Source organism: Leminorella richardii (assembly GCF_900478135.1).
Lineage (GTDB): Bacteria > Pseudomonadota > Gammaproteobacteria > Enterobacterales > Enterobacteriaceae > Leminorella > Leminorella richardii.
Window position 1 is genome coordinate 657,784 of sequence record NZ_LS483470.1, and the last position, 115,343, is coordinate 773,126.

The following is a 115,343-nucleotide window of genomic DNA, read 5'->3' on the forward strand; positions in this document are numbered from 1 at the left end:
GCAGTAATCACGCCGTCAATTGGCGCTTTGATTTGAAATCGGGTTTGGGCCCTTTTGGTTTTTTTCAGGCGGGCAATATCTTCTTCCGACATGCCGGCAAGGCGCAGGCGCTCCAGAACGCCGTTAATCTGTGCGCTGGGGGCACCGGTGGTTATCAGCAGCAGATACTCGCTCTGTGCTTCAACCCATTCCGGGATGGTTACTTCAATCAGCGGGTCGCCCTTAGCAACCCGATCGCCAATGGTCAGCGGGTAAACCTTTTCGATAAAGCCTTCGGCTCTGGCCTGAACGACGGTGTACTGATATTCGTTAAAGCTCAGACTGGCGGGGATGGTCAGTGAATAGTCGAGTTTGCCTCGGCGAACTTTCTCGGTTTTCAGCCCGAGGTTTTGCGTCTGAGTGGGGTCGATAACAATCCCCGGCTTCTGCTCACCGTCGGCGATTTCCTCGTCAGCGTATTTCGGCACCAGATCCATATCCATAAAAGGAGACTTACCCGGTTTGTCAAACTTGGTGTTGGGGTACATGGGGTCGTACCAGAAAAGCACTTTCTTTTCCTGTGCCTGTGCAACCTGAGCTGAGGGGGCGCTTTCAGCCGTGAAGAAGGCGTGATAGAGGCCGACGGAGACGGCTCCGCCAACGAATAAACTGACGACGATCGGCGCCGCGTTTTTTATCTTGAAGGAGGCCATGTTATTTCCTGTCTGGCTGCGATAGCTCAGGCTCAGTGGCGTAACCACTGAGCCTAAAGGCGGTTATTGAATAGCAGAAACGCTTACGATGTGAGACAGCGGACCCCGCTGAATAAAGTCGAGTTTGACTTTATCACCGACCTTAATGTCTTTGACTGTTGCCGGGTCCTCATAGGTAAAGCGCATGGTCATCGCGGGCCAGCCGAGAGAGGGAATAGGCTCGTGAGCAACGGTCAGCTTTTTGGCGTCGGCATCAATACCTTTCACCTCTCCCTGGGTGCTGATGACCTGTTCGCTCTGCTGCCCAGCCTGTTCTGCCTGAGGCATCGTTCCATGGCCTGCATGGGGATCGCTGGCAAAAGCGGCACCGCTGGAAAACAGTGTAAAAACAATGATGCTGATAATATTTTTCATGACAGTTGTCCTTATTTTATTGAAAGTAAAACCTTTAGAAAGGGATTGGCTAGTTCACCCAGCCGCCGCCTAGGGCGATAAACAGGTTGATTTCATTGAGCTGTGTCTGGTACTGCAGGTCAGCCAGATCCTGGCGGGCAGAAAACAGCGAACGTTCTGCGTCCAACACGTCCAAATAGTTCGCCGCGCCGCTGGCATACAGTCGGTTTGCGCGCAGTGACGTGGTTTGCAGCGTGTTCAGGTAGCGACGCTGGGCATTGAGGCGTTTTTGCAGGCTCTCTCTTTGTGCCAGCGCATCAGCGACTTCTTTAAACGCGGTCTGGATCTTCTGCTCATAGTTAACGATGGCGATATCATTTCTAATTTCGGCGATGGCCAGATTGGCTCGGTTTTTTCCGCCGGTAAAAATAGGCAGCTCAATTTTGGGGATAAAGCTCCACGCACCGCTGGCTGCGTTGAACAGGCTGGACAGCTCCGTGCTGGCGCCGGTTAGCCCTCCGGTTAAAGAGACTGAAGGGAAGAAGGCGGCTCTGGCTGCGCCTATGTTGGCATTAGCCGCCAGCAGCTGGTGCTCTGCCTCAATGATGTCTGGGCGCTGTAGCAAAATGTCGGAAGACAGCGGGGATGGAAGTTTGACGCCGACCGGGTAGGCGCTGAGATCGCCTGCGCTGGCTTCAGGTAAAGAGAAGTTGCCCACGCTGAGCCGCAGGGCATTGAGGGCGAGAGCCAGATCGCCTTCCCTTTTTGCGACGTCGTTTTGTGCCGATTCCATCAGCCCTTTCGCCTGCTCCAGCTCCAGCAGCGTTGATTTGCCCATTAGGCTGCGCTGCTCAATCAGCAGGTAGGATCTGCGATAGTTGGCAAGCGCGCTTTTCGCGATGCGCAGCTGCTGCTGAATGAGCTGGCTGTTAAGGTAGTTCTGGGCGACCTGTGAGATGACGAGCAGATAGGCGGCGCGCTGAGCCTGCTGTGTGGCTAAAAAGCTTTGTCGCTCGGCTTCACTCATATTTTTCAGCTTGCCGAACAGATCCAGTTCATAGCTGAGATTCAGACCGACGTTGAATTCGCTGTCGGTGGATGAGCTGCCCTTCAGACCGCCGCTGTAAGTCGTGCTGTACGACGAGCCAAGCTGAGGATAGCGATCCGCATTGGTGACTCGATACTTCTGTGCCGCCTCCTGAACGTTAAGAACGGCGGTTTGCAGATCGCGGTTGTGAATTAACGCACCGGAAAGGATTTGCTTTAGCTGAGGATCGGTAAAGAACGTTTGCCAGCCTGCTCCCGGCGTACCGGTTTGGTTTACCAGCGCGTTCTGACTTGCTGAAAACTGCTGCGGCACGGGCATGTCTGGTCGACGGTAGTCCGGCTCGAGAGAAGCGCATCCGCTAAGCGCGAGTAGAGTGATAAAGGCAGCAAGTTTTGTTTTGAACATGGGCTGGCAACCGATCCAATAAATAGCAGTGATAAATAAAAAGAGTGCGATAAAAGCGATGACTGAAGGCGTTGGATATCGCGCGATTTAAACCGTGGGGCTAGTCTATAAAACGGCCTCTGTTGGGTAGATGACGGCTAGATGACAATTTTGTCATTTTTGTTTCATGGGAAAATTATCGGGTAGAATCCCTGTCATTGGCATATTGCGTAGGGGGTAGCGTGAAGCTGTTGGTGATTGAAGATGAAGCGAAAACGGGAGAGTACCTCAGCAAAAGCCTGACGGAGTCCGGCTTCGTGGTGGATCTCGCCGATAACGGCATGAACGGCTATCACCTGGCGATGACTCACGACTATGACCTAGTGGTACTGGATATCATGCTGCCGGATATTGACGGCTGGACTATCGTTAAGTCGCTGAGAGCGGCAGGAAAGGGAGTACCGATCCTGCTGCTGACGGCGCTGGGCAACGTGGATCACCGCGTTAAAGGTCTGGAGCTGGGGGCGGACGACTATCTGGTGAAACCCTTCGCCTTTGCTGAACTGCTGGCTCGAGTGAGAACGCTGCTGCGCAGAGGGGCGACAGCCATTGTTGAGAGCCACTTTCAGGTGTCGGATTTGATTATCGACCTTATCAAGCGGCGCGTAACGCGCGCCGGAAAGCGGATCAACCTCACCAGTAAAGAGTTCTCACTGCTGGAATTTTTTGTACGCCATCAAGGGGAGGCTCTGCCCCGCTCGCTGATTGCCTCTCAGGTATGGGATATGAACTTTGACAGCGATACTAACGTGATTGATGTCGCCATCAAGCGGCTTCGTTCCAAGATTGACGACGATTTTGAACCTAAGCTGATACATACGGTTAGGGGCGTGGGTTACATATTCGAGGAACAGAATGACGATTAGGCTCTTCCCCCGGACACTGTCGCTCTCCTGCCGCCTGGTGGGTTTTATGAGCCTAACGGCTATTGCCGCCTTTCTCACCTTTAGCGTGATTATGATTTATTCGGTGGAAAAGCATTTTGAAGAACAGGACATTAACGACCTGAAGGCGTACAGCGCTTCGATTAGTGGGCATATCAGCAGCAGAGGCAAAAACTCGGACGGGATCGTCGGCGCGTTGACAAAGAGTGAGTTTGAGAAGAGCAACCTGTTTATCTACCTGCAAGACGAGGCGGGGAAAACGTTGTTTACGTCTGACGACAGCCCAGCGATCGACGACGTCATTGACGACGGCCAAAGCGGCCCGCTCTACGAAAAGAATCACTATCGGGCGCTGGTTTCTCCAATATCGGTCTATGTTGACGGTAGGCCCGTGTCGTACACGCTGATTGTGGCGATGTCTACCGACTTTCACCTGCACTATATTTATCGACTGAAGTCGGATTTGGTCGTCGCCGCGCTGGTAATCTGTTTGATTATTGTGCTGGTGGTACAGCTGGCGGTGTATCAGGGACACTCACCCCTACGTAAAGTTAGTAAAAAGGTCGCCAGCATTACGTCTGACAACCTGAATACCCGTCTGATGCCGGAAGACGTTCCCGTTGAACTAAGGCAGCTGGTGGTGTCGTTTAACGTGATGCTGGAAAGAATTGAGGACGTGTTTAAGCGGCAGTCTAACTTTTCTGCCGATATTGCCCACGAAATGAGGACGCCGATCACCAATCTAGTGACGCAGACGCAGTTTATTCTCAACCATCCGCGTTCAACTCAGGAATATCAGGAACTGCTTTATTCCAACCTTGAAGAATACGAGCGCATGGCCAACATGGTGGGGGATATGCTGTTTCTTTCCCAAGTGGATAATCATCAGGTGGTGACGGACACCGGCAGCGTAAACCTGCGGACAGAAATAGAAAAGGTGTTTGATTTCTTTGAGGCTTGGGCAGAAGAGAAAGGAGTGCAGCTCGACTTGAAGGGGGATGTTCCCACTATTCGCGGTGATGCACCCATGCTAAGAAGGGCGGTAAGTAATCTATTGTCTAATGCAATCAGGTATACCCCAATAGGGGAAACAGTAACGGTCGCGCTTTCCCAGATGGGAGCCGAAGTGAGCCTTTCTATCAGCAATCCGGGGGTAGGTATTCCTGCGGAACATTTGCCTCATCTGTTTGACCGATTTTACCGCGTTGACCGCTCTCGCCAGAGAAAGGGAGAGGGCAGTGGTATCGGGTTGGCTATTGTAAAGTCAATAGTAGAAGCGCATCGAGGGCGGGTTTCAGTCAGTTCGGATGAGCAAATAACGCGTTTTAGTCTGATATTTCCTAAGGAATAGAATAGCTGCCAGTTCTATTTTCCATGAGAATGCTGATGACTTTATTTTGAATGTGTTTGACGTCGGTTATTTCTGATTATTTCTTTTTGGTTTTTATATGACTTATGATTTTTATAAATAAAATCAATAGGTAAGATGGCTGTGCTATTATGCCGCTGTTTTATGATGTGAAGAGATTATTTGAAAAATTACTATTATCTCCTCGCATTCTCTAATCCTATTTTTGTCTTGTATCTTTATTAAAGAGAAGTATTAAAAAGAAATATAAAAAGCAGGCTGCGGTATGTTTTTGAGCCTCTATTTATATTCATATCGTCAATAACGTCTGCTGTTATAAAAAAGGAGTCGATTATGCAATATGTAAGTGAAATTCCCAGTGATATAAAAGAAACGCTGACCAGCGTTCTGAGCGATAGCGCATTGAACTTCAATATTGAGTGGCAGGAGGACGGCAGCGTAGTGTTTACTGCTGAGTCCCCGGTAGGCGCCTATCGAGTTACGGTAGAGAAAAACGCAAAGTCTTGGGGGCAGGTACTGAGGGAACATTCTCTCCGGTAGCACAGAAAGCGGGGGCTAGCGGGTAAAATCCCAATATAATCGGGCAAGACACAGCCTGAGATAAGGAGATGACTATGCCTAGCCATAAGTACCGCGTGACGTTAGAACCACTGAATGACAGCGGTGAATCCGTAGAGAGCCCTGTGACGTTTGAGGTTGAGAACCACGACGATATTATTAAGATCGTCAATATGCTGAAAACTCGTGAAGACATTGGCTTTGATGAACAGACCACCCTTGAGTTTACTGTCGGACTTAAGCTGTTTTCTGAAGTGATGATGAAGCACCGCAAGCACTGGCTTTTCGAGCCGCTGAAGGACAGCTTTAAGTCGTTTATGATGGGTTTAAAAAAGGGTATTAGAGAGTAATCCACGGGTGTTTCACCTTATGATGAAGGAGCCTGGCGTGGCTCTTTTTTCTATCTGGAAGCGAGCGTGTAGCTATTTTTCTTATTTAATATTGTTGTGAAAGCAACGTATTATTAATATGATGAATACTGTGTTATTCATGAAATACGACTCATTCTTTTTTAGTTCTTTATTATATGAGTGTCTAAAAATTATCATTTTTTAGATTTATATTCTTTTTATTTAAATAATTAAGAATATTATTCTTATTATTTGATTTATTTTAGTGCCCACACTTTCAATTTCATTTAATATAAGAAAAAATAAAGTATTATTTTCTATTTATAATTAAAGACACTCATTTGAAATACTCTATTTTTTAGGTATCCTATGCGTGTGGCTATATTCATTGCCAATCAAATAGCTTAATAACGGAATGTTATTATATAGAATGGATACTTCGATGAAAAAAATAAATCTGCTTTCTCTAAGTATATGCGTTGCCTTGAGCAGCGCAGGTTATGCCGCGCCTGCTACTACTACAGTAGAAGATCTGGCAACGCTAACGGCACACAATGGTGAAGTGAATACAGAGAACGTATTTGCTATTGGATTAATCGATAACAACACCTTCAACTATGCAGGTGACGTTAACGTTGACTATAAACTAACAAGCGCTAGTTCTTACTATCGCGGTGCGATCAGCGTATTCAACAGCATTATGTCGCTGGGAAAAACGACCGTAACGGTTAACGTAGAAAGCGGTGCAAGTGCGAGTTCAGTATCCGCAGTTCGACTCAAAAACGGTACAGTCACAGTAGGACCTGCCGGCAATGATACGGTGAGCGCCAGCTTTGGTGCGGGATCTACATTTACCGTTAACGGTAACGGTACCACTCAACTGATCGGTGTAGATATTGAGGCTGGCCCTTATACCACGGCGTACCTGATCCCTAACATGACGGCAACGCTTAATGAAAACACTCAGGTTATTCTGACAAAAGCAGGACAGAGTTCTGTGGGGCTGTATGCCTATTTGCCGGGAGCCAAATTTGTCACCAAAGACGGGCTCTCTATTAATATGAGCACCGAGACTGGCGCGACAATGTACGGTATCCGCGCTCAGGGGCTGGTTCCCAGCAACGGGATGGCGGTCACGGGCGGTGAGGTTTCTTTAGAAGGCACAACTTCCATTGAGATGCTTAACGGTGGCTCAGGAACCGCAGGGATTCTGGCCCACGTGAAAAACTCTAAGGTGACGTCACAGTCAGAAGTGACTATCCAGAATACGACCAATAACTCATCTGCGGCGCTGTATGGCCTGTTTGCCAGCGGTGGAGCGATTGATTTTGCCGGAACGGCGAATGTCACTTTGAGAGGCGGAAGTGAAGACTCTTCTGGGGTTGTCGCCTCTTCTGCCGGTACGATTGCGCTAACGGGTGGAAAGGTTGATGTTGATGCCGGTGATGCATTCTACGTAAGCGGTGCAGGCAGCATGATTACCGGCAGAGCCGCTAAATATACCGTTGACGGCAATATGCTGGCTTCCGGCGGCGGCGCTATTAATATCGCAATGACTGACGGTTCTCGCTTTAACGGTATCACTCAGCTGGGAGCAACGCCCGGCACGCTGGATCTGGCTATTGACGGCGGCCAGAGCGTCTGGAACATGAGCGGTGATTCAGTCCTGTCTAATCTGACTCTAGCTAACGGCGCAACGCTGGCCTATAGCCCTGTCGCGGCAGGCGGTGCGTTTACGCCTAAAACGCTGACCGTTGAAGGCAACTATACGGGCAGCGGCGGCGTGCTGTCGCTGAATACTGTGTTGGGTGGCGATAACTCTTTAACGGACATGTTAGTTGTTAAAGGCGACGTAGAAGCCGGCACCACGAAAGTGGCGATTGTAAACGTTGGCGGAACCGGGGGCGAAACGATTGAAGGCATTAAGATCGTTGAGGTTCAGGGAACGTCTGTTGGTACCTTTGAACAGCAGGGTCGTATCGTTGCTGGCGCCTATGACTATACCGTGGCAAAAGGCGCAGCCAATGAAAACTGGTATTTAACCAGCAAAGTTACGCCTATCGACCCGGGTGGCCCAGGGGAACCCGGTGAGCCAGGCGAGCCCGGTACACCTAGTGAGCCAGGCGGTGAAAGTGTGCTTCGTCCTGAGTTCGGCAGCTATTTGGCCAATAACTATGCAGCGAACAGCATGTTTTTGACTCGTCTGCACGATCGCTTAGGGGAAACCCAGTACACTGACGTGCTGACAGGTGAACAAAAAGTCACCAGCATGTGGATGCGTAATGTTGGCGGACACACTCGTTTCCGGGACAGCAGCGATCAGCTGAAAACCAAGAGCAATCGCTATGTGTTGCAGTTGGGTGGTGATTTAGCCCAGTGGAGCACTGACGGCTTAGACCGCTGGCACCTCGGTGCCATGGTGGGCTACGGTAATGACCGCAGCAAGACCATTTCTCGCGTGAGCGATCGCGATTCTCGCGGTCAGGTAACGGGATATAGCGCAGGCCTTTACGGCACTTGGTATGCCAATCAGGCGGATAAAACCGGCGCCTATGTCGACAGCTGGGTACTGTACAGCCGCTTTGACAATAAGGTGATGGGCGAAGAGCGTGCAGAAGAGAAATATAAGTCTCGCGGCGTGACGGCCTCTATCGAGAGCGGCTATAGCTTTAAAGTGGGTGAAAACCAGCAGAAAAGCTACTGGATCCAGCCTAAAGCGCAGGTCATTTGGATGGGCGTGACGGCGAAGGATCACTACGAGCATGCCGGTGTCGACGGGCAGCGCGTTAAGGTCAGCGATGAAACCGACGGCAATCTGATGACTCGTCTGGGCGTTCGCGCCTATATGAAGGGACACAGCGCTGTGGATGAAGGTAAAGACCGCGAGTTCCAGCCGTTCATTGAGGCGAACTGGATCCACAATACGCGCGACTACGGCGTGAAAATGGCGGGCGTGAAGGATGAGATGCGCGGCACCAAGAATATTGGTGAAGTGAAAGTCGGCGTTGAGGGGCAAATGTCTAAGCGTCTTAACCTGTGGGGCAACGTTGCTCAGCAGATTGGCGATGAAGGATACAGCGACACCTCAGCAATGCTGGGCGTGAAGTACAGCTTCTAGCGCTATATACCGAACGATTAGGCCGGCTTTTGCCGGCCTTTTTTATTTTTATCGCTTTAACTAAATGTCCGCTATCCCACCGTTGAAAAATATATCACTGTGTGGTGTACAACAGTGGCCAGCAGGATAAGGCAGAAAAAAGCCAGTACCCGCCGGTAAAGTTGAGCGCGGGGCGTTTTTGCCGTTTTCCAGACGTAAAACACTGCGCCTGCTGACGCCAATATGACAACGATCATAAACAGATTCATTGAGAACATTCCTGAAACAGGTTCTGCGCCTTTACGCATAGCGTTGAGCTATGCGTAAAGGCTAATGGGGGCTAGAGCCATTCGTTGAAACGGCGGATATAAAAGCGCTTCATCATCTGGGCGACAAAACAGTAGCTAACTAGAGTCGCCACCAGCCACGGGAAGTATTCCCAGGGCAGAGGCTGTAGCCCTACGTAGGCACCCAGCGGTGAGAATGGGATATAGACACCTAACGCCATAATGAGCCCGGTAGTCAGCAGCACAGGCAGCGCCGCTGTGCTCTGAATGAAGGGGATCTTCTGCGTACGGAGCATGTGTACGACCAGCGTTTGCGATAGTAGTCCCTCAATAAACCATCCTGACTGGAACAGTGCCTGATGTTCCGGCGAGTTGGCGGCGAATACGAACCACATGAGCGCGTAGGTGGTGATGTCAAAGATAGACGACGTCGGCCCGATCCACAGCATAAAGCGGCCGATGTTTTTTGCGTCCCACTTGCGCGGTTTGCGTAGGAACTCTTTGTCCATCTTGTCCCAGGGCAGGGAAAGCTGGGAAATATCGTACATCAGGTTCTGAATCAAAAGGTGGATAGCCAGCATCGGAAGGAACGGAATAAACGCGCTGGCGACCAGTACCGAAAACACGTTGCCGAAGTTAGAACTGGCAGTCATATTCAGATATTTGATGATATTGCCGAATGTTTCACGTCCTTTGATAACCCCTTCCTCTAACACCATCAGGTTTTTTTCCAGCAGAATAATATCGGCGGATTCCTTGGCAATGTCGGTCGCGGTATCGACAGAAATGCCCACATCGGCATCCCGCAGGGCCGGAGCGTCGTTAATGCCGTCGCCGAGGAAGCCGACGGTGTGGCCGTTCCCCTGCAAAATTTGCAGTATGCGGGATTTTTGCAGCGGAGTGACTTTGCAGAATGCCGTACGGTGCTCCACTTCACGGGCCAGAAGTGCGTCGTCCATTTTTTCAATGTCGATGCCTAATAGTGGTTCGCCTGCCTCTAGGCCGACGTCGCGGCAAATCTTGCAGGTAATGATTGGGTTGTCACCGGTTAGTACTTTTACCGTAACGCCGTTTTCCTGTAGGGCAGCAATGGCTTCGCGGGCGCTCTCTTTGGGTGGATCGAGGAAGGTCAAAATCCCCCGAATTGTTAGATCCCGCTCCTCTTTTTCGCTCAGAGGAAGCGTTAATTCTTCAGTATCCAGTGGACGAGTCGCCAACACCAGCACTCGGAATCCTTCCTCATTGTAGCGCTGAGTGAGCGCCAGCAGAGCGGCGCGCTTTTCTTCATCAAGCGGTTGAGTTTTCTCTCCTTCCTGAACGTGGGTAGAGATAGACAGCATTTCTTCTACCGCACCTTTACAGATAAGCCACGGCTGGCGTTTTTCATTCTGTACAACGACGGACAGGCGGCGGCGAATAAAGTCAAAGGGCAGCTCGTCCACTTTGCTAAAGCGCTTGAAGGCATCGATGTCCGCTTTTTCTTTAGCAAAGTGCAAAACGGCACGGTCCATCAGGTTTTTCATTCCACTCTGGTGGTAGCTGTTTAGCCAGGCAAGGCGCAGCACCTCTCCGTCCTGTTCACCGCTGGTGTTGAGATGGTGCTCTAAAATGATGCGATCTTGAGTTAAGGTGCCGGTTTTGTCGGTGCACAGCACGTCCATAGCGCCGAAGTTTTGAATGGCGTTTAGCCTTTTTACCACTACCTTGCGGCGTGACATAGCGATAGCGCCTTTCGCCAGATTAGAACTAACGATCATTGGCAGCATTTCCGGCGTCAGACCGACAGCGACAGCCAGCGCAAACAGCGCGGCTTCTGCCCAGTCGCCTTTGGTGAAGCCGTTGATCAGCAAAACGATGGGCACCATTACTAGCATAAAGCGGATCAGCAGCCAGCTAACACTGTTAACGCCTCGGTCAAACGCGGTTTGGGCACGGCTTCCCACGATGGATTTGGCCAGCGAACCGAAGTAGGTGCGATCGCCTGTTGCAACGACGACAGCGGTGGCTGTACCGCTGGTGACGTTGGTGCCCATCAGGCACACGTTGGAAAGCTCGAGTACGCTGCGCTCACCGGCAGAGACGGCATCGCTTGATTTTTGACTGACGTTGCCGAACGTGTCGTACTTCTCAATCGGGAGCGATTCGCCAGTGAGTATCGCCTGACTGATGAACAGGTCGCGGGAACTCAGCAGCTTGACGTCTGCCGGCACCATGTCTCCAGCGGAAAGGGTAATGATATCGCCGGGCACCAGATCGTGGATAGAAACCTCCTGAACCGTGGGCTTGGCGCTGGCATTCGCGCGGCGAAGCACCGTTGCAGTAGTATGCACCATAGACTTCAGCGCTTCGGAAGCCTTGTTGGTGCGGTACTCTTGCCAAAAGCGCAGTAGCCCGCTGAGGCTAACCATGATGAGAATGATGCTGACGCCGATAGCGTCAGTTTCTTCCCCGGACTGCAGCGGTAGCCAGTAGTCGGTAAAGAAGCTGATGGCCGCCAGCGCTAGTAGGACATAGATAAAGGGGTTATTAAACGCGCTGATAAGCTGCATCAGCGCATGGGGCGCCTTTTCGTGGGCGACGTGGTTGGGGCCGAACGCTTCCAGCCTTTCGTCAACGTTTTCCCGCGTGAGCCCGATGCGGTTACAGTTCAGATTGGCTAGGGTTTGGTCCTGCCCGTGTGCAGCCTCTCGTTCAATAGCGAACGGAGCTGGCGTTTTTGTGCGGCTTAGCGCCTTTTTGAAACAGGTCATAACGTCGTTCTCTTGTTTTTTGGCGCAAGCAGGCCTCCTGCCGAGCGAGGTCAGCATGCGCAGAGAAAAATTAACGGTGTATTAGGCTGTGTCCCGTAACTGTATGTGTACCGTTATGGGACACAGCCTAGGCGTAGGCCGAGCTGACGATAGTTAGCATTCAGCCTGCGCTAGAGGGCGTTTAGTCCCGGGGTGGTCGTCCATAGGGCCTCCTTATCACCCAAGGGGTGAAGTTATGGTTATCATTGGCCTATACGGGCAGTTCTGATGTCACCCGCCAGTGGACAGCGCTAACGCTCTTTTCCAGGCTGATGCGACAGACGATATTTTCAATGCTCTTTTGCTCAGCGGGAGATGCGCTGATTTCGGCAAACACTTCCAGGCGTCCCGGCGTTGCAATGTCCGCGCTGCGTAAGGACTGTAGCCGCATCGCCACACCGTTTAACGACTGAAGGATCAGCGTACGCACCAGAATTTCGTCCTGCTCGGCGCAGGTCACCTGAATGCGATAGTGCTGTTCAAGATCTACCGCCTGCTGCTGGGGCTGTAGATTGATGCGCTGTGCCGCTTCACGTAGCAAAATGTTGGCGCACAGGATAACTATTGTTGCTATCACGGCGTTCCAATATTGACTCAGCCCACACAGCACGCCGATGGCGGCGGAACACCACAGCGTAGCGGCAGTGTTGAGGCCGCGTATGTTAAGCCCTTCACGCATGATGACTCCCGCGCCGAGAAATCCGATGCCGGAAACGATCTGAGCGGCAATACGCCCGGCGCTGGTGGGCTCCGTCGCCATTGCGCTGAGAATAAACGCCGCCGCGCCGGTAGCGACCAGTGCGTTAGTGCGCAGGCCGGCCATTCGCTGACGCCACTGGCGTTCAGCACCGATAACCGCGCCAAGAAACATTGCTAAGAGCAAATTTAAAATAAAAGGAGTCATAGCCATGATCTTCCCCTTTTTAATAATGAAAGGTTGAATCATGTGCTAAATAAGCACATAAGATTTTTCGCTGAAAATAAATCAGCGTAAGCGTAGTTTATGCGCCTGGGGGAAATAGATTATGAGTATAAAACAGCATAGTAATATCCGAATTAATTGAGCTCCGGGCAATAATTGCCAAGGGCGGTAACGCTATATTCGGGTATGCACTGCCGGGTGTGTCAGGGTGGGAGTGCTGCCCGCCGGGTTCGGCAAGCAGACAGATCGAGAAAGGATTGTTCAGCTTACCGCATTAACTTTTTTACAACTGTAAGTGTCCAATTCGTTCTCCTGAAATTAATTTTCGAGCGAAATTCTAAAGGGGTTTAATTGTGAAGTAAAGAAAAAAGGCTCATTAATTTCCTCTTTAATGTGTGTTGTGATGGCATTATTTATTAACTAAGTAATTCTTAAGAAATTTGAAATAGAAAAAGCATTGAGAAAAGAAATATTCCTATGGCAGAAAAAGGGGAGAGGAAAGCACTCGGTCGAGTTCTTCAGTCTTGCACTCAGTGAGGAGAGAGAAAGAAAAAGTTGCGCGATATCAACCCACATCAGCAAAGGTTCGATTCTGGTTATCTTTACAGCAAAAATAATGGGTATAATAGTTGCTTTATAACAGCAACAAATCAGGTATAGCGATGAAATTCAATACCGTATCCGATAGCGAAATCATCTCCGAGCTCTGTCGGCGGATAAGAGAGACGCGTATTGCCATGCGGTTATCCCAAATTGAACTTGCCGAACGCGCGCAGGTGGGGATTGCCACCATAAAGCGCGTAGAAATGGGCGAGTCAGTAACGCTCAGTACGCTGATTGGCATTTTGCGCGGTCTCGATCGTCTTCATCAGCTGGAGGGGATCCTGTTTGACTCTGAAGTGCGGGCGTTTAACGCTCAGATAAGCCCTGATGCGGAAAAGGCACCGGTGCGCATTCGTAAAAAAGCGGGTGAAGACGACGAGGCAGAGAAGAGCGGAGTGCTGCCGGAAGAGACATCTCACATGCTGCAGGGAAACAGTAGCTGGTATACACAGGCGGCGAAAAGTAATGTCGTCTGGCCCTGGTTTAAGCCAGACGACAAAAAATAAACGCCGAAAGGGGGCAATGTTCAGGTTCCTTATGACAGGACACAGAATGTGGCGTTTAAAAAATCACCTGCCCACAGGGATATGGGCAGGTAAAACTTCAATCAGGACTCACACAGAGCGACTTTAATCGCCAGACCACCGCGAGACGTTTCACGGTACTTCGCGTTCATGTCCTTACCTGTTTCGTACATGGTTTCAATAACTTTATCCAGAGATACGCGCGGCTCGCTGGTGCGCAGTATCGCCATGCTGGCGGAGTTGATGGCCTTCACTGATGCGATAGCGTTACGCTCAATGCAGGGTACCTGTACCTGGCCTGCGACCGGATCGCAGGTGAGCCCCAGATTATGCTCCATACCAATTTCCGCTGCGTTACAGACCTTTTCAGGGCTGCCGCCGCGCAGCTCCGCCAGACCGGCAGACGCCATAGAACAGGCGACGCCGATTTCACCCTGACAGCCTACTTCTGCGCCAGAAATTGACGCGTTCATCTTGAACAGCAGGCCGACAGCGCCTGCAGCCAGGAAGTAGCGGGTGTAGGCTTCCGGCGTGACTGGCTGGATAAAGTGATCGTAATAGGCCAGTACGGCGGGGATAATCCCACAGGCACCGTTGGTCGGTGCAGTGACAACGCGGCCACCGGCTGCGTTTTCTTCACTGACTGCCATTGCGAACATATTGACCCAGTCCATAGCCGTCATCGGGTCGGTCGATAGACGGTCATGGGTGTGCAGAATGCGGTGCAGTGAAGACGCGCGGCGCGGCACTTTCAGCGGACCGGGCAGAACGCCTTCGGTGTTCATTCCGCGGTGAATGGCGCTTTTCATGGTGTCCCATACTTGCGCCATATAGCGTTCTACTTCTTCCCGACCGTGCATAGCGACTTCGTTTTTCATCATCACCGCAGACAGGGACAGGCAGTTGTCTTTGCAGTGACGCAGCAGGTTTTTGGCTGAATAAAACGGGTAGGGCACTTCGACTTCCGAGGAAGACTGCTTGCCGAAGTTCTCTTCATCCACCACAAAGCCGCCGCCGGTCGAGTAGTAGGTTTTACTGAACAGCAGAATGTTTTTGTCATAGGCGCTGAACGTCAGCCCGTTTTCGTGCAGCGGCAGAGCGCTGTCGGAAAAGTTCAGCTTAAGCCCAACATGACGCTCTGTACCGTCGGAACAGCGGATCGGCAGAGTGCCTGTCTCATCCACTTTCTGGATAAAGCCAGGGATCGCGTCAACGTCTACGGTATCCGGCTTGTTGCCGGCCAGACCCATGATGATGGCGATATCCGTATGGTGGCCTTTTCCCGTCAGCGACAGCGAACCATAGATGTCGACAACGAGATTAGTAGCCAGAGTGTCCAACTGCTTGCTCATCAGCTCTTCGATGAAGCGCTTACCGGCAACCATTGGGCCGACGGTGTGCGAACTGGACGGGCCTATACCAATTTTAAAGATTTCAAATACGCTGATCATGGGATCTCCTTACAGCATCATGTTGGACAGTGGTTAGCCCAGCAGGCTATAGACAATGGCGGTCATAGAGATAAGACCCATCAGGACCACAAACACGTTGCTGATATGGCCGCTGTACTTACGCATAGCGGGAACCTTATGGATGGCATACATCGGCATCAGGAACAGCAGCATGGCGATAACCGGGCCGCCCAGCGTTTCAATCATGCCGAGAATGCTTGGGTTCAGCGTCGCAACGATCCAGGTTGTTACCAGCATGAACAGGGCAGTAATGCGGTTCAGCTTGTTGATCTCGATGCTCTTGCCCTTGCTGCGCAGTGACTTGATGACCATACCGTTAAAGCCTTCACGGGCACCCAGATAGTGGCCCAGGAACGACTTGGTGATAGCAACAAAGGCAATTACTGGCGCGATGTAGGCAATTACAGGCGTTTGGAAATGGTTAGCCAGGTAAGACAGAATAGAGATGTTCTGCGCTTTCGCTTCAGCCAGATCGGCCGGAGACAGGCTCAGCACGCAGCTGAACACGAAGAACATAACGGTCAGAACCATCATCACGTGGCTGCGCGCTAGGATCTGAGAGCATTTCTTTTCTGCGAACTGATCGCCGTACTCTTCGCGCTTGGCAACGGCAAAGGCGGAGATGATTGGTGAGTGGTTAAAGGAGAACACCATGACCGGAATCGCCAACCACAGAGTCATAACCAGACCGTTGCCGGTTGCAGACGCAGTGGAGGACATGTCTAGCGTGTCGAAAATAGCGCCTGACCAGTTAGGAATAAGATACAGAGCCAGCAGCATCAGAACGCCCACGAATGGGAATACCAAGATGCTCATTGCTTTTACAATGAATTGCTCGCCAAAACGTACGATAGTCATTAATCCCAGAATAAGAATGAGAGATAAAATAGCGCGTGGTGGTGACGGTAGGTGTAGCTGGTGAACAATAAAGCTGTCGACCGTGTTAGTAATTGCCACGCTATAAACCAATAGAATTGGATAAATTGCGAAGAAATAAAGAAGAGTAATTAGCTTACCGGCACCGGTACCAAAGTGTTCTTCAACAACTTCGGTAATATCTTCACCCGGATTTTTACCAGAAAGAACAAAGCGGCAAAGCCCACGGTGAGAATAATAGGTCATCGGAAAAGCGATAATGGCCATGATAATAAGAGGGATCAGGCCGCCGATACCTGCGTTAATAGGCAGGAAGAGTACACCCGCGCCGATGGCGGTGCCGTAGAGGCCGAGCATCCACATGGTATCGGATTTGCGCCAGCCCAGGGCCTGCGTCGAGGTGACGGAGCCCGCGTCTGCTGTGGTTTGGATTGAGTTCATAGCTACCCCAAGGATTTTCTGATAAAAGCAAAAAATAGTCTGCGATATTTATTATTAATATCGGGAAAATACTGCCAATTATTAAAAATAATGCGTTGGTTTGCCGCGGGGTGAACTTTATCAAAATAGAACAGAGGAAGGACGAATACCGATCACAAAATTGGTTTGAGATAAAAACTTTTAAAGAATCAAATTTGATATTTTATTTATTTCGGTGGGTGCTGGCTCTAATTTGATACTTTTTTCTGGTGAAAATTGAGAGAGGGTTTTATTTAAAGAATCAAAATTGATATCTTATTTCTAATCTAATTTAAGGGCTCAGATTTGATGCCTTAAATATATCATGCTCGACTGAATAATTATAGAACTGATGAAATAATAAGTCCAAACAGTTTGTTCAATAAAGTTAATTTTCTGTGCACTTTTTTATTTAGCGGCAAATAGCAGCAGGCTAAAGGTAGAAAAACGACGCTTGACGGCGTCAGGCTCATTCAGTATCTTGCTGCTCAGCAAAGGGGAGTAACTTCCACGCTGGTTAATCGTCAATACGATGCATGAATGCATCCGGTTACCAGGCAGCTTAGGCTGTAAGTGAGACCTTGCCGGAAGGCGAGGTGCGCTTATAGCTAGCGAAATAGCGGCCGCGTCTTCTGACGTAGCCGTTTTTTTATGCCTAAAATTAGGCTGTGTCTGTTAACGCTTCGCGTGCATTAATGCCTCAAGGCGCTAAAAGATCCAGCTCGGGCTTTTCGCAAGAGCGAAAAGTGGAAGGAGACTCCATGAACACTGTAGGAACACCGCTTCTGTGGGGCGGTTTTAGCGTTGTCGTCACGATTATGCTGCTGATTGACCTGTTTGGGCAGGGCAAGAAAAAGGGCGGCGGCATGTCGTTTAAGCAGGCGGCCGCTTGGTCGCTGGTGTGGGTTAGCCTTTCTCTTTTGTTTGCACTGGGGATCTGGTGGTATTTAAAAGATACCGCCGGGCCGGCTGTTGCTAACGCTCAGGCGCTGGCGTTTATTACCGGCTACCTGATAGAGAAATCGCTGGCGGTGGATAACGTCTTTGTCTGGTTGATGCTGTTTAGCTATTTTTCTATTCCTGTTTCCATGCAGCGGCGAGTACTGGTGTATGGCGTGCTGGGTGCGATAGTGCTGCGTACGGTGATGATTTTTGCCGGTAGCTGGCTGATTTCAGAATTTGCTTGGATCCTCTATCTGTTCGGCGCTTTCCTGCTGTTTACCGGCGTGAAGATGGCGTTTGCGAAAGATGGGGAAGGCGATGACGTTGGCAACAAGCCGCTGGTAAGGTGGATCCGCGGGCGCATGCGCATGACGGACTCGCTGGAAGGGGAGCGCTTCTTTACGCGCCGCAACGGCCTGCTGTACGCCACGCCGCTGTTTCTGGTGTTGATACTGGTAGAGCTGAGCGATGTGGTATTTGCAGTAGACAGCATCCCGGCGATCTTCGCCGTCACCACCGATCCCTTTATTGTTCTGACCTCCAATATCTTTGCGATTTTAGGCTTAGGGCGATGTACTTCCTGTTGGTTAACGTTGCTGAGCGCTTCTCCATGCTGAAATACGGACTGGCAGCGATTTTGGTGTTTATCGGTATCAAGATGCTGATTGTTGACTTCTACCATATTCCTATCGCTGTTTCTCTGGGAACGGTGGGAACAATCCTGCTAGTCACGCTGCTGATTAACGTTTGGGTAAACCGACGTGAGGATCGCCGTAAGGCACTTTCTGGCGACTGATAAAAAATCGCCGCGTGGAACTTGCCCGCGCGGCGATTCAATATAAGGATATAGATTTAGGATTCGTGACGGTATGCCTGACGAATCTGCTGAACGACTTTTTTGAACGTCTCTACTTCCGCTTCGTTCTGGTGTGCGGCAATAAGCCTTTCCATTTTCAGGATCACTTTACCTGCGTCAGCTTGACCCATAGTAATCAGCATCAGCGTCATAAGGGCCTTCAGCGCGGAGATTTCCTGCGCCATTTCTTCAATTTTTTCCGCTGTTGGAAATTCAATGTTATTCATCACTTATCCGTTTTTCATAAGTTGAGCTATCAACGATGGCGCATATGGTAGCAAACTATTTATGCTCGCGTGAGCCTCTACGGGTGGAAAAGGGCGAAAAACGTGGTAATAATATAAAGAATCATTCTCATTATCTGGTGGTGTTGGTTTATGTCATCGGCTCTCAAGGCGCTTAAGAAGCTGCACAAAAAGGCGTTAAAACAGGAGAGAAAGGCTAGCGATCGCGCTCTACAGGCGCTGTCGCATCAGGCTTTGCCGCCGACAGCGCCTGTGCGGAGAAATCAGGAGACTGCGACGAATTCTGTTTGGGGAGACGTTTCTCAGCAGGTGGCTGGCGCCATGCTGGGTGAGATTGCCAGGCCGTTAAGACCTCTGCTGGCGTGGTTTGACGGCGATGACGGATTTAGACCTGCTTCTCATCGACCGGCCTCGAAAGCGTGGAGCTCCTCGATGGAGAAAGGCTCTATGAGGCCAGTTGCGGCGCGTTCTTCAGCGCCTTCTATTTTGTATTTGCCGCTAAAATCTCCTCCCTGTAAACGCTGCCCGGCACGCAGCGGTGGCATTTGTCAGTGCGCGGCTAAACGATTCGGATAGCTTTACTGCTCACTTTACTCTCCATTTTATTCTTTTCAGATAAACAAACGCCCCGCAGGCTTAAGGCCAGCGGGGCGTTTGTCTCGAATAGGACGTTAGCTATCTGGCCATGGCGGCGACGGTGCTGAGCAGCGAGCCGCCCAGAGTGCGCTTCAGGGCTGTTACCGCAATGCCTTTAAGCAGGGTTTTAGCACCTAAGTGCAGCGCGTGGTGAACTACGTCTCTCCGCTCGCTTTGCTCCATCCAGCCGTTGCTTTCTAGCGTTTCCAGCAGTGCAGCAGCGCTGATTGCCCGGCTATCAAACTGGATAGCGACGGAACCCGCATAGCGACGATGCTGAATTTGCTTGATGCCTGGGATTTGCTCAAGCTGACCGATAAGCGTTTCGACCCGTGAAGGATGCTGTTGAATAAAGTCGGAGCGCACGCGAATGCGGTTAGGAGTTTGATGGACGTAGGGTTGACTCATGGTGACCACCTTAACGGTAAAGATAACGAGAATAATTTATATTAAGATTTTCACCCTGTCCACCGCTTAGGCTGGAAATTGAGGCGGAGAAAGGCAATACGTTGAATGCGTAAGGAAAACTCATTCTCAGTAAGAGCGGTAAATTATTTTGAATTTAGCTATTTTGAGGTTTCCAATCTTTGGCGAGCGTCATATTATGAACGTAACGCCTATTTAACTTATCGTCCGTTTTTTATTAACGGATCGAGCGACATTCAGGAAAATGCATGAGTTCGGACAGCCTTATGGCGCTTCGCCGCTATGTGACGATTGCTCACCATATCCCCGGCCGGCTTCGGCTTCGCTTTAACAATAAGCTTATCGCTGCGTTGGGGAAAACAAAGCTGTCCGCCTTGGATGAGTACTGCGGGCCGGGCAGTAGCCTTCGCGGCTACAGCCTGAATGCAGCAACCGGCAGCCTGCTATTAGAGTATGACGCCAAGCGCCTTTCCCCCGATCTGATTTCACAGCTTTTTGGCGATGATGACGCCAAGGCAGATCTGGCGCTGGCGGAGCTGTTACCAATTATCTCGCCGTCAGCGGCTAAAGAATGAGGAACTGAGTTATGGGAAAAGAGAAACAAAACGGCGACTGGGAAAACGCTCCTAGCCAAGAGATGCCGCCATACGGGCCTTACGGCTATCCCTACTATCCACCTTATCCTCCTTACCCGCCGCAGCCGATGATGCAGCAACCGGGATGGCCTCCTTGCCCGTCGATGTGGCATCCGATGTACGGCCGTCCTCCTGCGGGTTACGACATGCCGCCTCAACCGCAGTTTCAGCAGCCGGGCGTTCCGCCTCAGGGATTTGACTGGAGCGGTCAGGCTCAGGGAATGGTCGAAGGGCTAATGGGAGATCAGGCCGGTCTGTTTAAGCGCATCATCAGCACTGTGGGTGTTGACGACAAAGAGTTCTGGAAGGGCGCTATGATTGGCGCCGCGGCAGCGCTGATCCTCGGTAATGAGAGCGTGCGCAACACCCTGCTGCAAACTTTCGCCAACGCGGGCGATCTTTTAAAGACCGGTGGTGAAAAAGTGAAAGAGGCCGCAGGCAGCGCTGCGGGCAGCGTTAAAGAAAACGCCAAAGCCGGTAGCGAAATTTTCCGCGATACCGTTTCTGCGGGCAAAGAGGGTTTTCAGGAGTCCGTAGCGCGCCACCGTCATGCGGGTGAAGAGAAGGGTGCTGAAGATGAGCAATAATAGCGATCGCCTTAATCCTGCCAGCCGGGCGCTGATCGCCGGAGCGCTGGTCGGAGCCGCGGCTTCCGGTGTTGAACAGTGGAAGCGCTATAAAAATGGTGAAGAAACTCTTGAACAGGCAACAGGGAAAGTGCTGAAAGACGCCACCAAAGCCGGACTTATCAGCGGTGCGGCCATGACGGTAGCGAATGCGACTGCCGGCAGGCCGGTATTGACCCTTCTCACTGTACTCAGCGCCGGTGTTGCCGGTTTATACCTTATGGATGCTGTAAACAAGCGAGGCTCTGATGAAACAGCCGAATAACCCCTATTACTATTATCCTCCCTATTATCAGGGCTATGCGCCTAATACACAGGCACCACAGACTCCTTATCGTGCAGATAACAGTCGAGCTCATTTGATCACTGGCATTGTGGCCGGTGCAGCTATTGCCTATCTCCTGTCTAACCGTAAGGTGCAGGAAAGCATCGGTGCGACGGCCAACCGCGCTTGGGGTGCCGTGCGCGGAGAAGTTGAGGAGCTTAAGGAGCGCCTGGCAGACGTGCAGGCCGAGCTTGACTACTATCGCGAGAAAGCACAGGACGACGAGTAACGATCGGTATGACGCATTCATCCTCTATTACCTTGGTTCACTCTCTGCCCGGGCGCATGCGCGTGCGGGTTCCTCTGTTGCGAGAGCGCGAAGACGACGCTGGCTGGCTGAAGGCACAGCTTCTGTCTTTTAGCGGCGTGAAGAGCGTGCGCCTTCGCCCTGCGGCTGCGTCAGCGGTGCTGATGTACGATACGCAAAAAACCGACAGCGCTGCGCTGCTGGAGCAGTTGAGTCGGCTGGACTGGTCTTTAGCACAGGAAAAAGAGTATGAACCGGAGTACTGCGGCGGTGACAACCTACTGAATCTGGTTGGCCTTGCCGCGACACAGTTTCTTCCCAAGCGCTGGGCTGCGCTGCCGGCAATAGCGCTGATGGCGCCGACGGTAGCGGAAGGCGTAGAGTCCCTGTGTCGTAAAGAGCTGAATGTAGAAGTGCTGGATGCCCTAGCGCTTAGCCTGTCTATCGTTCGCGGCGACTACCGCACTGCCATGCTGACACAAACTCTGTTGACCCTTGGCGAGTACTTTGAACAGGAAACCAGCCGCCATTCGGACGAGCTGCTGTCGGAACTGATGCAGCCTCAGCACCACGCTGTGTGGGTTGAACGCGGCGATGCCCGTGAGGAAATCTCAGCCGATGGCCTTGTTAACGGCGACGTGATGCTGTTAGGCCCAGGGGACAATATTCCTGCGGACGGCACCGTGATTCGCGGTACCGGCTTGATCAATCAGGCGTCCATGACCGGGGAAAGCGTTCCCGTTCGCAGAGAGAGCGGATCGTGGGTGTTTGCCGGTACACAGGTTCAGGACGGTAACGTCGCCGTGCGCGCAGAGCGCGTAGGGGACGACTCCTCTACCGCCAGCATTCGCCGCTTTATTACTGACTCCCTGAGTCAGCGCAGCGAGACGCAGCAGGTTACTCAGAGAATGGCAGATCGCCGGGTAGCTATCACCCTCGGTGCGGGGGCTGGCGTTTTTGCCCTGACGCGAGACTGGCAGCGTCTGGCGTCGGTCTTTTTAGTGGATTACTCCTGTGCCTTGAAGCTCAGCACGCCGATTGCCTTTAAATCCGTGATGTATAAAGCCGCCACGTCCGGCCTGCTGCTTAAGGGTGGCAGAGCGATTGAACAGCTGGCGGATATCGACACGGTGGTATTCGACAAGACCGGCACGCTAACACATGGCGATATGCTGGTGACGGACGTGGTCAGCTTTGCGCCGGAAACCACCTGGGCTCGTCGCCTGCTGGCGATTGCCGCATCGGTGGAAGAGCACAGCAACCATCCGCTGGCGCGCGCAGTAGTTAACGCCGCTGCACAGCATGAGCTTCCCCATATTAATCACGGTGAAGTGGAGTACGTGATTGCCCACGGGCTGATCTCCGAACTGGAGGGCAACCGGATGGTGATCGGCAGCCGTCACTTCCTGCGTGAACACTATCAAATCGACTTTGCGCCGTTCCAAAACCAGATTGAAGAGCTGGAAGAAAAAGGGCGCCATCTGCTGTTTATCAGTCTGAACGAGCAGTTGGTGGGGATGATTGGGCTACAGGACAACGTTCGTGACGAAGCGGCAGAGGTGATTGCACACTTAAGGGAGCTCGGCGTTCGGCAGATTGTACTGTTAACCGGAGACAAGCAGCAGAAGGCTGAACAGCTGGCAGACGCGCTGGGCATTGACCGCTACTTTGCTGAGGCGACGCCGGAAAGCAAAGTAGAAGTAGTGCAGGCGCTGCAAGAACAGGGCTGTCGAGTGCTGTTCGTTGGCGACGGCGTAAACGATGCACCGGCGCTGACTCAGGCGGATATCGGCATGGCAATGAACCAGAGTACAGAGTTGGCTCAGCAGGCTGCGGATGCGGTGCTGATGCGCGATTCTCTGCACGGCGTGGCGACGGCAAGAGAGCTTGCATCGGAGGCCATGAGCCTGGTGAACAGCAATATCAAGATAACCGAGTGGGTGAACAGCGGCATTATGCTGGCGGCGGCGATGGGTAAGCTTTCTCCAACCCTGAGTGCGCTGCTGCATAACGGTACGACAATTGGCGTTCTGCTGCGCTCGCTGTCTGCTCGTAAGTAGCTAGTACATAGCTAATACACTGAGCAACCAACACAATTGAGTAAATAAGCGTAAACAGCGGTGATTTTTCATTATGCCCTGATATCTTCTGGGGATTACGCACGAAATTAGGGAACATAATGATGAGACGTATATTTTCAGGAAGAGGACGGATCCTGTTGGCCGCTGTGCTGGGGGCACTGATGCTTTCAGGCTGTGCCACCCGATCGATTTCACAGACCGACAGCCGCGGCGGCAACGCGTTTTATTCCGGCGAGTTGAAGGACAGTGACGTATTAGGTGCCGTACCCGCGACTCAGACAATCAGCGATGATGACATCAAAAAAGCGCTAAGCAGTGCCCAGCAAAACTTTCGTCTACCCAAAAACTCATCGATCCTGCTGATTCAATCCGGCGCGATGACGCCAGACGTAGAAATGCAGAACGCGCTGAGCCAGCACTATTCCGTGGCGCTCTATTCTGGCATTCCCCCTAACAACGGCTACCGCTACGACCGCACTCAGGAAAATACCCCTGCTGTAGACTATCCCCGCCTGCTGCGCCTGACGGCGGCCAACGGCGGTCAGGACAAGATCCTAGTGTACTGGGGGCAGCTGGAGAGCGGTTCTGAAAACGAAGTGACGAAGGTCGTTTCCTGGGTACCGTTTGTTGGCGGCGTGCTGCCGGATGAAACCCAGCATATGCGTATCGTACTGCGTATCGCGCTTATTGACGTTGCCAGCGGCCGCTGGACAACCTTTACGCCACCCGTGTTTGACAGTAGCAGCGTCAGCGGGCGCTATAATCGTGATGCAAAAGATGCCAAACAGATTATGGCGCTCAAGTCTCAGGCCTATCAGGCAGCCGCAGAAGAAATTTATAAGCGGTTTACCCAGTAGCCAGTTTCCTATGTCCTAATCAAAGATTCGTTCCGTTTAGTTAACGGAGCGATTTTTAATCGAGTTGTGTAGGCAAAATAGGTGAAATGATAATAGTTTCACGCTTAGTTACACTTTGTAGGCCAATGTAGCGTTTTGTCGGTGGCTGGAATCTGGCGAGTGAACTAGATTTTAGATCCCAGAGGTATTTATTGGTGAATATCCGGCGGCAACGTCGGAACCATTTACTGGATTACACCGACCTACGCGGATGCGTAGGTTTTTTTTTACCTAATCGGGGTGTTTGTTTTTTATCCGGTTGAACGAGCGACAGTGAACGGCACTCTAAATCGTTTGTCTTAACCGGGAAAGGGACGTATCAACGCCTGAAGCGCTGTGATAGGGAGATAGTAATGATTTATAAGGTCCTTAGAGCCATTGTTCGCACATGTTTTCGCGTACGTATTACAGGCGACATCAACAGTTTTAACCATCCACGTTTGCTGATAACCCCCAACCACCTTTCGTTTGCCGACGGCGTTCTGCTGGGGTTGTTCCTGCCAGTAAGGCCAGTTTTCGCTATTTATACCAATATGACCGATCGCTGGTTTCTCAGAATGATGAAGCCGCTGGTGGACTTTGTTCCTCTGGATCCCACCAAGCCGATGGCGATCAAAACGCTGGTAAGGCAGATTGAGCACGGCAGGCCGATCGTCATTTTCCCCGAGGGGCGAATTTCAGTCACCGGTTCGCTGATGAAAATTTACGACGGTGCGGCATTTGTTGCCGCAAAGTCACAGGCGACGATTGTCCCTATCTGGCTGGACGGCGCTGAGCTGTCTTTCTTTAGCCGACTGAAAGGCGTATTTAAACGCCAGCTGTTTCCGCAGGTGAATATTCACATTCTTCCTGCAACAAAGATCCCTATGCCTGAAGGCGGCAGAGCCGCCGAGCGCCGCCGTCTGGCTGGGGAACACATGCACAAGATTATGATGGACGCCCGCATGGCGACGCGCAGCCCGCGGACGCTGTTTGAGGCGTTTATCGAAGCCAGTGGTCGCTACGGTGGCAGCCAGCCGGCGATTACTGACATCGCCCTGAAAGAAGATACCTACCGAACGCTGTTGAAAAAGTCGCTGGGGCTTAGTCGTATTATTGTCCGACTGTCTGAACCGGGCGAGGCGGTAGGTTTGCTGCTGCCTAACGCGATTGTGACTGCGGCGGCGATTTTTGGTACCTCTCTGTGCGGTCGCGTTCCGGCAATGCTGAACTACACCGCAGGCGTTAACGGGTTGGAGAGCGCGCTGAAGGGCTCGCAGATTAAAACGATCGTCACGTCGCGCCAGTTTTTGGAAAAAGCCAACCTTCTTCATCTGTCGGAGCAGGTCAAGGGAGCTACATGGTATTTCCTTGAAGATCTGAAAGACAGCATCACCCGCGACGACAAGCTGTGGGTGCTGAAGCATCTGTTTATGCCCCGCAGCGCAATGGCGCCGCAAAAGCCAGACGATGCGGCCATTATCCTGTTTACTTCCGGTTCTGAGGGTAACCCGAAGGGCGTCGTGCATACCCACAACAGCCTGATGGCGAACGTTGAGCAAATTCGCACCGTCGCTGACTTTACGCCGCTGGACAAGTTTATGTCTGCGCTGCCGCTGTTCCACGCCTTTGGCCTGACTGCCGGCCTGCTGACGCCGCTGGTGACCGGTAGCCGCATTTTTCTGTATCCGAGCCCGCTGCACTACCGCATCGTGCCGGAGGTGATTTACGATCAAAACTGCAACGTGATGTTCGGTACGCCGACGTTCCTCGGCAACTACGCTCGCTTTGCTCATCCCTACGACTTCGCTCGCCTGCGCTACGTTGTGGCCGGAGCCGAAAAGCTCTCTGCCGCAACCCGCGATCTGTGGCAGGAGAAGTTTGGCATACGGATCCTGGAAGGCTACGGCGTGACTGAGTGTGCGCCAGTGCTGGCGATTAACGTGCCGATGGCGGCGCGCTCCCAAACCGTTGGCCGACTGCTGCCGGGCATTGAGTCCCGCCTGATCCGCGTGCCCGGCATTGAAGACGGCGGTCGCCTACAGGTGAAAGGGCCCAACGTCATGAAAGGCTACCTGCGAGTAGAGAATCCGGGTGTATTGGAAATCCCTAGCGCAGAGAACGAGCAGGGCGAACTGGAAGCCGGGTGGTACGACACTGGGGACATTGTCTCTTTTGACAGCGAAGGCTTTTGTACTATCAAGGGGCGTGTGAAGCGCTTCGCCAAAGTCGCCGGGGAAATGGTCTCGCTGGAAAGCGTTGAGGCCATTGCTAAGAGAATTGCTCCCGATGCCGAACACGCAGCAACGGTAAAAAGCGATGCGGCCAAGGGGGAGTCTCTGGTTCTGTTTACGACTGCCGCCGAACTGCCTCGTGAGGCGCTAACGCGTGCCGCTCAAGAACTTGGCCTACCTGGACTGGCGGTTCCTCGAGATATTCGATATTTAGCGACGATCCCGCTGTTAGGCAGCGGAAAGCCTGACTTTGTGACCCTGCGTAAACTGGCGGAAACGCCCGTGGAGCCTGCATGACAACCATTGACGTATCGCCCAAGCCTCTGCTAAGCCGCGGCATGATAGCGGTAACCAGCGCGCAGTTTCTCTCAGCGTTTGGCGACAGCGCGCTGTTTTTCGCCACGCTGGGTGTGCTGATTCAAAAGGCTTACCCTCTGTGGAGCCACTCGGTTCTGCAGATGCTGTTTATCGTCGCCTACGTGGTGCTGGCGCCGTTTGTCGGGCAGATAGCCGATAGCTTCTCGAAAGGGCGCGTGATGATGTTTGCCAACGCGTTTAAGCTTCTTGGCGCAGGGATCATCTTTGCCGGTCTCGATCCATTCTTCGGCTACCTGCTGGTAGGGATTGGCGCAACGGCCTATTCTCCTGCCAAGTACGGCATCCTCGGCGAGCTGACGCAAGGCGATCAGCTGGTGAAAGCCAACGGGCTAATTGAGTCCTCTACGCTGGCGGCTATTCTTGTCGGCTCTCTGGTCGGCGGCTGGCTGGTAGATATTAGTCCCTATCTGGCGCTGACGGCGTGCTGTGTCGTTTATGCCGGGGCTGTCATCGCTAACTTCTATATCCCTCGGCTGACTGCAGCTAGGCCGGGTGCGCGCTGGAATCTCAAAGAGATGGTGGCCAGCTTTGCTAACGCTATCTCAGTTCTTTGGAAAGATCAGGGAACGAGAATGTCGCTGGTGGGCACTAGTCTGTTTTGGGGCGCAGGCATTACGCTGCGCTTCCTGCTGATCCTTTGGGTTCCGGTTGCGCTACAGATTGAGGGGCTACTGACGCCGACGATGCTAAACGCTATGGTGGCGGTCGGTATCGTTATCGGCGCTGCCGCCGCTGCCAAATGGATCACCCTGAAAACCGTGAGCCGCTGTATTCCCGCCGGTGTACTACTGGGTATTGGCGTTATCGTGTTTGTGCTACAGGGCAGCCTGGCGCTTTCTTATATCATCCTGCTGGTGGTGGGGGTTTTTGGTGGGTTCTTTATTGTGCCCCTCAATACTCTTCTGCAGGATCGAGGCAAGCAAACTGTCGGCGCGGGCAACGCGGTAGCAGTACAGAATTTTGGCGAAAATACCGCCATGCTGCTAATGCTTGGCCTGTACACGCTGGCGGTAAAAGCCGGTATGCCAGTGGTGGTCATTGGCTGCGTTTTTGGCAGCCTGTTGGCGATATCGATTGGCGGCCTGTGGATAGTTCAGCTGTTAAGAAAGCGCGGCCAGTAGCCGTTATCCTGCCGCCCGCTATTTCGCAGGCGGCAGACTGAAGTATTTTGCCAGAAGCGCCCGCGTAAAGGCTTTTTTCAGATAGAAACCTCGCGGCAGCGTCATAATCGGCTGGCCGAATTCTCCAATAGCCTCCGTCAGCGCGCGCGCGTTGGCAGCCTTCGGGCGAATCTGCAACACCTCTCCGTGCCGGGCAGTAATCGTTTCTACTTTTCCCAGCACAATCAGATCCATCAACTCTTCCCAGTCGCGCTTTAGCTGCATTTCTTCTTCTGCATCCGGGCTCCACAGTAGGGCTGTACCGATACGGCGCTCAGCCAGAGGAATATGCCTTTCTCCCTCGACGGGAACCCATAATACTCTTTGCAGCTTTTTTCGAAGATGGCTGCTTTCCCAGGTTACGCCGCTGTTGTTAGTGAGTGGCGCAACGCAAACGAAGGTGGTTTCCAGCGGATTGCCCTGTTGGCTAACGGGAATGGTTTTAAGCTCAATGCCCAAGTGGGGGAAATCCTGCTCTGGCTTACTGCCCGCGCTGGCTCCCAGATAGTGTTCCAGCAGCATACCGACCCATCCCTTATCCCGCTTTAAGTCGTTAGGAATGGGTAGCCCTGCGGCGTCTGCCAGCGCTTTCATGGTGTACCCCGCCAGCGCGGTTGCGCGCCGGTAAAGTTCTTGTTCACTTTCCGGTACAGGAAGAGACGTTACCGTACTGGGCATCAGGGAGTCCGCTTATCTGCTCTAAATTTGTACAGCCGGAGAGGGGTTTATGCACTCCACCGAGTATACCGTTAGAAAATAAATTAACGTGATGGTTTATATCATGATTTTGTGTCCACGGCCTAGTGTGATAGACATCACATTGAGTAAAGGCATCAGTAAGCCACCGACAGTGAACAGGATCTTACACCATGTTATCCACAGATATCTTGGATAACTCACAAAAGTCGCAGCACTGTTTTCATTTACAGCATTGACGATAGGTCTTTTTTGCGCATCAAACTCGGTATTGGTCAACTTTTTATCACTGACTGTGGATAAAGTGGGCGGAGGTCGTTTTTTGCTCACGTTCTCTGACATGGAATGCGGGAGACACAGTTTTCTTCTGTATAGAACTGTCATTATATAAATATCTAATTGATTATTAATTGTTTTAAAGGCTTATTCTTTAATTGCTGAAAGAGGCCTGTGGAGACTTCTACCCATATTGTCATCGGGTTTTTCACATGGATATCCACAGTAAACGTGCATAACACAGGATGAAATAGCCTTTGGCTGTTTATAACTTTGTTTGATTTGTCAAGTTATGCTCAGAAGGGGAAAGGATAAGGGAATCTCACCCAGAGGTTTACCGCATCGTTGAAGCTGTGTCCTGCAACTGTATGCGGATGGCGCTGGCGATCATTTTTACGCAGAGCAAGCCGCGAGTAACGCGGCACCGCGTAAAAATGACCCCAGCCCTTCGGGACGCGTGCCAAAAGGGCGTACTCCGCCTTGATTACGCCCTTTTGGCTCAGCCTCGCCACCGCGTACAGTTGCGGGACACAGCCTAGTATGAAACAATCAGCCCATCTTTAAAGAATTATGCTTTGAGGTAGTCTAGTGATCGATGATGATGGCTACCGCCCGAATGTTGGTATCGTAATTTGTAATAAGCAGGGACAGGTGTTGTGGGCCAGGCGGTTTGGTCAACACTCGTGGCAGTTTCCTCAGGGCGGTATCAACGCAGGGGAATCACCTGAGCAGGCCATGTATCGCGAGCTTTTTGAAGAGGTCGGGCTGAGTCGTAAAGACGTCAAAGTCCTTGGCTGTACGCGTAACTGGTTACGATATAAGTTACCAAAACGTTTGGTGCGTTGGGATACTAAACCCGTTTGTATTGGTCAGAAGCAGAAATGGTTTTTACTGCAGCTGATGAGTAATGAGTCCGATATCAATATGCAGCGCAGCAGTACGCCGGAGTTCGATGGCTGGCGCTGGGTAAGCTACTGGTATCCGGTACGACAAGTCGTCTCCTTTAAGCGCGACGTTTATCGCCGAGTCATGAAGGAGTTTGCGCCTATCGTGTTGGCGATGCAGGAGAAGTCGGAAGGCCGGCCGCAAAAGACAAATGCTCCACACCCTCGGCGTAGAAAGAACGAACGTCCTGGCGGTGATAAATAGCGATTAGCCCCGTTTTTCGGGGCTAATCCATTTTTTATGTTATCGATCTGTTGGTCGTAAATGAGTGTAAATCGGACCGTTTCTGCGAACGGAATGCGTTTGACTATGCTATCATTTCGCGCAGTTTTCCCGGCGCTGTCCGATCTCAATTCAACGTAATATGTATTGTGGTGAGTGATGAACTCTAGCTTTCTGGAATTTCCCAAATTCGATCCGGTTATCTTCTCTTTAGAACCCACGCTGCCCCTGTCGCTACGCTGGTACGGCATGATGTATCTGATCGGCTTCGTGTTCGCCCTTTGGCTGGCTAAGCGCCGCGCGCGTCAGCCCAACAGCGGCTGGACCAAAGACGAAGTTGAAAACATGCTCTACATTGGCTTTCTCGGAGTTTTTGTCGGTGGTCGCGTCGGCTATGTGCTGTTTTACAGCTTTCCCGAATTTATTGAAAACCCGCTTTACCTGTTTAAAGTCTGGGAAGGGGGTATGTCTTTCCACGGCGGCCTGATGGGCGTGATTGTGGCAATGATGTGGTTTGCCCGGCACACAAAGCGCACGTTCTTCCAAGTATCTGACTTTATGGCGCCGCTGATCCCCTTCGGCCTAGGCGTTGGGCGTCTGGGCAACTTTATCAACGGCGAGCTGTGGGGAAGGGTGACTGACTTTCAGTGGGCAATGCGTTTTCCTACGGCTCGCGCCGCTGACCAGCTGTTTGTTCAGCAAAACCCGCAGTGGCTGCCCTATCTGCAGGACGGCATGCTGCCGCGGCACATGTCCCAGCTCTATGAAATGTGTCTTGAGGGCATTGTCCTGTTCCTGATTTTAAACCTGTTTATACGCAAAGCGCGCCCGGCGGGCAGCGTGTCCGGGCTGTTTTTAATCGGCTATGGCACATTCCGCTTTGTGATTGAGTTTTTCCGCCAGCCGGACGTTCAACTGGGGCTGTTTGGCCTGTTCAGCATGGGGCAGCTGCTTTCGCTGCCGATGATCCTGATCGGCGTGCTGATGGTGGTTTGGGCCTATCGCCGCCCGAAACCGCAGGCGAATCAACAAAAAGCGTAATGGGCTAGAGGTAAGGTAACGATGAAACAGTATTTGGATCTGATGCAAAAAATCCTCGATGAGGGAACGCCAAAGTCTGACCGCACCGGTACAGGAACGCGCTCTATTTTTGGCCACCAGATGCGCTTTAACTTACAGGACGGCTTTCCGCTGGTCACCACCAAGCGTTGCCATCTGCGCTCAATTATTCACGAGCTGCTGTGGTTCCTTAAGGGCGACACTAACATCGGCTACCTGCGCGATAACAATGTCACCATCTGGGACGAGTGGGCTGATGAAAACGGCGACCTGGGGCCGGTATATGGAAAGCAGTGGCGCTCATGGGGCACTGCGGACGGTCGTCAGATCGATCAGATTTCCGCTGCGGTTGAGCAAATCAAGCGCGATCCGGATTCACGGCGGATCATCGTTTCCGCGTGGAACGTCGGCGAACTGTCAGAGATGGCGCTGGCGCCCTGCCACGCGTTCTTCCAGTTCTACGTTGCAGACGGCAAGCTATCCTGCCAGCTGTATCAGCGCTCCTGTGACGTTTTTCTGGGGCTGCCGTTTAACATTGCCAGCTATGCGCTGCTGGTACACATGATGGCTCAGCAGTGCGATCTGGAGGTTGGCGACTTTGTCTGGACCGGCGGTGATACCCACCTGTATATGAACCACATGGAGCAGACCCATTTACAGCTAAGCCGCGAGCCGCGCCCGCTGCCAAAGCTGGTCATCAAGCGCAAGCCTGAGTCCATCTTTGACTATCAGTTCGAGGATTTCGACATTACGGGCTACGACCCGCACCCGGCCATTAAAGCGCCAGTAGCAATTTAACTCGATGCTTTAAGCGCCCGTTTCGACGGGCGCTTTTTATTGGATTTGATATGAAAGCCAGCTTTTTCATTCCCGCGCTCACTCTACTTGCCGCTGCGTTGCTGGCGGGCTGTCAGGCCGTTTCTCCTTCTCCTTCCTACTCCCTGAGCTGCCTTTATCCCACTCAGGAAGGCGATCTAACCGACGATGAGGCCTGCATTGACGACAGCGGTTCGGTGCCGCTGTTTTCGCCGCGAGTGCTGGCTATGGCGGGCTACGATGAGCAGGGTTTAGCGGGATTTTATGGCGCAGGCCGCGTTTTTTACGTGAAGCCCTCTGGAGAGAGCCTTGAGGTTCTTATGTTCGACAACGGCCCCGACTACTTTGAAGAGGGATTGACCAGGGGAAGGAAGAACGGAAAGGTTGGGTTTTATAACGCGCGCTTTGAAGAGGTGATTGCGCCGATATACGACTTTGCCTGGCAGTTTGAAAACGGGCGCGCTCAGGTAGGCATGCAGTGCCGGTCTTTACGGGACGGCGACCACATAATTGTTACCTGCCTTGATGAGTTCACTATCGATAAGAATGGGAATAAAGTTACGCCCTAGCTTCTTTCTACCCCCTCTCATCTTCGCATCATGCATCATGCATCATTCCGCTTTTTCTGCTATTTACGCCGCAGTTTGATGTAACGCTGTGTGCGTTTCTCCTCTTCTTAGCAGCATAGCTTCCAATACTGTTTTTCCCCACTGGGCGGCACTACCGCGACTGGCTAGCATAGCCCTATGAATACTATCTCAGAGATGAAACAGTGCGGCCTGACGCTGATTGAGCTGCTGTTGGTGATGGCAATAACGGCGATTCTTGCCACTGGTGGCGTTCACGGCTGGCAAGGTTATCGACAGCGGGCTGCGCTAGCGCAGTCCAGTTCAGAGCTGCTGGCGTTTATGGCTCGGATTCAGCAGGCTGCCCACTGGCGAAATGAAACCTTCTTGCTGCACATTGCTCAGGGAGGTGGACGATCCTGCTTGACAGTAGCGGGTTCTCCAGCGGAAGCCAACTGTGCGTCTCTTGGTGGTTCGGTTTACTGGCCTGTGGAGGAGAATATGACCCTGGCGCTTTATCAGTCTGAAATCGGCCTCGGCTTCTACGGCCTGCGCAATACGGCAGGTGCCGGGCACGTTGTGATTAAGGGGGCTGCAGGGAGCGTCAGGGTAGTGCTGTCTGCCACGGGAAGGCTCAGGCGATGTCTTGAAGGGGATAACAGTCTGGGAGGAATACCTCGATGTTGAAGAACAGGCGTCAGCGCGGCTTTTCCCTGCCTGAAATGCTGGTGGCTATGCTGATTAGCGCCATTCTCCTGTCGGGTATTGTCTCTCTGATGCCGTCGTTTCAGCGCCAGAGCCTGATGCAGCAGCGAGCCTATCGCTTAGAGCAGGCGCTACGGCAGGTGCTACAGGCGATAGAAAAGGATTTACGTCGAGCGGGATACCGATTTTCATCTTCCTCTCCGCGCTCTGAGGCGGCGGTCAGGCTGAGCGGTGGCTCGTTTGGAATTGCCGGGTTCTGTATGCTTTTTGGTTACGATCTGAACCACAGCGGGAAAATAGATCTGGAAAGCGCTTCGTCGCCTGAGCGCTTTGGCTATCGGTGGCGACAGGGAACCGTTGAACGTCAGCGGGGTGGAGGCAGCTGTCAAAGTGGGGAGTGGGAGAAGATGCTGGATCCATCAGAAATCACCGTGAGTCAGTTTTACGTCGAGCCTCGGAGGGCTCAAGGGAAGGTGAAAGAGGGAGAGGACTATTTTCTCCTATCTCTCGAAGGGCACTGGCGCGGTGCACCGGAACGGCCTATTAGACTCACGGCGAGAGTCAGAAGCCGTGGAGCATAACGTCGTAGTGCGCGCTCAGCGAGGATATGCGACGCTGCTGCTGATTATGATGTTGCTAGCGTTTTCTATGATGATGCTAAAAAGCATTCATCGGCAGCTGGATCATAGAGTCAGAATGCAGGCTGACGAGCGGCGCTATCTTTTAGAACGCCAGCGAGCCTATTCCGCGCTGTCATGGGCTTCTTCTTTGAGTTGGACGCTAAACGGCAGCGACTGGCTGTGTCAGAAAAGTGAGCTGTACCGACTGAATGCCTGCGTAAAGCCGCTGAATGGGGATGAGTTACTGGTGCGCGGTTCAGGGCTTGCTGTGCCCGGTAGAGCTCCCCTGACGCTTTTCCAGCGGGCGATAGTTCAGCGAGAGCAGCAGAGCGTTGATCGGGTAAGCCTTTTGCTGGTTTCTACGGCACTCAGCGACGTTTGCCCGCTGGCTCAGAAAGCGGAATGTGAACCGTGACTGCGTTAGCTTATCGCCAGCAGGGGTTTAGCCTGTTAGAGACCCTGATTGCCATGCTGCTGTTTGCCATTACGGTAATGGGACTAATGCGCTACCAGCAGGTGCTTACTGCGCAGTTTTACCACTATGCAGACGAGCAGCGCGCATGGGGGCTAGCGGCACAGGCGCTGGAAGTCTATCCGACCACTATTGATAGTGAGGAGGTTTTCCCCTCGGGTACATGGCGGATTAATTTGATAGCCCGACAGCGGGATGCATATTGCCAAGAGATTGCGGCCGAAGTTAAAGGGCCGCACCGTGTGAACGTCAGGCTTGAGAGGCTTTTTTGTCTACCCTACAGCCAGCCGCCGTAGCGGCTAGCGGTAAGATCGTTCAGCCAGCATTAGTCATTGGCAAACAGCGCTTTGGCTCGGTGAGGCGCTGAGCGCCAGTACTGTTTGGGTGCGCTGACCTGCGCGCCAAGGGCCGCAGCGGCGCGCCATGGCCAGTGTGGTTCGTAAAGAATGCCGCGCCCCAGCGCCACCATGTCGGCATCGCCGGTAGCGACGATGGCTTCCGCCTGTTCCGGTTCGGTAATCAGGCCTACGGCGATAGTCGGCATGCCGACAGTTTCCTTAATATGTCGGGCAAAGGGCACCTGATAGTTAGGAGAGACGGGAATGCGCTGCTCGGCAGACAGTCCGCCGCTGGATACGTGGATATAGTCGCAGCCGAGCGCTTTCAGGCGTTGGCAGAGCTCAACGGATTGCGACAGATCCCAACCGCCTTCAACCCAGTCGCTGGCGGAGATGCGAACGCCCACGGCCTTATTGGCAGGGAACACTTTGCGCACGGCGCTAAAGACGTCCAGCGTCATGCGCATGCGGTTTTCCAACGTGCCGCCGTAGCTGTCATCGCGCTGATTGGAAAGAGGAGATAAAAACTCGTGCAGGAGATAGCCGTGAGCGGCGTGGATCTCAATAGCGTCAAATCCCAGCTTATCCGCGCGCTTGGCCGAGTGGGCGAATGAAGCGATGATGGAAGCGATGCGGTCAGCGCTTAGCGCCAGCGGCTTTGCAGAGTGGGTGTCAAAGGCGATAGCTGACGGCGCTACGGGCTGCCATCCTCCCTGTTCTGGAGTCACCGCAGGGCCCGGGCTCCACGGCGGCGGCATAGAGGCTTTGCGCCCGGCGTGGGCAAGCTGGATCGCCAGAGGCATGTTGGAATAGCGCTTTACCGCACTGACGGTTTTTGCCAGCGCCCGTTCGGTTTCGTCGTCCCAGAGCCCAACGTCTTTGGGGGAAATACGCCCTTCAGGCTCTACAGCGGTTGCCTCCATAATTAGCAGGCCAGCGCCGGAAAACGCCAGCTGGCCTAAATGAATAGTGTGCCAGTCTGTTGTTTTGCCCTCTTCGGCAGAGTACTGACACATAGGGGCAATAATGATGCGGTTAGGCAGCGTTAAGGGGCCGATGTTTACAGGGGAGAACAGTTGACTCATGGTGGATTCCTTATGGTACACAGGAGGTGTTTCCAGCTGGCGGTTTGGTGACTGAATACAGTCAAAGCCGCTGCTGTCAGGCACCCTCATGATGGAGCTCAATGGACGGAGCCGAATACGGGTAGCAATAGGGAACATCGCGAAAAATTCACAGCCATGGTACACCCCCGTTAGGCGGTTATATAGTCAGAAAAAGCGGTTGGCCGAGGAATATCCCGGCAGGCGTTCCGCTCTGGCTTTACAGTCGGTGCGATAACGTTGAAAATCACACCTTTGCTTTCTCTTTTTAGAAAGCGCAGGCTTAGCTCCCGTTCGCTCATTCAGGAGTCAGAATGTTTACGGTTTACCACTCAAATCAGCTGGACATACTGAAGTCGCTAATCTCTGCTCTGGCGGCAGGCAGACCTCTGGCCGATTCGCTGGAGCCTGAAGTGATTCTGGTACAGAGCAACGGTATGGCCCAGTGGCTGCAAATTGAGCTGGCTGCCGAGCTGGGCATTGCGGCAAATATCTCATTTCCTCTACCGGCTTCGTTTATCTGGCAGATGTTTACCAAAGTGCTGCCCGATGTGCCGATGGAAAGCGCCTTTAGTAAAGACGCCATGCGCTGGAAGCTGATGCGTCTGCTGCCGACAATGCTTGAACTGCCGGAGTTTTCCACGCTGTCCGGCTATCTTGATGACGACGACGATAGGCGCAAACACCACCAGCTGGCGGGGCGTATAGCAGACCTTTTTGACCAGTATCTGGTCTATCGTCCCTCTTGGCTGCAGCACTGGGAGAGAGGCGAGCCGGTTGCGGGGCTGAGCGACGTTCAGGATTGGCAGGCATCTTTATGGCGCGCGCTGGTCGATGATACTCAGCGCCGAGGCCAGTCTCTATGGCATCGCGCCAACCTTTACCAGCGCTTTATCGATGCGCTTAATCACCCCGATTTTTCGGCAGAACGAAGCGGTCTGCCGCCTCGAGTCTTTATCTGTGGCATTTCGGCGCTACCGCCAGTCTATCTGGAGGCGCTTTCCGCGCTGGGGCGACACATTGATATTCACCTGATGTTTACCAACCCCTGCCGAGACTACTGGGGCGACATTCTTGACTACGCCTTTTTGGCACGAATGCAGGCGCGTCGCAGGCGCAAGCACGGCAGCGGGGAAGAGGTGGCGCTGTTTAAGTCGGTGCACACCGCTGAAAGCCTGTTTGACGACGAGGGCAATCAGAACCTGAGTAACCCACTGTTGGCGAGCTGGGGCAAGCTTGGGCGCGACAATATTTACCTGCTGGCGCAGCTCAACGGCGTACAGGAAGTGGACGCCTTCGTTGATCCAAAAAGCGATAGCCTACTTCATCGCATTCAGCGCGACATTTTGACGCTGGAAGACCGGGCTCAGGCTTTTTTGAATCTCGATGAATCTACAGCCCAGAAGCCACGAGAACAGCTGGATCTTAGGGACAGGTCGGTTAGCGTTCACGTTTGCCACAGCGCTCAGCGCGAAGTGGAAGTGTTGCACGACAGGCTGTTGGCCATGATGGACAGCGACCCAGATCTGAGTCTGCGCGACATTATTGTGATGGTCGCGGAAATCGATACCTATACCCCCTACATTGACGCAGTGTTTGGCAGCGCGCCAAAAGATCGTTTCCTGCCCTATGCGATTTCGGATCGCAGCGCCAGTCAGGTTCATCCAGTCGTTACGGCATTTCTACAGCTGCTTGATTTACCCTCCAGCCGGTTCGGCGCACAGGAGGTGCTGGCGCTGCTGGAAGTGCCCGAACTGGCGCAGCGCTTTGCTATCGATGAGAGTGGCCTTCGAACACTGCGTCAGTGGGTTGAAGGGGCGGGGATCCGCTGGGGGCTGGACGACGACATGGTGGCCGGGCTTGATTTACCGCCGACTGGGCAGCACACGTGGCGCTTTGGCCTGACGAGGATGCTGCTTGGTTACGCCATGGATAGCCAGAGCGGCGACTTTCAGGGCGTCCTGCCTTACGATGAGTCCAGCGGCCTGATTGCCGCTCTTGCCGGTCAGCTGGCAGAGTTTCTTATGCGACTGGCGCTTTGGCGCGAGCGTTTGGCGAAAGCGAGTAGGCTTCACGAATGGGCTCCACTGTGCCGCGAACTGATGGAAGACTTTTTCATCGATACTGTGGACGTCGAGCCGGTACTCGCCCTTATTGAGGGGCAGTGGCAAAAGCAGTGCGGTACCGGCATCGAGTCAGGCTACGATGAGGAATTGCCCCTGACCGTCTTGAAAGACGAACTCTCTTCGCGCCTTAATCAGGAACGGCTAAGCCAGCGCTTTTTAGCCGGAGCCATTAACTTTTGTACCCTGATGCCGATGCGCTCTATTCCATTCAAGGCTGTGTGCCTGCTCGGCATGAACGACGGCGTTTATCCCCGAACGCTACCGCCGCTGGGTTTTGACCTTATGTCTGAGAAACCCATACGGGGAGATCGTAGCCGACGCGATGACGACCGTTACCTGTTTCTTGAAGCGCTGCAGTCGGCACAAAATGCGTTCTATATCAGCTATATCGGTCACTCAATTCAGGACAATAGCGAACGCTATCCTTCAGTGTTAGTAACCGAGCTGTTGGAATATGTTTCCCAAAGTCATGTGCTGGAAGGGGAAGAGATCGGCGTTATTGAGGATCCCGAACTGAGCGCGCGGCGCGTTTATCAGCACCTCTTAACGCTGTACCCTAGAGTGCCGTTCAGTGAGAAAAATTTTATCGTCGGTAGCGAACAGCAAAGCTATGCCAGCGAGTGGCTTCCGGCAGCGGCCAGAGAGGGCGTCCCCCACAGTGAATTTGGCAGCAGGCTAACGCCTTTTGTGCCTGAAAGCGTTGATATTGACGACGTGCGCCGTTTCTATCGTCACCCCGTCAGGGCATTCTTTCAGCAGCGGCTGAGGGTGAACTTCATGCTAGAGGACGCCGCCCTGTCAGATGAAGAGCCGTTTAGAGTGGATGGCCTTGAGCGCTATAAAATGAACGTTGCCTTGCTGAATCACCTGATTGAAGGGGATGATCCCAGCACGCTGTTTTCCCGCGCCCATGCGGCAGGAGAGCTGCCCTTTGGCGCATTTGGTGAGCTGTTTTGGCAAGAGCAGGTGGAAAGTATGCACGATCTGGCCGAAGCGGTAAGAGCGCAAAAAGCCGACAGTGAGAGCATGGAGTTTTCCCGGCTGATTGACGGTATTACCGTCAGCGGCTGGCTGCATCACGTGCAGAAAAACGGCCTGCTGCGCTGGCGCCCGGCTAAGCTCTCGGTGATTGACGGCATGACGCTGTGGATTGACCACCTGATTTACTGCATGTCCGGCGGGAAAGGCGAGAGCCGGATGTTTGGTAACGAGGGCAGTGAATGGCGATTTGCGGCTCTGGGCGCTGAGGAGGCGCAGGCGCAGTTTACAGTTTGGCTAAAAGGATACGTTCAGGGGCTGAGTGAGCCGCTGCTGCTGTTGCCAAAAAGCGCCTGGGCGTGGCTTGAAGCCTGCTATAGTTCGGAGTCTGGTCAGGTAGAATGGGGCGATGAGGCTCAGCAAAAGGCTCGACACCGCCTGCTTCAGGCCTGGCAGGGTTCGCCTCCTGCCATTGGCGAAGGGGAAGACCCTTACCTGATGCGGCTGTTTCGCATTATGGACGACGCACGGTACCAGCAGATTGTTGCCGACAGCCTTCCCTATTTACTGACGTTAAAACAGCATCGATTGGAAAAAAACGAAGGGAAAAGTGAACCCTGAGAGGAGCTGCTGTCCAATGGAAGGTATTGAGGTGAATGCGTTTCGACGCCGTGGGGCGTTGATTTTGCGTTTACTGTTCGTAAAGCATGAATGAAGTTATCTTTGCCTTTGGCGCGCGGCAAATCCGCCGCTCGATGGCGTAAAAGTGAATCAAGAAGGAAACGTTATGCGTAAGCTCTATGTCTCTATCGCCAGTGTTCTACTGCTGCTGTTTGGCCTGACGTCAATGGCGCAGGCGGCTCAGGGGTGGCAGCCGCTGGCAGAAAAAATTCAAAAAAGTGAAAGAGACACGAGGGCGTATCAGGCCATTCGGCTGGACAACGGCATGACAGTTTTACTGGTCTCGGACAGCCTAGCCAGTAAGTCGCTGGCGGCGCTGGCTTTGCCCGTAGGCTCTCTGGAAGACCCCAACAGCCAGCTTGGACTGGCTCACTACCTTGAACACATGGTGCTGATGGGATCGAAACGCTATCCAGAGCCTGACAGTATCTCTGAGTTTTTGAAAAAGCACGGCGGCAGCCACAACGCCAGCACGGCTTCCTATCGAACCGCCTATTACCTTGAGGTCGAAAACGATGCGCTGGCTCCTGCGGTTGACCGGCTGGCGGACGCTATTGCCGAGCCGCTGTTAGATCCGGTATATGCCGATCGAGAGCGCAACGCGGTTAACGCCGAGATGACTATGGCCCGCTCGCGAGACGGCATGCGAATGGCGGAGGTCGGCTCTGAGACGCTGAACCCCGCTCACCCGAGTTCGCGCTTTTCCGGCGGCAATCTGGACACGCTGAAAGACAAGCCCGACAGCAAGCTGCACGACGAGCTGAAGGCGTTTTATCAGCGCTACTATTCGGCCAATTTGATGGTCGGCGTACTGTACGGCAACCAGTCTCTGGACGCGCTGGCGGAGCTGGCGTCAAAAACCTTTGGCCGCATTGCTAACCGCCAAGCGACCGTTCCTGCGATTACCGTGCCTGCCGTAACGGATAAAGAGAAAGGGCTGATTATTCACTATGTGCCGGCTCAGCCAACGCGACAGCTGCGTATTGAGTTTCGCATCGACAACAATATTTCTCAGTTTCGCAGCAAGACCGATACCTATATCGGCTACCTGATTGGCAACCGCAGTGAAAATACCCTGTCAGACTGGCTGCGGAAGCAGGGCCTGGCTGATAGCATTGGCGCAGGGGCTAACCCAGTCATCGACCGCAACGGCGGTGTGTTCAGCATCGGTATTTCTCTCACAGAGAAAGGGCTGGCGGAGCGGGATCGCGTGATTGCTGCGGTGTTTGACTACCTGAAGCTGATGCGCAAAGAGGGGGTTCGCAAAGAGTACTTTGACGAGATTGCCCACGTTCTGGCACTGGACTTCCGCTATCCGTCAATTTCTCGCGACATGGACTACGTTGAGTGGCTGTCCGACACCATGCTGAATATTCCTATTGAGAACGTACTGAACTCCGATTATCTGGCCGATAGCTACGATCCTAAAGCGATTGAGGCGAGGCTAGATGAAATGACACCACAGGCGGCGCGCATCTGGTTTATCAGTCCGGATGAACCTCATGACAAAATGGCCTACTTCGTCAATGCCCCCTACAAGGTTGACCGCATCACGCCTCAGCAGGTAGCGACTTGGACAGGTGAGGAAAAAAATCTGCCTCTGCGCCTGCCGGAGCTCAACCCCTATATTCCTGATGATTTTTCACTGTTAACGAAGCCCGCTGCACAAACGGCAACTCCGACGCTGGTGCTGAACGATCCTCAGGTCAAAGCCTGGGCGATGCCGAGCAGCTACTTTGCTGATGAGCCGAAGGCCTATGTCACGCTGGCGCTTCGCAACGCCAGCGCACAGGATTCTGCGCGGGATCAGGTCATTTTCTCCCTGACTGACTATTTAGCCGGGCAGGCGATGGCGCAAATCAACTATCAGGCGTCAGTAGGGGGCATTAGCTTTTCCTCTTCTGGCATTAACGGCCTGCAGTTTTCCGCCACTGGCTTTACGCAGCGCATGCCGCAGCTAATGAGCGCCGTGCTAGCGCAGTACCAGAGCTTTACTCCGACTGAAGAACAGCTAGAGCAGGCTAAGTCATGGTATCGCCAACAGCTGGATGCTGCTGAGAAAGGGAAAGCGTTTGAAGTCGCACTTCAGCCTATCCGCGCTGTCTCCTATGTGCCCTACACTGAACGGGAAGAGCGTCGTGGGCTGATTGACAGCGTGACCGTCAATGACATTCTTCAGTATCGCGATCGCCTATTGAAAGAAAGTACGCCGGAGCTGTTTGCCATCGGTAACGTGACGCCTGAACAGGTTAAAGCGCTGGCGCTGGACGTGAGTAAACAGCTGGGCTGCTTAGGAAAAAGCGCCTGGTACGGGCAAAACGTCGTAGTGGACAAGAAGCAGACCGCTAACCTGATGAAGGCGGGCAGCAGCACGGACTCAGCCCTAGGGGCGGTGTTTATTCCGCTTGGCTATGATGAAGTTCAGGGCATGGCGCGCAGTAATCTGCTGTCTCAAATTGTTCAGCCCTGGTTCTACAATCAGCTGAGAACCGAAGAGCAACTGGGGTATGCGGTGTTTGCCTTCCCGATGTCAATCGGGCGGCAGTGGGGCATTGGCTTCCTGCTGCAAAGCAACAGCAAGACTCCCGCCTATTTGGACGGTCGCTATACGGCGTTTTATCAGCAGGCTAAAGACAAACTGGCCGCCATGAGTGAAGAAGACTTTGCTCAGTATCGTCAGGCGTTGGTTAACGAACTGACGCAGCGCCCGCAGACGCTTGATGAAGAGGCCGCGCTGTATCTGAACGACTTTAACCGCGGCAACGATCGCTTTGATACCCGTAAGCGCATTGTTGAACAGGTTAAGCAGTTGAAGAAAAGCGATATTCAGACTTTCTTTAATCAGGCAGTGATAGACAAAGACGGGCTGTCGATACTTTCTCAGATAATGGGGCAGAGCGATGTAAAAGAAGATTACGCTAAGCCTGAGGGATGGCAGATATATTCAAACGCCTCCACCCTGCAGAAAACGCTGCCCGTTAGAGCGCAGAAGTAATGGGAGAAAGCCTACCTCAGGCGCTTGAGCCGCTGGCGCTGCCGCTGTTTGGCGAGCGCCTGATTGAGGCTTCCGCCGGTACCGGAAAAACCTATACGCTGGCGGCGCTCTATCTTCGCCTGCTGCTGGGGCTTGGCGGTGCGGCGGCTTATCCTCGCCCGCTGGAGGTCGAGGAAATTCTGGTGGTGACCTTTACCGAAGCGGCGACGGAAGAGCTGCGCAACCGCATTCGTGACAACATTCACCGCCTGCGCATGGCCTGCCTGCGCCGGGAAAGCAAGGAGCCGATGCTCAGCAGCCTGCTGGCGCAGATAGAGGATTTTGACGCAGCGGCTTCTTGGCTGCTGGCGGCCGAGCACCAAATGGACGAAGCGGCTATCTACACGATCCACGGCTTTTGCCAGCGAACCCTGAGCCAGAATGCGTTTGAGTCCGGCGTTCCGTTTGAACAAACTCTGATTGAAGACGAGCTGCCGCTGCGCCGCCAGGCCGTTGCGGACTTTTGGCGTCGCCACTGCTATCCGCTGCCGTTACCTGTTGCATCTGCCATTGCGGCCGAGTGGCGCGGGCCAGACAGCCTGCTGGCGGACATGTCCCCCTACCTGCATGGCGAAGCGCCGAGTCTGCGCCAGACGCCTACGCAAGACGATATCTTGCAGCGCCACCAGCAGATTGTTGAGCGCATTGAGGCACTGAAACAGCAATGGTTGGCGTGCGAAAGGGAGATTGGCCCGCTGATTGTTGCTTCTGATGTCGATAAGCGCAGCTACAGCAGTCGCTATCTGACCAACTGGCTGTCGGCCATAACCGAATGGGCCGGTCAGGAGACACTTGACTATCAGCTCCCCGATCCTTTAAAGCGTTTTTGTCAGTCGACGCTGGATGAAAAAACCAAGAAGGGCGAGCCGCCTCGACACCGGATTTTCAGCGAAATTGAGCTTCTGTACACAGAGCCGCTGACGCTGAGAGATTTGATTCTGGCGCGAGCGCTGAGCGAAGTTCGCCTTTCGGTACAGAAAGAGAAGCGCAGGCGCGCGGAAATGGGGTTTGATGATTTACTCAGTCGTCTGGACGCTGCGCTCAGGGGGGAAGGCGCTTCAACGCTGTCTGCGGCTATCCGCCAGCGCTATCCGGTTGCAATGATCGATGAGTTTCAGGATACCGATCCGCAGCAGTATCGCATTTTCCACCGCGTGTACGGCGGCCGTGAGGATACCGGCCTGCTGCTGATAGGCGATCCAAAGCAGGCCATTTACGCGTTTCGCGGCGCGGATATCTTTACCTATATGCGCGCGCGCAGCGAGGTAAGCAATCACTACACGATGGACACCAACTGGCGTTCATCCAAGGCGATGGTAGAGAGCGTTAACCACCTGTTTGCACAGCTGCCGTCGCCGTTTATTTTTGAGCAAATTCCCTTTATGCCGGTTAAGTCCGCTGACCAAGACGGGCAGTTAGCCTTTGAGGTTGAGAGTAAAGTGCAGCCGGCTCTTAGCCTGTGGCAGATACCTAGTGAAGGCTGCAGTCTGGCAGAATATCAGCAGACTATGGCAGAGTGCTGCGCTGCACAGGTTAGAGACTGGCTAATGGCCGGTCAGCGTGAGTCTGCCTGGTTAGTGACGGCTAACGGACGTCGTCCGGTTAGCGCATCAGACATTGCTATTCTGGTTCGTACTGGCAAAGAGGCTGCGCTGGTGCGAGACGCGTTAAGCGCTCTGGGCGTGGCGTCGGTTTACCTTTCTAATCGGGAAAGCGTGTTTAGCGTGCCAGAGGCGCAGGACGTTCTGTGGTTTCTACAGGCTGCACTGTCTCCTGAACAGGAGCGCGCGCTGCGTGCTGCCTTAGCCAGCGGCATGATGGGGCTAGACGCCGCGCAAATAGACGCCATCAATCAGGACGAACGCCAGTGGGAAGCGTTGATTGACGAGTTTACCGAGTATCGCAGCATATGGTTCAAGCGGGGCGTGCTGCCGATGCTGAGAGAAGCGATGGCTCGGCGCGGGCTGGCGGAAAACCTGCTGGTGACGCAGGGGGGCGAGCGCCGTCTGACGGATATCATGCATATTGGCGAGCTTCTGCAAGAGGCCTCGCTTCGGCTCGAAAGTGAGCACTCGCTGGTGCGCTGGCTGTCACAGCAGATTGCCGCGCCTAATGACCGGGCCGATAGTCAGCAGCTGCGTTTAGAAAGCGATCGCAGCCTAGTGAGAATCGTGACTATCCACAAATCTAAGGGGCTGGAATATCCCCTGGTATGGCTGCCCTTCATTTGCGGTTTCCGTCAGCAGATGAACGCGCTGTATCACGATCGCCAGACCTACACTTCAGTGCTGGATCTGCAGCGCGGTGAGGATTCACTTGCGCTGGAAGAAGAAGAGCGCATGGCGGAAGACCTGCGCCTGCTTTATGTAGCAATAACGCGGTCGGTTTTTCACTGTAGCGTTGGCATCGCGCCGCTGTACACCCGCGGTCGCAGCAAAGGCAATAGCGACGTGCACCGCAGCGCGATGGGATATTTGCTGCAAAAAGGTCAGGCGGGTGACGCTCAGGCGCTACTGCAGTCGCTAGAGGCGTTTGCTCAGGGGGAGTCTATTCAGCTGGTTGACGCTGCTCGCGTTGACGACTCGCGGTGGCAGGCTCCTGAACTTTCCGCAGACACGCTGGCGGCGCGGCGTTTCCTTTCCCCCCGTCGTGACGACTGGCGAGTGACCAGCTATTCCGGGTTATCGCAGCAGGGCGGCGGGCATCACTATGAGATTGTGCCGCGCTTTGATACCGATGCAGCAGGTGAGCGGCGCGGTGTATCTGAGGTTCTTCCTGAGAAAACGCCACATACTTTTCCAAAGGGGGCCGCACCGGGCACCTTTTTACACGGGCTGTTTGAGTCCTTTGACTTTACCGAGGGGCCGGATCGGCTTTGGCTACAGGAGCAGGTTGAGCGGCAAGGGCTGGTGCCCGAGTGGGAGCCAGTGGTGTATGACTGGCTTGAGGCAGTGTTGAAGGCGCCTTTGACCGAAGAGGGCGTACGGCTGTGTGACATTCCCACAAAGGAGAGAAGCGTTGAGCTACAGTTCTTTTTACCCATTGATTCCCCTCTGACAGCAGCCCGACTTGACGCGCTGGCAAAGCGTTACGATCCGCTGTCTGCAGGCTGCCCAGCGCTGGCGTTTCGGCAGGTTGAAGGCATGCTGAAAGGCTTTATCGATCTGGTCTTTCGCTGGCAGGGGCGCTACTACCTGCTGGACTATAAGTCTAACTGGCTAGGGGAAGACGCGTCGGCCTACACGCAAGAAGCCATGGCGACGGCGATGGGCGAGCACCGCTATGACCTTCAGTATCAGCTGTATACGCTGGCGCTTCACCGCTATCTGCGTCATCGCATTGCCGATTACGACTACCAGACGCACTTTGGCGGCGTGCTGTACCTTTTTCTACGCGGCGTCGAGCCGGGGAAACCGCAACAGGGTATTTTTCACTGCCGACCCGAGCTTGCCCTCGTTGAAGCGATGGATGCGCTGTTTCACTCAGGGGAGATGCCTCGCTGATGCTGACACTATTAACCAAGGCGGCTGATGCAGGTCTGTTCAGGCCGCTGGACATTCAGCTGGCGAGGCTATTGGCAGGTGATAGCGGGCCAAGCATGGCTCTGCTGGTGGCCAAACTCAGCGCAGAGTCGGGAGATGGTCACGTTTGCCTGCCTCTTGCTTCGCTTAATAAAGAGACACTGTTTCCCGGCAGGCATAGCGAAATGGCTGAGGCGCTGTGGCAGGCGGCAGGATGCCCAACGGTAGCCGATTTTTTACAGGTGCTTTCTTGTTCTTCCGCAGTGGGTGACGGCACTCAGGCGACGCCGCTGGTGCTGGATGGGGAGCGCCTCTATCTGCATCGAATGTGGCAAGACGAGGGAAAGATTGCTGACTTTCTGTTGAAGAGTACCAGTAAAGGCGAAGTCGATGAGGTACAGCGACTGCGCCGCATTCTTGACGATCTTTTTCCTCCTGTTTCTGACGGCATTGACTGGCAAAAGGTCGCCGCTGCAGTAGCGGCAACGCGAGGCGTGTCGGTGATCTCCGGCGGGCCGGGAACGGGGAAAACCACAACGGTAGCGCGCCTGCTGGCGGCGCTGCTGTCTCTTGATGACACACAGACTTTGCGCATTGCGCTGGCGGCACCGACCGGAAAGGCTGCGGCCAGATTAACGGAGTCGCTGGCCGCGGCCAGCCGAGACTTGCCGCTGACTCAGGCGCAGCGAGACAGGCTGCCGACAGAGGCGTCAACGCTGCATCGCCTGCTTGGTATGCGCTTTAGCCGCTCACAGCGGCGATATGGTGCAGAGAATCCTCTTCATCTGGACGTGCTGATTGTCGATGAAGCGTCAATGGTGGATCTGCCGATGATGGCGCATTTGGTTGGTGCTCTGCCTCCTCAGGCTAGGTTGATCCTGCTAGGAGATCGCGATCAGCTGGCATCAGTAGAGGCGGGAGCGGTGCTCGGAGACGTGTGTCGGTTTGCTGAACTGGGCTATAGTGCGACAAGAGCCGCTCAGCTTAGTGCATTAACGGGATACGAGATTGCTGAAGGTGAATCTTCATCAGTCTCGGTGCGCGATAGCCTTTGCCTGTTGAAAAAGAGCTACCGTTTTGACGCTCACTCTGGCATTGGTCGCCTGGCGCAGTCAGTCAATCAGGGGGATGGGCGCGGCGCGTTGGCCTGCTTCGGGCAAGAGTTCGAGGACTTGGCGTGGCTCTCGTCGGGTGATGCGCAAGACTACCAGTCTCTGTTGGACGTTTGTATTGAAGGCTACAGTGACTATTTGGCAGCAACAGCGGAGCCTGAAAGGGACGCTAAGGACATTTTGGCGCGCTTTAACCGGTTTCGCCTGCTGTGTGCTCTGCGCGAGGGGCCTTTCGGCGTGGAGGGGCTTAATGAACGCATTGAGCTGATGCTCCAGCGGCGCGGGCTTATCGAGCGTCCACTAGGCGCTGCCGGGCTGTGGTATGTCGGCCGCCCGGTAATGATAAGCCGCAACGATGCTTCACTTGGGCTGTTTAACGGCGATATCGGCATTGCTTTTTACAGCGAGGGCGGTGAGCTGAGGGTTCATTTTCAGCTTCCGGACGGTTCGGTTAAATCCGTAACGCCGAGTCGGCTTCCGTCCTGTGAAACGGCCTACGTGATGACAGTGCATAAGTCGCAGGGCTCTGAGTTTGAGCATACGGCGCTGGTGCTGCCTGAGCAGTACACGCCGTTGCTAAGTCGGGAACTGGTTTATACGGCGATTACCCGAGCAAGAAATCGGCTGACGCTGTTTGCCAAACAGTCTGTGCTGCTGTCGGCCATTGCGACGCCGACCGAAAGGCGAAGCGGTCTGGCTGAACGGCTGCTAAAGGGCGTGGCGGGTAAAAACACGACGGACTGAGCGGTGATGAGAATAAGCCTCTGTCTGTAAAGACAGAGGCTATTTTACATTCCTTCAGGCTTATTGAATCGCACTGCCGACTTCATCCAGCTGTAGGCTCAGGCTCTCAAGCCCGCCGCCGGAGAGATACCAAAGGTCCGGCTGAAGATAGACAATTTTTCCTTTACGAAACGCATTGGTCTGGCGAACCTGTTCGTCATCTTCCAACAGTTTTCGGTCGATTTTCCCCTCACCAATGGCTTCATTGCGATCGATAATAAAAATGATGTCGGGGGTTTTCTCAACAATATATTCAGGCGTGGCAGCCTGACGCCCTTCGGTTAATCCTTCATCGGCCTGACGGAAACCGGCGACCTGATGAACAATAGCGGAATAGGCGTTGGCATTAGAGGCAGAGAGCTTACCGTTATAGTGGATCAGTACCATGGCTTTTAAATTGGCTTTTGCCGTTCTGGCGCGCAGGTCGGCTATTTTTTTGTCCAGCATGGCTAAGCCGTTTTCCGCCTCTTTCTCTTTGTTAAATATCTGGCCGATGGTCATAACGTTTTTCTTGACGCTGTCCAGATAGCGTTTGGCGTCCAGGCTTAGGTTAGCCGTTGGCGCAATGCCGTTTAGCCCTTCATAGGCGGTATTTTGACGTCCGTTGATGATAATAAAGTCAGGCTTTAAATCGGTGATTGTCTGCATGTCCGGTTTTTTCATGCCGCCCGCGTTGGCAATGCTGTCTTGAGCATATTCAGCCAGATAGCCGGGCAGGTTTTTTTTCGGCAGCGCCACGACGCCTTCCACCTTAAGAGCATCCATCGTATCCAGTGCGCCAAAGTCGAAGACGACAATGCGTGACGGGATTTTATGAACTTGCACGGTTCCCTGTGCGTGGGAAATGACTTTTCCATTTTCGTTTTGCGTAGGAGCTTCTGCGGGGGTGATCGTTTGAGCGTGTACAGGAGATGCAGGCGGTGTTTCCGCCTTTTTAGGGTCACAGCCTGTCAGGGTACCAAATGCCAGAGTGAGTGCCAGTAGCAGCAGAGTCTTTTTCATCCGTTAGCCTCAAAAATAGAGTTACCTGTTGAAACAGAAAGCGTGCAGTGTATCGAAGTCAAATTCGCACATCAATGTAAATGAATATTATTATCATTTAATGGTTCATTGCTACGGATAAAGTATAGGATGCAGGCCGCGCATGAGCGCGGCCGAAGAGGGATTATCTAAAGAGGGGTCACTAGAATCTTTGAACGGCGCTGATAGTTGTACAGCGCCTGTTTTTTCATCGGTAGAGAATCGATATCCGCAGGCAGGAACCCTCGTTCCTGGAACCAGTGGATGCTGTGAGTGGTGAGAACAAACAGTTTCTCAAGCCCCATCAGGCGAGCCTGTGCGCTGATTTTATCCAACAGTATTTCGCCTCTCAGCGAACTGCGATATTCGGGATGAACGGCGACACAGGCCATTTCGCCAATCTTTTCATCCTGAAAGGGGTAGAGTGCCGCACAGGCGATCGTCATGTTGTCCCGCTCGATAATAGTGAACTTGTCGATCTCCATTTCAAGCTGCTCTCTTGAACGACGCACCAGAATGCCCTGCTGCTCGAGAGGGCGAATGAGTTCCAGAATGCCGCCGATGTCGTGGATCGTCGCTCGCCGCACCTGTTCTGCGCTCTCCATGACAATTTGAGTACCGATGCCGTCCCGGGAAAACAGTTCCTGCACCAGCGCGCCGTTTTCCTGATAGCTGATCAGGTGGCAGCGACGCACGCCGCTGCGGCAGGCCTTAATGGCGCCGCGCAGGAATCGCACCGTGCCGGACTGAAAGTCTCCCTGCGCTTCGTGGTATTCAAGGCTGGTCTGTGCATCGTTGGGGAACAGTTCAGAAACGATCTTCCCGTCTTTATCCTCAACCCCTTGAGAGGAGCAAAAGCCGATCATTTTTTCCGCTTTTAGCTTAATAGCCAGTTGGGTGGCGACTTCCTCGGACGTCAGGTTAAAGCTCTCACCCGTGACAGAAACGGCAACGGGGCCAAGCAGCACGATGGCGCCGTTGTTGAGCTGAGTATGAATGGCCTCTTCGTCAATGCGCCGGATGCGGCCGCTGTGGCAGTAGTCGACGCCGTCATCGACTCCCATAGGCTGAGAGATGACGAAGTTGCCGCTAACGACGTTGATGTGTGCGCCCTGTAGAGGCGTATTGTTAAGGCTCATTGACAGTCGAGCGGTGATATCCAGCTGTAGGCGACCCGCTGCCTGTTTAACCAGCTCCAGCGCTTCGGCGTCAGTGACGCGGGTGTGCTTATGATAGACGGCAGGCTTGTTGTGCAGAGCCAGACTAGCGTCTATTTGCGGGCGAGCGCCGTAAACGACGACCAGATGAATGCCAAGGCTGTGAAGCAGGCCGATGTCATTAATAATGTTGCAGAAGTTTTCATGCTCAATGGCTTCACCCCCCAGCATGATAACGAACGTTTTTCCCCGGTGCGTATTGATATAGGGAACGGAGTGCCGAAAGCCTTCGACCAGTTCAGTGCTGCGCTCCTTCATGACTTGACCTCTGCATAATAATTCGGTTTTATTGTATTTTTATTCTATTTTGAGCGGTAAGGCAAGTGGAATATTCAGCGCTGTGCGCTTTTAGCCGCTGTTGAAGGTGCTAAGCAGGAAGATGAAATCTGTATAACGTTTAAGCGATATGTGCTAAGTATCAAGGAGTTTTGGGCAATCATGAGGCTAAAAGGCCGATAACACGCATCCTATGCGTGACAGCGAAGCCGCTCTTAGGTAGAGTTTTACGCCAGTTTTATTCGTTCTTATCGTGTATTGCCTGACTTAACGGAGAATCATGTCCAGCTCTGAGCCCAATTATTTACGCCGCCGTTTGTTGCAGGGAGCCGCAGCGACGTGGTTGTTGAGCGTTAGCGGCGTCGGCGCGGCGGCTTCTATGGCTACCGTGGTTGCCGTGCGGGTGTGGCCTTCGTCGACCTATACACGTATCACGTTGGAATCAAACATTCCCCTAAAGTATAAGCAGTTTGCTCTCGCCAATCCTAACCGCCTGGTGATTGATATTGAGGGCGTTCAGCTTAACAGCGTGCTGAAAAACATTTCGTCTCAGGTGCAGCAGAGCGATCCCTACTTAAAGCTGGTGCGAGTTGGGCAGTTTGATACTAAAACGGTTCGGCTGGTGCTTGAACTGAAGCAAAACATCAATCCTAGCCTGTTTACCCTTAATCCTATCGCCGAGTTTAAAAACCGTCTGGTGGTAGATTTGTATCCGGCTAACGGCGGCTCTTCAGAGCCTGACGATCCGCTGCTGGCGTTGCTGAAAGAGTATAATCAGGGCGCGCTGGAAAAAGATCAGCCCGCTCAGGCACCGCAGGCCGGTAAGGTTGGCAAGGACAGGCCTCTGGTGATCATGCTCGATCCGGGGCACGGCGGTGAAGATCCGGGCGCTATCGGCAAGCGCGGAACGCGGGAAAAGGATATCGTGCTGCAAATTGCCCGTCGCCTTCGTACTCTGATCCAAAAAGAGAAGGGAATGAAGGTCTATATGACCCGCAATGAAGACGTCTTTATTCCGCTGAAGGTTCGGGTGGCAAAGGCGCGTACGCAGCGGGCAGATCTGTTTATCTCCATTCACGCGGACGCCTTTACTAACCGCTCGGCGCGGGGGTCCTCTGTTTTTGCTCTTTCAACCAAGGGCGCGACCAGTAGCGCGGCCCAGTATCTGGCTCAAACCCAGAACGAGGCTGACCAGATTGGTGGGGTAAGCAAAAGCGGCGACCGCTATCTTGATCACACTATTTTCGATCTGGTTCAAACGGCGACAATCAACAGCAGCCTGACGTTTGGTAAAGAAGTGCTCGGCCGGATGGGGCGCATCAACAAGCTGCACAAGAATAAAGTTGAACAAGCAGGTTTTGCGGTGCTGAAATCGCCGGATATTCCTTCGATCCTGATTGAAACCGCCTTTATTTCCAATCTGGAAGAAGAGCGTAAACTGCGCACAGCGGCGTTTCAGCAGCAGCTGGCAGAGTCTATTTTCTCCGGCATTAAGACCTACTTCGCGTCTATTAAATACTAGCCGCTCAGTCCACAATAAACAGGCGGGCGCCGGTTAGCGTTCGGGAGCGGTGTGCCTGAGCATTATCTCCAACCTGATAGCTCATGCCTGGCGTTAGCGTGACGCAGGTGCCGTCTTCCAGTTCAGTTTCAAGCTCACCTTCGAGGCACAGTAAAACGTGTCCTTTTTTACACCAGTGATCTGCCAAATAGCCTGGCGTATATTCCACTGCACGCACGCGAATAAGATTTTCCGCTTCGCCAAAGGTTTGGGTTTGCCAATAGGCTTTACCGGTTTCACCGGGATGTTCGGTTTTTTCGACGAGGTTCCAGTCAACAGTACAGAAAGAGAAGGGGGACATGCGCATAGGCAAACTCACCGTTAGGTTGGGGAACGATAACGTTAAGCGTAGTCAAGTTTGTGGAGAAAAATAGGAGGAAAAATAAAGAAAAAGGAAGAAAAAAATGGTTGCGGGGGCCAGATTTGAACTGACGACCTTCGGGTTATGAGCCCGACGAGCTACCGGGCTGCTCCACCCCGCGTCCGACGCGATTTTCAATCGTTTACTGCTAAAGTATTGGTTGCGGGGGCCAGATTTGAACTGACGACCTTCGGGTTATGAGCCCGACGAGCTACCGGGCTGCTCCACCCCGCGTCCGAGACGATTTCAATCTTTTACTGCTACGGTATTGGTTGCGGGGGCCAGATTTGAACTGACGACCTTCGGGTTATGAGCCCGACGAGCTACCGGGCTGCTCCACCCCGCGTCCGTAGGAGGCGCATAATACTCTCTGTGACTCAGGTTGCAAGTGTTTTTTCCCTTCTGCATCAAAAAAGGATGTTTTTTATTTACCGATGATTAACGTTTCATCATTTCTCTCACTGCTCGCGTAAGCACTGATTTTGTCGCGCTGTTCCTTTATACTGTGCGCCTTATGACAGTTTAAAGCGGCAGATTAAGGTGAACGGTAAAATGATCGGACGATGGGCAAAGTACTTTCTTGGATGCGCAATTGTTGTGCTGCTGGTGGGCTGTGAGTCGCGCCCAACGGATCGAGGGCAGCAGTATAAAGACGGAAAGTTGACCCACCCCTTCGAACTGGTCAATAACCCTAACGCTCAAAACAAACCGGTCAACGGCAAGGACTTTGCTCAACAGGTGTATGAGATCAGTCAGTCATCGCCCTCTCTGTACGCCAAGTATCGAGACACCTATCAGGCCATTTTTCAGTGGATGGCGGCCGATGCTGAAGGCGGGGAGCTCAAGCAGTTCAGCATTGACACCTATCAGATGGAAGGCGTAGACAACTATGGCAACGTGCAGTTTACCGGCTACTACACGCCGGTGATCCACGCGCGGCATACCAAGCAGGGGGAATTTAAGTACCCGCTTTACGCCATGCCGAAAAAGAGCAAGAAGATGCGCCGCCTGCCTGACCGTGCTGGCATCTACAGTGGTGCGCTAGACGGACTGGGGCTTGAACTGGCCTACAGCAACTCGCTGGTTGATAACTTTATGATGGAAGTTCAGGGCAGCGCCTACGTTGACTTTGGTGACGGTACGCCGCTAGTGTTTTTTGCCTACGCCGGTAAAAACGGTCGCGGCTATTACAGTATTGGTAAAGTGCTGATCGACAGAAACGAAGTGCCGCGTGAAGAGATGTCAATGCAGGCCATCAAGCGCTGGGCGGAGCAGCACAGCGAAGCAGAGGTTCGAGAGCTGTTGGAACAAAACCCGTCATTTGTCTTCTTCAAGCCGCGCCATTCCGCACCGGTCAAGGGTGCCAGCGCAGTTCCGCTGATTGCTAAGGCGTCCGTTGCATCAGATAAAACTCTGGTGCCTGCGGGAAGCACCATTCTGGCGGAAGTGCCTCTGCTGGACAATCAGGGCAAATTTACCGGCAGATATGAAATGCGCCTGATGGTAGCGCTGGACGTCGGTGGAGCGATCAAAGGCCACCACTTTGATATCTATCAGGGCATTGGCGATGAGGCGGGTCACTGGGCGGGATACTACAACCATTACGGGCGAGTTTGGGTACTGAGTACGCCACAAGACGCCAGCGCGCTGACGTCGCCAGCGGCCGCTAAGTAGTTTACTGTTTTTGCTATCGATGAATGAGGTCGCTATGTCCGCCGCGTATTCTGACGCCTATTTTCAACGGTTCAGCGGTATTGCCCGCCTGTACGGAGAAAGCGCGCTGGCGCTTTTTTCCCGTTCTCACGTTTGCGTTATCGGCATCGGTGGGGTGGGTTCCTGGGCGGCAGAAGCGCTGGCAAGAAGCGGGATTGGTCAAATCACGCTAATTGATATGGACGACGTGTGCGTGACCAACGTTAACCGTCAGATCCACGCGCTGGGTACAACGGTAGGCCAGCCAAAGGGGGAAGTGATGGCCGACAGGATCCGCCAGATCAACCCCGAATGTAAAGTGACCTATATTGACGATTTTATTACTGTCGATAACGTGGCGGAATACCTTAGCGCAGGGTATGACTACGTGATTGACGCCATTGATAGCGTGCGGCCTAAGGCAGCCCTGCTTGCCTACTGTCGTCGTTACAAGATCCCCGTTGTGACAACCGGCGGAGCCGGAGGGCAAATCGATCCGACGCAGATTCAGGTAGTCGATTTGGCGAAAACTATTCAGGATCCGCTGGCGGCCAAGCTGCGCGAGCGGCTGAAAAGTGATTTTAGCGTCGTGAAGAACGGAAAAGGCAAACTGGGTATCGACTGCGTATTTTCCACCGAACAGCTGATGTATCCTCAGGCGGACGGCAGCGTGTGCGCCGTAAAGGCTAGTGCAGAAGGCCCGAAGCGTATGGACTGTGCATCTGGTTTTGGCGCGATAACGATGGTGACGGCGTCGTTTGGCTTTATCGCCGTGTCTCACGCGCTTAAAAAGATGCTGGCGAAAGCCCAAAGAATGGCTGACGGAAAATAAAGCCGTTCTCTTTCTCTATCCCAGAATTCCAGATGACTTATTCCAGACTGCTTTGCGCCGCACGTTTAACGGCACTAACCAGCGAATCTAATCCCTGAGAACGAGACGCGCTGAGCTGGGCATATATTCCCAGTTCGTTAAATAGATCCATCAGATCCATCTCGAGGATCTGTTTTGGCGTCTTCCCCTCTATTTGCGTCAACAGAACGGCCAGAATGCCTTTAACGATGCGCCCATCACTGTCGCCGTAAAAGTGTATAGTGCCGTCTTCATGTCGCTGATGCCCCAGCCAGACTCTGTTTTCACAGCCTTTCAGCTCTAAACGCTGCTGCTTTAGCGCATCGGGCAGCGCTGGCAGCTTTTTCGCCAGGAGGATCAGCTGGCGGTAGCGCTCTTCCCACGATGAGCAGCTCGCAAACAGAGTGCGTAGCGCCTCTGAGTCAATGTCAGAGCCAAACGGATGTGATGACGGCATGGTCACTCCAGAATTTCCATCGCATAAATTAATGACTGATAAAGGCGCTCAACGTCTTCCGGGCTGTTGTAAGGGGCAAACGAAGCGCGCACTGTGCCGCTGACGCCGATAGCGTCCAGCAGGGGCTGGGCACAGTGCTGCCCCGCGCGAACGGCAATGCCCTGTTCTGACAGCAGCGTTGCCAGATCGGCGTGATGAAAACCGTGAATATTGAACGACAGCAGGCAGCTGTCGGGAACGCTGTAGCTTATAAAGCCGGGTAGGGTTGACAGCTTTTCCCGCGCCAGACGTGAGAGGCTGCGAGCGTAGCGCTCTGCCGCTTCAGTGTCCTGTTCGGTAAGCCAGGCTAGCGCGGCGCCAGTGCCGATAACGCCGGCAACGTTGGGGGTTCCTGCTTCAAATCTGCTGGGGGAGTTCAAGGGTGTAAAGTCGCTAAAGTCGGCGTGGCTAAGCATTTTACCGCCGCCCTGCCAGGGCGCCATTTCATCAAGCAAGCTGGCCTTGCCGTACAGAACGCCGATGCCGGTTGGGCCGTAGAGCTTGTGGGCTGAAAAAGCATAGAAGTCAATGTCAAGGCGCTGAACATTGAGAGGCGAATGGATAACGCCCTGTGCGCCGTCAACGACGACAGCCGTGCCGTTGGCGTGGGCTAGCGAAATCGCCAGCTCCAGATTGGGGCATCCCCCTGTCACATTGGACATTTGGCTAATCGCCAGAATGCGGGTGCGCTCGTTTAGCCGCTCCGGCAGCGTTGTCAGGTCTGGCTGGTAATGTGCATCGAGAGGAAGCTTCACCACTCTTGCACCGGTTTGTGCGGCAACCATTAGCCACGGGATCAGATTGGCGTGATGTTCGGCTTCTGTAACAAGAATTTCGTCTCCCGGCTGTAGGCGAGGGCGAGCATAGCTTTGAGCGACCAGATTGAACGACTCTGTGGCGCCTTTGGTCCAGATAACGTTTTCATCGTGCGGTGCGTGGATGAGGGCCGCAGCGCGAGCGCGAGCCACTTCATACAGTTCAGTTGCTCTGCGGGCGGCGGGGTGAGCGCTTCGATGCACTGTAGCCCCGTTATTGCGGTAGTAGTCACACTGCGCGTCGATGACCGCGTTTGGCTTAAGCGCGGTGGCCGCGCTGTCGAGATAGCAGGCGTTTTCCCTTAGGGCAGGAAACTGCTGGCGAAACGATATGGGGTCAAATGGCGTCATGAGAATGTTCTACAATGCTTACAGAGCCGAGTTTTAATAAGTGAAAGCGAAGGGATTGTAACCCGTGAAGGCGGCGAGCGCAGCACAGATTGCTACTTAATTTGTTTGCGATTACGCGTTGTTCAGAAGATAGTTGAGACGATAGAATAAAGATTGCTGTAGATGTTAGGGGCGACGGCCCGTTTAACCAAAAGGAAGAGTGTATGAAGCGTAAAGTTTTATCCTGTGTGGCGCTGCTGTTAGCGCTGGGCGTCGCCGGCTGTTCCAGCCACTATGAAGTTACGATGCAGGACGGTACAAAAGTGATTGCCGTTGGTAAGCCTTCGCTGGACGAAAGCACCGGAATTGTGACCTTTGATACCCGTTTTGACGGAGAAAAGCAGGTTCCCCAGAGCGAAATCAAAGAGTACGTTAAGCAGCCGTACTGATTTTTCTGCGCAAAATGTGGAAATAGCGGTATGAGGACATAAAAAAAAGCACCGCCAGAGCGGTGCTACATAAAGACTATGATAAATAGGGTAAATGTTCAGAATTAATCGCTAATCCTATGGGGTAGGAAGCTAACGACCGTGCCCAACACCTGTCAGGCAATTAGCAAACACAACATCACAACCACAAAGCCAAAATGCGCTTTCGTTCAAAAACACATTTTCGTTCCGGCTCAGGAAGTGCGCTCACTATAGGTATTTGCTGGCGTATCCACAACGGACAATTTATAATGCATCGCATTAGAAAAACTAATGTATATACTGGCAAATAGGCCTCTTCTCCTCACCGAGCGGTGTAGGGATACAAAACGATGCTGATGATATGAAACGATTACCCCCTCTTAACGCGCTGCGCGTGTTTGACTCAGCGGCAAGAAACCTAGCTTTACTAGGGCTGCAGAGGAGCTGTTCGTAACGCAGGCTGCCGTTAGCCACCAGATAAAATCGTTGGAAGACTTCCTCGGGCTAAAGCTTTTTCGCCGTCGTAACCGTTCTCTTTTGCTGACTGAAGCCGGGCAAAGCTACTATTTAGATATAAAAGAAATTTTTGCGTCGCTGAATGAGGCGACCCGAAAACTACAGGCTCGCAGCGCGAAAGGGGCCCTCACGGTCAGCTTGCCCACCAGCTTTGCCATTCAGTGGCTGGTACCGCGTCTGAACGGATTTCACAGCCGCTATCCGGGAATCGACGTGCGGGTTCAGGCGGTGGATCGCGACGAGTGGAAAATGTCTGATGACGTAGACGTGTCTATTTTTTACGGGCGCGGCAACTGGAGCGGCCTGCACGTTGAGCCGCTGTATGCAGAATACCTTATTCCTGTCTGTGCGCCGTCTCTGATGCTGGGCGAAAACCGGCTGACGTCTCCCGAAATGCTGGGGCATCACACGCTGTTGCACGATGCTTCACGGCGCGACTGGCAGGCCTATATCCGTCAGCTTGGCATGTCGAACATCAACGTGCAGCAGGGGCCGATTTTCAGCCATACGGCGATGGTCGTACAGGCTGCGGTACACGGGCAGGGCGTCGCGCTAGTGAATAACATGCTGGCACAGGCGGAGATTGAGTCTGGCCGCTTGGTCTGCCCGTTTAATCAAGTGCTGGCCAGCAAGAACGCTTTTTATCTGGTGTGCCATGAAAGCCAGGCGGATCTGGGAAAAATAGCCTCTTTTCGCGAGTGGATTCTAGCCGTGGCAAGCGAAGAGCAGAAAAGCGTGCGTTTAAGCTATGACGAGTCAATTCGCTAAACGTGGGAATGAAGAGGTGATTTATGTCACCGTTTGTCGGTAGAATCTCACGAATTTTTATAAACAGGGGACGGGACGCATGAAAGGGCGCTGGATTTTGATTTTTGCCGCCGTCAGCGGTTTTATTTTTGTTTCTTTAGGCGCATTTGGCGCCCACGGCCTGAGTAAGATCCTTGATGCCAGACAGATGGCGTGGTTGAAAACTGGCCTTGAGTATCAGGCTATTCATACGCTGGCTATTTTAGCCTTAGGCATTGCCCAAGGGGTTAAAGAGTGCGTCTGGCTTCGCCGCAGCGCGGCAATGATGGCGATCGGTACCGTATTTTTCAGCGGCAGCCTCTATTGGCTGGCGCTGACCTCAACGAAAATTTGGCCCTACATTACGCCGCTGGGCGGCTTTTTCTTCCTGGCTGGCTGGGCACTGTTGCTCGTAGGAGCCTGCCGCTTTAAGAGGGCGTCTGCGTGAATAAGATTGCTTTGTACTGCCGTCCCGGCTTTGAGAAAGAGTGTGCTGCCGAGATTGCCGATCGCTCTACGCGCTTGGGCATTTACGGATTTCCGCGAGTTAAGGACGGCTGTGGATACGTTATTTTTGAGTGCTACCAGCACGATGATGCCGAGCGACTGATCCGCGAGCTTCCCTTTACCTCCCTTATTTTTGCCCGTCAAATGCTGGTGGTTGGCGATCTGCTAAAAGATCTGCCGCCGGAAGATCGGGTGTCGCCTATTGTCGGCATGATTCAGGGCGTTGTCGAAAGAGCCGGAGAGCTGCGGGTCGAAGTTCCCGATACCAACGAAGGTAAGGAACTGCTCAAGTTTTGCCGTAAGCTCACCGTACCGCTGCGTCAGGCGCTGCGAGACGCTGGCGTGATGCTGAACAGGGAGAGCCACCAGCGCCCTGTTGTTCACGTGTTTTTTATCGCCAGCGGCTGCTGTTACGTTGGCTACTCTTACAGTAACAACAACTCCCCTTTCTTTATGGGTATTCCTCGGCTGAAGTTTCCCGCAGAGGCTCCCAGCCGCTCGACGCTCAAGCTGGAAGAGGCGTTTCACATCTTTATTGCTGCTGACGAGTGGGAAGAGCGACTGGCTAGCGGCATGAGAGCGGTCGATCTCGGGGCTAGCCCGGGTGGATGGACTTACCAGCTGGTTCAGCGCAGCATGATGATTGAAGCCGTCGATAACGGACCCATGGCGCAAAGCCTGATGGATACCGGGCAGGTGACTCACCGTAAGGAAGACGGTTTCCACTTCCAGCCGACGCACGTCACTACCAACTACTGGGTGGTGTGCGATATGGTGGAGAAACCCTGGCGCGTTGCAATGCTGATGGCTGACTGGCTGATTAACGGCTGGTGCCGCGAAGCTATATTCAACCTGAAGCTGCCGATGAAAAAGCGCTATGAAGAAGTCAGCCAGTGCTTGGAAGGAATCGATAAGCGCCTAAAAGAACACGGCATTAGCGCTCAGATTCAGGCAAGGCAGCTGTACCACGATCGTGAAGAGGTCACGGTACACGTTCGCCGGATGTGGAGCGCTATTCCCGGTCGCCGGGATGAGCGTGAGCGCCGCTAAAGCGCAGATCCTGAAGGTTACCCCGAAGCGGAACGTCCCGTTTTAGGGTAGCCAGCTCGCGACAGAGAAAAGCCTGCTCTTTTTGCGCTTCAAGCTTGCCGCGCCACTTCTGCGGCACCTCTTCAATTCTCCGATAGGCTTCTTCCAGAGAACCAAACTGGGCAAGTATTGCAGCGGCGGCTTTGGGGCCGATCCCCACTACGCCGGGAATTTTACTGCTGCTAATTCCCGTCAGTCCCCAAAAGTCGACCAGCTGTGCAGGAGAGACGCCGAACTCCCGTTCGATAAAAGGCACGTCCAGCCAGCGCTTTTGAAAGTAGTCCCGAATGCGCAGCGTGGGTGCTAGCAGCTGACAGTAGCCCTTGTCCGTTGAGACCAGAGTGACCTGATGGCCCTGCTTGCTGATGCGATAGGCGAGTGTGGCAGCGACGTCGTCTGCTTCGTCCCCTTCGGAGCGCCAGCAGGTAACGCCAGCCTGAACGAAGGCCTGTTCGATGCTTCCTAATTCCTCGCTGAGAGATTCCGGCATGGCGACCCTTCCTGACTTGTAGTCGGGGTAGAGGCGATGCCGCCAGCTCTGTTTTCTTTCCTCATCGTCGAAAACGGCAACTGCGTGCGTAGGGTTTGCATGTTGAACAAGCTGTTCAAGGGCACGAACGCAAGAGTGCCCGCAGGGAGAACCCTGAACAGCGTGGATCCGCCGTATCAGGTTTAACGCGTCAACAATCAGAAGATGAATGGGCACAGGGGTATCCTCGCAGCCGCTGGCAGCCTAAGCCAGCGGCAGTTAGCGGTGAACTCAGGCGCAGATCTCATAGCACGGCGTGTAGGCCGTTCCTGGTAGCTTCATGCGGTGCTGTGCGACGAAGCCCTGAAGCAGGGTATCCATATGGCGCATCATCTGCGGATCTCCGTGGATCTTATAGCGACCGTACTGCTCAATAGCCTGAATGCCTACATCTTTGACGTTACCCGCAACAATGCCGGAAAACGCTCGGCGCAGAGCCGCTGCCAGCTGCTCTGGCGGCTGATTAGGATACAGGTTCAGGTTGGCCATATTTTCGTGTGTCGGATCAAACGGGTGCTGGAGGTCTGGCGCAATTTTAAGCGACCAGTTAAAGCTATAGGCATCACCGTTAGTTTTACGGCACTCTTTCACCGCAGCCATACCGTGCTTCATGATACGCGCCACTTCTTCCGGATCGTCAATGACGATGGTGTAGTACTTGCGTGCCTGCTCGCCCAGTGTGTTGAGGATAAAGTTGTCTAACACGTGGAAATAGTCCGCGCTCTCTTTTGGCCCACTCAGCACCAGAGGGAGCACCTGATCTTTGTTTTCCGGATTCATCAAGATACCGAGTAGGTAGAGCAGCTCTTCCGCTGTACCTACGCCGCCGGGGAAAATCACAATACCGTGAGCCAGGCGAACAAAGGATTCCAGACGCTTTTCGATATCTGGCATGATGACCAGTTCGTTCACCAGAGGGTTAGGCGGCTCAGCGGCAATGATTGACGGCTCTGTCATGCCGATAAAGCGGCTTTCTTTATACCCCTGCTGAGCGTGGCCTACGGCAGCACCCTTCATTGGGGCTTCCATGGCGCCGGGCCCGCAGCCGGTGCAGATGTTCATTTTGCGCAGGCCCAGCTGATTGCCTACTTTACGGGCATAAAGATACTCAGTTTCGTTAATGGAGTGACCGCCCCAGCAGACCACCATATTTGGCTCCTCACCAACGTGCAGAGCGCGGGCGTTGCGCAGAATGGCGAACACCAGGTTGGTCAAGTGAACGCTGCTGTCGGGGTCCAGACGATGGTGCCTGTAGGCCTGAGTGATCTGGCCGTGGACAAACAGAATGTCGCGCAGAACGGCAAACAGATTGGACTGAATCGAGTGGATCAGTCGACCGTCTACAAAAGCTTCTTCCGGCGGATTGATTAGCTCAAGCTTAATGCCGCGCTCTCGACGCAGGATATTGATATCAAATGATTTGTAGCGCTCCAGCAGCTCTTTGCTGTTGTCGGTCTGGCTGCCGGCGTTCAGCACGGCCAGTGAACAGTTGCGAAACAGATGATACAGATTACTGCTGGCGGTTTTTTTCAGCGTGTCGACTTCAATTTGCGACAGTAGGTCCATGGAACCTAGTGGGGGGCTAATGTGCGTAATCAAGCTTATATCCTTAACGTTTCTAAGATATTACGAATCAGTGTCTTATGAATCATCGGTCTTACGAATCACTGGCCTAATAAACCTATGGCCTTATGAACCAATAAAAACCAAATTTATAATGAAAATGACAATAATATCGTTTATTGCCTTATTCAAACTACTTTACTGATGTTATGGGCATGACTCACGAGAATCTTGCCCTTTTACTGGTATTTACATAAAGGCTGTGAGATATCGCGAAAAATGCTCGTTCATTACTGCCTTGCTAGCCTCAACGTTGAAGGCGTAAAGGGCTGATTTGTTCGGTACGGATTAATATCCAAGCCGCCCCGGCGAGTGTAGCGAGCGTAGACAGTCAACGCTTTTGGGTGGCAGTAGCGCTGAATATCGTGAAAGATGCGCTCTACACACTGCTCGTGAAACTCGTTGTGGTGGCGAAACGACACGATATAGCGCAGCAGCGCTTCACGATCGATCTTGGGGCCGCAGTAGTGAATTTGCAGTGATCCCCAGTCTGGCTGGTGGGTAATCAGGCAGTTGGATTTGAGTACGTGGCTGACCAGCGTCTCTTCGACTGTTTCGGTTGACCCCGGCTTAACGGCGTTTTCCAGCAGGCGCTCGTTGAAGTCGTAATCGTTAATTGTGATGTCCTGTCCGTCAATACACTCGCCGCTCAGAGTGCCGACGGGGGTATTTTCCAGCTCAGAGAGCGTAAATAGACGAACGTCGACGTCACCCTGCGCACAGCCGGAAAGATCTCGGCGTAGGGTGTACTCAATGTCTCTCCAGCTGTCAAAGCGGGTCTGGTTGAAACTGTTTAGGTAAAGCTTAAAGCTTTTGGATTCGATCAGATTTTGGCTGTCGGCATTGACGCGAACTTCTCCTACCGCCACTTGCGGAACACCTCCGGCATTAAGCCATGACAGCTCGTAGAGCGTCCAGATGTCTGCGCCCGTAAAGGGTAGACTTCCCTGCTTCAGCCCAAGAGGCTCTCGATTCAGGCTGCGGGGAACTGGCTGCAACAGCGCGGCGTCGTAGCGGTCGATATAGCGGGTTTCCTTTCCCAGCGTCAGCTCCGACAGGGCCTGATTATCCTGATAATGATGGGTCATGCTTTTCTCCTGTCGCTGAACTTTCGGGTTGATGGGGTATAATGCCTTTATATTTTCCCCCTAGTGTAACGTAATCTTAGGAAAACCATGACAGTTCAGGCCGCCTTAACCCAGTTTACCTCTTCCTTTGTTTCACTCTGGCAGCGTGAGAAAGGGCACGAACCCGCCAGTGCCGAGCTGTACGGTGTTGCCTCTCCCTGTATTGTTTCTACTCGAGAAGAGCGAGTGTTTTGGCTGCCGCAGCCCTTTGATGCAGAGGCTTCGTTAGCCAACGTAGAGCGGGCGCTGGATATCTCTCTTAGAGAAGAGGCCTGTGCCTATTTTACTCACCAGTTTGCCGGGGACATGACCGCCAGAATGGGGGGAGCTTGAGCTTTCTCTGATTCAGGTGTGGAGCGATGAGGACTTTATCCGCCTTCAGGAAAACCTGATTGGTCATTTGGTTACCCAGCGTCGGCTCAAGCTGTCGCCAACGCTGTTTATTGCCACAACGGACTCGGAAATGGACATGGTGTCGTTATGTAATCTCTCCGGTGAAGTGGTTTTGGAGCACTTCGGGACACAGAAAAGAGAAACGCTGGCAGCGTCTCTTGAATCGTTTCTGGAGCAGCTTGAGCCCGTATTGCTCCCCTAGACCGAGGGGCTTAGCGCTGGTTTTTACGGGAAAATGCGAGCCATTGGATTAAATAAGGGACGATAGTCTTACAAGGAATGACATGTCCCGTGTGAGACATATCCTACAAACCCTGTGAGACATTTCATTCATTACTATACGAACCTTTTTTGATAAATTATTATTTATCATGTAATTAGGTGAATTTCGGGTCCATTTTCTTGCTCTTTTTTAAAACGTCGACTCTGTGAGTCTATTGTGAGACTAAGGGAATTGGGCGATTCTATGTCCATCGAAAGGATGCTTGGAACAAAGGAACGTATCAGGACGATACGAGCTTTAGGATAAAGCAAAAGGACACTTTCAGGAAGATTAGGATCGCCATCAGGAAGATGGCGGGACAGTTTAAGGATGAAATCCAGGACACCTCCAGGACGGAGAGCGAGTACTTACCGGAGCGTAAGGGGTCAGGACGACACTTAGGGAACGCATCAGGATGATGCAAAGGCAACTCGGGATTGAGCTGCTGTTTCAAAGGAAGGTCGGTCAGGAAGGCCACAGGGAAAAGTTTTCAGGGATTGAACAGGGAAGTAACCAAGTAGCTGGATTGCTATAAAACGAACCGAGCCCACTGTGTATTCACAGTGGGCTCTCTTTTTATGCCTTTTTCGCGACCAAATCTCGCTCGTGGTATGATTAGCCCCTCTGTGACTTGAGGCAATTTGTCTCAATGTTCGCCTTTTGCAGCAAGAGAGCGTCATGAATTTAGAAAATCAGGTCTGGCAGTGGCTGTCTGACGTGGAACGATTAATGCGGCAAAACGGATTATGGTCTGAATGCCCTCCCGCTCTGTCGTCTTTTGACAGCGTAGAGCCTTTTTGTATTGATACGATGTCGCCGCAGGAATGGCTGCAGTGGGTGTTTGTTCCCCGCATGCGGGCGATATTAGAAAGCCATCAGCCCTTACCAACACGTATCGCTATCGCACCTTATTATGAAGAGGCTTTCAGCGAGAGCCAGGAAGCGCTTCGGCCTTTACTGGACGTGTTAACACATATTGACCGCGCCCTTAGCGCAGGCGGCGACTAGTGCTGGAAATTCTTTATCAGGATGAGCATCTGGTTGCGGTCAACAAGCCTTCGGGCTGGCTAGTGCACCGAAGCTGGCTGGACAGGCATGAAACCGTGGTTGTTATGCAGACCGTTCGCGACCAGATCGGCCAACATGTTTTTACCGTCCACCGCCTCGACAGGCCGACGTCAGGCGTTTTGCTGATGGCGCTTTCCAGCGACGTGGCGCGTATGCTGGCACAGCAGTTTGAACATCATCGAATACACAAGGTGTATCACGCGGTTGTGCGCGGCTATGTAGAAGGCAGCGGAACGATAGATTACGCGCTGGTGGAGCAGCTGGATAAAATTGCCGATAAGTTTGCGACTCGGGATAAAGAGGCACAGTCAGCCGTAAGCCACTACAGCGGCCTGGCGCAGGCGGAGGTACCTGTCGCCGTTGGGCCATACTCGACGGCGCGCTACAGCCTGCTAGAGCTGCGGCCTGAAACCGGGCGTAAGCACCAGCTGCGTCGCCACATGAGCCATATTTCTCACCCAATCGTTGGCGACAGCTCTTACGGCGATCTTCGCCATAATCGCGCCGTTGCAAGCCACTTTAACTGCCCGCGGCTGATGTTGCATGCTAGTCACTTGGCGTTGAATCACCCGGTCACTGGCCAACCGCTGCTGATTTCTGCTCCTTGGGATCCGACGTGGCAGAATCTGATGAAGTCGTTTGGCTGGATGGAAGAATGCCCTAAAGCTCATGGGGTTGAAATTGTTTCCCCAATGACTCAGGATAATCCCATCGATCAACCGATGATGAATGATAAATAAAGAGAGTGTGCGATGACCAAGATCGGTATTTTTGTTGGAACCGTATACGGCAATGCCCAAATGGTGGCTGAAAAGGCACAGGCTTTGTTACAGGAAGCAGGCCATGAGGCGACAGTGTTTGATGAAGGCACGCTAGAAGAGTGGCAGCGCTATGAGCACGACTGTGTTTTAGTCGTGACCTCAACGACGGGGCAGGGAGACCTGCCGGACACAATAGAACCGCTGTTTTATGACATTAAAGACAGCCTCGGGCATCAGCCTTCTCTGCGCTATGGCATCATCGCGCTGGGGGACAGCAACTATGAGAACTTCAGCGGCGCGGGTAAAAAGTTTGACGCTCTGCTGCAAGAGCAGCAGGCACAGCGCGTAGGCGAGATGCTGCTTATCGACAGCAGTGACGTTTCTGAGCCGGAATCCTTCGCTGAGCCTTGGATCCGCAGCTGGTCAAGCCTCGTCAACTAGCGCTTTTCTCCTGTTTTAAGCCCACGCCGGTTCGCTAGCGTGGGTTTTTTTATACCTGTCATCACTGAATCACTCGTGAAACTTGCCGACTTTCTGACTGGAAGATGAGAGCCTGCTCACTCTTTAAAAATAATTTCAATATGTAACATTCTATTTCTTTTGGAGCCGGCGTATGGTGACTTCGGTACAGAATATTGAATGCAACACATTGATAATGTGTGTTTATTCGTTCTTTTTGTCAAGTGATGAGAAGCGCTCAGGAGAATAATGATGAAAAACGGAGTAAGGGCAGTCTTTTTGGCAGGCGTTGCGGCTAGTGCCGTTTCTTTTTCTGCCGTGGCAGCACCGGAAAAGCCAAGCCCTCTTTTGGGAGCTCCCGTTAATACGGCGATTTCAGGCGGTTCAGTGCTGCCTAACGGCATGCTGCTGACGGCGGTGAATGCCTCCTTTCGCGATAAAACCGATCAGATAAAAGGGGAGGGGAGCCCGGATGTCTTTTCGCAAATCTGGCTGTTAAAAGTGCGCTATGGGTTAACTGACCGTTTTGAAATATCTACAGTCGGCTCTTATATCAACAACAAAAGGGACGGAATGAACCCTGAACACATTGAGGGGATGGGAGATCAGTCACTGGGTTTTACCTATGCCATACTGAGCGAAAGACAGGGGGATCCACTTTGGCTGTCCTTTGGTGCTGCCGCGCTGTTGCCGACCGGGCAAAGTGGCGATAATCACCTGCCGGGTAACGAAGCTTGGGGTGGCCGTGCTTCTATCAGCCTGACAAAGTTTTTTACGCCGCAGTGGAAAGGCGATATGGACTTTATCGCTCAGGGGCCGTTTGAACGAGGCAATCAGAACGTCAAGCGCGGCAATGAGTACCAGTGGAACGCTCAGGTGCGCTATATGTTCGTCGATCCACAGGTTGACGTTGGCATTGAAAGCGCCTATTCAAAAACCGAGTCCGGCGATAAGCGCGTTGGTTCACGCACGTTTAATAACCATGCAGGCACGACAGAGTGGGTAGTTGGCCCTTCCGTTAATCTGGCTATTTCACCGTTGAATATGTGGGTTGGCGCCGGCGCGTTTTTCCCTGTTTTACAGGAGGCGGACGGCCCAGCCAAAATGGAAAACGTTCGCTGGGAGTTTAAAATAGGTAAAACCTGGTAGTGGAGAGAGTCGTCCTTTCAGGCTGATAGCGGCCTGAAAGGCGAGCGTTCTCATTTGGTTTTTGACGTCAGCTTTTCCAGATCGGCTTCGATTTCTGCAATCTTGTGGGTAACGACCTGCTCAAGGTGGCGGAGGTCGGAGAGGATCTTCTGCTTCAGATCGACCTCCAGCTGTTCGCCGCGGCAAACGTTATCGAGCTCCTCGATAACGTAGCGGAGGTTAGGGCTTATCTCATGTACCTCTTTATAGGATTTTTCCGCTCCCGGATTCGCCAGAATAGTCTTTCTCTGCCGAGGAAATTTGAACTTAACGCTTTTGGCGAAAAATTCCCCTTTCTCTTTGCGAAAGTAGATCTTGAGAATGTCGTTGCTCGCTTCCTGGCGTAGGCTGTAGCGATCGATCTGCTCCGGATTACTAATCCCAAGGCTGACGAGATTATCGTACATAAAAGCACCTTCCTGATTTGTTGTTATGCCGATGAAATACCGCTTACTATTATAGCAAGGAGAGCGCAGTCGCGTTTGTGGTGCAGTTCGAAATCGCATTGAAAAGTGTCGCAACGTGAAGCGCGTCGCGTGATGAGGAAAAAGCATGTCGTGTCGATATGAAAAAGAAGCCAGTCTATTAATCGAAGCGCTTAACGCTCAAGGCGTGAGCTTTGCCATTGGCCTGAGTGATGCGGAAGCTGGCGAGGTTGAATGCGTCTTTGGCTTTCAGTTCCCTCCCGACCTTAAAGCGCTATTACAGCAGGCTTTGCCGATATCCTCAGGGTTTGTAGACTGGCGGGCTGCTATGGGCTCTAAAAAGGCTCGACGCCAGATCGCGGAGCGGATGGCGGCTCCTCTGGAAGGGATCCTTTTTGATATCAAGCACAATGACTACTGGCTGGATAGCTGGGGATCGAGGCCTGCCGTGTTTTCCGAACGCAAAGCGCGCGTTGAACGCCTGGTGGCCGATGCGCCAAGGCTTATACCTCTCTATTCTCACCGCTACCTGCCCGATACGCCCTGCGAGGCGGGGAATCCGGTGTTTTCTGTTTATCAGACGGACATTATTTATTACGGCAACGATCTGGCGTCCTATTTTGCTGCGGAGTTTGGTTTTACGCTACCGGGGGCGTTTCATCCCGCTAACGAGCCGAAGCCTGTCGCTTTTTGGTGTGAGCTGGTGTTGTGAAAGGCGAGAGTTGTATAGAACAGGGAGGCGTATAGGCCAGATCTCCCGGCCGGGAACGGCCGGAACATCGTGAATGCCACAGAGTGGCAGCGAATCGTCAGGAAGGATTAATCAATGGTGCGAAGCAGCTCGTTGATTCCTACCTTGCCGCGGGTTTTGGCGTCAACTTTCTTGACGATCACCGCGCAGTACAGGCTGTAGGTACCGTCTTTAGACGGCAGGTTGCCAGATACGACGACGGAGCCCGCAGGAACGCGACCGTAGTGAACTTCCCCGGTTTCGCGATCGTAAATACGGGTGCTTTGACCTATGTAAACGCCCATAGAGATCACAGAGCCTTCTTCAACGATCACCCCTTCTACCACTTCAGAACGCGCGCCGATAAAGCAGTTGTCTTCGATGATAGTTGGATTGGCCTGTAGCGGTTCCAGCACGCCGCCGATGCCAACGCCGCCGGAAAGGTGAACGTTTTTACCGATTTGCGCGCATGAGCCAACGGTGGCCCAAGTGTCCACCATCGTGCCTTCATCAACGTAGGCGCCGATGTTGACATAAGAGGGCATTAACACGGTGTTGCGGGCGATAAATGCGCCCTGACGCACGCTGGCGGGAGGTACTACGCGGAAGCCTTCACGCTGGAAGCGGGCGGCGTCGTAGTCAGCGAACTTCATTGGTACTTTGTCGTAATAGCGGCTTTCTGCGCCGTCGATAACGATGTTGTCGTTAATGCGGAAGGAGAGCAGAACGGCTTTCTTTAGCCACTGGTGTGTGACCCACACGCCGTTAATCTTTTCGGCAACCCGCAGCTCGCCTGAATCAAGCTTGGCGATGGTGGCGTTGACCGCTTCGCGAAGCGCTACGTCAGCGCTGGTGGGAGTGATGTCTGCGCGGCGCTCGAAGGCGCTTTCAATCACGGATTGTAACTGTTGCATCTTGTTTCCTGATGTCGTGAGTTTAAAAGAAACGTCCCCATCTTCGGCGTGAATAGCCTAGTTGGGGCCATATTTATCCGTTGGACTCAGGGTTTCTGTCAACCTTTGTTTCAAAACTTCGCATATTTCAGCAGATAATGCCGTTCGCTCGGCGTTTGTGAGAACGAAGAGGTCTTCTACACGCTCGCCGATAGTAGAGATGCGGGCACTGTGCAGCGACAGCCCGAGATCGGCAAACGCTTCTCCCACGCGAGCCAGCAAACCGGGGCGATCCAGCGCCGTCAGCTCCATATAGGTACGGCGATCGCTCTGACCGCGAAGAAAGTTAACGTGAGTGGGGACGTTAAAGTGGCGCAGCTTCGACGATAGCGGTCGGGGTTTAGGGCGCTCGTAAACCGGCTGAACGAGCGCTCTTTTTAGCCCCTCTCGAATTTCGGCATGGCGATCCACTGACAGCGGCTTTCCGTTGGGTTCCAGCACGATAAAGCTGTCCATGGCCATACGGTCGCGATTGGTAAAGATTTGCGCGTCGTGAATGCTGAGGTTTCTTCTGTCCAGCTCGCCTGCTGCTGTGGCAAACAGGTAGGGGCGATCCGAACTGTAGATAAAGATTTCAGTGCCGCCTCGATTGGGCAGCGGGCTTATTAACACCATGGGGCCATCGCCCTGATGCGCTATCAGATGGCGGGCGTGCCAGGCCAGCTGTGCGGGCGTGTGGCGCAGGAAGTAGTCAGCTCGGCAGCGGTTCCACAACGGGTGCAGCGCTGTCTCGTCAATATTTTCTCTACGCAGCAGCGCCAGCGCCTGCGTTTTGTTGTGGCGCACGCGTTCCCGAAGGTCAGGCCGATAGTGCATACCGCGCTTTAGCTGTCGCTCGGTGGCGAAATAAAGCTCCCTCAGCAGGCTTTGTTTCCAGCTGTTCCACAGCGGCTCGTTGGTGGCGCAGATATCGGCGACGGTCAGGCAGATAAGGTAGTGCAGCCGGGTTTCACTTTTTACTTCGGCGGCAAACTGCTGGATCACTTCAGGATCCTGAATGTCGCGTCGTTGAGCGGTCACCGACATTAAAAGGTGCTGTTTGACCAGCCAGCTTACCAGTGCAGCTTCGTTGGCGTTAAGATCGTGCAGCTGTGCAAAGGCTTTGGCGTCTTCTGCGCCGAGTTCGGAGTGGTCGCCACCTCGTCCTTTAGCGATATCGTGAAACAGGGCAGCCATCAGCAACAGCGACTGTTTTTGCAGTTTCGGATAGAGTTCTACGCACAGAGGATGTGCCTGACGCGTTTGCTCATCGGCAAAGCTCTCCAGCTTTAGCAGCACGCGGATCGTGTGCTCGTCAACGGTATAAACGTGGAACAGGTCGAACTGCATTTGACCAACAATGTTGCTCCACTCGGGCACATAGGCAGCCAGCACGCTGTGGCGATGCATTGGTACTATTGCGCGTCTGATTGCGCCGGGGTGTCGCAGAATGGCCATAAATATCTGGCGAGCCTCAGGCAACTGACTCAGAGGCTTCTTTAAGTGGCGACGGGCGTAGCGCAGATGGCGCAGAGTTGTTGAATAGATCCCTTTAATTTCAGGATTAATCGCGAGCTGATAGAACAGGCCGATGATGGTTTCCGGCTGTTCAATAAACAGGTTGGGATCCCTAAGGTCGATAAGCTGGCCGCGAAGCTGGAAGCGTTCGTTTAGAATCTGCGGCTTATCCGTTGGTGACAGCGCCAGAATGGCTTCATCAAACAGCTGAAGCAGCATGTGGTTGAGTTCAGCGACGCGGCGCGTGACGCGGAAATAGTCCTTCATCATGCGTTCGATGGGCTGATTGCCATCACCAAGATAGCCTAAAAGCGTAGCGACGCTAAGCTGACGATCGAACAGCAGACGGTTGTCATAGCGGCTAAGCGTCAGGTGTAACGCAAAGCGAATGCGCCACAGAAACGTCTGGCATTCGTCCAGTTCGGCGCATTCTGCAGGCGTTAAAAAGCCGAAGCTGACCATCTCTTCCAGCGACGTTGCGCCAAAGTGGCGTCGGGCAACCCACAGCAAAGTGTGAATGTCGCGCAGGCCGCCCGGGCCGGCTTTAATATCCGGCTCAAGGTTGTAGCTGGTGCCGTGGTAGCGACAATGGCGTTCTTCCTGTTCTTCACACTTGGCGTGGAAGAAGGTTTCCGAAGGCCATATTTCCTGGCTAAAAATGTGCTTTTGCAGCGTTAAAAACAGCGCCACGTCGCCGCAAATCAGCCGGGATTCAATCAGGTTGGTGGCGACGGTCAAGTCGGCGATGCACTCTTCCAGACACTGGGCAAGGCTTCTGACGCTGTGGCCGACTTCAAGCTTCAGATCCCAGAGCAGCGTGATGATTTCCCCCACTTTTTGAGACTGTTCTTCGTCAAGTGGGGCATCGCTTAGTACAAGAATGTCGATATCCGACAGGGGGTGAAGCTCTCCTCGCCCATAGCCACCAACGGCGATCAGCGCCAGCCCGCTGCGGTTAGAAAATCCCTTGGAAGAGGCCGCCATAAAGCCGTGCGCTATCCAAAGCCGCTGTAGCAGATGGTCAACGTAGTCTGACCGGGCTTTTAGCAGCTCTTCAATATCGTATCCCGCCTCAAACGCCTGACGCAGCCAAAGCTGGAAGTCATCTAGCGCCTGCTTGAGAAAAGGTAAAGTAAGCTCGTCCTGACTAAAGCAGGCGGGATCGCAGGGCTTTTTGAGCAAGACGCTTTCTGACATGGCGGCAGTTACCTTTGGGCTAAATGCAAAACGGATCTTGACTTAAGCTACCTGTAAATGAGGGAAATCGCCAGATGGATAAAGGGAAAAGGAAAGACGTATTGGTATAACCGACGGTTCTTGACGTACATTCTTCTTGTCATTGCTGATTTCATTTAATTACAATGATTATTATTTCATTTCAATAGATAATCTAGCCGTGTTAATAAAAAGCAGAGCAGGCGTTGTATCGTTTGTTTTAATCGCTCTTTTGCTGTCCTTCGACTTTTTTCGGAGTTCATTGGCCGTTCGCGTCATGGGAAATAGCGCGGTGTTGCTATATTTAGTCCTCGCGCTGGTCTTTTTTCTACCGTTTGTGCTGATAATGTCTGATATCGGGGCAGAGCTTCGTCGCGACGGCTGTGGGATCTACACTTGGGCGAGCCGTTATCTGGGCGCGCGTCTGACGTTTGTTGGGGCATTTATTTGGTACTTGTCCTGCATCATCTTAATCGGGAACTGTATTTCTTACGCGATACATTACCTGTCGATTTTTATTTGCGGTGACGATCTTTTTTTATTAAGCCGGTTTGAGCTTTGGTCGAAAAGTGGCTTAACGACAGTTGTTGCGGTGCTGGCGACGATTATTGCCATCAAATGGCATAGTCACTTACGGCTTATTATCACCATAGGCGGAGCGGCTCTCATCTGTGCCATACTGGTTTTATTACTGGCTAGTGTACCCTTGCTTCTTTTGGTCGATGGCTCGTCAGCTTTAGCAAGTCACTTGCCGTTGGCTCCGCGTTCGGGGTTTGAGGCAGCTAGCAGAAAAGGCGAATATGCCCAACTGGTGGTACAGATTGTTTTTGCCTATTGCTGTATCAGTATTGCGGGGGGCTTAACCAATATCGTTCAAAACGTGGGTAAAGCGCTTAAGAAAAAGCTAGTGTTAGCGGTCATTGTCGTTGCTATTGGCTACGCGGTGAGCGTTTTGCTGTGGGGGACACAGCCCGCAGCCGATGGCTATTGGATCCCCAGTATTTTTGAACTAACGAAAAATATGGGCGCTTCCTGGGGAGTAGCTCTGCATTTATCCTCTGACTCCGTCGCTGCTATCAGTAGCGAGCTGCTGCACATTACCGGGCTTCTTTTGTTCCTAGCCGCAGTGGCCTCGGTATTAATCTTAATTTATGCGCCGCTGAGGCTGTTGATGAGGGGCATTCAAGAAACAGCTGAGTCAACAAATACAGCGGGAGTACCGGCGAAAGCGATGTGGGTGCAGTGTCTGCTGGTATTAATTGTGCTAAACGTATCGCGAGAGCAGTCCTATTACCTGTTAGATACCCTGACTCAGGTTCTGATGACCTTGCCTTGCCTCCTTCTGGCCGTTGCGTTCTTTTTATTTAAAACGAAGCTTCATTCTGAGGTCGGCTCTGAGATACCCAAAAGCCGTCTGTCAGCGCTTTTGATAAGCGGAACGGTGGTGTTGGTGATTATTCTTTCCAACGTCAGTGCCGCCGTGTTGCCAGCCGTTTATCTGGGGGAATTTGAGCGAGCGAAATGGGCGTTTTATGGGGGCGCAGTAGCTGTGCTGGCTGGGTTGGTCGCTTATGAAATCTATTGTCGCAGGATAAGTAAAAAACAGACGCCGGAAGCCTAGGCTTCCGGCGCGTAGCGAGGGTTACTCTGCGGGCGTCAGAATTGCTTCAATAGTGTCGTCTTTGCGCAGAGTAAGGATTTCGCAGCCGTCATCAGTAACGGCAATCATGTGCTCATACTGCGCGGAGAGGCTGCGGTCTTTGGTTTTGACCGTCCAGCCGTCTTTCATGGTGCGAATATGGTAGTCGCCGGCGTTGACCATCGGCTCGATAGTAAAGGTCATGCCTTTTTGCAGCACCACGCCGCCGTCGTCCGCATCATAGTGAAGAACCTGAGGTTCCTCGTGAAAGCCTTCGCCGATGCCGTGGCCGCAGTATTCGCGAACGACCGAGAATCCCTGTGCTTCTACATATTTCTGAATCGCCTTACCCAGCGTGCGCAGGCGAATGCCGGGCTTAACCATTCTCAGTGCCAGATAGAGGCTTTCCTGAGTCACGCGGCACAGGCGGTCGCCCAGAATGGTCGGCTGGCCAACAGTAAACATTTTGGACGTATCGCCGTGGAATCCGTCTTTAATCACGGTAACGTCGATATTGACGATATCGCCGTCTTTGAGCTTTTTGTCATCACTGGGAATGCCGTGGCAAACCACTTCATTGATTGAGATACAAACCGACTTGGGAAAGCCGTGATAACCCAAACAGGCGGAAATGGCGTTTTGCGTATTGGTAATGTAGTCGTGACAAATGCGATCCAGTTCACCGGTGGTGACGTCTGGCTTCACAAAGGGTTCAATCATTTCCAACACTTCGGCCGCGAGTCGGCCAGCAACGCGCATTTTAGCGACGTCTTCAGGAGTTTTTATTGAGATAGCCATAAAGCAGAGTCCATGTTAAACCGCTATCGTTACCTGCTGTGCAGAGATACACAGGAGGCTGGCGAAAAGCGCTAATCGACAACGATTATCAATACAAGATTCTACTATGGTAACAGCCCTGAGAAAGAGAGCCAAATTTATTGCCGCGATGAGGCACTGTTATAGAGCCCGTTTGTGTTGTAAAAAATATCGATGATTTCTCAGAAATTTGGTTGACGATAAAATATTATCTGGTAGATTAAGAAGGTTTGCGCACAAGATTCACATTATCAAAAGCGTGCGTTTGCATCACTTAAAGCCGAAGAAAAAGGTTAAGAAGAATGAAGATACACATAGCTAAAGAGGTTGATATCAACCCCTAATCATATGCCGACAGGCCGTTGATTAGGGGTTTTTTTTCGTCTGAAGTTTAACAGGGGAGCAGAAAAAAGAATGCGAGGCCAACATATACTAGGGTTGGAACACATGTCGCCCTTAGACATTGAACGCGTGTTAGATACCGCCGCAGAAATGAAGAAACTGGTGGGGCGCCAAAAAAATAAGAAACTTTCCGTTTTGCGGGGAAAAGCAATCGTTAACGTCTTCTTTGAAAACAGCACTCGCACCCGTTCATCTTTCGAGCTGGCGGGCAAATATCTTGGTGCCGACGTCATCAATATTGCAGCGTCAACGTCCAGCGTGGCTAAGGGAGAGAGCCTGCGCGATACGCTTCTGACGGTGCAGGCAATGGGTATCGATGCCATTGTGATGCGCCACAGTGCGGAAGGTGCAGCGCAGTACGCGACGCGCTACGTTGATGCAGTGGTTATTAACGCCGGTGACGGCGCACACGAACACCCTACGCAGGGGCTGTTGGACCTGCTTACGATTCGCCAACATCACGGCAAAATAGCCGGGAAGAAAGTGGCGATTATCGGAGACATTCTGCATAGCCGCGTTGCCCGCTCAAACGTTTGGGGGCTGTTGAAGTTGGGGGCCGAGGTACATCTGGGCGGCCCTAAAACGATGATCCCGAAAGAGATGGTGGATATGGGGGGTCACCATCCATCACCGGGTGGAAGACGCTATCGCCGATGCCGACGTGGTGAACGTTTTACGCATTCAGCTTGAGCGCCAAAAGAAGGGATTGTTCCCTACGCCGCGCGAATATGCCCGCATCTTCGGCATTAACGAAGAGCGTTTAAAGCTGGCGAAAAAGAACGTGCTGGTGATGCACCCGGGCCCAATGAATCGCGGTTTGGAAATTTCGCCAGACGTAGCCTACGGCCGCTTCTCCGCTATCGAAGAGCAGGTGAACAACGGTGTGGCTGTCAGAATGGCGGTACTCTCTTTAACTTTAGCCGATGAGGAATGCGCGTAATGGCACAGTGGTTAATTCAGAACGGTCACCTGATCGATCCGGCAAACGGGATAGACGATGTGCTTGACGTTCGCGTTATAGACGGCGTTATTGCGGAAGTAGGGAAGGGGCTTAAGTCTGCTGCGGCAGAGGAGTGTATCGATGCCAGTGGGCTTATCGTCAGCCCCGGCTTTATTGATATCCACTGTCACCTGCGCGAGCCTGGGCAAGAGGCGAAAGAAGATCTGTTGACCGGCACGGCGTCGGCTGCCGCCGGAGGGTATACCACCATTCTGACCATGGCCAACACACGCCCGGTAATCGATCAGGCCATCATTGTTGAAGGGATGAAAAACAAAATCCGTCAGGATGGTCTGGTGCGGGTTGAGATTACTGGTGCCGTTACTAAAGGTCTGGAAGGCAAAGAGCTGGCCGAAATTGGCGATATGGCTTTGGCCGGCGTGAGAGCGCTATCTGACGACGGAAACTACGTGGATGACGCGCGCCTGATGCGCGCTGCGCTGGAGTACGCCAGCATGTTTGACCTGCCGGTGATATCCCACTCAGAAGACTGCTGTCTAGTAGCTGACGGCGTTATGCATGAAGGCTGCGTCTCGGCCAAGCTGGGGCTAAAAGGCCGTCCGGCGGAAGCGGAGAACATTGCTGTCTCTCGTGAACTGATGCTGGCGGAAATGACCGGTGGCCATATTCATATTGCCCACGTTAGCAGCAAGGGGGCGGTAGATTTGATTCGAGCCGCTAAGGCCAAGGGCATTAAGGTTACCGCTGAGGTGACGCCTCATCACCTGTGTCTGGTGGATAAGAGCATTGAGTCGTTCGACTCGGTGTTTAAAGTTAACCCACCGTTGCGCACTAACGAACACATTGTCGCACTGCTGGAAGGTCTAAAAGACGGTACTTTAGATGCTATTGCTACCGATCACGCTCCTCACGCCTACGAAGAGAAAGACTGTGAGTTCAACGAAGCGCCCTGCGGCTTTGCCGGTTTCGAAACGGCTTTCAGTGTGCTGAACAGCCGCTTTGTTACCACCGGAGAGTGGCGAGTGCAGGATTTGATCGCCAAGATGACGTCCGGGCCTGCGGCGGCGTTTGACTGGAAAGATCGCGGTCATCTTAGCGTTGGTGGACTGGCGGACTTAGTGCTTATCGATCCGAAAGCGGAGTGGATTGTTGACCCTCAGTCGCTGTTAACGCGCGGAAAGTCTTGTCCGTTCAGCGGCATGCATATGACGGGCAAAGTGGTGAGTACGATGGTTAACGGTCGCTGGGTCTACCGGGATGGGGAAATCCGGCGCGACTGCTAAACTTAACTGACGGTTGCGGTGCGGATAAGAGCGCACCGCGGCTGCCTTTTCGCTACAAATTTACTTTACCTACACTAAGTAGTGGCGTTTAAGGGCGCTTTTATGGTATAAAGCGCGCCGGAAATCCGTCTTCTTTTCTTATGAATTATTCTTACGAAATGCGGTTCGGTATTTTCAATCACTTTTTACTTAAACTACGTTATAACACACACGTATCGGCACATGCGGCGGGGTGCTTTAAAGCGTTTATTCGCTTTGGGGTCGGCGTTATGGGATACGTGGAGGCATAACCCCAAACTTTACTTATAGAGGTAATAATGGCAACTGTATCTATGCGCGACATGCTCAAGGCTGGCGTACACTTTGGTCACCAGACCCGTTACTGGAACCCGAAAATGAAGCCGTTCATCTTCGGTGCTCGTAACAAAGTGCATATCATCAACCTTGAAAAAACTGTACCGATGTTCAACGAAGCTCTGGCTGAGTTAAACAAGATCGCTTCCCACAAGGGCAAGATCCTGTTTGTTGGTACCAAGCGCGCAGCGTGTGAGCCAGTCAAAGAAGCCGCTAAAAGCTGCAACCAATTCTACGTTAACCATCGCTGGTTGGGCGGCATGCTGACCAACTGGAAAACCGTCCGTCAGTCAATCAAGCGTTTGAAAGAATTAGAAATTCAAGCACAGGACGGTACGTTCGACAAGCTGACCAAGAAAGAAGCGCTGATGCGTTCTCGCGAAATGGACAAGCTGGAGAACAGCCTCGGTGGTATCAAAGATATGGGCGGCCTGCCTGATGCGATTTTCGTTATCGATGCCGATCACGAACACATTGCTATCAAAGAAGCCAATAACCTTGGCATTCCTGTTTTTGCGGTCGTTGATACTAACTCCGATCCGGACGGCGTAGACTTCGTTATCCCAGGTAACGATGACGCCATTCGCGCAGTGCAGCTGTACCTTGGCGCTGTTGCTGAAACTGTCCGTGAAGCCCGCGCCGATCAGGGCGTTCAGGCCGTTGAAGAAAGCTTCATCGAAGCGGAGTAATAAGGAGTGCTCCGTAGCGAGCCCTTATTAACCAGGTATTAGATATGTTGGTTAGGGGGCCTGTTCAGGCCCCCTTTTTGCTTGTTTGTCACAAAGAACATCCGACAAAGAATAACCGAGGATAGAAGAGAATGGCTGAAATTACTGCAGCTCTAGTAAAAGAACTCCGCGAGCGTACCGCTGCCGGTATGATGGAATGTAAAAAAGCGCTGGTTGAAGCAAACGGTGATATCGAGCTGGCTATCGACAACATGCGTAAATCTGGTCAGGCGAAAGCGGCTAAGAAAGCCGGTCGCGTTGCTGCTGAAGGCGTTATTCTGACCAAGATCGCTGCTGACGGTAAGCGTGGCGTTATTCTGGAAGCTAACTGTGAAACCGACTTCGTTGCTAAAGACGCCGGCTTCCTGGCTTTTGCTAACGGCGCTATCGACGCTGCTCTGGCTGAAAACATCAGCGATATCGAAGCGCTGAAGGCCAAGTTTGAAGAAACCCGCACTACGCTGGTTGCGAAAATTGGTGAAAACATCAATCTTCGTCGCGTTATCGTTCTGGAAGGCGAAAAGCTGGGTGCCTACATGCACGGCGCTCGCATCGGCGTTCTGGTTGCTGCAAACGGCGCTGCTGACGATGAGCTGGTTAAGCACATCGCTATGCACATTGCTGCAAGCAAGCCTGAGTTTGTTTCTCCAGACGACGTTCCGGCTGAAGTTGTTGCTCGCGAGCACGAAATTCAAATCGACATCGCGATGCAGTCCGGCAAGCCGCGCGAAATCGCAGAGAAAATGGTTGAAGGCCGTATGCGTAAGTTCACCGGCGAGATTTCTCTGACCGGTCAGGCTTTCGTTATGGACCCAAGCAAAACCGTTGGCGATCTGCTCAAAGAGCGTAAAGCTGGCGTAGCTGAGTTCATCCGCTTTGAAGTGGGTGAAGGCATCGAGAAAGTTGAAGTAGACTTTGCAGCAGAAGTTGCTGCGATGTCTAAGTAAGCTTTCCCGTTGACTGAAGCGGATCGATATAACAGTATCGGTCCGTTTTTTTAAGTATACTCGTCAGCAACGTGACGTTCGGCGAGTATAAACCGACGACAATCATCTGCCGATTTAGGAAATCAGATCATGGCAACCAACGCAAAACCCGCATATCAAAGAATCCTGCTTAAACTGAGCGGCGAGGCCTTACAGGGAGCCGAAGGCTTCGGTATTGATGCCAGCGTCCTCGATCGTATGGCACAAGAGATTAAGGAACTGATTGAGCTGGGCGTGCAGGTCGGCGTTGTTATTGGCGGCGGTAACCTGTTTCGCGGCGCGGGGCTGGCAAAAGCCGGTATGAACCGCGTAGTGGGCGACCACATGGGAATGCTGGCGACCGTCATGAACGGTCTGGCGATGCGTGATGCTCTTCATCGTGCCTATGTGAACGCCCGCCTGATGTCTGCCATTCCGCTAAACGGCGTCTGCGATGACTATAGCTGGGCCGAGGCTATCAGCCTGCTGCGCCACGGTCGCGTGGTTATTTTTTCCGCCGGTACAGGCAACCCGTTCTTTACCACGGACTCCGCCGCCTGCTTGCGCGGGATTGAGATTGAAGCCGATATCGTTTTGAAAGCAACAAAAGTTGATGGCGTTTTCTCTGACGATCCGGTAAAAAATCCGGATGCCACGCTGTATGACTTCCTGAGCTATCAGGATGTTTTAGAGCGTGAGTTAAAGGTGATGGATCTTGCCGCCTTTACGTTGGCGCGCGACCATGGTTTGCCTATTCGCGTATTCAACATGAACAAGCCCGGTGCACTGCGTCGCGTGGTTATGGGCGAAGCAGAAGGCACATTAATCTGCACGCCGACGGAATAAACGCCCTCGGTGCGCTATGCGCATAATTTTACGGGCTGTGTGTCAACTGAGGCACAGTCCCCACTATTATTCACATTGAAAGGTTTGCAACGTGATTAACGAAATTAAAAAAGATGCTAAAGAGCGCATGGAAAAGTGCGTAGAGATGTTCAAAACGCACATTAGCAAAGTGCGCACAGGCCGCGCGCATCCAAGCATACTGGACGGCATTCAGGTTGAGTATTACGGCTCTGCTACACCGCTGCGCCAGCTGGCGAACGTAGTGACGGAAGACACCCGCACTCTGGCTATTTCTGTGTTTGACCGCAGCCTGACCCCTGCCATAGAAAAAGCGATTATGGCCTCCGATCTGGGGCTGAACCCGTCTTCTGCCGGTACTATCATTCGCGTTCCGCTTCCGCCGCTGACGGAAGAACGCCGTAAGGACCTGACCAAGGTTGTGCGTAACGAAGCTGAACAGGGGCGCGTGTCTGTACGCAACGTTCGCCGCGATGCGAACGACAAGATCAAAGCGCTGCTGAAAGATAAAGAAATCAGCGAAGACGATGAGCGCAAATCACAGGATGAAATCCAAAAGCTGACTGACGGCTTTATCAAGAAGATTGATGAGTCTTTGGCGGAGAAAGAAGCCGAGCTGATGGCATTCTAATTTTGCTTTAGCCAATAAAAAAACCCGGTGGTGGACATTGACCTACAGCCGGGTTTTTTCTTTTTTAGTTCGTTGAAAGCGCACGGAAGCCGGGAGTTTTACGCCAGAGCGTGATTTTCTGCCTGATAAAAGAGTAAAATGTGTGCCATTCTTTTTACAGACTTGTTCTGTGAGAAATGTCGTGAGTAGCAATAACCTGATGAAAAAAATAACGATTCTTGGTTCGACGGGCTCGATAGGGCACAGTACGCTGGCGGTTATCAGGGAGAATCCTGAGCGGTTTCAGGTCTATGCGCTGGTTGCCGGGCATAACGTAGAGATTATGTTGGCACAGTGTCGGGAATTCCGTCCCCAGTATGCTGCAATGGCAGACGAGGTTTCAGCATCTTCTCTGCGCACTCGCCTGAACGACGAAGGCATCTTAACCGAGGTGCTCAGTGGGCGCGATGCAGCCTGTGAGCTGTCTGCTGCGCCAGACGTCGATCAGGTGATGGCCGCTATTGTTGGTGCAGCGGGGCTTCTACCTACGCTGTCGGCGATCCGCGCGGGCAAGCAGGTGCTGTTGGCTAATAAGGAAGCGCTCGTGACCTGCGGTCGCCTGTTTATGGATGCCGTCACCCAGTATGGCGCACAGCTTCTGCCTATCGACAGTGAGCACAATGCGATTTTTCAAAGTATGCCGCCAGCTGTACAGCACGAGCTGGGGCGCGCGTCCCTCACGGATAACGGCGTTGTCAGCGTTATTCTTACCGGTTCTGGCGGGCCTTTCAGGACGACGCCTATTGAGCAGTTAGCCTCAATGACGCCCGATCAGGCCTGCGCGCATCCTAACTGGTCTATGGGCAGAAAAATCTCTGTCGATTCAGCCACTATGATGAACAAAGGGCTGGAGTATATCGAAGCACGCTGGCTGTTCAACGCCGCTGTTGAGCAGATGGAGGTGCTATTGCACCCTCAGTCGGTGATCCATTCCATGGTGCGCTATCAGGACGGCAGCATTCTGGCTCAGTTGGGATCCCCTGACATGAAAACGCCGATTGCTCACGCAATGGCTTATCCCGAACGCATCTCTTCCGGCGCTTCGCATCTCGATTTCTGTCGCCTTAGCGCACTGACTTTTGAACAGCCTGATTTTGTTCGCTATCCGTGCCTACAGCTTGCCATTGAGGCCAGCCACGCAGGGCAGGCGGCAACGACTGCGCTCAATGCCGCCAACGAGCGCAGTGTAGAGGCGTTTTTACAGCAGAGAATTGCCTTTACGGATATTGCAAAGATCAATCGTCAGACTCTTGATGCACTGTGTCACAGTGAACCTAAAGACGTTGATGAGGTCTTGTTTATTGACGCCTGGGCTCGCGAGCGTGCCGATAGCGCGATTGCGTTGCTGTGCAGTTAGTCACAGCAGATTTGTTCGCATCAGGGTGAAATGGTATAGTTTAGGCGTCCCTGCGCATAATTAACGGCGCGGTGAAGTAACGGTTCAGGCTATCAGCTCCACGGATTAGGCAGATAGACAACCGTGCTTGAACTGATTTTTTTGCGAGCCGTGCGGTGTACACGGCTTTTTTGCGTAAGAAGAGCGGCAGTTTTTACCGCCGCCTTCTTTAAATGACTTAGGAAGTGCCAACTGGTTATGTCGCCCGTTAAACAGCAGATCGATAACAATCAAACCTCTGTTCCTCGTCACGTTGCTATTATCATGGACGGTAACGGTCGCTGGGCTAAACAGCTGGGGAAATTGCGCGTTTTTGGCCATCAGGAAGGGGCTAAAGCAGTGCGCAGAGCGGTAGGTTTTGCCGTGAGTCGGGAAATTCAGGCGCTGACGCTCTATGCTTTTAGCAGTGAGAACTGGAACCGTCCCGCTCAGGAAGTCACTGCGCTGATGGAGCTTTTTGGTCGCGCGCTGGACAAAGAAGCCCCTAGCCTGAATAAACACAATGTCCGGATGAGAGTGGTTGGTGACATTTCCCGCTTTAGCGACCGTTTACGCGCTAAAATTCATAAAGCGCAGGCATTAACTGAAAACAATACCGGCCTAACGCTGAACATCGCCGCGAACTACGGCGGTCGCTGGGACATTACCCAGGCTTGCCAGACGCTGGCAAAGAAAGTCGCTGATGGAGAAATGACGCCTGAACAGATAGACGAAGACGTCATTGGTCAGTACGTTAACCTCAGCGATTTGGCACCGGTTGATTTAGTGATAAGGACAGGAGGAGAGCATCGGATAAGTAACTTCCTGCTGTGGCAGATTGCCTATGCAGAGCTTTACTTCACCGAGGTTCTTTGGCCCGATTTTGATGAGCTGGTTTTTGAAGGTGCGCTTAATGAGTTTGCACAGCGTGAGCGCCGTTTTGGTGGGACTGAGCCCGCGAGTAGTAAGGAAATCTAGGAGGCACTCGTGCTGAAGTCACGCATCATTACTGCGCTGATTCTTATTCCTCTGGTTATTGCGGCGCTGTTTATGCTGCCGCCGATGCCTTTTGCTATCGTCATTATTGCGGTATGCATGCTGGCAGCCTGGGAATGGGGGCAGTTTATTGGTTTTAAATCCTCGGCCTTTCGCGTGCCGCTGGCTATTCTCTGCGGTATTGGTCTGGGAGCGCTTTACTGGCCGGTTTATGCATCTGGCCTGCCGCCTTCAGCGAGCCCGATCGCCAGTGCATTCTTGCTGGCCTCTCTCGGCTGGTGGGTATTGGCGCTGTGCATGGTGCTTAGCTATCCGGCATCAGCTCGTTTTTGGAAAACGTCTCAGCTTTTACGCCTGATGTTTGGCGTCTTGACTATTGTTCCGTTCTTTTTCGGCATGATCACTCTGCGGCAGTATGGCTTTCAGGAAAATGCCTATACGGGCGCCTGGTGGCTGCTGTACGTGATGGTGCTAGTCTGGGGTGCAGACTCAGGCGCTTACGCGTTCGGTCGGCTGTTTGGCAAGCGCAAGCTGGCGCCTAAAGTTTCTCCGGGCAAGACGCTTGAAGGGCTGGTAGGCGGTTTGGTTACCTCTGCGCTGATTGCCTGGCTGTTTAGCCTGTTTGTTCCTTTACACGTTTCGTTGAATACGCTTCTCATCTGTTCCGTTATTTCTGTGTTGGCATCCGTGCTGGGCGATCTCACTGAAAGCATGTTTAAGCGCGAAGCGGGCATTAAGGACAGCAGCCATCTTATTCCCGGTCACGGCGGTGTGCTTGACCGTATTGACAGTCTGACGGCGGCCATACCGGTCTTTGCCTGTCTGATATTTCTGATTTTTTAAGGCGGGTTGATGAGTGTAATTCACACCATAGTGGTCTTTATCATTGCACTGGGGCTGCTGGTCACGGTGCATGAGTTTGGCCACTTTTGGGTGGCTCGCCGCTGTGGCGTTAAGGTCATTCGCTTTTCTATCGGCTTTGGCAAAGCGCTGTGGCGCAGAACCGATAAGAAAGGGACGGAGTTCGTCATTGCTGCGATCCCACTCGGCGGCTATGTCAAAATGCTCGATGAGCGCGCTGAAGAGGTCGAACCCGCACTTCGCGCTCAGGCGTTTAACAATAAAACCGTCGGGCAGCGCGCAGCGATTATTGCCGCAGGCCCAATGGCAAACTTCCTGTTTGCCGTGTTTGCCTACTGGCTGGTATTCATTATCGGCGTACCGTCACTGCGACCAGTTATCGGCGAAGTGGCTCCTCAATCTATTGCCGCGCAGGCGAATATTTCTGCCGGAATGGAACTAAAGTCCGTTGCCGGTATCGAAACGCCTGATTGGAGTGCTGTTCGTATGGCGCTGGTCGGGCAGATTGGTGAAAAGAAAATCGACGTTACTATTGCGCCTTTTGGCTCCTCTTCCGAACAGGAAAGGACGCTGGATACGTCCAACTGGGCGTTTGATCCAGACAAGCAGGATCCGATAAAAACGCTTGGCTTTGTGCCGAAAATGCCGCAGATTGAGCCGGTGATTGAGATCGTTCAGCAGGATTCTGCTGCCGCTAAAGCGGGGCTGATGCAGGGCGACCGGCTGTTAAGGGTTAACGGCGCTGAGTTTGGACAGTGGCAGGACTTCGTTAAGCTGGTGAGCGGCAGTCCGGGGCAGCCTATTGAGCTGGTCATTTCCCGCGACGGAGAAAGCCGAACGCTGACCATGACGCCTGACGTGAAAACGCTTAGTGACGGTTCACAAAGAGGGTTTGCCGGTATTTCACCGAAGGTGATACCGCTACCCGACGAGTATCAGATAAATCGCCAGTACAACGTATTTTCGGCGGTTTATCAGGCGGGAAGCGAAACTTGGCAGTTGACGACGCTTACTGCCAAAATGATAGCAAAACTGATAACGGGCGACGTGAAGTTGAAAAATCTGAGCGGCCCAATATCAATTGCTCAGGGAGCCGGAACGGCCGCTAGCTATGGGTTGGTTTATTATCTGATGTTTTTAGCGCTAATTAGCGTAAACTTAGGCATAATTAACCTGTTCCCTCTACCAGTATTAGACGGTGGTCATCTGGTGTTTCTGGCGGTAGAAAAGGTAACGGGTAAACCGGTGTCTGAGCAAGTTCAGGACTATAGTTATCGGGTTGGGGCAATCTTATTGGTACTGTTGATGGGACTTGCGCTTTTCAATGACTTCTCTCGCTTTTACAGCTAGAGACTTTGGTTAGGATAAACAGATAATAACGATGGCGATGAAAAAGTTGCTTTTAGCGTCGCTGCTGCTTGGCAGCGCCACCGCTTACGGTGCCGACGGGTTTGTCGTACAGGACATTCGATTTGAAGGGTTGCAGCGCGTTGCCACAGGTGCCGCACTGCTAAACATGCCTGTTCGCGTAGGCGATACAGTCAGCGATGCGGATATTGGTAATACTATCCGTACGCTGTTTGCTTCCGGTAACTTTGAGGATGTCAGGGTGCTGCGCGACGGCAATACCCTCATCGTACAGGTTAAGGAACGCCCAACAATCGCCAGCGTCACGTTTTCCGGTAATAAGGCGGTGAAAGACGACGCGCTTAAGGAAAACCTGGAAGCTTCCGGCGTTCGCGTCGGTGAAGCGCTGGACAGAACCACCCTTAGTGCGACAGAGAAAGGGCTGGAGGATTTTTACTACAGCGTAGGTAAATACAACGCCTCGGTAAAAGCCATCGTAACTCCGCTGCCTCGTAACCGCGTTGACCTCAAACTGGTGTTCTCTGAGGGCGAATCCGCCTCTATTCAACAAATTAACATTGTCGGCAACCGCGCTTTCTCTAACGATGAGCTGGTCGGTCGCTTCCAACTGCGGGATCAGGTTCCGTGGTGGAACGTTGTCGGCGATCGCAACTATCAGAAGCAAAAGCTGTCCGGCGACCTCGAAGCGCTGCGCAGTTTTTATCTGGATCGCGGCTATGCCCGCTTTAATATCGATTCTACTAACGTCAGCCTGACGCCGGATAAGAAAAGCATCTATATCACTATCAACGTTACCGAAGGCCAGCAGTACAAGCTTTCCGGCGTTGAAGTCAGAGGCAATCTGGTTGGTCACGCCGGTGCTATTGAAGAGCTTGCCAAGGTTGAACCGGGCGAGCTGTATAACGGCAGCAAGGTGACTCAGGTTGAAGACAGCATTAAAAAGCTGCTGGGTCGCTACGGCTATGCCTACCCGCGCGTTGCTACGCAGCCTGAAATTAACGATGCGGATCGCACTGTTAAGCTGCACATCAGCGTAGACGCCGGTAACCGCTTCTACGTTCGTCGCATTCGCTTTGAAGGCAACGACGTCAGCAAGGACTCCGTTCTGCGTCGCGAAATGCGCCAGATGGAAGGCGCATGGCTGGGTAACGATCAGGTTGAGCAGGGCAAAGAACGCTTAAACCGCTTGGGCTATTTTGAAACCGTTGACGTAGAAACCGAGCGCGTGCCGGGATCTCCCGATCAGGTTGACTTAGTCTACAAGGTGAAAGAGCGAAACACCGGTACCTTTAACTTCGGCGTCGGCTTCGGCACCGAAAGCGGCGTCAGCTTCCAGGTTGGCCTGCAGCAGGAAAACTGGATGGGTACAGGCAAGAGCGTAGGGATTAACGGTACCAAGAACGACTACCGCACCTACGTTGAGCTGTCTGTGACTGAGCCTTATTTCACCGTTGACGGCGTGAGTCTGGGCGGTCGGGTCTTCTACGATCAGTTTGACGCTGACGATGCCGACCTGTCCGACTATAGCAAAGACAGCTTTGGTGTTGGCACTACGCTGGGCTTCCCAATCAACGAAAACAACGCACTGCGCTTTGGCTTAGACTTCGTCAGCAACGACCTGTCTGAGATGCAGCCGCAGGTTGCTATGTGGCGCTATCTGGAATCTGTCGGCGAGTCTCCGTCTCTGAACAAGAAGGCGGACTATAAGGCTTACGACTTCTTCTTCTCAGCCGGATGGAACTACAACAGCCTGAACCGCGGCTACTTTCCAACATCGGGTACCCGCGCAGGCCTAAACGGTAAAGTGACCATCCCTGGTTCCGACAACGAATACTACAAGCTGACGTTTGACAGCGCCTCCTACTATCCTATCGACAGTAAGGACAAATGGGTGCTGTTGGGTCGCGTGCGTGCAGGCTACGGTGACGGTCTGGGCGGTAAAGAAATGCCGTTCTACGACAACTTCTATGCGGGCGGTTCAGGCACAGTTCGCGGCTTCCAGTCGAATAACATCGGTCCTAAGGCCGTGTATATTCAGAACTGTTCAGGCAGTTACTGCCTGCAGAAAGACAGCGACGCCGTTGGTGGTAACGCCATGGGTGTAGCCAGCGTTGAGCTGATTTTCCCAACGCCGCTGGTTGATGACAAATATGCTAACTCGCTGCGTACCTCAGTCTTCTTTGACGCAGGTACCGTGTGGGATACCAACTGGAAAAACACCGCTGCAACCAAGTACTACGATATTCCAGATTATAGCGATCCGGGCAACGTACGTACCTCTGCGGGCGTCGCGCTACAGTGGATGTCTCCGCTGGGGCCGCTGGTGTTCTCCTATGCGAACCCGCTGGACAAGTATGACGGCGATAAATCAGAGCAGTTCCAGTTCAACATCGGCACCACTTGGTAATGATGCTGAGCGTGGTAGTAAACAACGGGTCTAGGCCCAAAGGCAATTATAGTGAGGAGTTCAAATTGAAAAAGTGGTTATGTGCTGCAGGTCTGGGTTTAGCTATGGTTGCTTCTGGCGTTGCCCAGGCAGCCGATAAAGTGGCTGTCGTTGACGTGATGCAGGTTCTGCAAAAGATGCCTGAGCGCGAAGCGATTGCCAAGAAGCTTGAGGGAGAATTCAAGTCTCGCGCTACGGCTCTGCAAAAAGAAGAGAAAACGGCTCAGGACAACGTGAAGAAGCTTCAAACCAAAGGCGCTTCCATGAAGGCCGCTGAGCGCACCAAAATTGAGAACGACATCAAGGCATTCCAGCAGAAAGCAGCGACTTTCACTCAGGACAGCCGTCGTCGTGAATCTGAAGAGATGAACAAGCTGGTTGCCAAAGTACAGGCTGCAGTGAAGACCGTTGCCGATAAAGAAGGCTACGCCGTTGTTGTTAAAGCCGATGCTGCTTTCTACAGCAACGCTGAAAACGACATCACTGAGAAAGTGCTTGCGCAGGTAAAATAAGTGATGCACTCCATTCGTTTAGCTGACTTAGCCGAACATTTGGGTGCAGAACTGCACGGAGATGGCGATATCGCCATCTCCGGCGTCGCCTCAATGAGTTCTGCGAAAGAAGGGCAGATTACCTTTTTATCCAATTCGCGCTATCAGGAGCAGCTGTTAGAATGCCGCGCCAGTGCGGTGGTTATTACCGAAGAGAATCTACCGTTCTGTTCGCATTTAGCGGCACTGGTCGTCAAGAATCCATACCTGAGCTATGCCCGCATGGCCCAGCTGTTGGATACGACGCCAGCCCCCGCTAAAGATATCGCGCCTTCAGCGGTAATTGATAAAAGCGCCAGGCTTGGCGAGAACGTTTCTATCGGTGCTAATGCGGTGATTGAATCGGGCGTAGAGCTGGGCGATAACGCAGTGATTGGTGCCGGATGCTTTATTGGTAAAAACACACGCATTGGTGCAGGCACTCGCCTGTGGGCCAACGTGACGGTTTACCATGAAGTTGTCATTGGCGCAGACTGTCTGGTTCAGTCCGGTACGGTTATCGGTGCTGACGGCTTTGGTTATGCCAACGAGCGCGGCCAGTGGGTGAAAATCCCGCAGCTGGGCACCGTCAGAATCGGCGACCGCGTAGAAATCGGCGCCTGTACGACGATTGACCGCGGCGCGCTGGACGACACGCAGATCGGCGACGGCGTTATTATCGATAACCAGTGCCAGATTGCGCACAACGTCATAATTGGTGACAATACGGCAGTTGCCGGCGGCGTCATCATGGCGGGAAGTTTGAAGATTGGCCGCTATTGCCAAATTGGCGGCGCCAGCGTTATCAACGGCCATATGGAAATCTGTGATAAGGCCGTTGTGACGGGGATGGGTATGGTTATGCGTCCCATCACTGAACCGGGCATTTACTCTTCAGGCATTCCGCTTCAGTCCAACAAAGAGTGGAGAAAGACCGCTGCTCTGGTGCTGAATATTAATGACATGAGCAAGCGTCTGAAAGCCGTTGAGCGTAAGGTTGATGGGAAATAGGCCAGTTCCTGAATGCGCAGAGGGTAAAACGCCTAGCGCATAAAGGTATTTGTAAAATAAACAATTATTGAGCCATCAATTTTATTTTTTATTTGCGGCCTGCCGATCGGATGAAAAGCAGGCCGCGTTGTTGATACTATCAGTTTAGTTTAAGAAGACAGGAAGAGTATTTTGACTACTGACAATCGTACTCTGGATATCGAAGAGATTCTGAGTTTATTACCCCACCGCTACCCGTTTCTGTTGGTCGACCGCGTGCTGGATTTCGACAAAGGTAAGTTTCTGAAGGCGGTGAAAAACGTCTCAGTCAATGAACCTTTCTTTCAGGGCCACTTCCCCGGCAAGCCGATTTTTCCCGGCGTGCTGATTCTGGAAGCTATGGCGCAGGCTACCGGCATTCTGGCGTTTAAGAGCCTGGGCCGCTTGGAACCTGGCGAGCTCTACTACTTCGCTGCCGTTGACAACGCGCGCTTTAAGCGCCCGGTGCTGCCAGGGGACCAGCTGATCCTTGAAGTTGAATTTATTAAAGAGCGTCGTGGCGTAGCGCGTTTCCGCGGTGTCGCCAAGGTTGACGGCGAAATCGCCTGTGAAGCCGACATGATGTGTGCACGACGCCGGGAGGCTTAATACCGTGATTGATAACACCGCCTTTATTCACCCGAGTGCTATTGTTGAAGAGGGTGCCGTCATCGGCGCTGGAGCCCATATTGGCCCCTTCTGCTGGGTAGGCGCTGACGTTGAAATCGGGCCGAGAACCGTTCTTAAGTCGCACGTCGTGGTTAACGGCGTGACGAAAATCGGTGCTGACAACCAAATCTACCAGTTTGCTTCTATTGGTGAGGTGAATCAGGATCTGAAGTACGCCGGAGAACCTACTCGCGTCGAAATTGGCGATCGCAACCGGATCCGCGAAAGCGTGACGATTCACCGGGGCACGGTTCAGGGCGGCGGTGTGACTCGTGTCGGTAACGACAACCTGCTGATGATTAATGCGCACATTGCGCACGACTGCCAGATTGGCAATCGCTGCATTTTCGCTAACAACGCGACCCTTGCTGGGCACGTTGAGGTGGACGATTTCGCCATTATCGGCGGGATGACGGCAGTGCACCAGTTCTGCATTATTGGCGCTCACGTAATGGTTGGCGGCTGTTCTGGCGTCGCTCAGGACGTGCCTCCTTACCTGATTGCGCAGGGCAACCATGCAACGCCGTTTGGCGTCAATCTTGAAGGGCTTAAGCGTCGCGGTTTTGACAAGCCAGCCCTACAGGCAATACGTCAGGCCTATAAGCTGATTTATCGCAGCGGCAAAACGCTGGATGAAGCCAAGCCTGAAATTGAAGCGCTGGCAAAAGAGCAGCCAGCAGTTCAGCTGTTTGTCGACTTCTTTGAACGCTCCACTCGCGGCATTATTCGCTAAGAGATGTCAAACCGTCCTCTGACTATTGGTCTGGTCGCCGGAGAGACCTCCGGCGACATTCTGGGCGCCGGGCTTATCCGCGCGCTGAAAGCCAGAATGCCCGATGCGCGCTTTGTCGGCGTTGCAGGCCCTCTGATGCAGGCCGAAGGATGCGAAGCCTGGTTTGAAATGGAAGAGCTGGCGGTCATGGGCGTGGTGGAAGTGCTGGAACGCCTGCCCAGACTGTTAAAGATCCGCAAGACGCTGGTTCAGCGCTTTAGCGAGCTGAAGCCAGACGTGTTTGTCGGCATCGACGCGCCGGACTTTAACATCACTCTCGAAGGCAAGCTCAAGCAAAGCGGTATTAAAACTATTCACTACGTCAGCCCCTCCGTATGGGCCTGGCGGCAGAATCGCGTATTCAAAATTGGGCGCTCCACGGATCTCGTGCTGGCGTTTCTCCCTTTTGAAAAAGCCTTCTACGATCGCTTCAACGTTCCCTGTCGCTTTATTGGCCACACGATGGCCGACGCTATGCCCTTAGAAGCTGAAGTTGCTGCGGCTCGGGAGCGGCTGGGGATTGCATCCGATGTCCACTGTCTGGCTTTGCTGCCGGGCAGTCGGCATGCGGAAGTAGAGATGCTGAGCGCGGACTTTTTACAGACCGCCCGCCTGTTGCGGGAACGCTACCCCGATCTTGAAGTTTTAGTCCCGCTGGTGAACGCTAAGCGTCGCCAACAGTTTGAACACATTAAGGCCAACGTAGCGCCGGATCTGTCGATTCGTCTATTGGACGGTCAGGCGCGCGACGCTATGGTCGCTAGCGATGCCGCGCTTCTTGCATCGGGAACGGCGGCGCTGGAGTGCATGCTCGCCAAGTGCCCGATGGTGGTAGGCTACCGCATGAAACCCTTTACCTTCTGGCTGGCTAAACGACTGATTAAAACCCCCTACGTGTCGCTGCCCAACCTGCTGGCCGGGCGCGAGCTGGTTAAGGAACTGCTACAAGAAGAGTGCACGCCGCCGAAGCTTTATGAAGCACTGATGCCGCTGTTAGATAAACAAAATGAGAATGTAAAAGCGCTTCGGGAAACCTTCACTGAGCTTCACCAGAGCATCCGTCGCGATGCAGACAGGCAGGCTGCCGAGGCTGTGCTTGAGTTAGCCGGAAAAGGGCAGGCAGAGGTAGCATAATGGCAAAAAATACGGTTTTCCCACCTTTTATATATCCTCAGGCCTCGCTTATTGCGGGCGTTGATGAAGTAGGGCGCGGGCCGCTGGTCGGCGCGGTAGTGACCGCTGCGGTGATATTAGATCCGGCTCGGCCTATCGTTGGTCTAGCGGACTCCAAGGCGCTGAGTGAGAAAAAGCGCCTGGCGCTAAACGAAGAAATTAGAGAGAAGGCGCTGTGCTGGTGCCTGGGGCGCGCGGAGCCTGAAGAAATCGATCGCCTGAATATTCTGCACGCCACCATGCTTGCCATGCAGCGTGCGGTGGCCGGGCTTTCTATTCAGCCTGAGTGGGTGCTGATTGACGGCAACCGCTGCCCAACGCTTCCTATGAAGTCTCAGGCCGTCGTCAAGGGCGATGGTCGAGTGGCGGAGATCAGTGCCGCTTCCATTATTGCTAAAGTCGCGCGGGACGCTGAAATGGACGAGCTGGACAGCCTGTTTCCTGAATACGGCTTCGCCCAGCACAAGGGATATCCCACCGCGCTGCATTTAGAAAAGCTGGCGCAATACGGCGCCACTGAACACCATCGTAAAAGCTTTGCGCCAGTCAGACGGGCGCTGGGTCTGTCCTAGGGCTTCGGCCTGTAGGCTTTTTTCTTCTGGGTAACGAACGTCATTAGATAGCGGGTAGTAAAAATGGCCGAACCTCGTTTTGTTCATCTTCGAATCCACAGCGACTATTCCATGATTGATGGGCTCGCCAAGGTGGGCCCGTTGGTGAAAAAGGTCGGCTCTTTAGGCATGCCGGCGATGGCGATTACCGACTTTACCAACCTGTGTGGGCTGGTGAAGTTCTACGGCTCGGCACACGGGGCGGGAATCAAGCCTATTATCGGCGCCGATTTTCGCATGCAGGGTGGGCTGGCGGGGGACGAGCTGGCAGAGCTGACGGTGCTGGCCTCCAATAATACCGGCTACCAGAATCTAACATTATTGATTTCACGCGCCTATCAGCGCGGCTACGTACAGGGCGGCCCGGTTATCGACCGCGACTGGCTGGTTGAGCATAAAGAAGGGTTAATACTGCTTTCCGGCGCGCGGTTTGGCGACGTCGGTCAGTCCCTAATACGCGGCAACCAGCAGCAGGTTGATGAATGCGTCGCCTTTTATCGTGAACATTTTCCCGAACGCTACTACCTTGAGCTGGTAAGAACCGGGCGAGAGGAGGAAGAACCCTACCTTCACGCCGCCGTTGAGCTGGCAGCCAAAGAGGGGCTACCGGTTGTTGCCACAAACGACGTTAAGTTTATTGCCCGCTCTGACTTTGATGCACATGAAATCCGCGTGGCGATCCACGACGGATTTACGCTAGACGATCCAAAGCGCCCGAAAAAGTACAGCGATCAACAGTACCTGCGCAGCGAAGAGGAAATGTGCGAGCTGTTTTCCGACATTCCTGAAGCGCTGATGAACAGCGTTGAAATCGCCAAGCGCTGCAACGTGACTATCCGCCTGGGCGAGTACTTCCTGCCGCAGTTCCCTACCGGTGAAATGACCACCGAAGACTTTCTGGTTAAGTGCGCCAAAGAGGGGCTGGAAAAGCGGCTGGCGTTTTTATATCCCGATGAGGACGTGCGAGCCAAGCGGCGCGGTGAGTACGACGAACGCCTGGAGGTTGAGCTTAACGTTATCAACCAGATGGGCTTCCCCGGCTACTTCCTGATCGTGATGGAGTTTATCCAGTGGTCCAAGGACAACGACGTGCCGGTCGGCCCGGGGCGAGGCTCCGGCGCGGGCTCGCTGGTGGCCTATTCCCTCGGCATTACCGATTTGGACCCGCTGGAGTTCGACCTGCTGTTCGAACGTTTCCTGAACCCTGAGCGGGTCTCCATGCCTGACTTCGACGTCGACTTCTGTATGGAAAAGCGCGACCGGGTGATTGAACACGTTTCTGAAATGTACGGTCGGGACGCGGTCTCGCAAATTATTACCTTCGGCACCATGGCGGCGAAGGCGGTTATCCGCGACGTGGGCCGCGTGCTGGGCCACCCGTACGGCTTCGTCGACCGCATTTCCAAGCTGGTGCCGCCCGATCCGGGTATGACGCTGGAAAAAGCGTTTGCTGCCGAGCCGCAGCTGCCTGAGCTGTACGAGTCTGACGAAGAGGTGAAGGCGCTGATCGACATGGCGCGCCAGCTTGAAGGGGTCACTCGTAACGCCGGTAAGCACGCCGGGGGCGTGGTGATTTCCCCCACCAAGATAACCGACTTCGCGCCGCTGTACTGCGATCCTGAAGGGCAGTTCCCGGTCACTCAGTTCGATAAAAACGACGTAGAGTACGCCGGGCTGGTGAAGTTTGACTTCCTTGGCCTGCGCACCCTGACTATTATCGACTGGGCGCTGGAGATGATCAACGCTCGCCGCGCTAAGAGCGGCCAAGAGCCACTGGACATCGCGGCCATCCCGCTTGACGACCAGAAGAGCTTTGACGTTTTACAGCGTTCGGAAACCACCGCGGTATTCCAGCTTGAATCCCGCGGCATGAAAGACCTGATTAAGCGCCTGAAGCCTGACTGCTTCGAAGACATGATCGCTCTGGTGGCGCTATTCCGTCCGGGGCCGCTCCAGTCAGGCATGGTGGACAACTTTATCGACCGTAAGCACGGGCGTGAGGAGATTTCCTACCCGGATATCCAGTGGCAGCACGAGTCGCTGAAGCCCGTTTTGGAGCCCACCTACGGCATCATCCTGTATCAAGAACAGGTTATGCAGATTGCTCAGGTGCTGGCTGGCTACACTCTGGGCGGTGCGGACATGCTGCGCCGCGCAATGGGTAAGAAAAAGCCGGAGGAGATGGCCAAACAGCGCTCGGTGTTTGAAGAGGGCTCAATTAATAACGGCGTCGACGGCGAGCTGTCGATGAAGATCTTTGACCTGGTGGAAAAGTTCGCCGGGTACGGTTTTAACAAGTCACACTCCGCCGCCTATGCGCTGGTGTCTTATCAAACTCTATGGCTGAAAACCCACTATCCCGCCGAGTTTATGGCGGCGGTAATGACTGCCGATATGGACAACACCGAGAAGGTAGTAGGGCTGGTGGATGAATGCCTGCGCATGGGGCTGAAAGTGCTTCCGCCGGATATTAACAGCGGCCTGTACCATTTCCACGTTAACGACGACGGTGAGATTGTTTACGGCATTGGCGCTATTAAAGGCGTTGGTGAAGGACCCATTGAGGCCATTATTGAGGCACGCAATCAGGGCGGCTATTTCAAAGAGCTGTTTGACCTGTGCGCCCGCTCCGACATGAAGCGCCTCAACAAGCGGGTGCTTGAAAAGCTGATTATGGCAGGAGCCTTCGACCGCCTTGGCCCACACCGCGCCGCGCTTATGCATTCACTGACCGAAGCGATGAAGGCGGCGGATCAGCACGCCAAAGCGGAAGCGCTGGGGCAGGCAGACATGTTCGGCGTGCTGGCGGAAGAGCCTGAGCACGTTGAAAAGGCCTACGCCAACGTAGCGCCGTGGCCTGAACAGGTGATTCTGGACGGCGAGCGTGAAACGCTGGGGCTATACTTAACTGGCCACCCGATTACCCAGTACCTGAGGGAGCTCGAGCGCTACACCGGCGGTGTGCGCCTGAAAGACATGCACCCAACGGAACGGGGCAAGATGACCATGGCTGCCGGGTTGTCCATTGGCGCCAGAGTGATGACCACCAAGCGGGGTAACAGAATTGGCATCTGTACGCTCGATGATCGTTCCGGTCGCCTTGAAGTCATGTTATTCTCTGAGGCACTTGAAAAATACCAGCACCTGCTGGAGAAAGACCGCGTCCTGATTGCAACCGGACAGGTCAGCTTTGATGATTTTAGCGGCGGGCTTAAAATGATGGTCCGCGAATTGATGGACATCAGTGAAGCGCGGGAAAAGTATGCCCGCGGCCTTGCCATTTCGTTAACGGACGGGCAAATTGATGACCAGCTGTTAAACCGTCTTCGCGAATCGTTGGAACCGCATCGATCGGGGACGATTCCAGTCCATCTGTATTATCAGAGAGAAGACGCAAGGGCGAGACTGCGCTTTGGCGCCGCGTGGCGCGTGACGCCGAGCGAAAGCCTGCTTATCGACCTGCGGAAGCTGCTTGGTAACGCCCAGGTTGAATTGGAATTTGAATAAAATAGGAATGCTATGAGCCTGAATTTTCTGGATTTTGAACAACCGATTGCCGAGCTGGAAGCGAAAATCGACTCGCTGAAGTCAATCGGTCTTCAAGACGAAAAGCTGGATATTAACCTTGATGAAGAGGTTAAGCGTCTGCGCGAAAAGAGCCTTGAGCTGACCCAAAAGATCTTCTCGGAACTGGGTGCCTGGCAGATTGCCCAACTGGCACGCCACCCGCGTCGCCCTTATACGCTGGACTATATCAGCCACATCTTTACTGACTTCGACGAGCTGGCCGGGGATCGCGCCTATGCTGACGATAAGGCTATCGTTGGGGGCATCGCCCGTTTGGATGGTCGCCCGGTGATGATTATTGGTCATCAAAAGGGCCGCGAAACGAAAGAGAAAATTCGCCGCAACTTCGGCATGCCCGCGCCGGAAGGCTACCGTAAGGCGCTGCGCTTAATGGAAATGGCCGAGCGCTTTAACCTGCCGATTATTACCTTTATCGACACGCCGGGCGCCTATCCGGGCGTTGGTGCGGAAGAGCGCGGCCAGTCCGAAGCCATCGCTCGCAACCTGCGGGAAATGTCTCGCCTGAGCGTACCGGTTGTTTGCACCGTGATCGGCGAAGGCGGCTCCGGCGGCGCGCTGGCCATTGGCGTTGGCGACAAGGTCAACATGCTGCAGTACAGCACCTACTCTGTTATCTCTCCGGAAGGCTGCGCCTCTATCCTGTGGAAGAGCGCCGACAAGGCTCCTTTGGCGGCTGAAGCCATGGGCATTATCGCGCCGCGCCTAAAAGAGCTGAAACTGATCGACACCGTGATCCAAGAGCCTCTGGGCGGCGCACACCGCAATCCAGAAGAGATGGCGGCGAGCCTGAAAGCGCAGCTTATTGCCGATTTGGACGACTTGGCACCGCTGGATAAAGACATGCTGCTTGACCGTCGCTACCAGCGTTTGATGAGCTACGGCTACTGCTGATTTTTTAAGCTGGTTTAGTTTTTATAAAACTGCCCTTGGACTTTTCCGGGGCAGTTTTTTATTGCCTGAATTTTGGTAAGCCCCTTTTCTCTTATCCCACTTCTTTCGTATTCCGAGTGTTTCAAAAGGTCGTTGTAATTTGTTATGTTATATTATAACATAAATAAGTTGATAATAGTTATTATTAACATCGAATCATAAGCGCCCGCGTGAGAACGAGCGCTAACTTTTGGCATAGAAAAGGAGATACAGAACGATGAAACTGCGTTTGTTCACAGCGGTATGCGGAGTGGCGTTTTTGAACGCCCCTGCGCTGGCACATGAGCTTTGGATTAATGTCGCTAGCGTTCCAGCAGGGCAGCCGATCGTCGTTGACGTCGGCTACGGTGATCACTTCCCCGAGCCTGAAGCGATTGCCGCTGACCGACTGGCGATCTTCTCTCCCGCCAGGCTGGTGGGCTCAGCAGGGGAGGTAGCCCTTGAACAGAAGGGGGAAAACTACCGTTACGAAAGCACAAAGCCTGCTGCTGAGGGCAGCTATTTGGGGATTGCTTCGTATAACCCTACCTACTGGTCGAAAAATAAAGACGGCTGGAAGCAGCAGTCCCGTAAAGAGATGACCGACGCCTCCTACTGCCAGCTGGCATCGATGTACGGCAAAACGGTGATGAACGTCGGCAGCGGAAGTGACTTAACGCTAATTAGTCGCCCTCAGGGAATTCCGTTGGAGATCGTGCCCCTAGCCAATCCGGCGTTGCTAAAGAGCGGGCAGAGCTTCCCGGTTGAGCTGCGCTATCAGGGCAAGCCGCTGGTTAACCATAAGGTCAGTGCCAGCTACGCCGGTTATGAAGATCCGAAACACAGCCATAAGCACGGTGACCATCGCCATCTGGAAGCCGCATTTAGCGCAAAAACCGATAATAGCGGTCAGCTGAATGTACCGATTAACCGTGATGGATACTGGGTTATTTTTGCCGATAAAGTTACGCCGATTGCCGATAAAAGCCTGTGCGATGAAGAAAAGGTAAAAACCACGTTTACCTTTAATGTAGGGAAATAAGCGCTAAAGCGGTGATGCTTTATGCAGTAGGCGGCCGAATGCGGCCGCTCTTTCTTACAGCGGGTCGATCTGGTGAGGGAAGGTTCCCTGCCGATAGGCTTCCCAAAGAAAGGCCATCGACCAGCTTTCCCTTTCCTCTTCTCCTAGTGCCATGCTTTTGGCGACCAGTTCCATGTCGTCAGACACTCTTGCCGCGGCGTCAGCGTCTTGAACGGCGCGATAGGCGCCTTTGAACGCCAGTTCCCGAAGCCTGTCGATAAGTCTATTTATCTCTTCGTGAAAGCGTTTCTGTTCCAGACGATGGTACTCTGCCATCCAGCGATCGTCGAAGTCGGCTTCGTCCCTTGCATCGAGCTCGCTGTATAAATCAATGTGTTGTAGAAAATCGAAGAAGGTTGGGGAAGATATTTGTGATTCTACTTCTGTCAGGCGGAGTATTGCCGTATTCATATGAAGGCCCCGCAGTTGGCTTATTTGAAATGAAAAAATAGCGGCAGTTGCCCGCCGCTATTTAGCTCAAGACTTTCCCTTCGGCAGCTCAAGCGGAATCGATTCAAATAGGAATCGGTCAAAAGTCGGCTGTTCGTTGTACTCCAGCTGTTTAGTGACTCGAAGCTTGATGTTCTCCAGGTGCTGCCACATGCTTTGGCGCGCGGCGATAGGGTCTTTGCGCTGAAGGGCGGCAACAATCTCTTCGTGCTCAGCAAAACCCTTGCGGCTGTACTCTTCCTGATCGGACTCTTTTGTCAGCGTTTGCCAAAGGGGATCGCGATTGCGGACGTCCCAAATGTAGCGGACGATTTCCGCCAGCATGGCGTTTTGCGTCGAGGCGGCAATGGCGCAGTGGAACTGGGCATCCAGAGACTGGTCTGGTGGAGAGTCCAGCAGCTTCTTTTCCTGCTCAAGAATTTCATACAGCTTGGCAAGATCGCTTTTCACTATCTGAGTGGCGGCGAAGGCGGTGATGCTGGTTTCGATAAGCTGCCGAGCCTGCAGCAGCTCGAACGGACCGGCCTTGCCGTCGAGAAAGGAATTAATGACGGTTTCGTTTTTTAATACGTACACGCCGGAGCTTTTTCGGATATCGATAAAGCCTTCGGCCTCCAATAAAATCATCGCTTCACGAATAACGGCGCGGCCAACGCCAAATGTTTCAGAAAGCGTTCTTTCAGTAGGTAATTTATCACCGACTTTATAAACGCCGTCTGATAGCTGTTGTTTTATTGCTGTTGCAATTTCTTTATATAAACGTTTATCAGTCATGTGTTTTAATCCTTTGATTTGCTCAATTATCAGCACATTCCGTTAGAACGTCAAGCAAAGCGGCACTCAGACGGCAGCTGGCGTAGCGTGGTGTCATGAGAGGGAGTTTCTGAGGGGAATCTACGGAAAGATAAGAGTAGTTTTTCATGAAGCAATGCTAAGCGTAATAGATAGGTGGATATATTCTATTTCTAATTTAAAGGTAATTAGTCACTGTTATTATATTTCTAGTTTTTATTATGTTGCGGCTTGCTTTATTAAATGCGTTTAAATGAGAGTGGTTATATTTTCAAATAGAGTAATGGATTTGGTGCAAGTTTTACGAATGGCTCAGGTGCAGTCTGATGGAACGCATTACGCTCCGGCCTCAGGGCCGGAGCTCTGATTCGCTATGCTCTACCGCCGTTTGCTACCGCGTCAATCAGCGCCTGCACCTGCCTCTGCTTGCTGGCGGAGAAGTTACACACCCGGCGAAGCGACGTCATCAGCTCCGGCTCTGGCCGCTTGGCCGTTAGTACGATACAGCCTTTCATCACCCGCACGTTCACCTTGGTACCGGTGTCAAAACCGGCGACGGTCAGCCACTGGCCTTTTAATTGAAGGGCGGGGATCGGCTCATAGGTTGGGTAACGATTCACATAACCTACGGTATATCGATGAAAATTTTCCGGGGAGACTTCTGATTCGGGGATTTCTACAATACAATCATTTTTAGCCATGGTGACTACTCCTGTTAGTTGTTGTGGTTAGCGCTGTGGGCGTGTTGCACCACGTCCACAGCGTGAATAATAACCCTATAAAAATATCCAGTTGGAAGGGAAAAGTCCAAATGAAAATGGATGAAAGTTTGGGTGGGGGAGTGTGAGGTTGGTTCCAGAATTGTGCTGAGTTAATAAGCGATTTTTTTAAGATAAAATAAGGCTGAAAAGTGACTCACCAAGAGATGAATCATGTGAATTCGAATGCTGCCAACGTATTAAAACTCTACCAAAAGAGGATCTTCCGGAGTTTAGCAAGATTAATTTCACTTTGGTAACCCTAATAGGGAGCTTTGAGAACAGACGTGATATACGTTGCATGTGTCAAATGGGGTCTGGCTAAGGTTAATGTTAATGTGTTAATCAGCGGTGGAGCTGATATAGATACGCTGGGAGAGCTTGGCAGTATTTCTTTGCATGAGGCGATTTCTCATATAATACAGAGCAAGTTTATATTTCCGTTTTTTGATTGAACAATTCAAAAAGAACTGCGAATGAGAATGTTGGCTATTAGTATAGCTAGATGCTACCAATGCTTTGGATATTTCGACTGTAAATTTTTTATTGACTAACTATCTAAAATTAGATAGTTAAGTGGGTCTGTGTTCACTACTCATAAGCGAATGAATACTGCACCATCCACTATATTGAGGATTTGTATATAAATGGAAAAACCGAAATTATTTATTTCTTATAGTTGGTCTAATCCAGCCCATGAACAATGGGTGATTGATTTGGCTAATGAACTAACAGAGTCTGGTGTTTATGTCTTTCTTGATAAGTGGGATCTTAAAGAAGGTCATGACTCGGTTGCCTTTATGGAAAAGATGGTTACAGATCCCCAGATTGCTAAAGTAGCTATCATATGTGACGAAATTTATGCATCAAAGGCAGATGGACGAGAGGGGGGAGTTGGTACTGAAACACAAATTATCTCACGTGAAGTTTATGAAAATCAGGAACAAGAAAAATTTGTGGCGATTATCTCTGGACGAGATTCACAAGGGAAAGCATACTTACCGACTTATTATAAATCACGAATATATATTGATTTAAGTGAGCCTGATACTTATGCTGAAAATTTTGAGAAACTATTGCGTTGGATATATGATAAACCTTTATATATTAGGCCTGAGATAGGAAAGCGGCCTTCTTTTTTAGATGAGCCAGATGGTATATCTCTGGGAACAACTTCATTATACAAGAGGGCCATGTCGGCTATCAAAGATAATAAACCATTTACTTCTGGTGCTCTAGATGAATATCTTTCTACCTTTATTAGTAGCTTTGAAAAATTTAGAATTACCGAAAAAGAAGGTGATTTTGATGATCAACTAATTGATAATATAGAGAAATTTATTCCGTATAGAAACGAAGTAATTTCTATATCTATCGCTCTCGCACAATATGCACCAACAGTAGAAAATGTCCTCAAAATACATCGCTTCTTTGAAGTCTTGATTCCATTTATGAATAGACCCGAGAATGTTACTAGTTGGAGTGAATGGGATTTTGATAATTTTAAATTTATTATTCATGAGCTTTTCTTGTATGTAGTTGCTGTTTTTATAAAATATGAGAGATTTTCAGAAATTAACGTACTCTTGACACAGCAATACTATGTAGGCGGGATCTCTGACTATGGAAAAGATACAATGGTAGGATATGAGGTTTTCCGAGATTATTTACGTTCCTTAGAACATAGGAACAAACGGTTGGATCTAAGACGTTTATCTGTTCATGCGGATCTACTAGAACAAAGAAGTAAAAGCTCTGGCATAGAATTTCGTTATTTAATGCAGGCTGATTTTATACTTTTTATGCGAGCTGAAATACAGAAAATTGATATGTATACACATTGGTTTCCAGACACCCTGCTGTACATAGGTCGTTTTCACAGTGCATTTGAAATTTTTGCAAGATCTTCATCAAAATCATATTTTGAAAAAGTGAAGTGTATTCTAGGAATCGATAAACCATCAGACCTTAATGAGTTGATGAATGTTTATAAAATAGATCGTCAAAGACTACCAAGGTGGGGATTTCAGTCATTTAGCCCTACTATATTACTTGGCTTTGAGCAACTAGCTACAAGGGCATGATACTGTTGGACTATTTTTTATCGCGCTCCATATTATCGTAGAGCGCGGTGTAATATCTGCTTTTAAGTCTTTAAATATCTTCTCATAAAATATCAAAAAACCGTGATCTAGTGAGTTATTGGAAAATATATGACTTATTTTTTATTGACGATTTTTTATCAAACCCTTGGGTAGTAGAAAGTGACTTCTCATATAAGTCACAAGTAACCGCACATAGATATGTATGATACTTAAGTATATTAGAGGTGATATTAGTGTCTAAAATCTCTATTTTGTGTGCACTAGTTCTATAAATGGGATGAAAGTTACCTCCAGTGATAACACTGAACTTGTAATGTTCTAGGTTTCAGCTTTACATCTCAATCAATATATTTTATTGGCCTGATATATAGTATCTTTCTTTCATTAAATCGTTCAAAGATTTAACTTCTGCGATAAGGATTTTTTTGCAATATTTTTTCGGCTTTCCTATTGTAGGCACTCTTAATGATATACCATAAACCAGCTAAACATGTGTCTAAAAATGCAATTTTTATAACTGTTTGTCAAAATATCGTATCCATTATGTCTCCTTAAGTAAAAGTAATAAAAATAGCGACCAACTGTATTTTTGGTCGCCACTAATTAATTTAGCCTCGTGCTTCTCGACTGTCTTCATCTTCAGGAACACGATAGCGCCAATATCTTTCAGGCTTAACCCAAACAACATTTTTACCACTATCTATCCTAAACTTAGTAATAATTTTGGTAGATAGCACTTGGTTACCATCTGCATTTTCCTTTAAATGCAACTCGTTTCCTGATCTAACGAGATAATCAACGACATCTTGCTGATATAAGCATCCGGTTATTTGTAGAGCACTTGTCATCCATGATGAGACATCGTTAATCGATAACATCTGTTTGTTTGGGGTTATAGCTTTGGGGTATAAGATTCTAATGATTCCTCTGGGAATATGCCCATATCTAGTTTTTTTCCAGCAAACCATTGGCATCTGTATGTACCAATAAAATCTTCGGTAACATGGTGCTCCATAACTTTTTCAATGGTCATGGCTGGACCGCCTGATTTTATGATTACTTGGTCACCAACGTTATAGATAGCTTTTCTTCCTCGAGGTGTTTTTGACATTGTACAATTCCTTATAGTAAACGGCGAAATGCCTTTAAGAGAGCTTGGGATAATAATTCTATATTCAAGCCTAATTTATTTGATATTCATCATAATTAGAGCGAATTCTTATGGCCAAGCCAGATTGTGAGGTAATCGAATTGTCTTCATTCTGCCTTTTTTGACTAAGTACACTAGTTAATACAGTATAGCTCGCATCTAGTTGAGCGATTTTATTGATGATGTTTGTGGGGATAATGGTACATGCAAGCTCACCATTCTTATCAATTGTTAAACAAGATATGGTGAGGTGAATGCTGGATCTAGAAAGAAAAGGAGGCTAACAGTGGTACATCTTAATCAACGGGAAATTGGTTACTTGTTCTCACGTGCTTGCATATTAGCTTGATGGCTCTCGTTTAATTCTTCCGCAGCTACAAGATCGCGTATTTCATATAGCTTGCTACTGACACTATGGATTCGGGATATGAAGCTATCCAGAAATTCATTGGTTACCTCAAAATACTTCCCTTTTTCATCGACCCTGCGATGCAGAATTTGTCCCCGTGTTTCGCTAGTTATGGGATATGTATGTACGAAGTCTGAACGCTCAGTATTTAGTATCTCAAAAAGATTCGCAGCATCCATACCCGTTTTATAAATAGTACGGTTGGATGATTTTACCTTTCTTATGCTGGCACGAAAGGTATCTAGGATTTCACCTCCCATTTTTCCTTGAAGTGTAGTCTGGTCGATTGTTTTATCCAAGAGCGAAGAGATTTCGGTCATGAAACTTGCTATTGACCCGAACCCATAAACAGCGATTCCGAGTCTGTAGAGGTAAAGGTCATCATCGGGTAAAGCTAGACGAGTTTGTTGTTTAATCCGAGTTATTTCTTTTGGGTTCATTTTGAATACCTGCATTTTAGTAAAAGTATTTTGTTGAGGTTTTGTTTAGTATAAGCAGAGGCAGGAAATTACCAGTGCGACTTATTTCCCACTTTGAATATACCGTAATGATGATACTGCCTTCATCAGCAGTTATTCCTGAGTCCTCCACTTCCCCCCAATCAATCCCCCCAATCAATCCCCTCAACACTCTCTCTAACTCCCCCGACTGAGAAAACTCCACACACCTATAAATCACCATATTCGTCGTTCTCAAGTCCCCACCGCTCTGGCGCAGGGGCTTATAAAACTCCCCAGTCTTAGCCTCAATAAACGCATTCAGGGCGTTATTTTTCTCGGCGTTGAAACCCAGCCCCATATCAATGTCGATAAAGCCCATGGTGCCGTCCGTTAGCGGCAGCTTTTTGAAGTCCACGCCCATCTTTTCATAGTTGTTGGTTATACAACGGGCGAGGGAATAGATTTTGTATTCTTTGAGCAAAGTCTCGGGCGTTTGTTTCCAAGGATCGTCGTTGGCGGAGGCGCTGTTCGCCAACGTTAGCAGCAGACCCAGTAACAAAAAAGCTCTCTTTCCCATCACACTACTCCTCATCACACCACCCCCCATCACACCATCCTCCCACCAATAAAAAAACGGCCCCATAAAGGAGCCGCTCGGTTGCCGTTGACTGACTAGCCGGTAATTCCCTGACTGCGCAGGTAGTCTTCGTAGTTGCCGGTAAAGTCGTTGACCTTCTCTGGCGTGATTTCGATGATGCGGGTTGCCAGCGAGCTAACGAACTCTCGGTCGTGGGAGACGAAAATCAGCGTGCCTTTATACAGCTCTAGCGCCATGTTCAGCGACTCGATTGACTCCATATCCAAGTGGTTGGTGGGTTCGTCCATCACTAGAACGTTGGGTTTGGTCATCATCAGCTTGCCGAACAGCATGCGTCCCTTTTCGCCGCCGGAGAGCACGGTCACCGACTTCTTGATGTCGTCCTGCGAGAACAGCAGGCGGCCGAGCACGCTGCGTACGGACTGCTCGTCGTCGCTTGGCTGCATCCACAGGCTCATCCAGTCAAACACCGTCATGTCGATTTCAAAATCGGTGGCGTGGTCCTGCGCGTAGTAGCCGATGCTGGCGTTTTCAGACCACTTCAGGCGGCCTGAATCCGGCGTCAGCTCGCCCAGCAGGGTTTTCAGCAGGGTGGTTTTACCCACGCCGTTAGTACCCAGCACCGCGACCTTTTCGCCCACTTCCAGCATCAGGTTCAGGTTTTTAAACAGCGGCGCGTTGCCGTCATAGCCTTTAGACAGGTTCTCCACTTCCAGCGCGTTTCTAAACAGCTTCTTGTCCTGCTCGAAGCGGATAAATGGGTTCTGGCGGCTGGAGGCCTTCACTTCTTCCAGCTGGATCTTATCAATCTGGCGGGCGCGAGAGGTGGCCTGACGAGACTTGGAGGCGTTGGCGCTAAAGCGGCTAACGAACGACTGAAGTTCGTTGATCTGCGCTTTCTTCTTGGCGTTGTCCGCCAGCAGGCGCTCGCGAGCCTGTGTAGACGCCGTCATATAGTCGTCGTAGTTGCCCGGGTAAACGCGCAGCTCGCCGTAGTCCAGATCCGCCATGTGCGTACACACCATGTTCAGGAAGTGACGGTCGTGCGAGATGATGATCATGGTGCTGTTGCGTTCGTTCAGCGTCTGCTCCAGCCAGCGAATGGTGTCGATGTCCAGATTGTTGGTCGGTTCGTCGAGCAGCAGAATGTCCGGATCGGCAAACAGCGCCTGCGCCAGCAGCACACGCAGCTTCCAGCCGGGGGCGACTTCGCTCATCGGGCCGTAGTGCTGCTCAACGGGAATGCCGACGCCCAACAGCAGTTCACCGGCGCGGGATTCGGCGCTGTAGCCGTCCATCTCGCCGTATTGAACTTCAAGATCGGCCACTTTCAGCCCGTCGTCTTCGCTCATGTCCGGCAGGGCGTAGATGCGGTCGCGCTCTTCCTTCACCGCCCACAGCTCTTGGTGGCCCATAATGACCGTGTCGATAACGCTGTACTGCTCAAAAGCAAACTGGTCCTGCTTTAGCTTGCCCAGACGCTCGTTCGGGTCGAGGAACACGTTGCCCGCGCTGGGGATAAGATCGCCACCGAGGATTTTCATAAAGGTGGACTTGCCGCTGCCGTTGGCGCCGATAAGGCCGTAGCGGTTGCCGCCGCCAAACTTGACGGAGATGTTTTCAAACAGCGGCTTGGCGCCGAACTGCATCGTAATGTTATTGCTGATTAACAAGGCAAATACTCACTGGGGTTAGAAAAACGAGAAAAACGTGATATTACGCACATTATGCCACAGTTTGATGCAGATAGGCACGTTCAGAAGGGAGTTAGAAAAAGTTAGCGCAGCAAAAGAGCGGGTCTCTCGCTGCGCCAAACGCGTAGGTGATTAACGAATCAGGCTATGATTCACTTTTTATCAGACTAGCGCGCGCCTTCAACGGCCTCTTTTGCCATTTGAGTAATGGCGGCAAAGTCGCCTTTAGCGATAACGTCTGTCGGTACGAACCAAGAGCCGCCGACGCACAGCACGTTCTTCAGGCTCAGGTAGTCGCGGTAGTTTTTAAGGCTGATGCCGCCGGTTGGGCAGAACTTGGCGTCAGGCATTGGGCCAGCAAAGGCTTTGAGCGCCGCCACGCCACCGTTGATTTCAGCAGGGAAGAACTTGAAGCACTTAAGCCCGGCTTCTGCACCGGTCATCAGCTCGCCGATGGTGGCGATGCCGGGGATCACCGGAACCGTGCCCTCGACCGCCGCCTTCAGCAGCGCAGGCGTCAGCCCCGGGGTAATGATGAACTCAACGCCCAGCTCAGACACTTTCTTAAACTGCTCTACCGTCGTGACCGTACCCGCGCCTACCACGGCCTCAGGGACTTCCGCCATGATTTTCTTGATGGCGTCGATAGCGCAGGCCGTGCGCAGAGTCACTTCCAGCGTCTTAACGCCGCCGGCGACTAGCGCCTTGGCTAACGGCACAGCGTCCTTGATGTCGTTAATGACAATAACCGGTACAACCGGCCCGATGGACAGAATCTCTTCTGCAGTTTTTTTCCAGGTTTTCATAGTGACATCCACTTGTTGCTAATTAATGATTCGGTTATTACCCGAGCCTCAGAAGCGAGGCTCGGGGGTAGGTCTTTTACAGAAATGCGTTGATTGCCAGGCAGCCCAGCAGGCCGCAGATGGAGATAATGGTTTCCAGCACAGACCAAGACTTCAGGGTTTCAACCACTGTCAGGTTGAAGTACTCCTTGATCATCCAGAAGCCGGGGTCGTTAACGTGTGAGAAGAACACGCTGCCAGAGCCTACCGCCAGCACCATCAGCTCAGGGCTAACTCCCGTAGCCTGAATCAGCGGGAACACGATACCGCCGGTGGTCAGCGCCGTTACCGTTGCAGAGCCCAGCGCTAAGCGCAGGATCACCGCGATGATCCACGCTAGCAGGATTGGCGAGAAGGAGAACGCGTGCATCTGGCTGGCGATGTAGTCTTTCACGCCGCTGTCGATAAGCACCTGCTTAAACGCGCCGCCTGCGCCGATGATCAGCAGCATCATGGCGATAAGCTTGGCGGAAGACTCGATGCTTGAGGTGATTTCAGCCACGGTTTTACCGCGCTTGTAGCCAAAGGTGTACAGGGCAACGATGGCAGCAATCAGCGTCGCGATAACCGGGTCGCCGAAGAACTCAGCGTACGGCAGCACGGCGTGGCCTTTAGCCAGTGACATTTCCAGCACGGCGCGCAGCGCCATCAGGATAACCGGGATCAGCGCAGTAAAGACGCTGACGCCAAAGCCCGGCATTTCATCTTCGCTGAACTCGCGGTTAGCGAAGCCCATGTGGATTTCCGGGTTCATTCGGCGAATATAAGGCATGCGCGCGAACAGGATCCCCGACACGACGATGGCCGGAATAGCGATGATCACGCCGTAAATCAGCGTTCTGCCCATGTCGGCGTTAAAGATGTTAGCGATGGCTGTTGGGCCCGGGTGAGGCGGCAGGAAGCAGTGAGTGACGGAGATAGCCGCCGCCATCGGAATACCGACGAACAGCAGGGAAATCCGCAGTCTCAGCGCCAGCGTGATCACCAGAGGCATCAGAAGAATAATGCCGACTTCAAAGAACAGCGCGAAGCCGACGATAAAGCCCGTGGCGGCTACGGCGACCTGAATGTTTTTCTCGCCGAATTTATCGACCAGCGTCATCGCGATGCGCTGCGCGCCGCCGCTGTCGCCCAGAAGCTTACCCAGCATGGCGCCAAAGCCCATGATAAGCGCCAGGTTGCTTAGAGTGCCGCCCACACCGTGTTTGATTGAGTTCAGCGCGTTAAGAACAGGCATTCCCTGAATCAGGCCAACGAACAGGGCAACTAAAATTAGCGCAACGAAGCAGTGAACCTTAAGCCGTAGCATTAAAAACAGTAATAGGGCGACGCCTAGGGCAACATATAATAAGGGCATGAGTCTTCTCCCTGAAAAATTTTATTGTTAGTGAATACCCGCGTTTTTTTATTAACGCGTGGCATTCTTTTTATTTCCGCTAGACTTCGGCCGCCGACGAGCGGCGGCCGAAGTCTATCGGGTAGAGTAAGTCGGTCAAAGATGCGTTAGCGGCCCATCCAGCCGCCGTCCACGACAATCGCGTGGCCGCTGATGTAGTCAGAAGCCTTCGATGCCAGGAATACCGCCGCGCCGCCGAGATCTTCTGGATTGCCCCAGCGACCTGCTGGAATACGCTCCATAATCTGGCGATTGCGAACTTCGTCGTTCATCAGCGCGGTGTTCATTTCGGTAGCGATATATCCCGGCGCGATGCAGTTAACGTTGACGCCCTTAGACGCCCATTCGTTAGACAGGGACTTGGAAAAGCCCATCACCGCAGACTTAGCCGCTGTATAGGCAGGAATAGTAAATCCGCCCTGGAAGGCCAGCAGCGAGGCGATATTGATGATTTTGCCGTAGCCGTTTTCGATCATGTGGCGACCGAAGGCCTGGCACATAAAGAAGACCGCGTTCAGGTTGATGTCCAGCACCAGATCCCAGTCTGCCTTGGGGAATTCTGCGGAAGGGTGGCGACGCTGGATGCCAGCGTTATTGACCAGAATATCGATTTTCTTATATTTCCCCAAAATGGTGTTAACCAGCTGGTCGTATTTCTCAAACTCGGCCAGGTTGAAAATAAAGGTCTCGCAGTTGACGCCGTAGGCCATAATGTCTTTTTCCGTCTGTTCGTTGCGATCGACGTCGACAATAATAATGTTAGCTCCGGCGTTTGCTAGGCTTTCAGCGAATGATTTACCCAGACCGCGAGAGCCGCCAGTGACGATAGCGTTTTTCCCTGAGAGGTCGAAAACGTTGTTCTTCATTACAAAATCCTCTTGTTTCATTATTGATTATTAACGGTCGAGATTAAGAAAACTGGTACATCACCTTGATGACGTTGCCGCCGTTCAGGCAGATATCGAATCCTTCTTTGGCCTGTTCCGGCGCATAAACGGTGATTAAACGCTCGTAAGGGAAGCCCGCCTGAATCAGCTTGATGGCGGTTTCGAAGTCGCGCTTAACGTAGACTCGGGTGCCGACGATGGTCAGCTCTTTGAACTCGATATCCAGCAGCGCCATTTCCGCAGGCTTTTTGTAGGAGCCGACGATTTCGATGGTGCCCTGAACGCGAACCAGCTTGGTGAGCACTGCCGCAACGGACGGGTGAGCGGCGCAGTCGAAGACCACGTCAGCGCCGGTGCCGCCGGTCAGCTCAAGCACTTTGTCCACCACGTTGGTGTCCGCCGGGTTGATGGCGATAAAGCCGGCCTCTTTGGCAAGGCCAAGGCGGAACGGGTTGGTTTCAACAATAATTACCTGCTTGGCGCCGCAGGTGGCCGCTACGCTTGCGACGCAAAAGCCGATAGTGCCGGCGCCGAAGACGACGACGCTGTCCCCGGCCTGCATTTTGGCGCGGCTAACGGCGTGAACGCCGACGGCCAGCGGCTCAACGAAGGCGCCGATAGTCATTGGCATGTTGTCCGGTAGGACGTGAACCACATCCGCAGGCACTTTGACGTACTCCGCCATGCCGCCGTCGGTATCGATGCCGTACAGCTTAAGGCTGGCGCAGACGTGGCTGTTGCCGCTTTCGCAGGCGTAGCAGTGGCCGCAGGAGATCAGCGGGCGAACGGTGACTTTTGTGCCTTTGGCGAAGTGGCCGTTGCCTTCTTCAATTACGCCGGAAAACTCATGGCCGGGCACCAGAGGCGCTTTAGCGCGAGGGTGAGCGCCCACGTAAATATTCAGGTCGGAGCCGCAGATACCCGCGTAGTGGACTTTAATTAATACTTCGTTGGCTTTAATTTCCGGCACTGGGACATTGTCCAGCGAGACGTTGTTACTGCCGTGGTAAACGATGGCTTTCATGGGTTCTCCTTAATAGGACTTATTTTCGGTTTTTCGTCTTTTAGGGCGTAGGAAGCCCGACTGCGCTTTATTTAGCAGCCCGTATTTATTGAAAAGACGATGCGTTTTACTTAATTAATTGGCTTAATTAACCTGATATAAATTCTCTTTTCCCGAGAGAGCTCGGACAATTTCTTCCGCTGCCATAATCAGCGTTTTATCCGCCGCTTCCTTGGTAAACGCCCCGGTATGCGGCGTCATGATGACGTTGTCCAGCGTAAAGAAGCGTTCGTCTAAGAAGGGTTCAGAGACAAAAGCGTCCAGCCCGGCGCCGCCGAGTTCATTATTTTTTAATGCCTCGAACAGGTCATCGTCATTAATAAGTTCACCGCGCGCGGTATTAATAATAAAAGCGCCTTTTTTCATTTTGGCGATGCTGTCGCGGTTAATCATGTGGTGGGTATCTTTATTTGCCGGCAGGTGAAGGGAAATAAAGTCCGCCTCGCGATAAATATCGTCTAATGATGTGGTGTATTCCACGCCGTGATTGTCAATCAGCTCCTGAGACGGATACAGATCGTAGGCCAGAACGCGCATGCCAAAAGAGCGACAGCGAACAGCCAGGTTGCGGCCGATAGCGCCAGTGCCAAGAATGCCGATAGTTTTGCCGTACAGCTCAATGCCGGAGACGCGCTGCCAGGACTTTTCTCTGACGCTTTTGTCCATCAGGTGGATCTTTCTCGACAGCCCAGTAATAAAAGAGAACGCCAACTCGCAGACCGACAGGCTGTTGGCGCCTGGGGTAATAGTGACCCGAATATTGTTTTCCTTCGCCGTGGTTAAGTCGACTTTGTCATAGCCGACGCCGTTTCTGGCGATGATTTTCAGCGTGGGGGACGCCGCTTCGATGACTTCCGCGCTGATCTCGTCCAGCCCCGCCAGCATGGCGCTAACGCCTTTTACCATTGGCACCAGCTCCGCGGCCTTCATGGGCTTTTGCGGTGTTATCATTTTTAGTTCGTATCCCGCGTCTGTCAGTATTTTCTGTGCCGGCTGGCAGGTAGAAAATGCGCGTGATGTAGTCAGTACAACAGCCATAGTTAAAAAGCTCCTTTAAATAGAATGGTATTTCTCACGCTGGAAGTCGGCGATGTCTTTGAACTGTTCCTGTAGGTTCCAGTAGGTCTTTAAGTAGATGTCGTAGAGCCTGTCGTAAGAGAATTTGTTGCTGCCGTTTGGCGAATAGGTTTTACGGATGCCGATAAGATCGCTGGCCTTGTCGATGCTGGAGAGCTCGCCTAGGGCGTAAAGGCCCATAATGGCTGCGCCGTAGGCTGCCCCTTCGTCAACGTCCGGCACGTGAATTTCGCGCCCGATGACGTCAGCCAGAATCTGTAGCCAGACGGGAGAGTGGGTGAAGCTGCCGCTAACGCGGATTTCCTCAACAGTGCCGGTCAGGTCTTCCAGCGATTCGAGCACGCTGCGCATGCGGTAGCAGATGCCTTCGAGGGTGGCGCGGATGATGTGGCGCTTGTCGTGATTGAGGGTCAGGCCGATCATGGTGCCGCGGGCGTTGGCGTTCCAGTAGGGCGCGCGCTCACCGGTAAAAAACGGCAGCACGATCAGGCCGTCAGAACCGGCAGACACCTTCTCCGCGTAGGAAGTCAGCAGGGTATAGGGGTTCAGCCCCAGCTTGTCCGCCACGCGCTGCTCGGTTTCGGCAAACTTGTCCCGCGCCCAGCGGAAGGAGACGCCGCCGTTATTGATTGCGCCGCCCAGCATCCAGCGGTCGTCGGTGACGTTATAGCACCAAGTGCGGCGCTTGGCGTCAGTGCGAGGCTCTTTGGAGGCCATGCGGATCGCGCCGCTGGTGCCGATGGTGATGTTGATCTGGCCGGGGCGGATAGCGCCCACGCCGATGTTGGCCATCATGCCGTCCCCTGCGCCGATAACCACAGGCACTGCGTGGGGAAGGCCAAGGCGAGCTGCGGCCGCGTCCGTCAGGTTTTCATAGTGGGTGGTGGAAACCACTTTCACCATGCGCTCTTCGCTGATGCCGAGCAGAGAAAGGATCTCTTTGTCCCACTCCAGAGTCTGAATGTTGTAACAGCCGCTGCCGCTGGCAATGGAGCGATCAACCACACGAACGCCGGTCAGGTGGTGGAAGACAAAGTCTTTGATGCTGCCAAACCAGGCGGACTTAGAGAACGCGTCAGGGTGGGTTTTCTTCAACCAGTAGATTTTCAGCAAAGAGTACATTGGGTGAATCGGGCAGCCTGTCCGGTGATAGAGCGCCTCTACGTCGATTTGCGCTTTCACTTCATCCAGATAAATTTGACCGCGAGAGTCGCCCCAGGTCATCAGCCGAGTGAGCGGAGAACCTTCTTCCGACAGGGCGATAAAGCTGTGCAGTACCGAGCTGATAGCCAAACCGCGCACGTTTTTCGCCTCGTCACCCAGCTGAGCAACGGTTCTTTTGATAACGGCTACCGTGGCAAGCAGGATGGAATTGGCATCCTGCTCGGCAACGCCAGTCTGATCGGTAAACAGAGGATACTCTTCGGTTGCGATAGCGTGAGCGTTTGACTGGCCGGATTGGTAGGCGACTGAACGCACCCCGGTAGTACCAATATCAATTCCTATTATGATTTTATTGCTCATATTGTATGAACTCTTTTTTGATTAACTCTAAATTGTCTTGCCAAAAATTTGAATTGATACTACCAAAGGGGATTTATAAAACTGTGTTTTGAGTCACATTATGAATCTTGAAAAATTATGTCCTTTAATATCAATTAGTTAAATTTTTGCTTTATCGATTCAGTCATGAGCGGATTAACGCTCTTCCCATAATTTTGAGAATTTATTGGGTTAAATTGGTAGGGACAATTTTAGGATTGTGTCAGGATAGGGTGAAATAGATCGAAAAGTGAACTGTTGGAGCCTGTAAAAAGGCGAGAGGAGAAATATGAGCCGCAGAAGTACGGAAGAAAGAAGGCGGCGCAGCGCTATAGAAAGGCGCCACGCCGAAGAAACGTGGCGTTAGGCTTTGCGCCCAACAAATGCGGCGATATCGGTCGTGAAAGTGCCGTCATCGGCGATGGCAAAGTGACGCTTCACGTCGTTGGGTGCCTCCTGCTGGTAGGCGCGAATGGCTTCAACGTAGACGGCAGGCGTTCTCATACGGGTGGTCCAGCTTTGGAACTCTAGCGTCAGGCGGTCGGTAGTGATCTCTTCCAGCACGAAGCCTGCATCGTTAAGAAAGCGGCTCCATTCGCCGATGCCGTAGTCTCTGACGTGGGAGCGGTCCCGCAGCGCTTCAACGGTTTGCAGGTAGATATCCAGTACCGGATGACCGGGAGAGACCACGTCCATAAACACCACGCGGCCACCGGGCTTGAGCACGCGGTGAATTTCGCACAGCGCCAGTCCGACGTTCTGCCAGTGGTGAGCAGAGTAGCGGCTGATAACGGCGTCAAAACTGGCTGATTCAAACGGTAGAGACTCCGCAATGCCGCTCTGGGTCTGAATGTTCGACAAACTGCGATCCGCTGCGCCTTTTTGCACGGCGTTGAGCATGTCATGACTCAGGTCGTAGGCGGTCACGTTCTGAACGAAGGGCGCAGCGGCAAAGCTGGCGTGTCCTGCGCCGCAGCCAACGTCGAGCACGCGTTCGTACTGCCCCTGCTGCATGAGATGCGAAAGCTTCTGTAGGTCAGCTCCCTGAGCGTGAACGGCGCTGGTCAGATAGGCTCCGGCCTGTTCGCCAAACTGGCGTTCGACCAGCCGATGATGATCGCGTTTGTCAGACATTAGCAAAACTCCATGACGGTTAAGTGGTATGAAAAAGAAGGTCGCGAAAAGTGAGTATGTGAGAAATCCGGCGGCTTCGATAGGTTTTTTTATAGCCAAAAGAATAAAAAACGGCGCGGGAGTTACCTCGCCGCGCCGCTGTTAAGGCTGAACCTGAATTAACAGTCTTCCAGCACCACGTAGGCGGCGTGAACCGGGCCGTGAACGCCGA

101 protein-coding genes, 3 tRNA genes and 3 pseudogenes (2 of these 107 only partly in view) are annotated in these 115,343 nt (G+C 52.6%); 64 read left to right on the forward strand and 43 right to left on the reverse strand.

Annotation, left to right across the window (positions count from 1 at the left end):
• The 3 genes from DQM29_RS03100 to DQM29_RS03110 form a co-directional block, all read right to left on the reverse strand.
• Positions 1-692: the 5' portion of an efflux RND transporter periplasmic adaptor subunit gene (locus DQM29_RS03100; protein WP_111739261.1), read on the reverse strand. It extends 607 nt beyond the left edge of the window; 692 of the gene's 1,299 nt are visible here — the first part of the coding sequence; its start codon is at positions 690-692; its stop codon lies off the left edge, out of view.
• Positions 693-755: 63 nt separating this feature from the next.
• Positions 756-1,106, reverse strand: a complete 351-nt coding sequence (locus tag DQM29_RS03105) for a copper-binding protein (protein ID WP_111739262.1) — start codon at positions 1,104-1,106, stop codon at positions 756-758.
• Between the two features lie 49 nt (positions 1,107-1,155).
• Positions 1,156-2,538, reverse strand: coding sequence for a Cu(I)/Ag(I) efflux RND transporter outer membrane protein (locus DQM29_RS03110; RefSeq protein WP_111739263.1), 1,383 nt, complete (start codon positions 2,536-2,538; stop codon positions 1,156-1,158).
• 221 nt (positions 2,539-2,759) lie between these two features.
• Here DQM29_RS03110 and DQM29_RS03115 point away from each other — a divergent pair, with 221 nt between their 5' ends.
• From DQM29_RS03115 to DQM29_RS03135, 5 genes are all read left to right on the forward strand, one after another.
• Entirely contained in the window at positions 2,760-3,443 is a 684-nt protein-coding gene (locus DQM29_RS03115) for a copper/silver response regulator transcription factor (RefSeq protein ID WP_111739264.1), read from the forward strand.
• Positions 3,433-4,812, forward strand: coding sequence for a Cu(+)/Ag(+) sensor histidine kinase (locus DQM29_RS03120; protein ID WP_111739265.1), 1,380 nt, complete (start codon positions 3,433-3,435; stop codon positions 4,810-4,812). The genes DQM29_RS03115 and DQM29_RS03120 overlap by 11 nt, the downstream gene beginning before the upstream one ends.
• A 351-nt stretch (positions 4,813-5,163) precedes the next feature.
• Positions 5,164-5,370, forward strand: coding sequence for a hypothetical protein (locus DQM29_RS03125; protein ID WP_111739266.1), 207 nt, complete (start codon positions 5,164-5,166; stop codon positions 5,368-5,370).
• A 74-nt stretch (positions 5,371-5,444) separates the two neighbouring features.
• Entirely contained in the window at positions 5,445-5,738 is a 294-nt protein-coding gene (locus DQM29_RS03130; RefSeq protein ID WP_111739267.1) for a DUF3861 domain-containing protein, read from the forward strand.
• 442 nt (positions 5,739-6,180) lie between these two features.
• Positions 6,181-8,856 (forward strand): autotransporter outer membrane beta-barrel domain-containing protein, encoded by a 2,676-nt coding sequence (locus DQM29_RS03135; protein WP_172622629.1) that lies wholly within the window; start codon positions 6,181-6,183, stop codon positions 8,854-8,856.
• A gap of 319 nt (positions 8,857-9,175) precedes the next feature.
• Here DQM29_RS03135 and mgtA read toward each other — a convergent pair whose 3' ends face one another.
• Together mgtA and DQM29_RS03145 are read right to left on the reverse strand one after the other, a co-directional pair.
• Positions 9,176-11,872 carry a magnesium-translocating P-type ATPase gene (gene mgtA / locus DQM29_RS03140; protein WP_111739268.1) on the reverse strand — a complete coding sequence of 899 codons (2,697 nt, stop codon included), beginning with the start codon at positions 11,870-11,872 and terminating at the stop codon, positions 9,176-9,178.
• Positions 11,873-12,122: 250 nt separating this feature from the next.
• Positions 12,123-12,821: an MgtC family protein gene (locus tag DQM29_RS03145; RefSeq protein ID WP_111739269.1), complete on the reverse strand. Its 699-nt coding sequence runs from the start codon at positions 12,819-12,821 to the stop codon at positions 12,123-12,125.
• 674 nt (positions 12,822-13,495) lie between these two features.
• Between DQM29_RS03145 and DQM29_RS03150 the strand changes: the two genes are divergently transcribed.
• Positions 13,496-13,942, forward strand: coding sequence for a helix-turn-helix domain-containing protein (locus DQM29_RS03150; RefSeq protein WP_111739270.1), 447 nt, complete (start codon positions 13,496-13,498; stop codon positions 13,940-13,942).
• 101 nt (positions 13,943-14,043) lie between these two features.
• Here DQM29_RS03150 and DQM29_RS03155 read toward each other — a convergent pair whose 3' ends face one another.
• The 3 genes from DQM29_RS03155 to DQM29_RS18150 form a co-directional block, all read right to left on the reverse strand.
• On the reverse strand, positions 14,044-15,411 hold the full coding sequence (locus DQM29_RS03155; RefSeq protein ID WP_111739271.1) for an L-serine ammonia-lyase: 1,368 nt from the start codon (positions 15,409-15,411) through the stop codon (positions 14,044-14,046).
• 33 nt (positions 15,412-15,444) lie between these two features.
• Positions 15,445-16,749, reverse strand: coding sequence for an HAAAP family serine/threonine permease (locus DQM29_RS03160; RefSeq protein WP_111739272.1), 1,305 nt, complete (start codon positions 16,747-16,749; stop codon positions 15,445-15,447).
• A gap of 426 nt (positions 16,750-17,175) precedes the next feature.
• Positions 17,176-17,313 (reverse strand): hypothetical protein, encoded by a 138-nt coding sequence (locus tag DQM29_RS18150; RefSeq protein WP_170126478.1) that lies wholly within the window; start codon positions 17,311-17,313, stop codon positions 17,176-17,178.
• A gap of 215 nt (positions 17,314-17,528) precedes the next feature.
• On the opposite strand from DQM29_RS18150, the pseudogene DQM29_RS03165 reads away from it, so the two are divergent.
• Positions 17,529-18,505 (forward strand): annotated as a pseudogene (locus DQM29_RS03165) (TerC family protein).
• 56 nt (positions 18,506-18,561) lie between these two features.
• Here DQM29_RS03165 and DQM29_RS03170 read toward each other — a convergent pair.
• A complete protein-coding gene (locus tag DQM29_RS03170; protein WP_111739273.1) occupies positions 18,562-18,792 on the reverse strand; it encodes a DUF2594 family protein in 231 nt (76 codons plus the stop codon).
• Positions 18,793-18,942: 150 nt separating this feature from the next.
• Between DQM29_RS03170 and DQM29_RS03175 the strand changes: the two genes are divergently transcribed.
• Positions 18,943-19,386 carry a hypothetical protein gene (locus tag DQM29_RS03175; RefSeq protein ID WP_111739274.1) on the forward strand — a complete coding sequence of 148 codons (444 nt, stop codon included), beginning with the start codon at positions 18,943-18,945 and terminating at the stop codon, positions 19,384-19,386.
• A 99-nt stretch (positions 19,387-19,485) separates the two neighbouring features.
• On the opposite strand, the gene DQM29_RS03180 is transcribed toward DQM29_RS03175, so the two are convergent.
• On the reverse strand, positions 19,486-19,854 hold the full coding sequence (locus DQM29_RS03180; protein WP_111739275.1) for an HMA2 domain-containing protein: 369 nt from the start codon (positions 19,852-19,854) through the stop codon (positions 19,486-19,488).
• A gap of 266 nt (positions 19,855-20,120) precedes the next feature.
• Here DQM29_RS03180 and DQM29_RS03185 point away from each other — a divergent pair, with 266 nt between their 5' ends.
• The 8 genes from DQM29_RS03185 to lplT all read left to right on the forward strand — a co-directional run bounded on the left by DQM29_RS03185 (position 20,121) and on the right by lplT (position 28,394).
• Positions 20,121-20,447, forward strand: a complete 327-nt coding sequence (locus tag DQM29_RS03185) for a hypothetical protein (RefSeq protein WP_111739276.1) — start codon at positions 20,121-20,123, stop codon at positions 20,445-20,447.
• 11 nt (positions 20,448-20,458) lie between these two features.
• Positions 20,459-21,094 carry a hypothetical protein gene (locus DQM29_RS03190; protein WP_111739277.1) on the forward strand — a complete coding sequence of 212 codons (636 nt, stop codon included), beginning with the start codon at positions 20,459-20,461 and terminating at the stop codon, positions 21,092-21,094.
• Positions 21,084-21,398, forward strand: a complete 315-nt coding sequence (locus DQM29_RS03195) for a magnetosome protein MamC family protein (protein ID WP_111739278.1) — start codon at positions 21,084-21,086, stop codon at positions 21,396-21,398. The genes DQM29_RS03190 and DQM29_RS03195 overlap by 11 nt, the downstream gene beginning before the upstream one ends.
• Positions 21,382-21,687, forward strand: a complete 306-nt coding sequence (locus DQM29_RS03200; protein ID WP_111739279.1) for a YtxH domain-containing protein — start codon at positions 21,382-21,384, stop codon at positions 21,685-21,687. The genes DQM29_RS03195 and DQM29_RS03200 overlap by 17 nt, the downstream gene beginning before the upstream one ends.
• Positions 21,688-21,695: 8 nt before the next feature.
• Positions 21,696-23,765: a heavy metal translocating P-type ATPase gene (locus DQM29_RS03205; protein ID WP_111739280.1), complete on the forward strand. Its 2,070-nt coding sequence runs from the start codon at positions 21,696-21,698 to the stop codon at positions 23,763-23,765.
• A 122-nt stretch (positions 23,766-23,887) separates the two neighbouring features.
• Positions 23,888-24,643: a lipoprotein YafT gene (locus DQM29_RS03210; protein WP_145960328.1), complete on the forward strand. Its 756-nt coding sequence runs from the start codon at positions 23,888-23,890 to the stop codon at positions 24,641-24,643.
• 392 nt (positions 24,644-25,035) lie between these two features.
• Positions 25,036-27,192 (forward strand): bifunctional acyl-ACP--phospholipid O-acyltransferase/long-chain-fatty-acid--ACP ligase, encoded by a 2,157-nt coding sequence (gene aas / locus DQM29_RS03215; protein WP_111739282.1) that lies wholly within the window; start codon positions 25,036-25,038, stop codon positions 27,190-27,192.
• Positions 27,189-28,394 carry a lysophospholipid transporter LplT gene (gene lplT, locus DQM29_RS03220; protein ID WP_111739283.1) on the forward strand — a complete coding sequence of 402 codons (1,206 nt, stop codon included), beginning with the start codon at positions 27,189-27,191 and terminating at the stop codon, positions 28,392-28,394. Before aas ends, lplT begins: the two co-directional genes overlap by 4 nt.
• A gap of 18 nt (positions 28,395-28,412) precedes the next feature.
• Here the strand turns inward: lplT and mutH are convergent, their stop codons facing one another.
• On the reverse strand, positions 28,413-29,111 hold the full coding sequence (gene mutH / locus DQM29_RS03225; RefSeq protein WP_111739284.1) for a DNA mismatch repair endonuclease MutH: 699 nt from the start codon (positions 29,109-29,111) through the stop codon (positions 28,413-28,415).
• 882 nt (positions 29,112-29,993) lie between these two features.
• Here mutH and rppH point away from each other — a divergent pair.
• From rppH to DQM29_RS03265, 8 genes are all read left to right on the forward strand, one after another.
• A complete protein-coding gene (rppH, locus tag DQM29_RS03230; RefSeq protein WP_111739285.1) occupies positions 29,994-30,554 on the forward strand; it encodes an RNA pyrophosphohydrolase in 561 nt (186 codons plus the stop codon).
• Between the two features lie 177 nt (positions 30,555-30,731).
• Positions 30,732-31,613: a prolipoprotein diacylglyceryl transferase gene (gene lgt / locus DQM29_RS03235; protein WP_111739286.1), complete on the forward strand. Its 882-nt coding sequence runs from the start codon at positions 30,732-30,734 to the stop codon at positions 31,611-31,613.
• 21 nt (positions 31,614-31,634) lie between these two features.
• Positions 31,635-32,429, forward strand: a complete 795-nt coding sequence (thyA, locus tag DQM29_RS03240) for a thymidylate synthase (RefSeq protein ID WP_111739287.1) — start codon at positions 31,635-31,637, stop codon at positions 32,427-32,429.
• A gap of 50 nt (positions 32,430-32,479) precedes the next feature.
• Entirely contained in the window at positions 32,480-33,016 is a 537-nt protein-coding gene (locus DQM29_RS03245) for a WG repeat-containing protein (RefSeq protein ID WP_111739288.1), read from the forward strand.
• A gap of 177 nt (positions 33,017-33,193) precedes the next feature.
• Entirely contained in the window at positions 33,194-33,700 is a 507-nt protein-coding gene (locus DQM29_RS03250) for a prepilin-type N-terminal cleavage/methylation domain-containing protein (protein WP_111739289.1), read from the forward strand.
• A complete protein-coding gene (locus DQM29_RS03255; RefSeq protein ID WP_111739290.1) occupies positions 33,694-34,299 on the forward strand; it encodes a prepilin peptidase-dependent protein in 606 nt (201 codons plus the stop codon). The genes DQM29_RS03250 and DQM29_RS03255 overlap by 7 nt, the downstream gene beginning before the upstream one ends.
• Positions 34,289-34,753: a DUF2509 family protein gene (locus tag DQM29_RS03260; RefSeq protein WP_111739291.1), complete on the forward strand. Its 465-nt coding sequence runs from the start codon at positions 34,289-34,291 to the stop codon at positions 34,751-34,753. The genes DQM29_RS03255 and DQM29_RS03260 overlap by 11 nt, the downstream gene beginning before the upstream one ends.
• On the forward strand, positions 34,750-35,106 hold the full coding sequence (locus tag DQM29_RS03265) for a type IV pilus modification PilV family protein (protein WP_111739292.1): 357 nt from the start codon (positions 34,750-34,752) through the stop codon (positions 35,104-35,106). Before DQM29_RS03260 ends, DQM29_RS03265 begins: the two co-directional genes overlap by 4 nt.
• 29 nt (positions 35,107-35,135) lie before the next feature.
• On the opposite strand, the gene DQM29_RS03270 is transcribed toward DQM29_RS03265, so the two are convergent.
• Complete coding sequence (locus DQM29_RS03270; RefSeq protein ID WP_111741972.1) at positions 35,136-36,233, reverse strand: NADH:flavin oxidoreductase/NADH oxidase; 1,098 nt, start codon at positions 36,231-36,233, stop codon at positions 35,136-35,138.
• 332 nt (positions 36,234-36,565) lie between these two features.
• On the opposite strand from DQM29_RS03270, the gene recC reads away from it, so the two are divergent.
• The 4 genes from recC (at position 36,566) to recD (ending at position 48,447) form a co-directional block, all read left to right on the forward strand.
• Positions 36,566-39,976, forward strand: a complete 3,411-nt coding sequence (gene recC, locus DQM29_RS03275) for an exodeoxyribonuclease V subunit gamma (RefSeq protein WP_111739293.1) — start codon at positions 36,566-36,568, stop codon at positions 39,974-39,976.
• 166 nt (positions 39,977-40,142) lie between these two features.
• Complete coding sequence (ptrA, locus tag DQM29_RS03280; protein WP_111739294.1) at positions 40,143-43,031, forward strand: pitrilysin; 2,889 nt, start codon at positions 40,143-40,145, stop codon at positions 43,029-43,031.
• On the forward strand, positions 43,031-46,573 hold the full coding sequence (recB, locus tag DQM29_RS03285) for an exodeoxyribonuclease V subunit beta (protein ID WP_111739295.1): 3,543 nt from the start codon (positions 43,031-43,033) through the stop codon (positions 46,571-46,573). Before ptrA ends, recB begins: the two co-directional genes overlap by 1 nt.
• The gene (gene recD / locus DQM29_RS03290; RefSeq protein ID WP_111739296.1) at positions 46,573-48,447 is read left to right on the forward strand and encodes an exodeoxyribonuclease V subunit alpha; all 1,875 of its coding nucleotides are present in this window, start codon (positions 46,573-46,575) and stop codon (positions 48,445-48,447) included. Before recB ends, recD begins: the two co-directional genes overlap by 1 nt.
• Positions 48,448-48,507: 60 nt before the next feature.
• On the opposite strand, the gene DQM29_RS03295 is transcribed toward recD, so the two are convergent.
• Both DQM29_RS03295 and argA read right to left on the reverse strand, forming a co-directional pair.
• On the reverse strand, positions 48,508-49,488 hold the full coding sequence (locus DQM29_RS03295) for a siderophore ABC transporter substrate-binding protein (RefSeq protein WP_111739297.1): 981 nt from the start codon (positions 49,486-49,488) through the stop codon (positions 48,508-48,510).
• Positions 49,489-49,655: 167 nt separating this feature from the next.
• Positions 49,656-50,981 carry an amino-acid N-acetyltransferase gene (gene argA / locus DQM29_RS03300; RefSeq protein ID WP_111739298.1) on the reverse strand — a complete coding sequence of 442 codons (1,326 nt, stop codon included), beginning with the start codon at positions 50,979-50,981 and terminating at the stop codon, positions 49,656-49,658.
• Between the two features lie 298 nt (positions 50,982-51,279).
• Here argA and amiC point away from each other — a divergent pair, with 298 nt between their 5' ends.
• Positions 51,280-52,521 carry an N-acetylmuramoyl-L-alanine amidase AmiC gene (gene amiC / locus DQM29_RS03305; RefSeq protein WP_111739299.1) on the forward strand — a complete coding sequence of 414 codons (1,242 nt, stop codon included), beginning with the start codon at positions 51,280-51,282 and terminating at the stop codon, positions 52,519-52,521.
• 4 nt (positions 52,522-52,525) lie between these two features.
• Here the strand turns inward: amiC and DQM29_RS03310 are convergent, their stop codons facing one another.
• From DQM29_RS03310 to DQM29_RS03325, 4 genes are all read right to left on the reverse strand, one after another.
• Positions 52,526-52,867 (reverse strand): DHCW motif cupin fold protein, encoded by a 342-nt coding sequence (locus tag DQM29_RS03310; RefSeq protein ID WP_111739300.1) that lies wholly within the window; start codon positions 52,865-52,867, stop codon positions 52,526-52,528.
• A gap of 98 nt (positions 52,868-52,965) precedes the next feature.
• Positions 52,966-53,042: transfer RNA gene (locus DQM29_RS03315), tRNA-Met, on the reverse strand.
• Positions 53,043-53,078: 36 nt separating this feature from the next.
• Positions 53,079-53,155: transfer RNA gene (locus tag DQM29_RS03320), tRNA-Met, on the reverse strand.
• 35 nt (positions 53,156-53,190) lie between these two features.
• Positions 53,191-53,267: transfer RNA gene (locus tag DQM29_RS03325), tRNA-Met, on the reverse strand.
• Between the two features lie 206 nt (positions 53,268-53,473).
• Here DQM29_RS03325 and mltA point away from each other — a divergent pair.
• Together mltA and tcdA are read left to right on the forward strand one after the other, a co-directional pair.
• On the forward strand, positions 53,474-54,595 hold the full coding sequence (mltA, locus tag DQM29_RS03330; RefSeq protein WP_111739301.1) for a murein transglycosylase A: 1,122 nt from the start codon (positions 53,474-53,476) through the stop codon (positions 54,593-54,595).
• 34 nt (positions 54,596-54,629) lie between these two features.
• Entirely contained in the window at positions 54,630-55,445 is an 816-nt protein-coding gene (gene tcdA / locus DQM29_RS03335; RefSeq protein WP_111739302.1) for a tRNA cyclic N6-threonylcarbamoyladenosine(37) synthase TcdA, read from the forward strand.
• A gap of 37 nt (positions 55,446-55,482) precedes the next feature.
• Here the strand turns inward: tcdA and csdE are convergent, their stop codons facing one another.
• The gene (gene csdE, locus DQM29_RS03340; protein WP_111739303.1) at positions 55,483-55,920 is read right to left on the reverse strand and encodes a cysteine desulfurase sulfur acceptor subunit CsdE; all 438 of its coding nucleotides are present in this window, start codon (positions 55,918-55,920) and stop codon (positions 55,483-55,485) included.
• Positions 55,921-55,922: 2 nt separating this feature from the next.
• Positions 55,923-57,125, reverse strand: coding sequence for a cysteine desulfurase CsdA (gene csdA, locus DQM29_RS03345; RefSeq protein ID WP_111739304.1), 1,203 nt, complete (start codon positions 57,123-57,125; stop codon positions 55,923-55,925).
• 203 nt (positions 57,126-57,328) lie between these two features.
• On the opposite strand from csdA, the gene DQM29_RS03350 reads away from it, so the two are divergent.
• The 4 genes and pseudogenes from DQM29_RS03350 to rlmM all read left to right on the forward strand — a co-directional run bounded on the left by DQM29_RS03350 (position 57,329) and on the right by rlmM (position 60,433).
• The gene (locus tag DQM29_RS03350; RefSeq protein ID WP_111739305.1) at positions 57,329-57,553 is read left to right on the forward strand and encodes a YgdI/YgdR family lipoprotein; all 225 of its coding nucleotides are present in this window, start codon (positions 57,329-57,331) and stop codon (positions 57,551-57,553) included.
• A gap of 382 nt (positions 57,554-57,935) precedes the next feature.
• Positions 57,936-58,858: pseudogene (locus DQM29_RS03355) on the forward strand (transcriptional regulator GcvA).
• Between the two features lie 79 nt (positions 58,859-58,937).
• Positions 58,938-59,324 carry a DUF423 domain-containing protein gene (locus DQM29_RS03360; protein WP_111739306.1) on the forward strand — a complete coding sequence of 129 codons (387 nt, stop codon included), beginning with the start codon at positions 58,938-58,940 and terminating at the stop codon, positions 59,322-59,324.
• Complete coding sequence (gene rlmM, locus DQM29_RS03365; RefSeq protein WP_111739307.1) at positions 59,321-60,433, forward strand: 23S rRNA (cytidine(2498)-2'-O)-methyltransferase RlmM; 1,113 nt, start codon at positions 59,321-59,323, stop codon at positions 60,431-60,433. Before DQM29_RS03360 ends, rlmM begins: the two co-directional genes overlap by 4 nt.
• Here the strand turns inward: rlmM and xni are convergent.
• From xni to queF, 3 genes are all read right to left on the reverse strand, one after another.
• Positions 60,396-61,178, reverse strand: a complete 783-nt coding sequence (gene xni, locus DQM29_RS03370; protein WP_111739308.1) for a flap endonuclease Xni — start codon at positions 61,176-61,178, stop codon at positions 60,396-60,398. The two genes, rlmM and xni, sit on opposite strands and share 38 nt — an antisense overlap.
• A 54-nt stretch (positions 61,179-61,232) precedes the next feature.
• Positions 61,233-62,600 (reverse strand): nucleotide 5'-monophosphate nucleosidase PpnN, encoded by a 1,368-nt coding sequence (gene ppnN, locus DQM29_RS03375; protein ID WP_111739309.1) that lies wholly within the window; start codon positions 62,598-62,600, stop codon positions 61,233-61,235.
• A 254-nt stretch (positions 62,601-62,854) separates the two neighbouring features.
• Positions 62,855-63,712 (reverse strand): NADPH-dependent 7-cyano-7-deazaguanine reductase QueF, encoded by an 858-nt coding sequence (gene queF, locus DQM29_RS03380; RefSeq protein WP_111739310.1) that lies wholly within the window; start codon positions 63,710-63,712, stop codon positions 62,855-62,857.
• An 87-nt stretch (positions 63,713-63,799) separates the two neighbouring features.
• Between queF and syd the strand changes: the two are divergent.
• The 5 genes and pseudogenes from syd to DQM29_RS03405 all read left to right on the forward strand — a co-directional run bounded on the left by syd (position 63,800) and on the right by DQM29_RS03405 (position 67,843).
• A pseudogene (gene syd / locus DQM29_RS03385) lies at positions 63,800-64,346 on the forward strand (SecY-interacting protein).
• Positions 64,347-65,084: 738 nt separating this feature from the next.
• Entirely contained in the window at positions 65,085-65,414 is a 330-nt protein-coding gene (locus DQM29_RS03390) for a YqcC family protein (RefSeq protein WP_111739311.1), read from the forward strand.
• Entirely contained in the window at positions 65,414-66,214 is an 801-nt protein-coding gene (truC, locus tag DQM29_RS03395) for a tRNA pseudouridine(65) synthase TruC (protein WP_111739312.1), read from the forward strand. Before DQM29_RS03390 ends, truC begins: the two co-directional genes overlap by 1 nt.
• Before the next feature lie 12 nt (positions 66,215-66,226).
• Complete coding sequence (locus DQM29_RS03400) at positions 66,227-66,676, forward strand: flavodoxin (protein WP_111739313.1); 450 nt, start codon at positions 66,227-66,229, stop codon at positions 66,674-66,676.
• 270 nt (positions 66,677-66,946) lie between these two features.
• Positions 66,947-67,843 carry a transporter gene (locus DQM29_RS03405; protein ID WP_111739314.1) on the forward strand — a complete coding sequence of 299 codons (897 nt, stop codon included), beginning with the start codon at positions 66,947-66,949 and terminating at the stop codon, positions 67,841-67,843.
• A gap of 50 nt (positions 67,844-67,893) precedes the next feature.
• Here the strand turns inward: DQM29_RS03405 and DQM29_RS03410 are convergent, their stop codons facing one another.
• A complete protein-coding gene (locus DQM29_RS03410; protein WP_111739315.1) occupies positions 67,894-68,289 on the reverse strand; it encodes a DUF3461 family protein in 396 nt (131 codons plus the stop codon).
• A 145-nt stretch (positions 68,290-68,434) separates the two neighbouring features.
• Here DQM29_RS03410 and DQM29_RS03415 point away from each other — a divergent pair, with 145 nt between their 5' ends.
• Entirely contained in the window at positions 68,435-69,019 is a 585-nt protein-coding gene (locus DQM29_RS03415; protein ID WP_111739316.1) for an SMI1/KNR4 family protein, read from the forward strand.
• A gap of 107 nt (positions 69,020-69,126) precedes the next feature.
• Here DQM29_RS03415 and dapD read toward each other — a convergent pair whose 3' ends face one another.
• Together dapD and glnD are read right to left on the reverse strand one after the other, a co-directional pair.
• Positions 69,127-69,951, reverse strand: coding sequence for a 2,3,4,5-tetrahydropyridine-2,6-dicarboxylate N-succinyltransferase (dapD, locus tag DQM29_RS03420; RefSeq protein ID WP_111739317.1), 825 nt, complete (start codon positions 69,949-69,951; stop codon positions 69,127-69,129).
• A 57-nt stretch (positions 69,952-70,008) separates the two neighbouring features.
• Positions 70,009-72,684 (reverse strand): bifunctional uridylyltransferase/uridylyl-removing protein GlnD, encoded by a 2,676-nt coding sequence (glnD, locus tag DQM29_RS03425; protein WP_111739318.1) that lies wholly within the window; start codon positions 72,682-72,684, stop codon positions 70,009-70,011.
• A gap of 136 nt (positions 72,685-72,820) precedes the next feature.
• Here glnD and DQM29_RS03430 point away from each other — a divergent pair, with 136 nt between their 5' ends.
• Positions 72,821-74,323, forward strand: a complete 1,503-nt coding sequence (locus DQM29_RS03430; protein ID WP_145960329.1) for an APC family permease — start codon at positions 72,821-72,823, stop codon at positions 74,321-74,323.
• A 21-nt stretch (positions 74,324-74,344) separates the two neighbouring features.
• On the opposite strand, the gene map is transcribed toward DQM29_RS03430, so the two are convergent.
• Positions 74,345-75,139 (reverse strand): type I methionyl aminopeptidase, encoded by a 795-nt coding sequence (map, locus tag DQM29_RS03435; protein ID WP_111739320.1) that lies wholly within the window; start codon positions 75,137-75,139, stop codon positions 74,345-74,347.
• Positions 75,140-75,604: 465 nt separating this feature from the next.
• On the opposite strand from map, the gene DQM29_RS03440 reads away from it, so the two are divergent.
• From DQM29_RS03440 to DQM29_RS03535, 21 genes are all read left to right on the forward strand, one after another.
• Positions 75,605-76,249 (forward strand): aspartate/ornithine carbamoyltransferase family protein, encoded by a 645-nt coding sequence (locus DQM29_RS03440; RefSeq protein ID WP_232054849.1) that lies wholly within the window; start codon positions 75,605-75,607, stop codon positions 76,247-76,249.
• Complete coding sequence (locus tag DQM29_RS18355) at positions 76,221-76,499, forward strand: aspartate carbamoyltransferase (RefSeq protein ID WP_232054850.1); 279 nt, start codon at positions 76,221-76,223, stop codon at positions 76,497-76,499. Before DQM29_RS03440 ends, DQM29_RS18355 begins: the two co-directional genes overlap by 29 nt.
• Positions 76,499-77,803 carry a dihydroorotase gene (locus DQM29_RS03445; protein ID WP_111739321.1) on the forward strand — a complete coding sequence of 435 codons (1,305 nt, stop codon included), beginning with the start codon at positions 76,499-76,501 and terminating at the stop codon, positions 77,801-77,803. The genes DQM29_RS18355 and DQM29_RS03445 overlap by 1 nt, the downstream gene beginning before the upstream one ends.
• A gap of 317 nt (positions 77,804-78,120) precedes the next feature.
• Complete coding sequence (gene rpsB, locus DQM29_RS03450) at positions 78,121-78,846, forward strand: 30S ribosomal protein S2 (protein ID WP_111739322.1); 726 nt, start codon at positions 78,121-78,123, stop codon at positions 78,844-78,846.
• 131 nt (positions 78,847-78,977) lie between these two features.
• Positions 78,978-79,832 carry a translation elongation factor Ts gene (tsf, locus tag DQM29_RS03455; RefSeq protein ID WP_111739323.1) on the forward strand — a complete coding sequence of 285 codons (855 nt, stop codon included), beginning with the start codon at positions 78,978-78,980 and terminating at the stop codon, positions 79,830-79,832.
• 129 nt (positions 79,833-79,961) lie between these two features.
• Positions 79,962-80,696: a UMP kinase gene (pyrH, locus tag DQM29_RS03460; protein WP_111739324.1), complete on the forward strand. Its 735-nt coding sequence runs from the start codon at positions 79,962-79,964 to the stop codon at positions 80,694-80,696.
• 91 nt (positions 80,697-80,787) lie between these two features.
• The gene (frr, locus tag DQM29_RS03465; RefSeq protein WP_111739325.1) at positions 80,788-81,345 is read left to right on the forward strand and encodes a ribosome recycling factor; all 558 of its coding nucleotides are present in this window, start codon (positions 80,788-80,790) and stop codon (positions 81,343-81,345) included.
• 199 nt (positions 81,346-81,544) lie between these two features.
• Complete coding sequence (gene ispC, locus DQM29_RS03470; RefSeq protein WP_111739326.1) at positions 81,545-82,741, forward strand: 1-deoxy-D-xylulose-5-phosphate reductoisomerase; 1,197 nt, start codon at positions 81,545-81,547, stop codon at positions 82,739-82,741.
• 237 nt (positions 82,742-82,978) lie between these two features.
• Complete coding sequence (ispU, locus tag DQM29_RS03475; RefSeq protein WP_111739327.1) at positions 82,979-83,737, forward strand: (2E,6E)-farnesyl-diphosphate-specific ditrans,polycis-undecaprenyl-diphosphate synthase; 759 nt, start codon at positions 82,979-82,981, stop codon at positions 83,735-83,737.
• A 9-nt stretch (positions 83,738-83,746) separates the two neighbouring features.
• Positions 83,747-84,598 carry a phosphatidate cytidylyltransferase gene (gene cdsA, locus DQM29_RS03480; RefSeq protein ID WP_111739328.1) on the forward strand — a complete coding sequence of 284 codons (852 nt, stop codon included), beginning with the start codon at positions 83,747-83,749 and terminating at the stop codon, positions 84,596-84,598.
• A gap of 6 nt (positions 84,599-84,604) precedes the next feature.
• Positions 84,605-85,966, forward strand: a complete 1,362-nt coding sequence (rseP, locus tag DQM29_RS03485) for a sigma E protease regulator RseP (protein WP_111739329.1) — start codon at positions 84,605-84,607, stop codon at positions 85,964-85,966.
• Positions 85,967-85,997: 31 nt separating this feature from the next.
• Positions 85,998-88,391: an outer membrane protein assembly factor BamA gene (bamA, locus tag DQM29_RS03490; protein ID WP_111739330.1), complete on the forward strand. Its 2,394-nt coding sequence runs from the start codon at positions 85,998-86,000 to the stop codon at positions 88,389-88,391.
• 65 nt (positions 88,392-88,456) lie between these two features.
• Positions 88,457-88,942 (forward strand): OmpH family outer membrane protein, encoded by a 486-nt coding sequence (locus DQM29_RS03495; RefSeq protein ID WP_170126479.1) that lies wholly within the window; start codon positions 88,457-88,459, stop codon positions 88,940-88,942.
• Positions 88,943-88,945: 3 nt separating this feature from the next.
• On the forward strand, positions 88,946-89,971 hold the full coding sequence (gene lpxD, locus DQM29_RS03500) for a UDP-3-O-(3-hydroxymyristoyl)glucosamine N-acyltransferase (protein WP_111741974.1): 1,026 nt from the start codon (positions 88,946-88,948) through the stop codon (positions 89,969-89,971).
• A gap of 171 nt (positions 89,972-90,142) precedes the next feature.
• The gene (fabZ, locus tag DQM29_RS03505) at positions 90,143-90,598 is read left to right on the forward strand and encodes a 3-hydroxyacyl-ACP dehydratase FabZ (protein WP_111739331.1); all 456 of its coding nucleotides are present in this window, start codon (positions 90,143-90,145) and stop codon (positions 90,596-90,598) included.
• A gap of 4 nt (positions 90,599-90,602) precedes the next feature.
• Positions 90,603-91,391 carry an acyl-ACP--UDP-N-acetylglucosamine O-acyltransferase gene (gene lpxA, locus DQM29_RS03510; RefSeq protein ID WP_111739332.1) on the forward strand — a complete coding sequence of 263 codons (789 nt, stop codon included), beginning with the start codon at positions 90,603-90,605 and terminating at the stop codon, positions 91,389-91,391.
• 3 nt (positions 91,392-91,394) lie between these two features.
• A complete protein-coding gene (gene lpxB / locus DQM29_RS03515) occupies positions 91,395-92,564 on the forward strand; it encodes a lipid-A-disaccharide synthase (RefSeq protein ID WP_111739333.1) in 1,170 nt (389 codons plus the stop codon).
• Positions 92,564-93,175: a ribonuclease HII gene (gene rnhB / locus DQM29_RS03520; protein ID WP_111739334.1), complete on the forward strand. Its 612-nt coding sequence runs from the start codon at positions 92,564-92,566 to the stop codon at positions 93,173-93,175. Before lpxB ends, rnhB begins: the two co-directional genes overlap by 1 nt.
• A 63-nt stretch (positions 93,176-93,238) precedes the next feature.
• The gene (gene dnaE, locus DQM29_RS03525) at positions 93,239-96,721 is read left to right on the forward strand and encodes a DNA polymerase III subunit alpha (RefSeq protein ID WP_111739335.1); all 3,483 of its coding nucleotides are present in this window, start codon (positions 93,239-93,241) and stop codon (positions 96,719-96,721) included.
• A 12-nt stretch (positions 96,722-96,733) separates the two neighbouring features.
• Positions 96,734-97,693: an acetyl-CoA carboxylase carboxyl transferase subunit alpha gene (accA, locus tag DQM29_RS03530; RefSeq protein ID WP_111739336.1), complete on the forward strand. Its 960-nt coding sequence runs from the start codon at positions 96,734-96,736 to the stop codon at positions 97,691-97,693.
• A gap of 256 nt (positions 97,694-97,949) precedes the next feature.
• Positions 97,950-98,753, forward strand: a complete 804-nt coding sequence (locus DQM29_RS03535; RefSeq protein WP_111739337.1) for a DUF4198 domain-containing protein — start codon at positions 97,950-97,952, stop codon at positions 98,751-98,753.
• 54 nt (positions 98,754-98,807) lie between these two features.
• Here DQM29_RS03535 and DQM29_RS03540 read toward each other — a convergent pair whose 3' ends face one another.
• From DQM29_RS03540 to symE, 3 genes are all read right to left on the reverse strand, one after another.
• A complete protein-coding gene (locus tag DQM29_RS03540; RefSeq protein WP_111739338.1) occupies positions 98,808-99,203 on the reverse strand; it encodes a hypothetical protein in 396 nt (131 codons plus the stop codon).
• A 66-nt stretch (positions 99,204-99,269) separates the two neighbouring features.
• The gene (locus DQM29_RS03545; protein WP_111739339.1) at positions 99,270-100,016 is read right to left on the reverse strand and encodes an FCD domain-containing protein; all 747 of its coding nucleotides are present in this window, start codon (positions 100,014-100,016) and stop codon (positions 99,270-99,272) included.
• Between the two features lie 389 nt (positions 100,017-100,405).
• Positions 100,406-100,735 (reverse strand): endoribonuclease SymE, encoded by a 330-nt coding sequence (gene symE, locus DQM29_RS03550; protein ID WP_111739340.1) that lies wholly within the window; start codon positions 100,733-100,735, stop codon positions 100,406-100,408.
• Between the two features lie 704 nt (positions 100,736-101,439).
• On the opposite strand from symE, the gene DQM29_RS03555 reads away from it, so the two are divergent.
• The gene (locus DQM29_RS03555) at positions 101,440-102,876 is read left to right on the forward strand and encodes an SEFIR domain-containing protein (RefSeq protein WP_111739341.1); all 1,437 of its coding nucleotides are present in this window, start codon (positions 101,440-101,442) and stop codon (positions 102,874-102,876) included.
• A 629-nt stretch (positions 102,877-103,505) separates the two neighbouring features.
• Here DQM29_RS03555 and DQM29_RS18360 read toward each other — a convergent pair.
• The 13 genes from DQM29_RS18360 to DQM29_RS03620 form a co-directional block, all read right to left on the reverse strand.
• Complete coding sequence (locus DQM29_RS18360; RefSeq protein WP_422385816.1) at positions 103,506-103,871, reverse strand: DUF6953 family protein; 366 nt, start codon at positions 103,869-103,871, stop codon at positions 103,506-103,508.
• Entirely contained in the window at positions 103,790-104,008 is a 219-nt protein-coding gene (locus DQM29_RS03565) for a YodC family protein (protein WP_111739343.1), read from the reverse strand. Before DQM29_RS03565 ends, DQM29_RS18360 begins: the two co-directional genes overlap by 82 nt.
• A gap of 354 nt (positions 104,009-104,362) precedes the next feature.
• A complete protein-coding gene (locus DQM29_RS03570) occupies positions 104,363-104,896 on the reverse strand; it encodes a hypothetical protein (protein WP_111739344.1) in 534 nt (177 codons plus the stop codon).
• 16 nt (positions 104,897-104,912) lie between these two features.
• The gene (locus tag DQM29_RS18260; protein WP_197708842.1) at positions 104,913-105,539 is read right to left on the reverse strand and encodes a hypothetical protein; all 627 of its coding nucleotides are present in this window, start codon (positions 105,537-105,539) and stop codon (positions 104,913-104,915) included.
• Positions 105,540-105,568: 29 nt separating this feature from the next.
• On the reverse strand, positions 105,569-107,167 hold the full coding sequence (locus DQM29_RS03580) for an ABC-F family ATPase (RefSeq protein ID WP_111739345.1): 1,599 nt from the start codon (positions 107,165-107,167) through the stop codon (positions 105,569-105,571).
• A gap of 188 nt (positions 107,168-107,355) precedes the next feature.
• Positions 107,356-107,994: a bifunctional 4-hydroxy-2-oxoglutarate aldolase/2-dehydro-3-deoxy-phosphogluconate aldolase gene (locus DQM29_RS03585; RefSeq protein WP_111739346.1), complete on the reverse strand. Its 639-nt coding sequence runs from the start codon at positions 107,992-107,994 to the stop codon at positions 107,356-107,358.
• Positions 107,995-108,070: 76 nt separating this feature from the next.
• Positions 108,071-109,390 carry a gluconate:H+ symporter gene (locus tag DQM29_RS03590; protein WP_111739347.1) on the reverse strand — a complete coding sequence of 440 codons (1,320 nt, stop codon included), beginning with the start codon at positions 109,388-109,390 and terminating at the stop codon, positions 108,071-108,073.
• Between the two features lie 146 nt (positions 109,391-109,536).
• A complete protein-coding gene (locus DQM29_RS03595) occupies positions 109,537-110,295 on the reverse strand; it encodes a glucose 1-dehydrogenase (protein ID WP_111739348.1) in 759 nt (252 codons plus the stop codon).
• A gap of 43 nt (positions 110,296-110,338) precedes the next feature.
• Positions 110,339-111,340, reverse strand: a complete 1,002-nt coding sequence (locus DQM29_RS03600) for a zinc-dependent alcohol dehydrogenase (protein WP_111739349.1) — start codon at positions 111,338-111,340, stop codon at positions 110,339-110,341.
• A gap of 123 nt (positions 111,341-111,463) precedes the next feature.
• Positions 111,464-112,417 carry a phosphoglycerate dehydrogenase gene (locus DQM29_RS03605; RefSeq protein WP_111739350.1) on the reverse strand — a complete coding sequence of 318 codons (954 nt, stop codon included), beginning with the start codon at positions 112,415-112,417 and terminating at the stop codon, positions 111,464-111,466.
• Between the two features lie 15 nt (positions 112,418-112,432).
• Complete coding sequence (locus DQM29_RS03610; RefSeq protein WP_111739351.1) at positions 112,433-113,980, reverse strand: gluconokinase; 1,548 nt, start codon at positions 113,978-113,980, stop codon at positions 112,433-112,435.
• Between the two features lie 381 nt (positions 113,981-114,361).
• Positions 114,362-115,132 (reverse strand): class I SAM-dependent methyltransferase, encoded by a 771-nt coding sequence (locus DQM29_RS03615; RefSeq protein WP_111739352.1) that lies wholly within the window; start codon positions 115,130-115,132, stop codon positions 114,362-114,364.
• Positions 115,133-115,290: 158 nt separating this feature from the next.
• Positions 115,291-115,343 carry the final stretch of a LutC/YkgG family protein gene (locus tag DQM29_RS03620; RefSeq protein WP_232054852.1) on the reverse strand. 652 nt of this gene lie beyond the right edge of the window, so 53 of the gene's 705 nt are visible here — the last part of the coding sequence; its start codon lies off the right edge, out of view — the gene reads right to left on this strand; it ends in the stop codon at positions 115,291-115,293.

Coding starts and splice junctions, on each gene's coding strand:
- DQM29_RS03615 (WP_111739352.1), bottom strand. CDS start 115,132: ATGTCTGACAAACGCGATCATCATCGGCTGGTCGAACGCCAGTTTGGC.
- DQM29_RS03110 (WP_111739263.1), bottom strand. CDS start 2,538: ATGTTCAAAACAAAACTTGCTGCCTTTATCACTCTACTCGCGCTTAGC.
- lplT (WP_111739283.1), top strand. CDS start 27,189: ATGACAACCATTGACGTATCGCCCAAGCCTCTGCTAAGCCGCGGCATG.
- DQM29_RS03245 (WP_111739288.1), top strand. CDS start 32,480: ATGAAAGCCAGCTTTTTCATTCCCGCGCTCACTCTACTTGCCGCTGCG.
- DQM29_RS03565 (WP_111739343.1), bottom strand. CDS start 104,008: ATGTCAAAAACACCTCGAGGAAGAAAAGCTATCTATAACGTTGGTGAC.
- DQM29_RS03205 (WP_111739280.1), top strand. CDS start 21,696: ATGACGCATTCATCCTCTATTACCTTGGTTCACTCTCTGCCCGGGCGC.
- DQM29_RS03160 (WP_111739272.1), bottom strand. CDS start 16,749: ATGAACTCAATCCAAACCACAGCAGACGCGGGCTCCGTCACCTCGACG.
- DQM29_RS03585 (WP_111739346.1), bottom strand. CDS start 107,994: ATGAAAACCTGGAAAAAAACTGCAGAAGAGATTCTGTCCATCGGGCCG.
- csdE (WP_111739303.1), bottom strand. CDS start 55,920: ATGCCGTCATCACATCCGTTTGGCTCTGACATTGACTCAGAGGCGCTA.
- DQM29_RS03415 (WP_111739316.1), top strand. CDS start 68,435: ATGTCGTGTCGATATGAAAAAGAAGCCAGTCTATTAATCGAAGCGCTT.
- glnD (WP_111739318.1), bottom strand. CDS start 72,684: ATGTCAGAAAGCGTCTTGCTCAAAAAGCCCTGCGATCCCGCCTGCTTT.
- DQM29_RS03545 (WP_111739339.1), bottom strand. CDS start 100,016: ATGACTGATAAACGTTTATATAAAGAAATTGCAACAGCAATAAAACAA.
- DQM29_RS03535 (WP_111739337.1), top strand. CDS start 97,950: ATGAAACTGCGTTTGTTCACAGCGGTATGCGGAGTGGCGTTTTTGAAC.
- rnhB (WP_111739334.1), top strand. CDS start 92,564: ATGGCAAAAAATACGGTTTTCCCACCTTTTATATATCCTCAGGCCTCG.
- DQM29_RS03405 (WP_111739314.1), top strand. CDS start 66,947: ATGAAAAACGGAGTAAGGGCAGTCTTTTTGGCAGGCGTTGCGGCTAGT.
- DQM29_RS03145 (WP_111739269.1), bottom strand. CDS start 12,821: ATGGCTATGACTCCTTTTATTTTAAATTTGCTCTTAGCAATGTTTCTT.
- DQM29_RS03250 (WP_111739289.1), top strand. CDS start 33,194: ATGAATACTATCTCAGAGATGAAACAGTGCGGCCTGACGCTGATTGAG.
- recC (WP_111739293.1), top strand. CDS start 36,566: ATGTTTACGGTTTACCACTCAAATCAGCTGGACATACTGAAGTCGCTA.
- dapD (WP_111739317.1), bottom strand. CDS start 69,951: ATGCAACAGTTACAATCCGTGATTGAAAGCGCCTTCGAGCGCCGCGCA.
- DQM29_RS03125 (WP_111739266.1), top strand. CDS start 5,164: ATGCAATATGTAAGTGAAATTCCCAGTGATATAAAAGAAACGCTGACC.
- DQM29_RS03150 (WP_111739270.1), top strand. CDS start 13,496: ATGAAATTCAATACCGTATCCGATAGCGAAATCATCTCCGAGCTCTGT.
- tcdA (WP_111739302.1), top strand. CDS start 54,630: ATGTCCGCCGCGTATTCTGACGCCTATTTTCAACGGTTCAGCGGTATT.
- lpxD (WP_111741974.1), top strand. CDS start 88,946: ATGCACTCCATTCGTTTAGCTGACTTAGCCGAACATTTGGGTGCAGAA.
- DQM29_RS03350 (WP_111739305.1), top strand. CDS start 57,329: ATGAAGCGTAAAGTTTTATCCTGTGTGGCGCTGCTGTTAGCGCTGGGC.
- recD (WP_111739296.1), top strand. CDS start 46,573: ATGCTGACACTATTAACCAAGGCGGCTGATGCAGGTCTGTTCAGGCCG.
- DQM29_RS03135 (WP_172622629.1), top strand. CDS start 6,181: ATGAAAAAAATAAATCTGCTTTCTCTAAGTATATGCGTTGCCTTGAGC.
- lpxB (WP_111739333.1), top strand. CDS start 91,395: ATGTCAAACCGTCCTCTGACTATTGGTCTGGTCGCCGGAGAGACCTCC.
- bamA (WP_111739330.1), top strand. CDS start 85,998: ATGGCGATGAAAAAGTTGCTTTTAGCGTCGCTGCTGCTTGGCAGCGCC.
- DQM29_RS03185 (WP_111739276.1), top strand. CDS start 20,121: ATGAGTTCGGACAGCCTTATGGCGCTTCGCCGCTATGTGACGATTGCT.
- DQM29_RS03170 (WP_111739273.1), bottom strand. CDS start 18,792: ATGAATAACATTGAATTTCCAACAGCGGAAAAAATTGAAGAAATGGCG.
- DQM29_RS03595 (WP_111739348.1), bottom strand. CDS start 110,295: ATGAAGAACAACGTTTTCGACCTCTCAGGGAAAAACGCTATCGTCACT.
- DQM29_RS03175 (WP_111739274.1), top strand. CDS start 18,943: ATGTCATCGGCTCTCAAGGCGCTTAAGAAGCTGCACAAAAAGGCGTTA.
- DQM29_RS03400 (WP_111739313.1), top strand. CDS start 66,227: ATGACCAAGATCGGTATTTTTGTTGGAACCGTATACGGCAATGCCCAA.
- DQM29_RS03310 (WP_111739300.1), bottom strand. CDS start 52,867: ATGCGCATGTCCCCCTTCTCTTTCTGTACTGTTGACTGGAACCTCGTC.
- tsf (WP_111739323.1), top strand. CDS start 78,978: ATGGCTGAAATTACTGCAGCTCTAGTAAAAGAACTCCGCGAGCGTACC.
- DQM29_RS03130 (WP_111739267.1), top strand. CDS start 5,445: ATGCCTAGCCATAAGTACCGCGTGACGTTAGAACCACTGAATGACAGC.
- DQM29_RS03605 (WP_111739350.1), bottom strand. CDS start 112,417: ATGGCTGTTGTACTGACTACATCACGCGCATTTTCTACCTGCCAGCCG.
- DQM29_RS03360 (WP_111739306.1), top strand. CDS start 58,938: ATGAAAGGGCGCTGGATTTTGATTTTTGCCGCCGTCAGCGGTTTTATT.
- DQM29_RS03270 (WP_111741972.1), bottom strand. CDS start 36,233: ATGAGTCAACTGTTCTCCCCTGTAAACATCGGCCCCTTAACGCTGCCT.
- DQM29_RS18150 (WP_170126478.1), bottom strand. CDS start 17,313: ATGCATTCATGCATCGTATTGACGATTAACCAGCGTGGAAGTTACTCC.
- DQM29_RS03210 (WP_145960328.1), top strand. CDS start 23,888: ATGAGACGTATATTTTCAGGAAGAGGACGGATCCTGTTGGCCGCTGTG.
- queF (WP_111739310.1), bottom strand. CDS start 63,712: ATGACCCATCATTATCAGGATAATCAGGCCCTGTCGGAGCTGACGCTG.
- accA (WP_111739336.1), top strand. CDS start 96,734: ATGAGCCTGAATTTTCTGGATTTTGAACAACCGATTGCCGAGCTGGAA.
- DQM29_RS18360 (WP_422385816.1), bottom strand. CDS start 103,871: ATGCCAATGGTTTGCTGGAAAAAAACTAGATATGGGCATATTCCCAGA.
- DQM29_RS03440 (WP_232054849.1), top strand. CDS start 75,605: ATGTCGCCCTTAGACATTGAACGCGTGTTAGATACCGCCGCAGAAATG.
- DQM29_RS03120 (WP_111739265.1), top strand. CDS start 3,433: ATGACGATTAGGCTCTTCCCCCGGACACTGTCGCTCTCCTGCCGCCTG.
- DQM29_RS03200 (WP_111739279.1), top strand. CDS start 21,382: ATGAAACAGCCGAATAACCCCTATTACTATTATCCTCCCTATTATCAG.
- DQM29_RS03445 (WP_111739321.1), top strand. CDS start 76,499: ATGGCACAGTGGTTAATTCAGAACGGTCACCTGATCGATCCGGCAAAC.
- thyA (WP_111739287.1), top strand. CDS start 31,635: ATGAAACAGTATTTGGATCTGATGCAAAAAATCCTCGATGAGGGAACG.
- map (WP_111739320.1), bottom strand. CDS start 75,139: ATGGCTATCTCAATAAAAACTCCTGAAGACGTCGCTAAAATGCGCGTT.
- DQM29_RS03155 (WP_111739271.1), bottom strand. CDS start 15,411: ATGATCAGCGTATTTGAAATCTTTAAAATTGGTATAGGCCCGTCCAGT.
- DQM29_RS03390 (WP_111739311.1), top strand. CDS start 65,085: ATGAATTTAGAAAATCAGGTCTGGCAGTGGCTGTCTGACGTGGAACGA.
- lgt (WP_111739286.1), top strand. CDS start 30,732: ATGAACTCTAGCTTTCTGGAATTTCCCAAATTCGATCCGGTTATCTTC.
- csdA (WP_111739304.1), bottom strand. CDS start 57,125: ATGACGCCATTTGACCCCATATCGTTTCGCCAGCAGTTTCCTGCCCTA.
- rpsB (WP_111739322.1), top strand. CDS start 78,121: ATGGCAACTGTATCTATGCGCGACATGCTCAAGGCTGGCGTACACTTT.
- DQM29_RS03540 (WP_111739338.1), bottom strand. CDS start 99,203: ATGAATACGGCAATACTCCGCCTGACAGAAGTAGAATCACAAATATCT.
- recB (WP_111739295.1), top strand. CDS start 43,031: ATGGGAGAAAGCCTACCTCAGGCGCTTGAGCCGCTGGCGCTGCCGCTG.
- DQM29_RS18260 (WP_197708842.1), bottom strand. CDS start 105,539: ATGGGGCCGTTTTTTTATTGGTGGGAGGATGGTGTGATGGGGGGTGGT.
- ispC (WP_111739326.1), top strand. CDS start 81,545: ATGAAAAAAATAACGATTCTTGGTTCGACGGGCTCGATAGGGCACAGT.
- DQM29_RS03180 (WP_111739275.1), bottom strand. CDS start 19,854: ATGAGTCAACCCTACGTCCATCAAACTCCTAACCGCATTCGCGTGCGC.
- DQM29_RS03590 (WP_111739347.1), bottom strand. CDS start 109,390: ATGCCCTTATTATATGTTGCCCTAGGCGTCGCCCTATTACTGTTTTTA.
- DQM29_RS03610 (WP_111739351.1), bottom strand. CDS start 113,980: ATGAGCAATAAAATCATAATAGGAATTGATATTGGTACTACCGGGGTG.
- DQM29_RS03190 (WP_111739277.1), top strand. CDS start 20,459: ATGGGAAAAGAGAAACAAAACGGCGACTGGGAAAACGCTCCTAGCCAA.
- pyrH (WP_111739324.1), top strand. CDS start 79,962: ATGGCAACCAACGCAAAACCCGCATATCAAAGAATCCTGCTTAAACTG.
- mgtA (WP_111739268.1), bottom strand. CDS start 11,872: ATGACCTGTTTCAAAAAGGCGCTAAGCCGCACAAAAACGCCAGCTCCG.
- argA (WP_111739298.1), bottom strand. CDS start 50,981: ATGAAGGAGCGCAGCACTGAACTGGTCGAAGGCTTTCGGCACTCCGTT.
- DQM29_RS03295 (WP_111739297.1), bottom strand. CDS start 49,488: ATGAAAAAGACTCTGCTGCTACTGGCACTCACTCTGGCATTTGGTACC.
- mutH (WP_111739284.1), bottom strand. CDS start 29,111: ATGCCCAGTACGGTAACGTCTCTTCCTGTACCGGAAAGTGAACAAGAA.
- DQM29_RS03600 (WP_111739349.1), bottom strand. CDS start 111,340: ATGAAAGCCATCGTTTACCACGGCAGTAACAACGTCTCGCTGGACAAT.
- dnaE (WP_111739335.1), top strand. CDS start 93,239: ATGGCCGAACCTCGTTTTGTTCATCTTCGAATCCACAGCGACTATTCC.
- DQM29_RS03570 (WP_111739344.1), bottom strand. CDS start 104,896: ATGAACCCAAAAGAAATAACTCGGATTAAACAACAAACTCGTCTAGCT.
- DQM29_RS03255 (WP_111739290.1), top strand. CDS start 33,694: ATGTTGAAGAACAGGCGTCAGCGCGGCTTTTCCCTGCCTGAAATGCTG.
- amiC (WP_111739299.1), top strand. CDS start 51,280: ATGTCCAGCTCTGAGCCCAATTATTTACGCCGCCGTTTGTTGCAGGGA.
- ispU (WP_111739327.1), top strand. CDS start 82,979: ATGTCGCCCGTTAAACAGCAGATCGATAACAATCAAACCTCTGTTCCT.
- DQM29_RS03105 (WP_111739262.1), bottom strand. CDS start 1,106: ATGAAAAATATTATCAGCATCATTGTTTTTACACTGTTTTCCAGCGGT.
- aas (WP_111739282.1), top strand. CDS start 25,036: ATGATTTATAAGGTCCTTAGAGCCATTGTTCGCACATGTTTTCGCGTA.
- DQM29_RS03410 (WP_111739315.1), bottom strand. CDS start 68,289: ATGTACGATAATCTCGTCAGCCTTGGGATTAGTAATCCGGAGCAGATC.
- symE (WP_111739340.1), bottom strand. CDS start 100,735: ATGGCTAAAAATGATTGTATTGTAGAAATCCCCGAATCAGAAGTCTCC.
- mltA (WP_111739301.1), top strand. CDS start 53,474: ATGATCGGACGATGGGCAAAGTACTTTCTTGGATGCGCAATTGTTGTG.
- DQM29_RS03195 (WP_111739278.1), top strand. CDS start 21,084: ATGAGCAATAATAGCGATCGCCTTAATCCTGCCAGCCGGGCGCTGATC.
- ptrA (WP_111739294.1), top strand. CDS start 40,143: ATGCGTAAGCTCTATGTCTCTATCGCCAGTGTTCTACTGCTGCTGTTT.
- DQM29_RS03555 (WP_111739341.1), top strand. CDS start 101,440: ATGGAAAAACCGAAATTATTTATTTCTTATAGTTGGTCTAATCCAGCC.